The 113,292-nt window shown below is 68.0% G+C and carries 105 protein-coding genes, 1 other RNA gene and 2 pseudogenes (1 of these 108 only partly in view); 56 read left to right on the forward strand and 52 right to left on the reverse strand.

The genetic code is table 11. The features are described from left to right. Positions 1 to 64 precede the first annotated feature (64 nt). From F6X51_RS14790 to F6X51_RS14805, 5 genes and pseudogenes are all read left to right on the forward strand, one after another. A pseudogene (locus F6X51_RS14790) lies at positions 65 to 1,033 on the forward strand (acyl-CoA dehydrogenase family protein); the annotation flags it as partial. Between the two features lie 23 nt (positions 1,034 to 1,056). Beyond that, positions 1,057 to 2,154, forward strand: coding sequence for an LLM class flavin-dependent oxidoreductase (locus tag F6X51_RS14795; protein ID WP_150964452.1), 1,098 nt, complete (start codon positions 1,057 to 1,059; stop codon positions 2,152 to 2,154). After that, complete coding sequence (locus tag F6X51_RS14800) at positions 2,154 to 3,092, forward strand: ABC transporter substrate-binding protein (protein WP_191970127.1); 939 nt, start codon at positions 2,154 to 2,156, stop codon at positions 3,090 to 3,092. Before F6X51_RS14795 ends, F6X51_RS14800 begins: the two co-directional genes overlap by 1 nt. A 19-nt stretch (positions 3,093 to 3,111) precedes the next feature. Further along, a complete protein-coding gene (locus F6X51_RS27940; RefSeq protein ID WP_191970128.1) occupies positions 3,112 to 3,252 on the forward strand; it encodes a hypothetical protein in 141 nt (46 codons plus the stop codon). 985 nt (positions 3,253 to 4,237) lie between these two features. Further along, entirely contained in the window at positions 4,238 to 6,124 is a 1,887-nt protein-coding gene (locus F6X51_RS14805) for a peroxidase family protein (protein ID WP_191970129.1), read from the forward strand. 479 nt (positions 6,125 to 6,603) lie between these two features. On the opposite strand, the gene F6X51_RS14810 is transcribed toward F6X51_RS14805, so the two are convergent. Then, on the reverse strand, positions 6,604 to 7,002 hold the full coding sequence (locus F6X51_RS14810; protein WP_150964454.1) for an exopolysaccharide production protein YjbE: 399 nt from the start codon (positions 7,000 to 7,002) through the stop codon (positions 6,604 to 6,606). Positions 7,003 to 7,706: 704 nt separating this feature from the next. Between F6X51_RS14810 and F6X51_RS14815 the strand changes: the two genes are divergently transcribed. Continuing rightward, positions 7,707 to 8,012: a hypothetical protein gene (locus F6X51_RS14815; protein ID WP_150964455.1), complete on the forward strand. Its 306-nt coding sequence runs from the start codon at positions 7,707 to 7,709 to the stop codon at positions 8,010 to 8,012. A gap of 185 nt (positions 8,013 to 8,197) precedes the next feature. Here the strand turns inward: F6X51_RS14815 and F6X51_RS14820 are convergent, their stop codons facing one another. Continuing rightward, positions 8,198 to 9,178, reverse strand: coding sequence for a quinone oxidoreductase family protein (locus F6X51_RS14820; protein ID WP_150964456.1), 981 nt, complete (start codon positions 9,176 to 9,178; stop codon positions 8,198 to 8,200). Positions 9,179 to 9,450: 272 nt separating this feature from the next. Here F6X51_RS14820 and F6X51_RS28910 point away from each other — a divergent pair, with 272 nt between their 5' ends. The 4 genes from F6X51_RS28910 to pyk all read left to right on the forward strand — a co-directional run bounded on the left by F6X51_RS28910 (position 9,451) and on the right by pyk (position 13,483). Further along, on the forward strand, positions 9,451 to 9,582 hold the full coding sequence (locus F6X51_RS28910; protein ID WP_281407647.1) for a hypothetical protein: 132 nt from the start codon (positions 9,451 to 9,453) through the stop codon (positions 9,580 to 9,582). Between the two features lie 536 nt (positions 9,583 to 10,118). Continuing rightward, positions 10,119 to 10,379, forward strand: a complete 261-nt coding sequence (locus F6X51_RS14825) for a hypothetical protein (protein ID WP_150964457.1) — start codon at positions 10,119 to 10,121, stop codon at positions 10,377 to 10,379. 300 nt (positions 10,380 to 10,679) lie between these two features. Then, on the forward strand, positions 10,680 to 10,931 hold the full coding sequence (locus tag F6X51_RS14830) for a hypothetical protein (RefSeq protein WP_150964458.1): 252 nt from the start codon (positions 10,680 to 10,682) through the stop codon (positions 10,929 to 10,931). Between the two features lie 1,139 nt (positions 10,932 to 12,070). Then, on the forward strand, positions 12,071 to 13,483 hold the full coding sequence (pyk, locus tag F6X51_RS14835) for a pyruvate kinase (RefSeq protein ID WP_150964459.1): 1,413 nt from the start codon (positions 12,071 to 12,073) through the stop codon (positions 13,481 to 13,483). Between the two features lie 212 nt (positions 13,484 to 13,695). Here the strand turns inward: pyk and F6X51_RS14840 are convergent, their stop codons facing one another. Continuing rightward, positions 13,696 to 14,838, reverse strand: coding sequence for a glycosyltransferase (locus F6X51_RS14840; protein ID WP_150964460.1), 1,143 nt, complete (start codon positions 14,836 to 14,838; stop codon positions 13,696 to 13,698). Between the two features lie 201 nt (positions 14,839 to 15,039). Between F6X51_RS14840 and F6X51_RS14845 the strand changes: the two genes are divergently transcribed. Both F6X51_RS14845 and F6X51_RS14850 read left to right on the forward strand, forming a co-directional pair. After that, on the forward strand, positions 15,040 to 16,239 hold the full coding sequence (locus F6X51_RS14845) for a DUF1972 domain-containing protein (RefSeq protein WP_150964461.1): 1,200 nt from the start codon (positions 15,040 to 15,042) through the stop codon (positions 16,237 to 16,239). Next, positions 16,239 to 17,555, forward strand: coding sequence for a glycoside hydrolase family 5 protein (locus F6X51_RS14850; protein ID WP_150964462.1), 1,317 nt, complete (start codon positions 16,239 to 16,241; stop codon positions 17,553 to 17,555). Before F6X51_RS14845 ends, F6X51_RS14850 begins: the two co-directional genes overlap by 1 nt. On the opposite strand, the gene F6X51_RS14855 is transcribed toward F6X51_RS14850, so the two are convergent. Beyond that, complete coding sequence (locus F6X51_RS14855) at positions 17,556 to 18,842, reverse strand: VpsF family polysaccharide biosynthesis protein (RefSeq protein WP_210250312.1); 1,287 nt, start codon at positions 18,840 to 18,842, stop codon at positions 17,556 to 17,558. Next, positions 18,842 to 20,977 (reverse strand): GumC family protein, encoded by a 2,136-nt coding sequence (locus F6X51_RS14860; RefSeq protein WP_246696812.1) that lies wholly within the window; start codon positions 20,975 to 20,977, stop codon positions 18,842 to 18,844. The genes F6X51_RS14855 and F6X51_RS14860 overlap by 1 nt, the downstream gene beginning before the upstream one ends. 319 nt (positions 20,978 to 21,296) lie before the next feature. Between F6X51_RS14860 and F6X51_RS14865 the strand changes: the two genes are divergently transcribed. Beyond that, entirely contained in the window at positions 21,297 to 22,808 is a 1,512-nt protein-coding gene (locus F6X51_RS14865; protein ID WP_150964463.1) for a glucosamine inositolphosphorylceramide transferase family protein, read from the forward strand. 36 nt (positions 22,809 to 22,844) lie between these two features. Here F6X51_RS14865 and F6X51_RS14870 read toward each other — a convergent pair whose 3' ends face one another. Then, positions 22,845 to 24,047, reverse strand: coding sequence for an FAD-dependent oxidoreductase (locus tag F6X51_RS14870; RefSeq protein ID WP_150964464.1), 1,203 nt, complete (start codon positions 24,045 to 24,047; stop codon positions 22,845 to 22,847). A gap of 596 nt (positions 24,048 to 24,643) precedes the next feature. Between F6X51_RS14870 and F6X51_RS14875 the strand changes: the two genes are divergently transcribed. After that, positions 24,644 to 25,939, forward strand: a complete 1,296-nt coding sequence (locus tag F6X51_RS14875; RefSeq protein WP_150964465.1) for a hypothetical protein — start codon at positions 24,644 to 24,646, stop codon at positions 25,937 to 25,939. Next, positions 25,936 to 27,168 (forward strand): GNAT family N-acetyltransferase, encoded by a 1,233-nt coding sequence (locus F6X51_RS14880; RefSeq protein ID WP_150964466.1) that lies wholly within the window; start codon positions 25,936 to 25,938, stop codon positions 27,166 to 27,168. Before F6X51_RS14875 ends, F6X51_RS14880 begins: the two co-directional genes overlap by 4 nt. A 632-nt stretch (positions 27,169 to 27,800) precedes the next feature. Here F6X51_RS14880 and F6X51_RS14885 read toward each other — a convergent pair. The 6 genes from F6X51_RS14885 to F6X51_RS14910 all read right to left on the reverse strand — a co-directional run bounded on the left by F6X51_RS14885 (position 27,801) and on the right by F6X51_RS14910 (position 31,892). Further along, on the reverse strand, positions 27,801 to 27,983 hold the full coding sequence (locus F6X51_RS14885) for a hypothetical protein (RefSeq protein WP_150964467.1): 183 nt from the start codon (positions 27,981 to 27,983) through the stop codon (positions 27,801 to 27,803). A gap of 101 nt (positions 27,984 to 28,084) precedes the next feature. Then, entirely contained in the window at positions 28,085 to 28,339 is a 255-nt protein-coding gene (locus F6X51_RS14890) for a hypothetical protein (RefSeq protein ID WP_322098529.1), read from the reverse strand. 254 nt (positions 28,340 to 28,593) lie between these two features. Further along, positions 28,594 to 29,061, reverse strand: a complete 468-nt coding sequence (locus tag F6X51_RS14895; RefSeq protein ID WP_150964573.1) for a MucR family transcriptional regulator — start codon at positions 29,059 to 29,061, stop codon at positions 28,594 to 28,596. 437 nt (positions 29,062 to 29,498) lie between these two features. Beyond that, positions 29,499 to 29,837, reverse strand: coding sequence for a PsiF family protein (locus F6X51_RS14900; RefSeq protein WP_150964468.1), 339 nt, complete (start codon positions 29,835 to 29,837; stop codon positions 29,499 to 29,501). Between the two features lie 317 nt (positions 29,838 to 30,154). Beyond that, on the reverse strand, positions 30,155 to 30,622 hold the full coding sequence (locus F6X51_RS14905) for a MucR family transcriptional regulator (RefSeq protein ID WP_246696813.1): 468 nt from the start codon (positions 30,620 to 30,622) through the stop codon (positions 30,155 to 30,157). A 349-nt stretch (positions 30,623 to 30,971) separates the two neighbouring features. Next, on the reverse strand, positions 30,972 to 31,892 hold the full coding sequence (locus F6X51_RS14910; protein ID WP_191970130.1) for an acyl-CoA desaturase: 921 nt from the start codon (positions 31,890 to 31,892) through the stop codon (positions 30,972 to 30,974). Positions 31,893 to 32,248: 356 nt separating this feature from the next. Here F6X51_RS14910 and F6X51_RS14915 point away from each other — a divergent pair, with 356 nt between their 5' ends. From F6X51_RS14915 to F6X51_RS14975, 13 genes are all read left to right on the forward strand, one after another. Next, positions 32,249 to 33,697, forward strand: a complete 1,449-nt coding sequence (locus tag F6X51_RS14915) for a sensor histidine kinase (protein WP_150964471.1) — start codon at positions 32,249 to 32,251, stop codon at positions 33,695 to 33,697. 118 nt (positions 33,698 to 33,815) lie between these two features. Further along, entirely contained in the window at positions 33,816 to 35,756 is a 1,941-nt protein-coding gene (locus tag F6X51_RS14920) for a methyl-accepting chemotaxis protein (protein WP_150964472.1), read from the forward strand. Further along, a complete protein-coding gene (locus F6X51_RS14925) occupies positions 35,749 to 37,257 on the forward strand; it encodes a chemotaxis protein CheW (protein WP_150964473.1) in 1,509 nt (502 codons plus the stop codon). The genes F6X51_RS14920 and F6X51_RS14925 overlap by 8 nt, the downstream gene beginning before the upstream one ends. Then, positions 37,254 to 38,342: a chemotaxis-specific protein-glutamate methyltransferase CheB gene (cheB, locus tag F6X51_RS14930; protein ID WP_150964474.1), complete on the forward strand. Its 1,089-nt coding sequence runs from the start codon at positions 37,254 to 37,256 to the stop codon at positions 38,340 to 38,342. Before F6X51_RS14925 ends, cheB begins: the two co-directional genes overlap by 4 nt. Before the next feature lie 146 nt (positions 38,343 to 38,488). Next, entirely contained in the window at positions 38,489 to 38,947 is a 459-nt protein-coding gene (locus tag F6X51_RS14935; RefSeq protein WP_246696814.1) for a HEAT repeat domain-containing protein, read from the forward strand. 9 nt (positions 38,948 to 38,956) lie between these two features. Continuing rightward, positions 38,957 to 39,820: a CheR family methyltransferase gene (locus tag F6X51_RS14940; protein ID WP_246696815.1), complete on the forward strand. Its 864-nt coding sequence runs from the start codon at positions 38,957 to 38,959 to the stop codon at positions 39,818 to 39,820. Further along, on the forward strand, positions 39,813 to 40,214 hold the full coding sequence (locus F6X51_RS14945; protein WP_246696816.1) for a response regulator: 402 nt from the start codon (positions 39,813 to 39,815) through the stop codon (positions 40,212 to 40,214). Before F6X51_RS14940 ends, F6X51_RS14945 begins: the two co-directional genes overlap by 8 nt. Then, complete coding sequence (locus F6X51_RS14950; RefSeq protein WP_150964476.1) at positions 40,211 to 42,496, forward strand: chemotaxis protein CheA; 2,286 nt, start codon at positions 40,211 to 40,213, stop codon at positions 42,494 to 42,496. The genes F6X51_RS14945 and F6X51_RS14950 overlap by 4 nt, the downstream gene beginning before the upstream one ends. After that, positions 42,493 to 42,765: a hypothetical protein gene (locus F6X51_RS14955; protein WP_150964477.1), complete on the forward strand. Its 273-nt coding sequence runs from the start codon at positions 42,493 to 42,495 to the stop codon at positions 42,763 to 42,765. The genes F6X51_RS14950 and F6X51_RS14955 overlap by 4 nt, the downstream gene beginning before the upstream one ends. A gap of 88 nt (positions 42,766 to 42,853) precedes the next feature. After that, positions 42,854 to 43,237 carry a response regulator transcription factor gene (locus tag F6X51_RS14960; RefSeq protein ID WP_150964478.1) on the forward strand — a complete coding sequence of 128 codons (384 nt, stop codon included), beginning with the start codon at positions 42,854 to 42,856 and terminating at the stop codon, positions 43,235 to 43,237. Then, positions 43,234 to 43,881, forward strand: a complete 648-nt coding sequence (locus F6X51_RS14965; protein WP_150964479.1) for a chemotaxis protein CheX — start codon at positions 43,234 to 43,236, stop codon at positions 43,879 to 43,881. The genes F6X51_RS14960 and F6X51_RS14965 overlap by 4 nt, the downstream gene beginning before the upstream one ends. Positions 43,882 to 43,924: 43 nt before the next feature. Next, positions 43,925 to 46,393 carry a PAS domain S-box protein gene (locus F6X51_RS14970; protein ID WP_150964480.1) on the forward strand — a complete coding sequence of 823 codons (2,469 nt, stop codon included), beginning with the start codon at positions 43,925 to 43,927 and terminating at the stop codon, positions 46,391 to 46,393. A gap of 190 nt (positions 46,394 to 46,583) precedes the next feature. After that, positions 46,584 to 46,841, forward strand: a complete 258-nt coding sequence (locus tag F6X51_RS14975) for a hypothetical protein (protein WP_150964481.1) — start codon at positions 46,584 to 46,586, stop codon at positions 46,839 to 46,841. Between the two features lie 118 nt (positions 46,842 to 46,959). Here F6X51_RS14975 and F6X51_RS14980 read toward each other — a convergent pair whose 3' ends face one another. Next, positions 46,960 to 47,673, reverse strand: coding sequence for a LuxR C-terminal-related transcriptional regulator (locus tag F6X51_RS14980; protein ID WP_150964482.1), 714 nt, complete (start codon positions 47,671 to 47,673; stop codon positions 46,960 to 46,962). 231 nt (positions 47,674 to 47,904) lie between these two features. Between F6X51_RS14980 and F6X51_RS14985 the strand changes: the two genes are divergently transcribed. Further along, entirely contained in the window at positions 47,905 to 48,666 is a 762-nt protein-coding gene (locus F6X51_RS14985; protein WP_150964483.1) for a DUF72 domain-containing protein, read from the forward strand. Positions 48,667 to 49,139: 473 nt separating this feature from the next. On the opposite strand, the gene F6X51_RS14990 is transcribed toward F6X51_RS14985, so the two are convergent. Beyond that, a complete protein-coding gene (locus F6X51_RS14990) occupies positions 49,140 to 50,282 on the reverse strand; it encodes a DUF2778 domain-containing protein (RefSeq protein WP_246696817.1) in 1,143 nt (380 codons plus the stop codon). A 358-nt stretch (positions 50,283 to 50,640) separates the two neighbouring features. Between F6X51_RS14990 and F6X51_RS14995 the strand changes: the two genes are divergently transcribed. Further along, positions 50,641 to 52,050: a phosphatase PAP2 family protein gene (locus F6X51_RS14995; protein WP_150964484.1), complete on the forward strand. Its 1,410-nt coding sequence runs from the start codon at positions 50,641 to 50,643 to the stop codon at positions 52,048 to 52,050. Between the two features lie 68 nt (positions 52,051 to 52,118). Here the strand turns inward: F6X51_RS14995 and F6X51_RS15000 are convergent, their stop codons facing one another. From F6X51_RS15000 to F6X51_RS15020, 5 genes are all read right to left on the reverse strand, one after another. Beyond that, positions 52,119 to 52,601 (reverse strand): hypothetical protein, encoded by a 483-nt coding sequence (locus tag F6X51_RS15000; protein ID WP_150964485.1) that lies wholly within the window; start codon positions 52,599 to 52,601, stop codon positions 52,119 to 52,121. 224 nt (positions 52,602 to 52,825) lie between these two features. Beyond that, on the reverse strand, positions 52,826 to 54,610 hold the full coding sequence (locus tag F6X51_RS15005) for a gamma-glutamyltransferase family protein (protein ID WP_191970131.1): 1,785 nt from the start codon (positions 54,608 to 54,610) through the stop codon (positions 52,826 to 52,828). A 46-nt stretch (positions 54,611 to 54,656) separates the two neighbouring features. Then, positions 54,657 to 56,288 carry an ABC transporter substrate-binding protein gene (locus F6X51_RS15010; protein WP_150964487.1) on the reverse strand — a complete coding sequence of 544 codons (1,632 nt, stop codon included), beginning with the start codon at positions 56,286 to 56,288 and terminating at the stop codon, positions 54,657 to 54,659. Positions 56,289 to 56,724: 436 nt separating this feature from the next. Beyond that, entirely contained in the window at positions 56,725 to 57,219 is a 495-nt protein-coding gene (locus F6X51_RS15015) for an HD domain-containing protein (RefSeq protein WP_150964488.1), read from the reverse strand. Positions 57,220 to 57,294: 75 nt separating this feature from the next. After that, positions 57,295 to 57,549 carry a hypothetical protein gene (locus F6X51_RS15020; protein WP_150964489.1) on the reverse strand — a complete coding sequence of 85 codons (255 nt, stop codon included), beginning with the start codon at positions 57,547 to 57,549 and terminating at the stop codon, positions 57,295 to 57,297. A gap of 272 nt (positions 57,550 to 57,821) precedes the next feature. Here F6X51_RS15020 and F6X51_RS15025 point away from each other — a divergent pair, with 272 nt between their 5' ends. Next, complete coding sequence (locus F6X51_RS15025; RefSeq protein ID WP_150964490.1) at positions 57,822 to 58,034, forward strand: hypothetical protein; 213 nt, start codon at positions 57,822 to 57,824, stop codon at positions 58,032 to 58,034. Positions 58,035 to 58,080: 46 nt separating this feature from the next. Here the strand turns inward: F6X51_RS15025 and F6X51_RS15030 are convergent, their stop codons facing one another. The 3 genes from F6X51_RS15030 to F6X51_RS15040 form a co-directional block, all read right to left on the reverse strand. After that, on the reverse strand, positions 58,081 to 58,587 hold the full coding sequence (locus tag F6X51_RS15030; protein WP_246696818.1) for a thermonuclease family protein: 507 nt from the start codon (positions 58,585 to 58,587) through the stop codon (positions 58,081 to 58,083). A gap of 201 nt (positions 58,588 to 58,788) precedes the next feature. Continuing rightward, positions 58,789 to 59,109: a hypothetical protein gene (locus F6X51_RS15035; protein ID WP_246696819.1), complete on the reverse strand. Its 321-nt coding sequence runs from the start codon at positions 59,107 to 59,109 to the stop codon at positions 58,789 to 58,791. An 88-nt stretch (positions 59,110 to 59,197) separates the two neighbouring features. Continuing rightward, a complete protein-coding gene (locus tag F6X51_RS15040) occupies positions 59,198 to 59,461 on the reverse strand; it encodes a hypothetical protein (protein ID WP_150964493.1) in 264 nt (87 codons plus the stop codon). A 100-nt stretch (positions 59,462 to 59,561) separates the two neighbouring features. Between F6X51_RS15040 and F6X51_RS15045 the strand changes: the two genes are divergently transcribed. From F6X51_RS15045 to F6X51_RS15055, 3 genes are all read left to right on the forward strand, one after another. Further along, positions 59,562 to 59,870, forward strand: a complete 309-nt coding sequence (locus F6X51_RS15045) for a hypothetical protein (protein WP_150964494.1) — start codon at positions 59,562 to 59,564, stop codon at positions 59,868 to 59,870. 98 nt (positions 59,871 to 59,968) lie between these two features. Beyond that, entirely contained in the window at positions 59,969 to 60,640 is a 672-nt protein-coding gene (locus tag F6X51_RS15050) for a metallophosphoesterase family protein (RefSeq protein WP_150964495.1), read from the forward strand. 190 nt (positions 60,641 to 60,830) lie between these two features. Beyond that, on the forward strand, positions 60,831 to 61,751 hold the full coding sequence (locus F6X51_RS15055; RefSeq protein ID WP_150964496.1) for a phosphotransferase family protein: 921 nt from the start codon (positions 60,831 to 60,833) through the stop codon (positions 61,749 to 61,751). A gap of 391 nt (positions 61,752 to 62,142) precedes the next feature. On the opposite strand, the gene F6X51_RS15060 is transcribed toward F6X51_RS15055, so the two are convergent. From F6X51_RS15060 to urtA, 10 genes are all read right to left on the reverse strand, one after another. Continuing rightward, on the reverse strand, positions 62,143 to 62,388 hold the full coding sequence (locus F6X51_RS15060; RefSeq protein ID WP_150964497.1) for a hypothetical protein: 246 nt from the start codon (positions 62,386 to 62,388) through the stop codon (positions 62,143 to 62,145). A 172-nt stretch (positions 62,389 to 62,560) separates the two neighbouring features. Further along, positions 62,561 to 63,613 (reverse strand): aliphatic amidase, encoded by a 1,053-nt coding sequence (locus tag F6X51_RS15065; RefSeq protein WP_150964498.1) that lies wholly within the window; start codon positions 63,611 to 63,613, stop codon positions 62,561 to 62,563. An 86-nt stretch (positions 63,614 to 63,699) separates the two neighbouring features. Beyond that, positions 63,700 to 64,014, reverse strand: coding sequence for an FmdB family zinc ribbon protein (locus F6X51_RS15070; RefSeq protein WP_150964499.1), 315 nt, complete (start codon positions 64,012 to 64,014; stop codon positions 63,700 to 63,702). Between the two features lie 2 nt (positions 64,015 to 64,016). After that, complete coding sequence (fmdA, locus tag F6X51_RS15075) at positions 64,017 to 65,246, reverse strand: formamidase (protein WP_150964500.1); 1,230 nt, start codon at positions 65,244 to 65,246, stop codon at positions 64,017 to 64,019. A gap of 153 nt (positions 65,247 to 65,399) precedes the next feature. Beyond that, entirely contained in the window at positions 65,400 to 65,591 is a 192-nt protein-coding gene (locus tag F6X51_RS15080) for a hypothetical protein (RefSeq protein ID WP_150964501.1), read from the reverse strand. Positions 65,592 to 65,594: 3 nt separating this feature from the next. Beyond that, positions 65,595 to 66,350 (reverse strand): urea ABC transporter ATP-binding subunit UrtE, encoded by a 756-nt coding sequence (gene urtE, locus F6X51_RS15085; protein WP_150964502.1) that lies wholly within the window; start codon positions 66,348 to 66,350, stop codon positions 65,595 to 65,597. Between the two features lie 11 nt (positions 66,351 to 66,361). Beyond that, positions 66,362 to 67,162 (reverse strand): urea ABC transporter ATP-binding protein UrtD, encoded by an 801-nt coding sequence (gene urtD, locus F6X51_RS15090; protein ID WP_191970132.1) that lies wholly within the window; start codon positions 67,160 to 67,162, stop codon positions 66,362 to 66,364. 9 nt (positions 67,163 to 67,171) lie between these two features. Next, positions 67,172 to 68,341, reverse strand: a complete 1,170-nt coding sequence (urtC, locus tag F6X51_RS15095; RefSeq protein WP_150964503.1) for an urea ABC transporter permease subunit UrtC — start codon at positions 68,339 to 68,341, stop codon at positions 67,172 to 67,174. A 13-nt stretch (positions 68,342 to 68,354) separates the two neighbouring features. Further along, positions 68,355 to 69,281 (reverse strand): urea ABC transporter permease subunit UrtB, encoded by a 927-nt coding sequence (gene urtB, locus F6X51_RS15100; protein ID WP_150964504.1) that lies wholly within the window; start codon positions 69,279 to 69,281, stop codon positions 68,355 to 68,357. A 108-nt stretch (positions 69,282 to 69,389) separates the two neighbouring features. After that, on the reverse strand, positions 69,390 to 70,658 hold the full coding sequence (gene urtA, locus F6X51_RS15105) for an urea ABC transporter substrate-binding protein (protein ID WP_150964578.1): 1,269 nt from the start codon (positions 70,656 to 70,658) through the stop codon (positions 69,390 to 69,392). A gap of 289 nt (positions 70,659 to 70,947) precedes the next feature. On the opposite strand from urtA, the gene F6X51_RS15110 reads away from it, so the two are divergent. Together F6X51_RS15110 and F6X51_RS15115 are read left to right on the forward strand one after the other, a co-directional pair. After that, complete coding sequence (locus F6X51_RS15110; protein WP_150964505.1) at positions 70,948 to 74,340, forward strand: hybrid sensor histidine kinase/response regulator; 3,393 nt, start codon at positions 70,948 to 70,950, stop codon at positions 74,338 to 74,340. After that, positions 74,333 to 75,244, forward strand: a complete 912-nt coding sequence (locus tag F6X51_RS15115) for a response regulator (RefSeq protein ID WP_150964579.1) — start codon at positions 74,333 to 74,335, stop codon at positions 75,242 to 75,244. The genes F6X51_RS15110 and F6X51_RS15115 overlap by 8 nt, the downstream gene beginning before the upstream one ends. A gap of 628 nt (positions 75,245 to 75,872) precedes the next feature. Here the strand turns inward: F6X51_RS15115 and F6X51_RS15120 are convergent. After that, entirely contained in the window at positions 75,873 to 76,163 is a 291-nt protein-coding gene (locus F6X51_RS15120; protein WP_150964506.1) for a hypothetical protein, read from the reverse strand. A 303-nt stretch (positions 76,164 to 76,466) separates the two neighbouring features. Between F6X51_RS15120 and F6X51_RS15125 the strand changes: the two genes are divergently transcribed. The 4 genes from F6X51_RS15125 (at position 76,467) to F6X51_RS15140 (ending at position 78,423) form a co-directional block, all read left to right on the forward strand. Beyond that, the gene (locus F6X51_RS15125; RefSeq protein WP_150964507.1) at positions 76,467 to 76,910 is read left to right on the forward strand and encodes a DMT family transporter; all 444 of its coding nucleotides are present in this window, start codon (positions 76,467 to 76,469) and stop codon (positions 76,908 to 76,910) included. Between the two features lie 130 nt (positions 76,911 to 77,040). Next, positions 77,041 to 77,310, forward strand: a complete 270-nt coding sequence (locus F6X51_RS15130; RefSeq protein WP_150964508.1) for a hypothetical protein — start codon at positions 77,041 to 77,043, stop codon at positions 77,308 to 77,310. A gap of 399 nt (positions 77,311 to 77,709) precedes the next feature. Continuing rightward, entirely contained in the window at positions 77,710 to 78,048 is a 339-nt protein-coding gene (locus tag F6X51_RS15135; RefSeq protein ID WP_150964509.1) for a hypothetical protein, read from the forward strand. A gap of 84 nt (positions 78,049 to 78,132) precedes the next feature. After that, positions 78,133 to 78,423 carry a hypothetical protein gene (locus F6X51_RS15140; protein ID WP_246696820.1) on the forward strand — a complete coding sequence of 97 codons (291 nt, stop codon included), beginning with the start codon at positions 78,133 to 78,135 and terminating at the stop codon, positions 78,421 to 78,423. On the opposite strand, the gene F6X51_RS15145 is transcribed toward F6X51_RS15140, so the two are convergent. Further along, positions 78,407 to 79,180: a hypothetical protein gene (locus F6X51_RS15145; RefSeq protein ID WP_150964510.1), complete on the reverse strand. Its 774-nt coding sequence runs from the start codon at positions 79,178 to 79,180 to the stop codon at positions 78,407 to 78,409. The two genes, F6X51_RS15140 and F6X51_RS15145, sit on opposite strands and share 17 nt — an antisense overlap. A gap of 14 nt (positions 79,181 to 79,194) precedes the next feature. Between F6X51_RS15145 and F6X51_RS27945 the strand changes: the two genes are divergently transcribed. Together F6X51_RS27945 and ssrA are read left to right on the forward strand one after the other, a co-directional pair. Then, the gene (locus tag F6X51_RS27945; RefSeq protein WP_191970133.1) at positions 79,195 to 79,359 is read left to right on the forward strand and encodes a hypothetical protein; all 165 of its coding nucleotides are present in this window, start codon (positions 79,195 to 79,197) and stop codon (positions 79,357 to 79,359) included. Between the two features lie 117 nt (positions 79,360 to 79,476). Beyond that, positions 79,477 to 79,831, forward strand: a transfer-messenger RNA (tmRNA) gene (gene ssrA / locus F6X51_RS15155). 153 nt (positions 79,832 to 79,984) lie between these two features. Here ssrA and F6X51_RS15160 read toward each other — a convergent pair. The 7 genes from F6X51_RS15160 to F6X51_RS15190 form a co-directional block, all read right to left on the reverse strand. Continuing rightward, complete coding sequence (locus tag F6X51_RS15160) at positions 79,985 to 81,214, reverse strand: molybdopterin molybdotransferase MoeA (protein ID WP_150964512.1); 1,230 nt, start codon at positions 81,212 to 81,214, stop codon at positions 79,985 to 79,987. Continuing rightward, the gene (gene moaC, locus F6X51_RS15165) at positions 81,211 to 81,702 is read right to left on the reverse strand and encodes a cyclic pyranopterin monophosphate synthase MoaC (protein ID WP_150964513.1); all 492 of its coding nucleotides are present in this window, start codon (positions 81,700 to 81,702) and stop codon (positions 81,211 to 81,213) included. Before moaC ends, F6X51_RS15160 begins: the two co-directional genes overlap by 4 nt. A gap of 22 nt (positions 81,703 to 81,724) precedes the next feature. Beyond that, entirely contained in the window at positions 81,725 to 82,558 is an 834-nt protein-coding gene (gene trpC, locus F6X51_RS15170) for an indole-3-glycerol phosphate synthase TrpC (protein ID WP_150964514.1), read from the reverse strand. A gap of 8 nt (positions 82,559 to 82,566) precedes the next feature. After that, entirely contained in the window at positions 82,567 to 83,580 is a 1,014-nt protein-coding gene (trpD, locus tag F6X51_RS15175; RefSeq protein ID WP_150964515.1) for an anthranilate phosphoribosyltransferase, read from the reverse strand. A gap of 60 nt (positions 83,581 to 83,640) precedes the next feature. Beyond that, entirely contained in the window at positions 83,641 to 84,255 is a 615-nt protein-coding gene (locus F6X51_RS15180) for an anthranilate synthase component II (RefSeq protein WP_150964516.1), read from the reverse strand. Positions 84,256 to 84,756: 501 nt separating this feature from the next. Continuing rightward, positions 84,757 to 86,271, reverse strand: a complete 1,515-nt coding sequence (gene trpE / locus F6X51_RS15185; RefSeq protein ID WP_150964517.1) for an anthranilate synthase component I — start codon at positions 86,269 to 86,271, stop codon at positions 84,757 to 84,759. Between the two features lie 7 nt (positions 86,272 to 86,278). After that, positions 86,279 to 88,180, reverse strand: coding sequence for a peptidylprolyl isomerase (locus F6X51_RS15190; RefSeq protein WP_150964518.1), 1,902 nt, complete (start codon positions 88,178 to 88,180; stop codon positions 86,279 to 86,281). Between the two features lie 211 nt (positions 88,181 to 88,391). On the opposite strand from F6X51_RS15190, the gene tpiA reads away from it, so the two are divergent. From tpiA to F6X51_RS15230, 8 genes are all read left to right on the forward strand, one after another. Continuing rightward, positions 88,392 to 89,153 carry a triose-phosphate isomerase gene (tpiA, locus tag F6X51_RS15195; RefSeq protein ID WP_150964519.1) on the forward strand — a complete coding sequence of 254 codons (762 nt, stop codon included), beginning with the start codon at positions 88,392 to 88,394 and terminating at the stop codon, positions 89,151 to 89,153. A gap of 189 nt (positions 89,154 to 89,342) precedes the next feature. Next, on the forward strand, positions 89,343 to 89,816 hold the full coding sequence (gene secG / locus F6X51_RS15200) for a preprotein translocase subunit SecG (protein ID WP_150964520.1): 474 nt from the start codon (positions 89,343 to 89,345) through the stop codon (positions 89,814 to 89,816). A gap of 149 nt (positions 89,817 to 89,965) precedes the next feature. Continuing rightward, positions 89,966 to 91,594: a CTP synthase gene (locus F6X51_RS15205; RefSeq protein ID WP_150964521.1), complete on the forward strand. Its 1,629-nt coding sequence runs from the start codon at positions 89,966 to 89,968 to the stop codon at positions 91,592 to 91,594. 94 nt (positions 91,595 to 91,688) lie between these two features. Further along, a complete protein-coding gene (locus F6X51_RS15210) occupies positions 91,689 to 92,141 on the forward strand; it encodes a DNA polymerase III subunit chi (protein WP_150964522.1) in 453 nt (150 codons plus the stop codon). Between the two features lie 22 nt (positions 92,142 to 92,163). Next, positions 92,164 to 93,849 carry a S10 family peptidase gene (locus F6X51_RS15215; RefSeq protein WP_150964523.1) on the forward strand — a complete coding sequence of 562 codons (1,686 nt, stop codon included), beginning with the start codon at positions 92,164 to 92,166 and terminating at the stop codon, positions 93,847 to 93,849. An 83-nt stretch (positions 93,850 to 93,932) separates the two neighbouring features. Then, the gene (locus tag F6X51_RS15220) at positions 93,933 to 94,280 is read left to right on the forward strand and encodes a hypothetical protein (RefSeq protein ID WP_150964581.1); all 348 of its coding nucleotides are present in this window, start codon (positions 93,933 to 93,935) and stop codon (positions 94,278 to 94,280) included. A 300-nt stretch (positions 94,281 to 94,580) separates the two neighbouring features. Then, the gene (locus F6X51_RS15225) at positions 94,581 to 95,891 is read left to right on the forward strand and encodes a PQQ-dependent sugar dehydrogenase (protein ID WP_150964524.1); all 1,311 of its coding nucleotides are present in this window, start codon (positions 94,581 to 94,583) and stop codon (positions 95,889 to 95,891) included. A gap of 82 nt (positions 95,892 to 95,973) precedes the next feature. Then, positions 95,974 to 96,303, forward strand: coding sequence for a c-type cytochrome (locus tag F6X51_RS15230; RefSeq protein ID WP_150964525.1), 330 nt, complete (start codon positions 95,974 to 95,976; stop codon positions 96,301 to 96,303). A 72-nt stretch (positions 96,304 to 96,375) separates the two neighbouring features. Here the strand turns inward: F6X51_RS15230 and F6X51_RS15235 are convergent, their stop codons facing one another. From F6X51_RS15235 to F6X51_RS15250, 4 genes are all read right to left on the reverse strand, one after another. Next, the gene (locus tag F6X51_RS15235) at positions 96,376 to 97,551 is read right to left on the reverse strand and encodes a GNAT family N-acetyltransferase (RefSeq protein ID WP_150964526.1); all 1,176 of its coding nucleotides are present in this window, start codon (positions 97,549 to 97,551) and stop codon (positions 96,376 to 96,378) included. After that, a complete protein-coding gene (locus tag F6X51_RS15240) occupies positions 97,548 to 98,909 on the reverse strand; it encodes a lipopolysaccharide biosynthesis protein (RefSeq protein ID WP_150964527.1) in 1,362 nt (453 codons plus the stop codon). Before F6X51_RS15240 ends, F6X51_RS15235 begins: the two co-directional genes overlap by 4 nt. Positions 98,910 to 98,994: 85 nt before the next feature. Further along, positions 98,995 to 99,939, reverse strand: a complete 945-nt coding sequence (locus F6X51_RS15245; protein ID WP_407658566.1) for an SGNH/GDSL hydrolase family protein — start codon at positions 99,937 to 99,939, stop codon at positions 98,995 to 98,997. Further along, positions 99,906 to 100,997, reverse strand: coding sequence for an OpgC family protein (locus F6X51_RS15250; RefSeq protein WP_150964529.1), 1,092 nt, complete (start codon positions 100,995 to 100,997; stop codon positions 99,906 to 99,908). The genes F6X51_RS15245 and F6X51_RS15250 overlap by 34 nt, the downstream gene beginning before the upstream one ends. A 120-nt stretch (positions 100,998 to 101,117) precedes the next feature. On the opposite strand from F6X51_RS15250, the pseudogene F6X51_RS28610 reads away from it, so the two are divergent. Together F6X51_RS28610 and F6X51_RS15260 are read left to right on the forward strand one after the other, a co-directional pair. Beyond that, positions 101,118 to 101,433, forward strand: a pseudogene (locus tag F6X51_RS28610) (malate:quinone oxidoreductase); the annotation flags it as partial. A 264-nt stretch (positions 101,434 to 101,697) separates the two neighbouring features. Continuing rightward, positions 101,698 to 102,057 carry a hypothetical protein gene (locus F6X51_RS15260; protein ID WP_150964530.1) on the forward strand — a complete coding sequence of 120 codons (360 nt, stop codon included), beginning with the start codon at positions 101,698 to 101,700 and terminating at the stop codon, positions 102,055 to 102,057. Positions 102,058 to 102,059: 2 nt separating this feature from the next. On the opposite strand, the gene F6X51_RS27950 is transcribed toward F6X51_RS15260, so the two are convergent. From F6X51_RS27950 to F6X51_RS15275, 4 genes are all read right to left on the reverse strand, one after another. After that, entirely contained in the window at positions 102,060 to 102,218 is a 159-nt protein-coding gene (locus F6X51_RS27950) for a hypothetical protein (protein ID WP_191970134.1), read from the reverse strand. 38 nt (positions 102,219 to 102,256) lie between these two features. After that, positions 102,257 to 102,673, reverse strand: coding sequence for a helix-turn-helix domain-containing protein (locus tag F6X51_RS15265; RefSeq protein WP_150964531.1), 417 nt, complete (start codon positions 102,671 to 102,673; stop codon positions 102,257 to 102,259). A 194-nt stretch (positions 102,674 to 102,867) separates the two neighbouring features. Next, a complete protein-coding gene (locus F6X51_RS15270; protein ID WP_150964532.1) occupies positions 102,868 to 103,506 on the reverse strand; it encodes a PAS domain-containing protein in 639 nt (212 codons plus the stop codon). 316 nt (positions 103,507 to 103,822) lie between these two features. Beyond that, the gene (locus F6X51_RS15275; RefSeq protein ID WP_150964533.1) at positions 103,823 to 105,307 is read right to left on the reverse strand and encodes a methyl-accepting chemotaxis protein; all 1,485 of its coding nucleotides are present in this window, start codon (positions 105,305 to 105,307) and stop codon (positions 103,823 to 103,825) included. 422 nt (positions 105,308 to 105,729) lie between these two features. On the opposite strand from F6X51_RS15275, the gene F6X51_RS15280 reads away from it, so the two are divergent. The 4 genes from F6X51_RS15280 to F6X51_RS15295 all read left to right on the forward strand — a co-directional run bounded on the left by F6X51_RS15280 (position 105,730) and on the right by F6X51_RS15295 (position 109,652). Then, positions 105,730 to 106,944: a YadA-like family protein gene (locus tag F6X51_RS15280; RefSeq protein WP_191970135.1), complete on the forward strand. Its 1,215-nt coding sequence runs from the start codon at positions 105,730 to 105,732 to the stop codon at positions 106,942 to 106,944. Positions 106,945 to 107,123: 179 nt separating this feature from the next. Next, entirely contained in the window at positions 107,124 to 107,555 is a 432-nt protein-coding gene (locus tag F6X51_RS15285; RefSeq protein ID WP_191970136.1) for a TadE/TadG family type IV pilus assembly protein, read from the forward strand. After that, positions 107,555 to 109,270, forward strand: a complete 1,716-nt coding sequence (locus F6X51_RS15290) for a TadG family pilus assembly protein (protein ID WP_150964536.1) — start codon at positions 107,555 to 107,557, stop codon at positions 109,268 to 109,270. Before F6X51_RS15285 ends, F6X51_RS15290 begins: the two co-directional genes overlap by 1 nt. A gap of 73 nt (positions 109,271 to 109,343) precedes the next feature. After that, positions 109,344 to 109,652 carry a hypothetical protein gene (locus F6X51_RS15295; RefSeq protein WP_150964537.1) on the forward strand — a complete coding sequence of 103 codons (309 nt, stop codon included), beginning with the start codon at positions 109,344 to 109,346 and terminating at the stop codon, positions 109,650 to 109,652. Between the two features lie 294 nt (positions 109,653 to 109,946). Here F6X51_RS15295 and F6X51_RS15300 read toward each other — a convergent pair whose 3' ends face one another. The 3 genes in view from F6X51_RS15300 to F6X51_RS15310 are tightly spaced (at most 46 nt apart) and all read right to left on the reverse strand, a layout consistent with a single transcriptional unit that may run on beyond the window. Beyond that, a complete protein-coding gene (locus F6X51_RS15300; RefSeq protein WP_150964538.1) occupies positions 109,947 to 111,638 on the reverse strand; it encodes a methylmalonyl-CoA mutase family protein in 1,692 nt (563 codons plus the stop codon). Continuing rightward, positions 111,635 to 112,618 carry a methylmalonyl Co-A mutase-associated GTPase MeaB gene (meaB, locus tag F6X51_RS15305; protein ID WP_150964539.1) on the reverse strand — a complete coding sequence of 328 codons (984 nt, stop codon included), beginning with the start codon at positions 112,616 to 112,618 and terminating at the stop codon, positions 111,635 to 111,637. Before meaB ends, F6X51_RS15300 begins: the two co-directional genes overlap by 4 nt. Before the next feature lie 46 nt (positions 112,619 to 112,664). Next, positions 112,665 to 113,292: the final stretch of a phenylacetate--CoA ligase family protein gene (locus F6X51_RS15310; protein WP_150964540.1), read on the reverse strand. The gene runs 806 nt beyond the window's last position; 628 of the gene's 1,434 nt are visible here — the last part of the coding sequence; its start codon lies beyond the right edge, outside the window — the gene reads right to left on this strand; its stop codon occupies positions 112,665 to 112,667.

Consider the following 113,292-nt stretch of genomic DNA (forward strand, 5'->3'; position numbering starts at 1 on the left):
ACCCGCCTCAGCGATCTTCAATGCCCTGAGCCGAGCACCTGAACCAACCGTCTGAGTCAGGGCACTAGCGCGCGCCGCGGAGATGGTCGGGACGATCGGCGCGGGCGATCCCGCAACCGCGCTCGTCCTTGCGATGACGCTGCTTCAGCATGGCCTGATCCACCGTGAGGGTTCGCCCTGGCCGCGAGCTCTCTCGGACGCGGTCGGGCGGGACACGGCGGCGCGCGGCGCCCTGATCAACGCCCTGCGGGTCGAGCCCGAACTCGGCACTCCGGCCCGCGGTGGATTGCCCGAGACGGTCGCCCGGCGGCACGGTGACGGCTGGCGCGTCACCGGGCGTAAGATCTACTCCACCGGTGCCCCGGCGCTCACCTACGGCGTCGTCTTCGTGCGCACCGACGAGCCGGAGCCGCGCATCGGCAATCTGCTCGTGCCCTTCGGCGCACCGGGCATCCGGATCGAGGAGACCTGGGACCATCTCGGCCTGCGCGCCTCCGGCAGCCACGACGTCGTCTTCGAGGACGTGTCCGTGCCGGGCACCCACGCCGTGGATCTGCGCCCGCCCTCGGGCTGGCAGGCGCCCGATCCGCTGCAGCAGGCCTGGAGCTGCGCCCTGTTGGCCGCATTGTATGACGGGGTCGCGCGGGCGGCGCAGGGCTGGTTCGTCCGCTTCCTGCGCGAGCGCCGGCCCGGCAGCCTCGGCGCACCCTTGGCGAGCCTGCAGCGCTTCCAGGAGGCGGTCGGCGAGAACGAACGGCTGCTCGCGGTGAATGCCCGTCTCATCGCGGGCCTCGCGGCCGAGACCGATGCGGGCTTCGCTCCGGCCCCGCGGGAATCCGGCTTCGTGAAGGTCACCGTCACCGAGAATGCGATCCAGGCCGTGCAGCGCGCGGCCGAACTCTGCGGCAACGCCGCGCTCTCGCGAAGGAATCCGCTGGAGCGGCATCTGCGCGACGTCCTCTGCGCGCGCATCCACTGGCCGCAGGGCGATGCCGTGCGGAGCGCTGCCGGCCGCACCGCCCTCGGCGGCTGAGCCCCCTCGCACAGGAGTTCCCCATGAGCCTTCTGCCATCCGAACCGACCGAGTTCATCGGCTTCGTCGCGCCGCGTGAAGTGTCGGAGACGCACGCGCCGCGAGGGCCGGTCATCGATTCCGACTATCTGCGGCTCCTCGCCCAGGCGCACGAATGGGGCGGCTTCGACCGCGTGCTCGTCGCCTCCTACTCGACGGCACCCGACCCGCTGCTGATCGCCGCCGAGGTGGCGGCCGTGACGGACCGGATCGGGCTGATGATCGCCCACCGCACCGGCTTCACCGCGCCGACCGTCGCCGCGCGTCAGTTCGCGACGCTCGACCACCTCACGGGCGGGCGCGTCGCCATCCACGCAATCAGCGGCGGCGATGACCGCGACCTCGCCAAGGACGGCGATCACCTCACCAAGGACGAACGTTACGCCCGCACGCGGGAATTCCTCGACATCGTCCGCCTGTGCTGGACCTCGCAGACGCCCTTCGACTACGCGGGCGAGCATTACCGGGTCGCGGGCGGCTTCTCGGAGGTGAAGCCCGTGACGGCGATCCCGATCTATTTCGGCGGCGCCTCAGCCCGGGCGCTCGCCGTCGCGGGGCGCCACGCCGACACCTACGCTCTCTGGGGCGAGACGCAAGCGCAAGTGCGCGAGCTGATCGGCCGGGTGCGGGCGGAGGCCGCTCCCCACGGGCGCGATCCACGCTTCAGCCTCTCGGTGCGCCCGATCCTCGCCGAGACGGAGGAGCGAGCCTGGGCGCGGGCGGACGCCATCCTGGCCGAGACCCGGGCTCTCAGGACGGCGAAGGGCCTCGGGCCCGCGGGCGCGCCGCAGAACGAGGGTTCGCGCCGGCTCCTCGCCGCCGCCGCCGCGGGTCCCCGCCTCGACACGCGCCTCTACACGGCGATCGCCGCCGAGACGGGCGCCGCGGGCAATTCCACGGCCCTCGTCGGCACGCCGGAGCAGGTGGCGGACGCGCTCCTCGACTATCACGACCTCGGGGTGCGCACGTTCCTGATCCGCGGCTTCGACCCGCTGGAGGACGCGCTCCAGTACGGGCGCGCGCTGCTGCCGGCGTTCCGCGACGTGCTCGGCCGCCGCAGCGGCGCGGCGGAGGCGGCCTGATGCGCGCCCTGGTTCTCGTCCTCCTGGCGCTCCTCGCCGTCGGCCCCGTCCGGGCCGAGGAGGTGTTGCGCGTCGGGGATCAGCGCGGCAATGCCCGTGCCCTGATGGAGGCCGCGGGCGTCCTCGACGGGCTTCCCTACCGGCTCGAATGGAGCGAATTCCCGGCTGCGGCCCCGCTCCTCGAGGCGCTCAATGCCGGCGCGATCGACGCGGGCGGCGTCGGCGACGCGCCCTTCACCTTCGCCGCCGCGGCAGGCGTGCCGGTGAAGGCGTTCCTCGCCTTCCGCAACCGCCAGGACGGGCTCGCGATCCTGGTGCGCCCCGATACGCCCATCCGGCGCGTGCAGGACCTGAAGGACAAGCGCATCGCCACAAACCGCGGCTCCATCGGCCATCAGGTCGTCCTGGCCGCTCTCGAAGAGGCGGGGCTGCCCGCCGACAGCGTGCGCTTCCACTTCCTGCCGCCGGCCGATGCCAAGCTCGCGCTCGCATCCGGGGCCGTCGACGCGTGGTCGACCTGGGAGCCCTACACCTCGGCGGCGGAGATCGCCGGCCTCGTGCGCGTGGTACGCGACGGCAACGGCATCACGCCGGGCCTGAGCTTCGCGGTGGCGAGCGACGCCGCTCTCAAGTCGAAGCGTATCCTGCTCGCCGATTACGCCCAGCGCCTCGCCCGGGCCCGCGCATGGGCCCTGAAGGACCCCGCTCCGTACGCGGCCGTCTGGTCGAAGCTGATCGGCCTGCCCGAGGCCGTGCCGCTGCGCTGGTTCGGACGGGCGCAATACCGCACCGTACCGATCGATGCGGCGGTGATCGCCGACGAGCAGCGCATCATCGACCTCTACGTCCGCGCCGGGCTGATCCCACAGGCACGGGCGCCCCGCGCCGCGGCGATCGTCGATGCCGGGTTCTCCGAAGCGCTCGCGGCGGTGCGATGATGCGGCCGGAGGAACCCCGATGCACGATCTCGGCGATGACCTCACCCATCCGGCGCCAGACGGCGGCCACGCGCCCGACGGCTCCGGCTGCGCCGCCGAGCGCTGGAAGCACGACGGGGCGCGGGTGATCCCGCAGTGCCTTACGCCGCGAACGGCCTGAAGGAAGGCCGCAACGCCTCGGCGAGCTTCCGTACCAAGGCCTAACTGATCGCCAATCCCGACGTGAAGCCCGCCGGTTTCGAGCCGCGCCTCCGCGACTGGGAGTTCGGCAGCCAGGAAGCTCGTCACCCGTTCTGATCCGAAGCTGAGAAACCCCCACGCACCGCCGGAAAGCGGCACTGCGTGGGGCGACGCTGGATGTCACGCGGAATGCCTGAACGCTTCCGGTCAAGCTGATTGTAGATCATGCTAAGACAAAATGCCTATGCGCCCGAGAATCAGAGATAACCGGCAGCGCTCGTCTCGAGAGAATTCCTCGTTAGACTTCCAACACGCTGCGCAAACGCGGTCTGACCGGTGCCGTACGCACAGGAGCAACGGCGCTACCGAGTGCTCGGGCATCGTGGTACTTGCTGAAACTATGAAATCTGTCAAAAAATATTCGTATCGAGAGCTTTAAATGAGCAGGATATATTGTGTAAATATAGATTTTATTTGATTTAATCAATATAAGATAGATCTGCGATCTATTGCAGGTAACTTACCGTATCAATTTAAATATATTACAAATTACTATTTTGTATTGCGTAGATTGTTGCATTCCAGGACAGATAAGCAGCGTTGAGCTAACATATGTTGGCGAACCCTCAACGAATCCTCTCCTATTGTTCCGTTTAGCGCCGCGACGGCATTTGTATGTGCGATCGACCTCCGGGGCCGTTCGCTTCCGGGCGGCTCCTGCCGTCCGAGCCTGCGAGGAGAGCCTTCCATGAACGGACCGAGAAGGCATCCCGGCCAGCCACGACGGCTCCGCGGCGCCTCCTGCCCCCAGCGACGATGACGCTCCCATTGATCCCCGCCTGACCCGTCCCATCGCCTGACACGCATCGGGTGGCCCGCGCCGCCGTATGGCGGCTTGCGCCCAGCTGAGCGGCGCGACCGGCCGCGCAAATCCGCACGGACAAGCCGTGAAAGGACCTACCGCCATGGAGTTCTATTCCATCGATGGTTCGGGCAACAACCTGGCGCAGCCCGAGCTCAACGCTGCCGGCACTGATTTCCTGCGGCTCGGCGCGGCGCATTTCCTAGATGGCATCTCGGTGCCGCTCGGCGGGCCGAACCCGCGCACGATCAGCAACGTCGTCGTCGGCGAGGGTGATCCGACCATTCCCAATCCGGATGGTCACTCGGGCATGCTCTACGCCTGGGGCCAATTCATCGATCACGACCTCGATCTCAGCCGCAGCGATGGAGTGACCCATATCGACGTCGTGATCCCGCCCGGAGACGCCTACTTCCCGGCCGGCAGCCTGATTCCCATCACGCGGGCCGTCATCGATCCGGAGACCGGGCCGGGCACGGATCGACCGGCGATCGCCGAGAACGCGATCTCCGGCTGGCTCGACGCCTCGATGGTCTACGGCTCGGATGCCGCGACGGCGACGCGCCTGAAACTGCCCGACGGACATCTGGCGACCTCTGCCGGTGACAACCTGCCGGTCGTCGATGGCTCCTTCCTCGCGGGCGATGTGCGCGCCACCGAGAACCCATCGCTGACCGCGCTGCAGACACTGTTCCTGCGCGAGCACAATTTCCAGGTCGACCGGCTGCATGCGGCCGATCCGGGACTCGACGGGGATGCCCTCTACCTGCAGGCGCGGGCGATCGTGACCGCCGAGATCCAGCGGATCACCTATGACGAATTTCTGCCCCACCTCCTCGGGCGCGACGCCATCGCACCCTATGCGGGCTACGATTCCGGGATCGATCCGCGCATCAGCGTGGAATTCGCCGGCGCGGCCTACCGGTTCGGACATTCGATCGTCTCGGCCGAGACCGAGCGCATCGATGAGGCCGGCGACCTCGTCGGCCCGGGGCTGGCGCTGCGGGACACGTTCGGGATGACGCCGGAGGCCTTCGCGGCTGCCACCGGCGCGGACGGCTTCCTGCGCCATCTCGGCGATGACGCCTCGCAGACCATGGATGCCCGGATCGTCGAGGATCTGCGCAACTTTCTCATCGACCCACCGGTCGGTCAGGATCTGGCCAGCATCAATATCGCCCGCGGCCGTGACCTCGGCCTCGGCACCCTCAACGAGACCCGCGCGGATCTCGGCCTCGCCCCCTATACGGAATTCTCCGAGATCACCGACGATCAGGCGACCGTCGCGGCGCTGCGCGAGGCCTTCGGCACGGTCGATGCGGTCGATCTCTGGACCGGCGGTCTCGCCGAGGGACATCCGCTGGGCTCCGCCATCGGCGAGACCTTTGCGACGATCATCGGCGCGCAGTTCGAGCGCCTGCGGGACGGCGACCGCCTCTGGTACCAGAACGACCAGTTTGACAAGCACACGCTCGATAGCATCGAGCATACGAGCCTGTCGGACATCATCCTCCGCAATACGGATACCGGCGCCATCCAGAAGGACGTCTTCGCCTTCTACGATCGACACGCCAGCGATTTCGCCTCCGAGGAGCCGGACGCGCCCCAGCTTATCATCGGCACTCCGGATGCGGCGCGGCTCGTCGGCGGACCGCAGGGCGACATGCTGGTCGCCGGGACAGGTCGGCAGATCCTGACAGGACGCGGCGGGAGCGACGACTTCGCCTTCTCGGCCGACACGAGTGCCGTGATCACGGATTTCAAGCCCGGAGAGGACCATCTGGTCTTCGAGGAACATGTGTCGGCGCGCGCGAGCTGCGGAGGGCACCAATCGGGTCACGGCTCCCACCTCGGGCATCACGGTTCCGCGACGGGGCTGGTCATCGTTCAGGATCACGGACATGCCGTCGTGATCTACGGCAACGTTCGGGTCGCGTTGCCGGGGATATCGGCCGCGCAGCTCACCTCCGACGATTACAGCTTCGCCTGAGCACGGGTCCGATAGGCTGGCGATGCCGGGGCCAGCAACTCGGGCGCGGCGCATCGATGCCGCGACGCCCCCCGGCTTGACGCGATGCCTCGGCGGCCACCACCGGAAATGCGTGCTCCGAATCGGTGATCACCGCCCGCGCGCAATCCTCTCCTCGGTGTGCGGAGCGTTCGCGCGAGGTGCCAGGACATGACGGTCTGAACCGGCGCGGAGAATGGTGAAGGGCGTAGGTCGGTCCTCGCTTCGACGCTTGGCGAGGGCGATGCGGTTACGGCTGAGCATAGCGTCGGCTCTGGTCAAAAGCCGAAGCGGCGCGTTGATGAGCGCGCATCAGCGCCATGACGCGCGTCGGGTGCCGGAGCCGGCTCGGTGTCGCGGACGATTGATCCGGTTTTCCGCACTGGATCGGGCATCCTCACCGGCGAAGCCCGCCGCAGTCGAGGCTGGGCGGGCTCGCGGCCGGCAATCGTACGACGTGATCAGCAATCGTCGCCCTTCTGTCCTACCTGCTGGTTGGCGCCCGCGTTGTTCATCGCGCCGACGGTCCCCGGAGAGGCTGGCTGCTCGCCGCCTGCGAGATTCTTGCTCGCCGGATCCTTGCTCCCGCTGCGGGTGTTCTGATCGTTCGACGCCTGCTTGTCGCCGGTCATCTGGTTGGCGCCGACGTTGTTCATCGCACCGACGGTGCCGGGAGAAGCAGGCTGCTGACCACCGGCGAGGTTCTTGCTGGATTGGTCGACCGCCGAACTCTTGTCGTTCGAGGCCTGCTGGTCAGGGGTCTTCCCCTTCGTCGAGCCCGTATTGCAGGGCGCTGCGAGCGCAGCCGTGGCGGTCAGAGCCAGAATGGCTGCGGCGCTGACAAGACGTGAAGCCGTCATCGTGCGTTCCTCCGGTGATTATTTCCGGAGTAGAAATCCGTGAAGTTCTGACGCGGTTCCCTCGATACTGGCTCGGCCGCGGTTTTCCGGCCGATGAACGATCGGTTCCGAGCCTTAGGGCGATCGAACCTTGCCTCATCCACGCCATGTCTGGCTGAGGTGCCGAGAGCGATGCCGGTCCTGCGCCGGGCTAGCGGTTCTGCGGGACGACCTCCGGTTTGCCCTTATCGGTCATTTTCTTGCGCAACGGCCAGGGAATCTCGGCAAACCGGTACTGCGCCAGGGGCGGGAGGACGGTGACGGCCGCGTTCTACAGGCGGCTGTCGATCAGCAGTGACCTCACCTGTGCATCGGCCTTTGAAGCTCGCCATCAGTCACCGACGTCTGCAGCTTTTCGGAGGGGTCGGAACCGAGGCGTCGTCCGCATACCGAGCCATCGCCTGAAGGGCGACGCTGGTCCCGTAATCGATGCCCATCCGGTAACGACAGAAATCACCCGAGCAACGCTGACGAGATTGTCGCTCCGAGCCCAGTCCGGGCCGAACGCAGCGTTCTTTCGAGCGATCGGCAGCCCCGACGTTAGTAAGCTGGATACCACTTCCCGAGGCCGCTCCGTTCATGTCGTTTCGTGTCGGACGAGTTCAGGATCGGTTCAGCGCCGTAACGTTCGAATGCGGTCACGGACCAAACATTCGGGGATTGTCATGAAGACGTTGGCTCTCTCGGCGCTTGCCGCAGCCTTCGCAGGAAGCGTTCTTCTCGCACCTGCAGCCGAGGCACGCCCTGGTTACCGGGGCGGGTACGGCTATCACGGGGGCTATGGCTATCGCGGTGGCTACCGGCAGTACGGCTACCGCCGCGGACCCGGGGTGGGCGGGGCGCTCGCTGCCGGTGCGGCACTCGGGATCATCGGGGGCGCGATCGCGGCCTCTCAGGCTCCGCGCTACTATTACCCGGCACCGGCCTACGGCTACGGCTATTACGGACCCGGTCCGTATTACGGTTACTGAGGCCGTTCACCCCGCCAATCGGGGTGAACGATCACGGTCGTCGGCAACGCTTCGGCCTGAGCTTCGGCTCGGGCCCGCCACGAATCGGAAGCACAGTCTGAATCGGAGCGGTCGAGAGGACGTTGGGTCCGTGACGTCGCTCGAAAATAGGGAAACGCGTCCCTCACAATCCACAGGGGCGACCATCACGGAGTAATCAGCAGGGCGCCGACGATGCGCCGCGCCTCGGCCGCCGCATGCGCCGCCGCGATCCTGTCGAGCGGGAAACGCTCGCCGATATCGACCCGGACATGCCCCTTGCCGATCGCGTCGAACAGGTCGGCGGCATTGGCCCGGAAGGTTCGGACATCGGCGTTGTGCGGGAACACCGAGGGTCGCGTGAGGAAGAGACAGCCCTTCTTGTTCAACAATTCCGGCTCTATGGCAGGGGCTGGACCGGAAGCGCCGCCGTAGGAGACGACGAGGCCGAACGGGGCCGCGCAATCGAGCGACCGGATCAGCGTATCCTTCCCGACTGCGTCATAGACCACCCGCGCCTTCCGACCGCCCGTCGCCTCCAGGAAGGCCTGCGGCCACGCGGCGTCGGTGAGGTCGATTACCGCCTCGCATCCGGCAGCAAGCGCCGCTTCGCGCTTGTGCGGGGATCCGGTCGTGCCGATGACCGTGGCACCGAGCGCCGCCGCCCAACGCGTGAGGATCTGTCCGACGCCGCCTGCCGCCGAGTGAACGAGCAGGAGGTCGCCGGGCTGCACCGCGTGCGTCTTCCGCAGCAGGTACTGCGCCGTCATGCCCTTGAACAGCAGTGACGCGGCGGCTTCGTCGCTCACCGAGTCCGGGAGGCGAACGAGTCTGTCCGCCGGTACGTTGCGCCAATCCGCGTAGGCGCCGACGCCGGCATTCATGTAGGCGACGCGATCACCGACCTGGAGATCTGAAACGCCGGATCCGACCGCCTCAACCACACCGGCGGCCTCGAATCCGAGCCCGGTCGGCAGCGGCAGCGGATAGGCACCCTTTCGCTGGTAGACGTCGATGAAGTTGAAGCCGATGGCTGTCTGGCGGAGCTGAGCCTCGTTCGCGCCGGGTTCGGGCAACGCTTCGGTCGTGAGTGTCAGAACCTCGGGCGGGCCGAACTGCGTGATCACCACGTGACGTCTGCTGGACATGGAGGGAGGCCTTCTGGACTCTGTCTGTCGGGATGTCGCACGACTGCGCCCGACGCTGCTCCGTTTGGGCCAAGCGTCTCGGATGATCAACGCCCACGCGCTGCCGGAACCGGAATGCCCGGCGTCGCTCAGCGCTGGTCCTGTTTGATGCCTTCCCTCGAGTGCTGCGTCGGCGATCCCCCTGCCGCGATCCGTTTTGCGGAGGAAGCAAATTTAAACCCGGGACCGCGGCAAACCGTGCGATAATGCTGGTCCGAAGTGAGGAGGTACCGATGGCTGCGGAGAAGAAGCACGGTAGTCGCGAGGCGAAGAAGCCGAAAAAACCCGTTCCGAAGACGATAGCGGCGGCGCCATCTACGAAGGACATGGTCAGCGCAGCCGTGAAATCGGCGAACAGGAAATAGGTTTCGGCCGCGTTCAGGCGGCGGGCGGCAGGTTGCCGGCCGCCACGGGTCACCGTCGCACGATGCCGATCGTCACGCAGACCAGACCGCCGATGGAGGCTGGTCGCGTTGCTTTGCACGCGATTTTCCTCGGCCCTGAGGGCGCTCGCGACGATATTTGTCCGGACCTGTACAAATTCACCGCATCCAGAGCCGTGTCTTCTCCGTGAGGCCAGCTCGCGTTGGGACATCAGGCGTTATTCGGTCGAGGCAGGGCGTAGCTGGGTCTACGTGCAGCTTGCCGGGATCCGCAATCTGAGCTTGTAGATTGGCAAGCGATCACGTCAGCTGCCGTCCATCTCGGACTGACAGCGCAGCATCGCGGATGCGGTGGAGGCGATCGTGCTGACGAGAGTTCGGGAGGGCCGCTGATGTCCGGTCATCTTCTGAGATGCAGGCGGTGCTGGCAGCCGATCTTGAGCGATGCGAGATGTTGCCCGCATTGTGCCGTGGATAGGCCCGCGCGCCGATACCGCATCCGCAGGGGCCTTCTGGCGATGCTGGCGCTCGGCGTCGGAGCGTTCGGCCTTTACCGCTACGGCGAGCCGTACTGGACGGCCGGGGCAGTCCGCCTGATGGACGCCGGGTCGAATGTGCAGAAGTCGGTGCAAGCCTCCGCGTCGAGCTTTTTCGGATCGCCCGACGCGTTCTCGATCGCGTGCCTTGAGCGGGGCGGGACCGTGGTTCAGGTCCGCAGCTCCCAGGGGGCCTCGGTTCAACGCTGTGCCGTCAAGTTCGATGACGGCCTCCAGCGGTAGGGTGTCGATGGCGCGCCGGCCGCAATTCTTGGACCTCGCTCAGGCACGCGCCAGCACAAGCGTGATTCCTCCACGTTTGCGCTAGAGCGGAGCGGTACAAGGTTTCCATTCGACGCAGCGCGCAGCGTCGTCCATGCGAACTGTCCGCCAGGAATGCTCCGTTGCGTGAGCGTTACGGAGAATCGCTGGGCCGAATTGCCTCTGGCGATTGCCGGATGTGCGCCTGAGGCGCAGCATCGTCCGGCGCCCCGTTCCGACACCTGCCGGCGCGTGGCGCGGCCACGCCGTGGAGTGCGAGGCGTGAAACTGAACCTGCGCTGGAACGGGTTGATGTGCGGTGGTCCGCGCGGCGACCGCGTGGTGCTGTTCTGGTGGAACTCCCTGCCGGCTGGCCACCGCTACTGGGGCTACCGCAAGGACTGGGAGAACGGTGCGCTCAATCGATTTGGACTGAGGTTCAGCGAGTTGATCTGGCGCATGCCGTGGACGAACCATGACGGCGGCGTCCGAACCCATGGCTGGGTCCGCAACCGGGTTTGGATGCGCCCTTGAACCACGATGCCGGGGAAGCGCGCCTGAGTCGATCACAGGGCTAGTATCCGCATCGTCCGCGCCTGGCAGCGACGGCGTTTCCACGAAGCGCGTGTCCCGGAGGGACGATCAGCGCGGGCACGCGCTTCCTGCCAGAGGCCGTTGACGCTTCCGTGATCGTGAAGCGACCGCGGAATGCGGTCCGGCCGCGGTGGCGAGCACTTGAGCGCCCGGCCACCGCGCCGACCGAGTGCCCGTTCTTGCGCGGGCGTCAGGCGAGTTTGGTTGTCTCAGCGGCGAGCAAGGCTCCCCCTCCGCTTATCAACCAGCATTCACTGTCTACAGTGATGACGCCAGATGCGCAGACGTTGGTTACCGGACCGTTAAGGCGCCGGCGGCTGGCCTCGTGGCGACTTCCGCGGCGTCCGGTGCAGCTCGCCCCGCCGCATGGGAGCGGCAGGATCAGCTCGGCGGCTGATCCCTGTTACGGCGCATTCGACCAGTGCCCGGAAGCCACGCATCGCGTAATACGCCTCTATTCGGCGCAGCCAGACGACCGCATTCTTCGGGTATATTCGAGCGAGACTAGGCGATCAGCCACGCTGCGACGAGGAAGGCTGCAAAGAAGGCGCTCGAGCTGAGTGCGACGGCGGCGACTTCGCGGTGTTGCAGCAACAGGTTTTCAGAAGACGGGGACATGACTCGGTGACCAAGTGTTGAACGACCGATCCATTGCCACCAGCGGGGTTGAAAGGCGATGAGCGCGTGAGGTTAACAACGAACGAATTTTGCTGATGTCGCTTCGTTGCAACGATGCCTGCGAGGGGGCGTGCCCGGACCCGGTGACAATCTGAGACGAATCCCTCCGCCGAGGGTCGGCTGCTATTCACCGACGGCAAGGGGCTCGACGGTGTTCCGAGCATGGTCTCGGCTGTTGGGCCTTTCCAAAATGGGGAGGGAGTTTGCCCGGCCGAGCCCTCGGACCTCCCGAGCTTTCCTCGTTGCGGGGAGTCTCATCCGTCACCGGATCTGCTACTCCTCGACGGCCGTTGGCGATGTCGCCGCCACCGGCGCGATCGTACCCGACGTCGATGACGCCGACCTCGGTGCGTCGTCCGAGCCCATGCCTCAGGAGGCGGCCGTCCGCGGCCGAGCGAATCATGCGCCGTCACCGCCATGCCAAGATCATCGCCACCGTCGGCCCCGCCAGTGCCTCGCCCGAGATGCTGCACGCCCTGTTCCTGGCCGGCGTCGACACCTTCCGGCTGAACTTCAGCCACGGCACCCAGGACGACCACGCCAAGGTTCACGCCGCCATCCGCGCCCTGGAGCAGCAAGTCGGCCGGCCGATCGGCATCCTGCAGGACCTGCAGGGCCCCAAGATTCGCGTCGGCACCGTGGCGGGTGGCCGGCTCGACGTGATGCCCGGGGAGACCATCCGCTTCGTCCTCGACGGCACTGAGGGCGACAAGCGCGCCATCCCGCTGCATCACCCAGAGATCTTCGCCGCCGTCGCGCCGGGCCAGGAACTCCTGATCGATGACGGGCGCGTGCGGGTGAAGGTGGTCGGCCTGACCTCCGACACGATCGAGGCCGAGGTGGTGATCGGCGGGGTCATCTCGAACCGCAAGGGCGTCAACCTGCCCGGCACCCTCCTCGATCTCTCCCCGCTCACCGCGAAGGACCGGGCCGACCTCGCGTTCGGCCTCGAACTCGGTGTCGACTGGGTGGCGCTCTCCTTCGTGCAGAAGCCCGCCGACCTGATCGAGGCCCGCGCCCTGATCGGGGACCGCGCCGGGGTGATGACCAAGGTCGAGAAGCCGCAGGCACTCGAGCGGATCGACGACATCATCCGGTTGTCGGATGCCGTGATGGTCGCCCGCGGCGATCTCGGCGTCGAGATCCCGCACGAGGACGTGCCTGGCCGCCAGAAGGAGCTGATCCGCGCCTGTCGTCTGGCGGTGAAGCCGGTCGTGGTGGCGACGCAGATGCTCGACTCGATGGTGAGCGCCCCGACCCCGACCCGGGCCGAGGCCTCGGACGTGGCGACCGCGATCTACGACGGCGCCGACGCGGTGATGCTCTCGGCCGAGTCGGCCACCGGGCGCTTCCCCGTCGAGACGGTGTCGATGATGGCGCGCATCATCTGCCGCACGGAGGAGCACAAGCTCTACCGCTCCCTGATCGCGGCCTCCGAACCGGGCGAGGAGGAGACGCCGCCGCACGCGGTCGCGACCGCCACGGCGAGCCTGGCGGACGCGGTCGGGGCGGCGGCGATCGTGGCCTACACGCTGAGCGGGACGACGGCCGCCCGCATCGCGCGCAAGCGGCCCGCGGTGCCGATCCTGGCGCTGACGCCCGACCTCGGGACCTCGCGGCGCCTCTGCCTGCTCTGGGGCGCGCACAGCGTCCGGGCGGACGAGGTGAGTTCCTACGAGGAGATGGTGGCTGGCGCCGTGGCGCACGCGGTGGAAGAGGAGTTTGCGAAGCCGCACGATGTGGTGGTGGTTGCGGCCGGCATCCCCTTCGCGGTTGCGGGAAACACCAACAACATCCGGATCGCTCTGGTTTGAACGGGCTCCCGGATCCCGAATCATCTCGCTTCGCCAGAACCCCCGGGTGGTGATCGCGGACGGGAGCGGAATACGCACGCGTTCGAACAGGCCGCGTGTCCGCCTTGCCGAGCATTTCCCCAGCCCCTCGGGGATCATCCACTGGCAACAGGACGGACCACGCGGTGGGCGCCGCCGCCGTACCGCCCGGCGATGCCCGACATGTCTCCGGATCAGGTGTGGACCAAGGCTCCGCCCGGATTGTCCAGGATCAGGCGAAGCTGCGCGATCATGGCCTGCGACGCGGCCGCCTCGCAGAACACCGTGCGATAGCGCTCACGCGCCGCAGCAGGGTAACTGCACCAGCTTGCGGGTAGCCGGACGATGCCGGTGAGGGTTTCGGCGAGAAGATCGGCACGGCCTGGCGGCACGACCCAGCCATTGCGGCCCTGCTCGACGATTTCGGGCAAGCCGCCGATGTCGGAGACGACCGGCGGGATCCCGTAGGCCATGGCCTCGATCGCGACCCGGCCGAGGGATTCCGGCAGGCTTGAGGGAACCGTGACGACGTCCGCCCAGAGAAAATGCGGCGCCGGGTCGGCCACGAACGGGTGCAGTTTCACCCGGTCCGAGAGCCCTGCACGCGCGATCGCCGCGACGAGCGCACGCTCGCGCTCCGCATCCTCGAAGGCGCTGCCGACGATGCGTACCTCGATCCGGGCCCGGATCTCCGCGGGAAGACGGTCGATGGCTTCGACCAGAACGTCCTGTCCCTTGATCCGGCTGATCCGCCCGAGCATCAGGAGCCGGAGCGGACGGCTGCCGTCATAGGTCATCGGCTTCGTCCGCCCCGGATCCGCGATGCCGTTGTAGACCACGCGCGCACGAACCTGCGGTGGCATCGCGAAGGCGCGCTCGGTCGCCCGCGAATTAAAGATGATGTCGCAGCCGCTCCAGCGGATCAGGGCCTTCAACGCCTTGAGGACCGCGCCCTCGGGAATCTCATGAACGTGGACGATGCTGCGTCCGGCGCAGACCCGCGCCGCCAGGAGGTAGTCCGCCACCACCGAGGTGTTCACGTAGACGAGATCGCTGCTCCGGATGCGCCCGAGCGCGCGGCCCACCGCGAAGGGGAGGGTGAGGAGCCCGATCGTGGCGAGGCGTGGCAACGTACGGCGGCGCAGAATCCACAGCGGCTCGATCACGACACGCGACGCGACGGCTTCGAGCGGCGCCACGATGGGACCCGTGCGCGGCAGCACGACGTCGATCCAGGCGGTGGGGCAGGCGGCCCGGATCAGCCTGACGGTCTCGATGAAGCTGCGATCGGACCCGTAGAGCTCGAAACCCTGATGCACACAGGTGATGCGCGTCATGTAAAATATTCCAGTTCTTTAACGATCAATCCTGATACCGCGAAGGCCTAAAAGCAAATCTTAAGCCGGGTCCGTCATTTGCAGAGTACTTAACAGGCGAAGTACTCGCGTCCGGAAGTGGCACAAATTCGGCCCGAGATCTGAAATCGGCAGCCGGTGACGTGTCGATCAGGGACAGACGCAAAGAGGAGCTGACTGAACATGGGACGTGCTGCCCCCTCCCTGCTGATCCTCGGGACGCGCGGTGTCCCTGCCGCGCATGGCGGCTTCGAGACCTTCGCGGAGAAACTCGCTCTCTTCCTGACGGGGCGCGGATGGACGGTGGGGGTCTATTGCCAGGATGAGGTGGAAACGGTCGGCGAGCGCTTCCGCAGCACCCAGTGGAACGGCATCGAGCAGATCCACGTCGAAGTCGGTTCGCATGGGCCGCGCGCGACCCTCGAATTCGATTATCACTGCGTCCGGCACGCGGCGGAGCGCGATGCCGTCTGCCTCGTCCTCGGCTATAACGGTGCGGTGTTCCTGCCGCTCCTGCGCCGCAGCGGGCGCAAGATCATCACCAACATGGACGGTCTCGAGTGGCGACGGCCGAAATGGTCGTTGCCGGTGCGCGGCTACTTCTGGGTCAGCGAGTGGATCGCGGCGTGGACCTCACACCGTCTGGTCGCCGATCACCCGGCGATTGCCGACCACCTGGCGACGCGCCGGTCGCGCGAGGCGATCGCTACGATCCTGTACGGCGGCGACCCAGTGCGCGCCGCGCCGGCAGCCTCCCTGGCGCCCCTCGGCCTCGAGCCCAACGGCTACATGACGTCGATCGCGCGCATCGAGCCCGACAACAACATCCTGCCGATCGTCGAGGCCTTCTCGCGCAAGCGGCGAAACGCCAAGCTGGTCGTCCTCGGGACGATGAACCCCTCGATCCGTTACCACCGGCGGGTTCGTGCGGCGGCGAGCGACGAGGTGATCTTTCCCGGCGCCATCTACGAACCGGAGACCGTCAGGGCGCTTCGCTATCACGCCCGCGCCTACCTGCACGGTCATTCGGTCGGCGGCACCAACCCGTCGCTGGTGGAGGCGCTCTGGGCCGGCAACGCGGTGATTGCGCACGACAATCCGTTCAACCGCGGCACCGCCGGGCCCGAGCAAGCGTATTTCCGAAATGCGGAGAGCTGTTCGGATCTGATCGAGAGTCTCCTGACGGACGATCTCGCGCTGAAGCGCGCCCGCGACGCCGCATCGCGGCAGGCGACCCTCTTCGCCTGGGGGCCGGTCCTCGAAGCCTACGAGCAGGAGCTGCTCCAGCTTGGCGGGCACGACCCGATCACTTACGCGATGGACCTCGCTGCGGAGGCAGCCGCGAACGACCGGGCGACCGACGTCTCGACCGGCACCGCGTGATGGAACCGGGCGAAGGGGAACCGGCAGCTCGGGGTGCCGCGGTACGACCGACCCGCCGCGGCGCGCTGGGCGGGGCGCTCGGCCTCGCCCTCGGCGCACCCTTCCTCACCGTGCCGAGCCTGAATCCGGCCCGGGCCGCCTCGGCGCCCGAGCCGATCCGGCTCCGGCGCGGGGTCAACCTGTGGCCATGGTTCTCCCTTACGCGGGAGTTTCCCGCGCCCCGCACCGATTACGGCTGGCCACCCTTCCAGGAGCAGCGCCCGGTTCCGATGCCAGCGGATCTGGCGCGGCTCGCTGGGTCCGGGCTGGACTTCGTCCGGCTTCCGATCGACCCCGGTCCGTTTCTGGCATTTTCCGGCGAGCGTCGCGCTGCGCTTCTCGCCCAACTCGACGCGGCGGTCGCCGCGGTCCTTCACGCGAAGCTGAACCTCGTCCTGAACGTCCAGGCGAATGTCTCGACGCATCACTACAATCCGCAGAACCTCTACGGGGATGCGGCGAACCTGTTGTTTCGCCCCTATAGAGACCTCATCGCGGAACTCGCGCGCAGGCTCTCCCGTCACGATCGAGGCCGGGTGGTTCTCGAACCCGTCAATGAGCCACAGCAGGCTTGTGGCTCGACGGCCTGGGACGCGGTCCAGGCGGCCCTCCTGACCGCGGCCCGGGTCGCTGCGCCCGATCTCACCCTCGTTGCGACGGGGGCCTGCGGCAGCATGATCCGCGGGCTCACGGCCCTCGATCCCGCGCCGCTCCGCGCGCTCCGGCCGCTGATCTACAGTTTCCACTTCTACGAGCCTTACCTGTTCACGCATCAGGGCGCGCCCTGGATGCAGGAGCCCATCTACCGCGCCCTGAACGCGGTCCCCTGGCCGTCGCGTGCCGGACGCCTCGACACGACGCTCGCCGCCGCGCGTGCGCAGATGCGTGCCGATCCGGGGCGGAGCCTCGCCGAGAAGGACGCCGCCTACCGGCTGACGGAAGCGAAGCTCGCGGAGTATTTCGCCGCCGAGCCGGACCGCGGCTTCGTCGACCGCCAGCTCGTCGCGGTGCGCGATTGGGCGACCCGCAACGGGATCCCGGAGCGCGAGATCCTGATGGGCGAGTTCGGCGCCCTGCGAAGCGATTCCCGCTACGTCGCCGCAGGGGCCGCCGACCGTGCGCGCTACATCCGCGATGTGCGCCAAAGTGCGGAAGCGTTCGGCTTCCCCTGGGCCTTCTGGAACCTGTTCGACGGCATGGGTCTGATCGACGACGACACCCGAGTCGCCGATGCGGAGCTCCTCTCGGCCCTGGGTCTCAAGGCAACGTCCCCTTGATCAGGACGCTCGCGCGATGCGCGTCTCGGGAAACGGGCGGTAGAGTGCCACGAGGACGATCACGAACTTCGCGAGGAGCGTCGTCTTCCCGCCCAGGCTCTCGAATGTGTTGATCAGGACCACGAACGCGATCATCGGCATGGCGATGCCGGCGCGGCACCGGCGTCCGACCTCGACGAGGAACAGCGTCACGGCGGTGGTGAGCAGCAGCGCCATGAGGGCGCCCTGGTAGAGCACGACCCGGATGATCGGGTTCTCGATTCCCCACTCGAGGCCCGTGATCCGGCGCAGGCTGTCCACCAGGGACGGGTCGGGTCCGAGGATCAGGTCGCGAAGGGGCAGGCGGCTGAAGAGGTCGAACATCGCGACGCGCGCGTTGGCGCTACCACCGTCCGAGGCGAACCGGCCGAGCAAGGCGTCGAAGAATCCCCCATAGGCGAGGCCCGCGACCGTGGTTGCCACGAGTGGCAGGGCACAGGCGGCGCCTGCCGCCGCGAGCAATGGGATGCGACCGCGCGCGATGGCGCGCAGGAGCTGCGCGAGGCCGAAGGCGCCCCCGAGCACGAGCGTCACCACGATGGCCGACCGGCCTCCGAAGGTCACGAGGGCAACGAGCTGCACCGCGATCATGACGAGCCGCGTCAGGGGCTTGAGGCTGCCGCCCCCGGCGATCAGCGCAAGAACGTAGCAGGCTGTCAGCGTGGCGTTGCCGAGGGGGTGACCCTGGAGGGCGGCGGAGCGCGTATCGGTCTCGAAGGTCGCGCCGTCGAGGCGGAATGGGAAGAAGCGCTGGCCGGTCGCAAACTCGACGATCCCGAGGACCGCGTTGGCGGCCATGACCGCATGGACGAGGGTCTCGAGGCGGCGCAGGCTTCGCGCATCGCTCTCGAGAAGCAGGATCATGACGAGAGCGGCCTGCAGGAACGTGTCGATCGCACCTGCCGTCCCGGAGGCGCCGCGCAGGATGATCTGTGCCGCCATGGCGATCGACGCTGCGGCCAGGAGACAGCTCGCGGGCCGGTGCTCGGCCGCCGAGACCAGGTTGGCGACAGGGTTTCCCCGACGCAGCATCTGCCAGAGTACGAGGAGCACGCAGAGGTAGCTGGCGGGGTGGACCTTCTGCGCCTGGCCACCCGTAAGACCGTCGTAGTTGAGGCCGACCGCCCAGAGCATGCCGCCCGAGACGGCGAGGATGAGGAGCGACGCCACCATCAGGCCGAGATCGGCCGGAAGTCGGATCTCGATGCGCCGCGGAGCCGGCGCCCAGGTCCGCGCCTCCGCCGGCATCACCGCGCCGCGCCCTTGCCGTCGATGAACAGCGCACCCGAAGGCGGCCGACCGAGCGCTGCCGCGATCCGGCCGGTCTCGACAAGGTCGTCCTGCAGGGTGCGGCCGCCGCTCGCGACCACGACGACGCGGTCGACCGCTCCGACGAGCGGCGCGATCCGGACGTTCTCCGTGAGCGTGCCGCCATCGATCAGGACGAGGTCGTAGCGCTCGGCGACATGGGCGAGGAATTGCTGCACGTTCTCACGCTCGAAGGCGTCGCGCACCGGCTTCTGGCCGTTACCCACGGCCAGACGGCGTGCGCCGGTGGCCGTATCGGTAACGGAGGCGGAAAAGAAGCTGATCTCGCCCCGAAGGACTTCGAGCAATCCGCCGGTCCCGGGATGCGCAGAACTGAGTTCGGCCTCGACCACCAGGACATGGTCCCCGCGCGCCGTCGCCACGGCCGCCAGGAGATCGATCAGGCTCCGTCGCTCGGCGGCCTCGGAAGCCGGCGCCGTCACCAGGACGTTCAACGCCCGGTTCTTGCCAGGCTTCACCCCCGCGAGGGCGTAGAGACTATCGAGCGCAAAGGCCGCCGGTGCCGCGCAGGCACCATCGGGCATCCCGAACGTCTCCGGGAAGGTGGCGAGCACCGGCGCGTCGAGCAGCCGTTCGAGTTGACGACGCGAGAGCAGCGTCGGCCGTGCGTATTCGCGCACCAGCGCGAGCCCGGCGCCGATCCCGAGGCCACCGCCCATCGCAGCACCGAGGATGAGGAGGCGCAGCGGCCAGCTCCGCTCCTCGGGCGGTTGGGCCCAGGTGATCACGCGGGCGTTCGTCGCATCGACATTCGCCTGCTCGCTGATTTCCCGGGAGCGCACGAGGAACGTGTTGTAGACTGAGCGGCTGGCGTCGAGGTCGCGCTCGAGCTCGCGCAGGCGCACGTTCGATTTGCCGGTTTGGACCGACTCGGCTTTCAGGCTGTCGAGGTTCCCGGCGAGGGAGCGTTCGTTGGCAAGCGCGCGCTGGTACTCGATCTCGGCCCCCTGCACGATGCGACCGAGTTCGGCATCGATCAGCCGCTTGACGTCCGCCTTCTGGGTGCGCACCGCGGTGATGAAGGGATGGCGCTCGCCGAGCTGCGTGCGCAGATCGGCTTCCTTGCTGGTGAGTTCGGCAAATTGCGTGCGCAGGCGCTCGATCGTCGGTGCCTGGATCGCTTCGGGCGTCGCGCCCGCGTCGAAGGCACTGCCGCGGGCGCTGCGGATGCCCTGCAGCCGGCTTTTGGCTTCGGCGGTGCGGTTTCGGGCCGCCACGAGACGCGCGTTGCTGTCCGTGAGCTGCTGTTCGCCGACCAAACGTCCGCTGGAGGCGATCAGACCATTCTCGGCCCGAAAGCTCTCGAGCCGGGTCTCGGCCGCGAGGACGTCGCGGCGCAGGCTGTCGAGGCGCGCGTTCAGTTCCCCCGAGGCGCGCTTGGCCGCGTCCGCGCGGGCCTCGGCCTGATCGGCGAGATAGGCCCGTGCGATGGCGTTGACGATCAACGCCGCCTTGTCCGGATCCGACGCGGTGACGATGACGTCGACGACGAACACTTTCTCGGCACGCTTGACGGCCAGCTTCCTGCGGAGGTTCCGAAGCGCCTGTGATTTCCCGTTATGGGTCTGCGCCTGGGGGCCGGACACGACCTCGCGCAGGGCCCGCAGGGACCGCGACAGGAGACCGTCGCGCAGTCCGCCGAATTCGGGATCGGCCGCAAGCCCCGCCTCCGCAATGGCGCGCAAAAGAACCGTGTCCGACTCGATGACCCGGACCTGACTCTCGATCTTGGTGATGCCGCCATCGGGCGCGACCACGCCGGCATTGAGGTCGTTGGTGATGACCTGCCGGTCGCGCGGGTCGATGAGGAGTTGCGAGGTCGCGGTGTAGAGCGGCGTCGCCAGGAACCCGTAGATCAGGGCCGCCACGGCGAAGAGTGCGGTCGTGCCCAGGACGATCCGGCGGCGGCGCATCAGGATGCGCCAGAGATCGCCAACCTCGGCCGTGGTCTCCCGCTCCGCATGGACCGGACGATCGGCGACGGCCGGCAGGAACCGCTGCGCCTGTGCCAGGCTGAGATGGGTGTGTCCCGCGTTCGGCCATTGCTGGTTCAAGGTCGGGCTCCGTGGTCCTCGCTCCGCGGAGCTCGCAATGCTCGTACCTTCGGGCCATTGATCTTGAGATCAGGCTTCGGTTCGTCTGGTCGAGACAGCCTATCTCCGGCTATCGTTAACAATCCCCCGCAGCTCGTCTGTCAAGACGAGTTTTGTATAGTGGCAGATCGGTTCGGGGCACTGGCCATGAAGGAAGGCTTCATGGTCCGGGGGTAGCCTGCGCTGAAGACGAGCTGCGGCCGCGCTCGGGAGTCGCTCCGGAGCCCTGCGATGCCGCGGCACAGTCGAACGGAATCCTTCCAGCCATGGGTCGAACGACGTGCGGATCAGACTTCGCCTGGATGGCCGCCATGCACGGCGCTGGCACGCCCGCCTCATTGAACATCTCGCCCGGCGTCCCGACACCGTCGTCGAGGTCGAGGCCGGTCCAGGGCCCGACACCTGGCCCGCCAATGCCGACCTCCTGTTCCGCCTCGAAGCCCTAATTCACGGCTTACCGGCAGATGGTCCCGCCGCGCATCTCGATGCGCCGGCGCGATCGCGGTGGCCGAGTCCCGGGACGGAGGCGCCCGACCGGATCATCGATCTCTGCGGCGACGTTCCGGATGACGGGCCGGTGCCGGTCTGGCGTGTTCTCTACGACGGACAGGGCGGCGAGGCCGCATTGCTGGCGAGCCTTCTGGCCGGGCGCGCGCCGATTGCGGAACTCGTGGAAGGAAACCGCCTTCGCTGTTCCGGCCGCCTGGGCACCGAGATCCGCGGCGTCGCCCTTACGATGTTCGAGGATGCCCTCGTGCGGACCGCGACGATGATCCGGGCGACCCTCGACGGACGCGCGCCGATCCTCGCCGCCGATGCGCCGGATCCCGCCCCGCTGCGTCTCCGGATGCCCGATCTCGGGCGGCGCGCCGTCCGCCTGCTCGGCGGAGCGATCGTTCGGCGGCTCTACCATCTCTGCTATTGCGCACCCCACTGGCGCGTCGGCTGGCGCCGGCTCCACGGTCCGGACCTCGTCGCGCTCGGCCGGCATCCCGAGAGCGGATGGCGTGAACTCGCGGACGATGGTCGGCGCTTCTATGCGGATCCGTTCCCGATCGAGCATCGGGGCGAGCCCTGGCTCTTCGTCGAGGAATACGTGCACAGCGTCGGCAAGGCGTTGATCTCGGCGGTACGCTTCAGCCCCGAGGGCCCTGTCGGGGTGCCTGTGCCCGTCCTCGAGACCGGGTCTCACCTCTCCTACCCGTTCGTGTTCGCCCGGGAGGGTTCTGTCTGGATGGTGCCCGAGAGCTGTGCCGCGGGAACGATCGATCTCTACCGCGCGCTTGCTTTTCCGGGGGGCTGGGCCAAGGAGGCGACGCTGATCTCCGGCATCGCCGCGAGTGACGCGACGCTGTTGGAGCATGGCGGCCGGTGGTGGATGTTCGCGACCGTCCGGGGAAGCGATGCCGCGGACCCGCTCGGCAACGGCTCGTTCTCGGACACGCTGCACCTCTGGTCGGCCCCCGACTTCCGCGGTCCCTGGACGCCGCACCCGGCGAATCCCGTCCTGATCGATATCGCGGCGGCGCGGCCTGCGGGCCGGATCGTCAAGCGCGGCAACGATTTGATCCGGCCGGTCCAGGACTGCACCCGCGGCTACGGCCACGCGCTCGCCCTGGCCCGCATCGAGCGCCTCGACGACGAGGCCTTCACGCAGCACGTCGAGACCCGCATCGAGGCCGGGCCGGCTTGGCCGGGGACGCGCCTGCACACCCTGAATGCCGCTGCCGGGTACGAGTTCATCGACGGCTCGGCCCGCGCACCCCGCTTCAGGCGCCCGCACCGGCCGTGAGGCTCGGCGCGCGCCGATGGCGATGCGCCCGGCCGTTCAGCTTCGGCCGGGCTGCCGGTCCGGCTGGAAGGAATGCGCGAGCCGAGACAGTGTCTGCCGCACCACGGCATTGCGAACCCGGCGCGCATCCCAGAGGAGCCCCGTCCCGGTGACGATGCCCCGGGCGTAGAAGCTCGATGCGATGCTCGCGCCGTCGACTCTCCGCTTCACGCGGTCGTTGTAGAAGCGCGCGATCTTGTCGGCCCCCATCCCGGGCGTCTCGAACCAGCGCGGCAGGTGAACCGAGCAGAGCCGCTCGACATCGGTCACGACCCGCCGGAAGCCGACACCCGGAGCCGGGCAGGTCGTGCAGAATGCGTCGCCGATGAGGACGATCCCGTCGCGCCGGGGATCCTCCGTGATCGTGAGATCGATCTGCCGGATGTCGACGGAACCGGCGATGCGGAAGTCGCCGCAGAGTTCGGCGATGTCGGGCGCGAGTTCGCGCAGGATCGGCTGCGGATCCTGCCGGAACGCGCGGGTCCAGGGATCGCCCGCCGTCCGGTAGACGAACAGGTTTCCGCGCATCGCCCCGTCGATCGGAAACAGGGTCAGGTAGGCCATCCGATCGACCGGCCTGAAGCCGTAATAGGTCAACGTATCGAAGGAAAACTCAGGCCGCGGAAGCGCCATGTTGAAGCCGAGCGAGAGGGAATGTCCCCTCGATGTCTCGATGCGGCGCAGCCCCGCGTGGCGCCGCACGGCGTCGCCGAGACCGGTGGCCAGCACGACGAGCCGCGCCTCGGTCACGGTGCCGTCCGTGAGTTCGACGCGCTGCCGATCCGGGCCCGTCGTCAGACCGGCGACCCGACCGCGCACGAAGGTCGCCATCGGCGGCAGCGCTGCCCGGAGCCCATTGATCAGCGAGCCGTAGGAGAACCCGTATTCCCGCAGGTGCGTCTTCGACACGAGGCGACCGTAGCGGTAGATGCGGCTCTTCTCCATCGGGGTCACCAGCGGCCTGACGACCGAGCCGAGGCCCAGCCTGTCCAGCACGGCCATGTGATCGAGATCGAGCTTCTCGCCGCGGAACTCGGAAGGATAGACCGCCTGCGCGTCGATCAGCGCAACCCGGTATCCGGCCTCGGCCAGAACGATCGCCGTGCTCGTGCCGGCCAGGCCCGCGCCGATGATCGCGACGTCGGCCAGGATCGTCGCGCCCTGGTCGCAAGCCCCGCCCGCTCGTCCTGCCTCGGACATGTCCGGTCCTTCCTTCGCGTCGAAAATACCGTCCGGCACGCCGTCGCAATCGCCGTTTCCCTAAGCCCGCGAACCGGCCGATCCCGAAGATCCAGCGGCCGAGAGCCCGAATGATCCGTGACATACGACATTGGAGCGCGTCATAGCGGGCGCGTTGTTGGCGCAACATAGGTGAGCCGGTGCCGCCGATGTAGAGCGGATGCCCCGCCAACTTGTATCTCAGTTAACTGCACTTGCGCCGGCTCGGGGACGTCGGCCGGTGAGAGGCCCACGGGCGCCTCATGCGTGCGTCCCGTTCACAGGCTGGAAACTCAAGAGAGAAATAGGTCGCCTCCTTAAGCTGCCAGACATACTTGGAGCTTTTAACCTCGGCTCGCGGATCAGTGTCGGTCGCTCCGTCGTGATCGATGCCGACCGTACCTGCCGTTGCCCGATGGGACCGTGCGGCGCGGCGGCAACGCCGGAGGAGGAGACGCGATGAGCCCGTCGAAATCGCCCGCGATGTCGCTGGTTCCGGCTCCCGAAAGCCGGGCGTGAGCGCAATTCGATCTCGGTTCGCCCAAGGCCGCCTGATCCTGATGATCGGCGGGGAGGCGATGCAGAGCGCACTTAGCTTCGCGCTGAACCTCGCGCTGCTGCACCTCCTGCCGACCAAGGATTACGGTGTCTTCGCGCTGGTGATGGTCATTGGCGGCATCGGCCTGACCTATATCCGGGCCCTGACGGCGATGCCCGCCGCGATCCTGATCGGGCAGGCGCCTCGCCCCGGACGGGCTGCCATCCACGATGTCACCTTCGGCTCGGCTGCCGTCCTGCTCGCCGGGTCCATGACGGTGATGGTTGCCGCTGTTCTCGATACCTGGGTCGAGAGCGGCGCCTGGGCCGGCGGCCTCTTCGTGGGACTTTGGGCCTTCCGCAGCCATCTGCGGACCGCTTATTTCGCGCATGAGCGGCAATCCATCGTGGCGATCGGCGATCTCGCCTACACCCTCGGCGGATCTCTGACCGCGCTCGTCCTCTGGAGCGGCGTCGATATCCTGCGCAACGTGCTCCTGACCTTGGCGGGCGCCAACGCTCTCGCGATCGCGATCATGCTGCTGCGCGCGCGCCAGCCCCTTCGCGTCAGCTTCCGTCGGCGGACGCGTCGCCGCTACCTCGGCCTCGGGCGGCAACTCGGCTGGTCGGCCCTCAGCGTCACCACCACCAACCTTCAGGGCCAGGGCATGGCCCTGATGGTCGCCGCCCTCGCGGGGCCTGCTGCCTACGCGCCGATCGCGGCCGCGCTGGTGGCCTTCGTCCCGCTGCGGATCATCGCGACGGCGGTGGCCAACATGATGCAGCCGGACCTGTCGGCGAAACTCGGGCGCAGCGAGATCAGGATCGTGCGGCGTTCCGTGCTCGTCTGGATGGGCGCGATGGCGTTCGGAGGTCTCGCCTATGGTGCCGCCATCGCCCTCGTTCTGCCCGTGGTGTCGCCGGGCTTCACCGCGACCACCTCGCCGCTGCTGCTTGCCCTCGCGTGGGTGTTCTACACCTTCACGCTGGTGTCGGTGATGCCGAGGATCATGCTGGAGATCCTCGGCGAGTTCCGATCGATCACCATGATCACCGTGGGGAGTGCCGCGCTCGGCATGGGGCTCGCCCTCGCACTGCTGCTGGCGGGACGCCCGAGCCTCGCCCTCGTGGGCGGTGTCGTCTCGGAATTCGCCGTCCTGGCGGCGTCCGGTTTCGTCGTCTGGCTCAGGATGCGCCGCTTTAGCGAGGCCCGCCCTCAGGCCTCCCCGTTCGGTTCGGCACCGAACGGCGGCGCCCCCTCGCGCGATCCCGATCACCATCCGCTGCGCGCGCTCGACCACGATGCGCGCCTCGCTGAGCAAGGCTCCACCCGATGAATGCCGTCGATCGCGCGTTATTCTCGCAGCCTGCCTCCATGGCGGAAGCTTCTTCGGCTGCCGCGGCGCGCCGGGACTTCTCGGTTCACCTTCATCGCAGTCTCGCGTCCGCGGACAGCGTCTGGCGAAGGCTTGAGCGGGAGGGCGTTGCCTCCGCCTATCAGCGCTTCGACTGGGTCGGAGCGATCCTGCAGCATCTCGCGTCGCAAGAGTCGGCCGACTTGCTGCTCGCGGAGGTGCGCGATGCCGCGACCGGTCAACCACTCATGCTGTGGCCGATGTGTCGGCTGAGGCGGCGTGGACACCGCGTCGTCGCCTGGGTCGATTTCGGCGTCTGCGACTACATCGCCCCCCTCATGGCCCAAAATCTGACCTTGTCCGCCGCGGAGGCTGACCGGGTCTGGGCCGCCATCCTCACCGCGCTTCCGGCCGCCGATCTCGTTCGCATCGACGCGATACCCGCCACGGTGTCGGGCCAGCCAAATCCCTTGGCGCTTCTCCGCCGCACCACCGCTTCCGCGCATATCACCTCCGGCATGGCCATCCACGGACCGGCCGAGACTCTCCTCCAGCGGGTCTGCAAGGCCTCCGTCGTGCGCGAGATCGGCATGAAGGGACGGCGCCTCGAACGGCGTGGCCGCGTCTCGTTCGTCGTGGCCGAGACGGCGGCCGAGGTCGGGGCATTGTTCGACGTCCTCCTCGAACAGCGCCTCGATCGCTTCAGGAAGCTCGGCCGCTTCGATCTCCTGACCCAGCCGAGCGCCGTCGCCTTCTATCGCCAGACCGCGCTCGATGGTCTGACCGGCGGGGCGGCTCGCATGATCGGGCTGCGGGTCGACGACGTGTGGGTGGCCACCTGCTACGGCCTCGTCCACGGCGGAGCGTTCCACTTGACGCTCCTGTCGATCGCCGACGAGAGCTGGCGCAACTGCTCGCCGGGCTTCCTGCTCGTGTGCCGCGCCATGACCTGGGCCCGTGAGCAGGGCCTCGGCTACTTCGACTTCACGATCGGCGAGCACGGCTACAAGGCCAAGATCGGCGGTCAGTCGCAGCCCCTGATGTCCGTCTACCAGGACCTGACTTTGAAAGGCCGGCTGGTCCGCCAGATGATCGAGGGCCTGCGCGACGGCAAGGCATGGCTCGTTGCGCGCCATCCTGCCCTGTTCGAGCGCCTCCGCAACCTTCGGCAGGCACAAAGGCGCGGGGTGTCAGGTCTCCGCCGATCGTGACGAGATAGGCGCGTGCTCCCTCAACGAAGCTAGGGAGGAATGCCGTCAGGTCCTTCGGGCGTGCGGGGGCCTGCCGTCACCTTGACCACATCGGTCCGGGACTGGCTCGAGGTGTCCATCTCTGACGGCGGCCACGCCTGAGATCAGGTCACGCGCTGGCGGGTGCAGCCCGCAGATGCGTCTTGGCGGATCGGCGCAGGCAGAACGCGAGGAGGCGGCCGCAGGCGCGGCTCGCAAGATAGAGCGCAAGGCTGAGGGTCGCGAAAAATCCCGCGTTGCGGAAGTCCGGGACGCCCGACACGGTCCCCTGTTCGACCAACCTGATCGAGCCGAAGCCTGTGGCCTCGACCGGGACGCTTCGGCCGATGGGCACCGGCGGCCGCCGGCACTTCTGAGCAGGGTTCAGAGGATTCAGGCCGCCGGCTTGGCACGGGGGCAGGGGCCGGGCCTCCCAGGTCGCGACGCTGCCGAGCCAGAGCGCGAGCAACAGGGGAGGCGCAGCCGCGGCAAGACCGATCCGATGAGACCAACGTGAGAGACGCGACACCATGCAGGCTCATCCTCGTCGCAGCGCCCGACGCGATGACAACCGAGGATAGGCGAGAGAGTTCAGAATGCGTGCCGGGGCGCGATCAGATGCGCCTGCGATCCTGCTGCGTCCGCGTGCCGTGGCGGCTCGGGCGGGCGTTCGGCAAGCGCGACAACTCGATCAGATGCGCGAACCCGTTCAGTCGCTTGGCCCGCGGCAGCGCGGCAACGACCAGCGCGATGGCACCGATCGTTGCCGCGAGCATGATGGCGAGTTCGAGTTCCATGGGGCCGGACCCTAGGCGCTCCGGGCGTTCACGGCCATGTGACCCGCTGTCGTCCGGGAAGTACGAAGCGGTCTCCGCTCCAGCATCACCCGGGCGTTCGCCTATGCGGCCGACGCCGACGTCATGGCCTGAAGGCTGGCGAGCCCCTGCTCGGTGATTTCCCACGAGGCGTAGGTGCCGCCGATATGCGGGCCCACCTGCTCGCCGAGCCAGCGCACCTTCCCGAGGCTCGCCAAAGCGCAGAGACGGCTGTGGTCTCCGGGCCAGCTCCGGTCCGGCTCGCGCTTGACCGAGATGCGTCCGGCGATGGCTTGGGCGGCTTTCGACAGCAGGCGGCGCTCATGATTGATCAGCATGACGTCTCTCCGGATGCGGGGGTGAGCGGGCACGCGGAACGCGGTTCGCAGGGCGACCATCCCGAAAACGTAGGCTGATACGGTTAAGCTTGGCAAGACCAGAAGACTAATCAGTACAAGGAGATACGGTTCTGGTTCGAAGAGCGGTCACGACCTGCAGGCCTGTGCCGGTCCTCGCACTGCCCGCCCGAAGGTTGGCGGAACGGTGCGAGGTGGATATTCAAAGGCGCAGGACCCTCTGCGCGCTCGGGCGTTCAGCCGGCCTTGCGGCGCGTCCGCTCCTTCGGCTCCGAAGCTGAGGCCTGAGCGCCCGGTCGACCGAGACCGATCGCGCGCGCGAGCTCCGCGCGCTGCTCCGAATAGTTCGGGCACACCATCGGATAGTCCTTCGGCAGGCCGTAGCGCTGACGATAGCTGTGCGGATCGAGGTCGTTGGCGGACAGGTGGCGCTTCAGCGTCTTGTAGGGCTTGCCGTCGATGAAGCTGATCAGGGCGTCCGGCGTGATCGACTTGCGGATCTGCGACGGGGTCAGCTTCTCGACTTCGGGCGCCGCCGAGGCTAGGGCCGGCCCGGTCGCAAGTCCGTTCAGCGTTGCGTGGACATGGCCGAGAAGTGCCGGCAGTTCAGTGACGGGTACGGAGTTGTTGGACACGTAGGCGCAAACGATGTCGGCCGTGAGCGTGACGAATTCAGGCGCGGTGCCTTGCGTTGTTTCTGACACGTGTACATTCCAGTTGGTTGGCCCCTCGCGGCCATAGACCACTTCGTTGCTCGACCAATCAAGAGCGTCGACACGAAATCTCTGCGAAAACCGGTTGCCGGGTTATCCTGCCTGGAAAAATATCGCATCGAGCATCCGTGTGAACTGCTGAGTGTTGCTCGTCATCTCCCATCGGAATGGCCTGTCGGAATACAGTCGCGGGCGCCAGCCGCCCCGAGCGGGCGCCGTTGCGGGTATTCACCCACAATCCGCGGACAGAATTGGCAGCATGCGAAACCGGGCGGATCAGGCCTGTCCACGATATCGCACACGGGTTAGCCTCCGCCGTTCAGATCCGGCCGCGGAGGCGCGCACTTGAATCTGAGCGGCAGAGAAGAGGCTGCACGGACCTTTGGAGGGCTTTCGACGGCTAGCGTCACCGCGCCCGAAGCGGCCTCTCAACCCTTCAGGCAGGTGCTCAGGAAGGTGCGCCGGTCCTTGCCCTTCAGGCTCTTCGCGCTGGCGTCAGCGTTGCAACTCTTCATCTTTTCCTGTTGCGGCGTCAGTGTCTTGGCTGGAGCGGCGGCGCTCTTCCCGGCAAGGCAATCGGCCATGAAGCCCTTGCGAGCGTCGCCCGTCAGCTTCTGCGTGCCCGCATCGGCGTTGCAAGTCTTCATCCGCTCGCGTTGCGCCGCTTGACCTGCGGTCGGCGCCGCCGTCTGGGCAAATGCGGGCTGAACAAGTGCGGGTGCGGCAAGGACCAAAAAGAGCGGAATTGCCAAGCCAAGCGTGCGCATGGGGTAAACCTCCGAAAGCCGGCAGGCTACCAAGCGCATCGCCGAAGGCGAGAGCTTACAACTACGCCGTGCACAGGACATTCGTGCCGGAGACTGGAATGGTCTGGTCGGGACGCATCGGCAGAAGACAGGGGGAGGCCCCTCGCATTCGCCGTCGCGACGGAGCGATGGGCCGGGACGAACGGACCGCCCATGGCCACCGAGACGGATTTCGATCGAAATCCGCCGCGGTCGCCCCTGACCGCCCGACTGTGGAAACAGGGCTTGCCCGCCCGCTGTTCGAAGCGCCGTAAGCCCCGCTTCCGCTCGATCGCGCGTCAGGCTGCCTTGCGGGGACCGCGAGCTTTAGGCTGTTCGGCGGAAGCTTGACCCGCGACCCGGCCGAGCCCGATCGACTTGGCGAGCTCCGAGCGCTGTGCCGCGTAGTTGACTGCCACCATCGGATAATCCGCCGGCAATCCGTAGCGGGCCCGGTAGCTGTAGGGGTCGAGCCCATGGCTCGCGAGGTGGCGCTTCAGGGTCTTGTAGGGCTTGCCGTCCACGAAGCTGACCAACGCGTCCGGCGTGACCGATTTGCGAATCTGAGCTGGCGTCGGCTTCTCGGCCTCGTCCGCCGCGGCGACCGGGGCGGCACCCGCCGCGAGCCCGTTCAACGTCGCATGGACGGTCGCGATCAAGCCAGGAAGATCAATGATTGAAACATGGTTGCGCGCAACGTAAGCAGAGACGATCTCTGCGGAAAGATCCACGATGTTGCTGCTCGTAGTCACTGCGTCTTCCTGCACTTTTCTCTCCATGAAGGTGCGTGAAGGAATGTCGAATGATTGATTCAGCTTGGCCTGTCAACTAGCATACAGTCGCCGATCTCGCTGCGTGAGTTGAAAAGCCGCCACGGAGCAGCCCCGAATTGGTTCTGTTCTCGTGGGATACGCTTCGCGGCGGACGCATTTTTTCCTGCGCTGCCGACGCCATGGGGCAATTGGCGCCCATTGCGCGCGCAAAATCACGGCTCGCCGCGCAACATCCCGGAATTTCGAAAACGGCTCCGAGCCGATCCTATGCCTGTCGTCGGTGCCGCTGACCGGTGTCCTCGCCGACCACGTGATGCCGCACCGCAGAGCGGCGTCGCGCCGCTCAGGGCCGGCGCTCTCCAAATCGCTGGAGCGTGCTCAGGCGAGCCGTCGGCACGCGGATCACGTCGGAAATCCAGCCCAGGCGTTCGAGCATGGTGATGAGGCCGCCGCTGATATCGATCTCACGGCGCGTCAGCCCATGAAAGGCCGAGCGTGGGAAACGGTGATGGTTGTTGTGCCAACCGTCTCCGAAGGTCAGCAGCGCCAGAACGAGATTGTTCTTGCTGTTGTTGCTCAGGGCGAAGTTCTCGTAGCCGTGGCTGTGCCCGATCGAGTTCACCGCCCAGGTCGCGTGATGAAAGAGGAACGTCCGAAAGCATCCGGCGAACAGGAGGCATCCCCAGGCCTGCTCGACGCCCCCGAGGGCGTAACCGTAGACCCAGGGTGCGACCAGCGTCATCGCGACCCAGAACCAGTGCGTGTGATGGAAGAACATCACCAGGGGGTCACGCAGGAGATCGCGACCGTAGATCGCATAATCCGAGACGGCATCGTCCCAGAGCCAGCCCATATGGGCGTGGAGGAGACCGCGCCAGCCCGCGATGGCGCTGCAGTGGGAATCGACATGCGGGCTGTGCAGGTCGCCGCACTCATCCGTCGCGGCGTGGTGACGCCGATGGTCGGCGACCCAGCGCAGCAGCGATCCCTGCATCGACATGGTTCCGGCCGCGCCGAGTGCGAAGGCAAGCCAGGGCTTCGGCCGGATGCTCCGGTGCGAGAAGTAGCGGTGCAGCCCGATGCTGACGCCGAAGCCGATCACCGCATACCCGATCAGGAAGGCCGTGATCTCGATCCAGCCAATGGCGTGGCGATAGAACCAGAACGGGGCCGCGAGGGTGCCGATCGTCGGGATCGCGACCAGGATCGCGTTCTCGATTCCCTTGCGGATCGCCTGAGGGCCCCCGTGAATGACGCCGACCACCGAAGAGGCCTCGGTCTCCGGGGACGCGCCAGAAAAAGGGTCGGTGTCGTCACGCGTGTCTCCGGTCCGGTCGGAGCGCCGATCAGGACCCGGTTCGGTCGCGGGTCCGCCGACGGAACCGGCCGCCGGCATCGGTGCCGGGACAGTATCGAGGCGTACCGAGGATCAACACAAGCCTCTTCCGGTTGCGCATCCCTTGAACGGGGCCCGGAGCAGGACGCGCCGACGCGCTTTCTCGAACCACGCGCTCAAGCGAACGGCGCCGAGCATTTACATCTCCGCCACACCATGGTTCGACGGTCCGCCGGATCGTTCGATGCGCCCCGCGCCGGCGTAGGCGAGTCCGTTCTGCTGCGATGTACAACCTCCTGATCAGGCTCGGCCTGCGCTTCGAACAATCCGCCGACGAGGACCAGTTCGTTGAGCGCTTCACGCTCGACGACCTCGGCCGCACCCAGGCCGCGATGATTCTCGGCGCCTTCGTTTACTGCGCCTTCTCGGTCTGGGACTGGATCCTCGATCCGACCATCTGGATCACGACGCTGGCGATCCGCCTCGCCGTCGCCGCGCTGGTGCTTCTGCCGCTGACGGCCGTGCTCCCGCACAAGAGCGCCCGGCGCTTCGCGGAGCCGATCTACCTCGCCTATTGCGTCGTGCCCGGCTGCGTGCTGAGCCTGATCTACCTGCTGCTGGAACCGGGCTTCGATCACGCCGCGGCCGGGATGATCATCGTCATCCTGTTCGTCTCGACGCTGCTGCCGCTCCGGCTGCCTTCGCTCATCGCGTTCTGCGCCGTCACGTGGCTGTTCTTCGCCGTCTGCGAGTCCTTCGCCAGGCACGAGCTGGCGGGCATGCGGTTCGTGAACAACTTCGAGATCGGCATGGCCTATGCGCTCTCGCTCTACGCCGTCGGCGCGCGGGAATTCCGGGCACGGCGCCAATTCCGGACCGAGCAGGCCCTGCGCCAGGAGACGATCCGATCGGAGGCCGCCCTCGCCGAACTGCGCGAAGCGCAAGCTCATCTCGTCCAGGCCGAAAAGCTCGCCTCGCTCGGTCAGCTCGTGGCGGGCGTCGCGCACGAGATCAACACGCCGATCGGATTGGCTCTGATGACCTCGACGGCACTCGAAGGTGACCTCAAGCGCCTCGTCCGGAGCGTGGATTCAGGGCAGCTGCGCCGCTCGGAGCTGACACAGGGAATCGCGCGGCTGGCCGAGGGAACGCGGCTCCTGTTCTCCAATCTGACGCGGGCCGCCGACCTCGTGCAGAGCTTCAAGCAGGTCGCCATCGACCAGGCCAACGAGGACCGGCGGCGCTTCGAGTTGCACAGCTGGCTGATCGAGCTGATGAGCACGCTCGAACCTCTGCTGCGCCGCAAGGGGCACGCGGTGCGCGTCTCCTGCGAGGACGGCCTCGTGCTGCACACACATCCCGGCGCGCTCGCGCAGGTGATCAGCAACCTCGCCCTCAACGCCGTCGTTCACGCCTACCCGGATGGACGGTCCGGCCTGCTCGACCTGACCGCCACGCGCGTGGGCGATGATGCGGTCCGCATCGTCTTCTCCGACGACGGCGCCGGCATCCCGGCCGACCACGCCAGGAAAGTGTTCGATCCGTTCTTCACGACGCGCCGGGACCAGGGCAGCACCGGCCTCGGCCTCCACATCGTGTTCAACCTCGTGGTCGCGACCTTGCGCGGCCAGATCGAGCTGAGCAGCGCGGCGGGTTCGGGTACCCGCTTCACGATCGACCTGCCGATGACCGTGGCGCCGAATGAAGCGGGCGAGATCCTCGCCCCGGCCTGACCGCGAGCGGGCTTCGACCTTGACCCCCGCGAGCCTCCTCCTGCAAACCCGGAGTTGTGTCGCCTCCCACGCTCGTGGGTCCGAACATCGGGGAGTGGCGCAGCTTGGGTGGGCTTCCATGGCGTTGGTGAAAAAGGCGAGGCTCGCCTCTCCGCAGGGTGCCTCTCCGGCTCCTGGGACCGCCGAGGCGCCGAAGGATACCGCAGCGCCCGCGGCCGTCCGGCGGAGCCGGACACGGCAGCGCGGCATTCCGCACCGGCAGAAGGTCGCGGAGCGGCTCGCCGCAGCCACCGGGGAACTCGCAGCGGGCGTCACCGAAGCGTCCGCGGCGGCCGAGGAGTTGCGCCGGTCCATGGAGCTGATCGCGAGCGGAGCCGAGGAGGCAGCGGGCGCTGCGCAGGAATCGCTCTCGGCGGTCAGCACGATCGTCGGACACCTCACCGAGGCGCGCGAGCGCGCGGACCTCACGCGCCAGAAGACCACGGCATTCCAGGCCCTCCTCATCGAGGCGAATGCGCAGGTCACCAACGCGATCACGGCGATCCAGGCGAATGCCGAGCGCCAGATCGGGACGGTGAGCATCATCGAGGACCTCGATCGCGGCGCCGGGACGATCAGCGAGGTGACGGGCGCTGTCAGCTACGTCTCGGATCAAACGAACCTCCTCGCGTTGAACGCGGCCATCGAGGCGGCGCGGGCCGGCGAGCACGGACGCGGCTTCGCGATCGTGGCGGACGAGGTGCGGGCGCTCGCCGAGACGTCGGAGGCGAGCGCCCGCGAGGTCGAGGAACTGGCGGTGGCGATCCGCGACGAGGTTCTCGGCATCGGCGAGGTCGTCCGGGCCAGTGCTGCGAGCGCCGAAGGCGAGGCTGCGGCCGGGGCGCGCGTCTCACAGCAATTGGAACGCGCCCGCATCGATCTCCGCACTCTCGCGGAGGGCAGCCAAGCGGTTCTGGCGGCCGCGCTGGAGGACGAAACGACGATCCGCGAGGCTCAGCGCGGCGCCGAGCAGATCGCGAGCGCGGCCGAGGAGCAGGCAGCCGCCGCGTCCGAGGCGCAGCAGGCGGTCGCGCAGCAATCCGCATCGCTCGATCAGAGCCAAGCCACGGCCTCGACGCTCGCGGCGCTTGCCGAGGAACTGCGTGGGGGCAATGCCCTCGGTTCGAGCGCCGAGGCGGTCGGGTCGGGCGCCGAGGAACTGTCGGCGACGATTCAGGAATTGTCCGGCGCCGCCGGCGAAATCCTCGCGGCGATCGATCAGATCAGCCGCGGCACGGGGATCCAGAGCGCGGCGGCGCAGCAATCGAGTTCCGCCATGGCGCAGGTGGAGCGGGGGGCCGGTCAAGCCCGGTCGTTCGCCGCGACGGCCCTGGAGCAGGTCGTCGGGATCGGCAGGTCCATTCGCGAAGCCGGCGGCGCCCTGGAGGGGCTGGCAGCCGGTGTGTCCCGCACCGCGAGCGAGACGCGCGCCTGCCTCGGCAAAGTCGGGGCTCTCGAGACCAGCAGCCGGCGCATCGAGAGGATCGTCGATTCCATCGCGCTGGTTGCGGTGCAGATCAGCATGCTCGCCGTGAGCGGATCGATCGAGGCGGCCCGCGCCGGCGAACGCGGCCAGGGGTTCGCCGTGGTCTCGACTGATATCCGGTCGCTGGCCCGCGACGCCGCGCGCAGCGCCGACCGGATCCGCGATACGGTGCGGACGATCCAGGACGGCGCGGCCGCGGTCCGACGCGCGCTGGAGCTGGTCGTCGGCGCAGCCGAGGCCGAGATTCTGAAGAACCGCGCATTGCTGGACGGCCTCGCGACGGTCGAGGACGATCTCCGGCAATTGCACCGGGCCAATGCCGACATCGCGCAGGGGTCCGAGGAGATTCTTGTCGCCACCCAGGAAGTGCTGAAGGGCGCCCAGCAGGTCGCCGCGGCAGCTGAGCAGGCCGACCGCGCGGCCAGCGAGGCCGCGACCGCCGCGCGCCAGCAGGCGCGCGGCGCGGAGGACCTCGCTGCCGCCGTCGAGGACATCGCCGCGCTCGCCGACGAGTTGCGGGACCCGAATGCCTGAGGCGCGGAGTGGGACGGGCGACGCAGCCGGAGACCGCTATCTCGTCTTCGCGCTCGGCCCGCGATTGCTCGCGCTGCCCGCCGAGTGTGTCCGCGAACTGGTGCGGGTGATGCCGATCACGCCGGTGCCCGGCGCACCGGCGGCCCTCGCGGGTCTTGCCAACCTCCGGGGCGTGCCGCTTCCGGTTCTGGATCTTCGCCGGATCCTCCGCGCGGAGGAAACGCCGGTCGGCACGCCCGCCTACATGATCGTCGCCGACGCCGGTGAGCCCATCGGCTTGTTGATCGACCGGGTCTCAGGCCTGCAGACAGGCGTGCCCGTCTTTGACGACGTCACCGCGGACGCCGCCGCGACGGCGGGCCGCGTGCGCCTCAGAGACCGGGAGGGGACTGTCGACAGTCTCGACCTCGCTCGGCTCCTCGCAGCATGCTTCCCCAAGCGCGGGCGGCGTGGACGCATTCTCGCGGATGGTGGGCCGGCTCCCGCCGCGCAGGCTCGCGAGGCGGAGCACGTGGCGTTGATCCGTTTCCAGGTCGCGGGGCGTTCCTACGCGCTGCCCCTCGAAGACGTGGCCGAGGTGGTGCGCATCCCGCGGAATGTGACGGCGGCATCACCGCGCGATCCCGCGGTTCTCGGAACGATGCGCCTGCGGGATCGGCCGTTGCGGCTCTTCTCACTCGCAGCCCGACTGGGCCTCGTGGGGCGCATCCCGGATGCACAGGCCCGCATCATCGTCGCACGCTCAAGCCGAGGCGATGTCGGGCTCGTCGTCGAGACGCTCGGTCCGATCCTGCGTGTGGGGCCGGAGCAGATCGATCCGGTTCCGCGCGCGTTTCAGCGTGGCGGGAGCGGTGTCCTCGCCGCGATCTGCCGTCTCGACGAGCGTGATCTGATCTCCGTCCTCTCGACCGAGCACCTCCTCAAGGACGACACGCCCTACGCCCTCGGGGATCATCTCGACGCGGAGCATGAGATCGAGGGCACCTCGCGCGAAGATCCGGGCGAGCCGTTCGTCATTCTCGATTTGGCCGAAGTGGCCTACGGGCTTCCCCGGACGGCGGTGAGCGAAGTTCGGCGCGTGCCGGGTGGGATCATACGGCTTCCCGGCACGCCGGACTTCGTTGCCGGCATGGTCAACCTGCGCGGCGAACCGCTTCCCGTCATCGATTTGCGCCGCGCGTTCGATCACCCTCCGGGGTCGCCCGATCCGCGACGGCGCCTTGTGGTGCTCGACCTCGACGGCGTCCGCACGGGTTTTCTCGTTGACGCCGTCTCGGGGGTCCTGCGCCCGCGCGACGTTGCGCTGCGTCCCGCGCCGGACCTCGTGAACGATCCGCACAATGCAGTGACGCGCTTCGGCACGGCCGATGACGGCGGGCAGGTCCGGCTGATCGACCCGCGCAGGCTCCTCACGAGTTTGCGACATGGGTTGCGTCGGGCGGGCGAACCACCGCTCAATGCCCGGGACGTGTCGCAGATGGCAGCGAGGGCGACGGCATGATCCGCCTCCTCGTGGTCGACGACTCGGCGCTGATGCGCAAGCTCCTCGGTGCGGTCTTCGCGGCGCAGGCGGATTTCGAGGTCGCCGTCGCCCGCGACGGGGTGGAAGCGCTGGCCATGCAGGCGGCCTTCCGGCCCGATGTCATCACTCTCGATGTCAACATGCCGGGCCTCGACGGATTGGCCTGCCTCGACCGGATCATGCTGGAGCGGCCCTGCCCGGTGGTGATGCTGTCCTCACGCACGGCGGAGGGCGCCGAAGTGACGCTCGACGCGCTCGGGCGCGGTGCCGTCGACTTCGTCGCCAAGCCGACCGGTGCGATCTCCCTCGCCATCGAGGAGTTCGGCCCCCGCCTGGTGCAGAAGGTCCGCGCTGCGTCGAAGGCCCGCCTGCGCCCGACGCATCGCCTCGTCGAGCGCGTGCGCGCCCGTCATATCGGTGCACCCGGTCCCGCTCCGCGCCAGGCCGTTCACCACTCTGCGGAGGGTCAGGCCCGGCAAGTTGCGCGCCGGCTCGGCGGTATCGTCCTCGTCGGTGCCTCGACCGGGGGGCCGCCGGCTCTCGACGCGCTGCTCTCCGAACTTCCGGGCGATTTCGCCTGGCCGATCGTCGTCGCGCAACACATGCCGGGCAGCTTCACGGGCCCGCTGGCGCGGCGTCTCGACGGGCTCTGCGCCCTCGCCGTACAGGAAGTCACCCGGCCGGTCGTCCTGGAGCCGGGCCATGTCTATATCGGCCGCGGCGATGCGGACGTGATCATCACGCGACGCCCCGCAGGCCTGGGCGCGGCGCCGGCCCCATCGCACCCGGACCACCCCTGGCACCCGAGCGTCGACCGGCTCGTCGAGACGGCTCTCGCCCATGTGGAGGCCGACCGGATCGTCGGGATCCTGATGACCGGCATGGGACGGGATGGAGCGCGGAGCATGACGGAGATGCGGGCCCGTGGCGGCGTGACCCTGGCCGAAGCCGAGGAGACCTCGGTGGTCTGGGGCATGCCGGGGGAACTCGTCCGCGCGGGTGGTGCAAGCGTGGTCGCACCGCTCGATACCCTCGCCGCAGAACTCCTCCGGTTGGTGCCGTGATGCCCCTCGTCCGTCGCGATCCTCCGAACTCGCCTTCGCCCCGGCCGACGATCCGGGCAGGGGATCTCCATGCACCCGAGCCCGAGCGCCGCCTCGCCGCTGTCGACGCGCTCGGCGAGACACCCGACGCCGCGGAATACCTCGGCTTGGCTCTCGGGGCCGAAGGCGTGCCGCGCGTGCGCGAGGCGATCCTCGCCAAGCTGGTGTCGCTGGCCGACGCGGGCGCGGCGGCTGCCCTTGCCCCGCATCTGCGCTCCGACGACGCAGGGCTGCGCAACAGTTGCGTGGAGGCGCTGCAGGCGATGCCGGCGGCGGTGCTGCCGATCTTGCCGGCCCTGCTCCGTGACGCCGATCCGGACGTGCGGCTTCTCGCGGCGGAGATCGCCCGGACGCAGGCGTCCGAGACCGCCAGCGCGCTTCTGGCTGCCGTACTCGAAACCGAGCCGCACCCCAATGTCTGCGCGGCGGTGATCGAGGTGCTCGCCGAGTGCGGGACGGCCGGCGCCGTGCCGGCTCTTCGCGCGGCCCGGGCGCGCTTCGCGGACGCGCCCTTCCTCCCCGGCGCCATCGACATCGTGCTCGCACGCCTCGAAACCGGTTCCTGAAAGCGCGATGTGGCCGATCAATCCCCGCCCGTGACCGATCCGGATTTCGCGCGATTCTGCGAGTTCTTCTATCGGCGAACCGGCATTCTGTTCACGCCGGCGAAGCGCTACTTCGTCGAGCGGCGCTTGGCGGGTCGGATGACCGACACGGGCTCGCGCTCGTTTCCGATCTACTTCGCGCGCCTGCGCGCCGATCTCGATGGCGAGGTCGAGAGCCTCATCAATGCGCTGACGATCAACGAGACCTACTTCTTCCGTGAGGATCATCAGCTTCGCTGCCTCAGCACGTCGCTGATGGCACTCGTCACCACCGGCAAGGCGCCGGGCGACCGCGTGCGGATCTGGTCGATGCCCTGCGCCACCGGCGAGGAACCCTACTCGGTCGCGATCTGGCTGCTGGAGAACTGGCCCGACGTCGATCGGTTCGAGATCGAGATCGTCGGTTCCGACATCGATACCCGCGCTCTCGCGGCGGCCGAATCGGGACGGTACGGCGAGCGGGCGCTGATGCGTCTCTCGCCCGACATCGTCGACCGATATTTCGAGCCGGAGCCCACTGACCTCGGGCCGGCTTGGCGGATCATCGCCGATCTGCGGGCCTCCGTGCGCTTCTCCCCGTGCAACCTGATGGACGCGGCCGCGATGGCAGCGCAAGGCCGCTTCGACGTCGTGTTCTGCCGCAATGTCCTGATCTACTTCGACGACGCGTCCCGCCGCGTCGCCGCGGACAACCTTTACGACAACCTCGTTCCGGGGGGCTTCATTTGCCTCGGCCACACCGAGTCGATGAGCCGGGTCTCGCCGCTGTTCCGCGTCTGCCGCTATACCGACGCCATCGTCTACCAGCGTCCGATGGAGGGGAAGCGTGCCTGAGGCTGCCGAGCCCGCCGCGTTGGGACGCGTTCTCGTCGTCGACGATGCGAGTCTCGTGCGGTTGTATTATCGCGATATTCTTCAGCGGGCGGGCTTCGTCGTGGACGAGGCGCTGAACGGGATCGAGGCGCTGGAGATGCTGCTGCGCAATCCCTACGACCTTCTGATCGTGGACGTGAACATGCCCAAGATGGACGGTCTGAGCTTCCTTGCCGCCCTGCGCGGTCGCGAGGCGCCGCTCCGTGCCATCCCGGCGCTGGTTGCGAGCACGGAGGCAGGATCCGTCGATCGCGCGGCGGCGCGCGCGGCCGGCGCCAACTTCTACCTCGTGAAGCCCCTGGCCGAGGACGTGCTCATCGCCCACGTCAAGGTCCTGAGCGGGCGGCCGCTGTGAACGATCTGTTCGAACAATTCCTCATCGAGGCTCGGGAGTTGATCCAATCCGCCACCGAGGATCTCCTCGCCCTCGAGTCGGCGCCGGGGGAAGGCGAGGCGGTGAACCGCGTCTTCCGGGCATTCCATACGCTGAAGGGCTCGGTCGGCCTGTTCGACTTCCCGCCGTTGCTTGAAGTTCTGCACGCCGCCGAGGATGGCCTCGTCGCGGCGCGCGCCGGAACCGTCGCGGTTGACGCCATTCTCATCGATCTCTCGCTCGAGACCCTCGATGCGGTCGCGCGCTGGACCGATACCATCGAGGGGCAGGGGGACCTGCCCGCGACCGCCGGGTCGGAGGGTGGGACCCTCGTCGCCCGGTTTCGCGCCCTGCTCGCCCCGACGCTCCACCCCATCCCGCGAGCCGCGGAGTCCGCCGCGACCACGAGGCCGGACTGGGTCGCCGCGCTCGTCGCTGACGCGCTTCCTCTCCCCGAAGGCGTGCCTCTCACCGCCCTTCGCTACGTGCCGCGCGCCGATTGCTTCTTCGCGGGCGACGATCCGATCGGTTTGGTGCGCCGGTTGCCGAGCCTCGTCGCCCTGACGGTGGTTCCGGTCGAGCCCTGGCCGGAGACCGGGGAGCACGACGCCTTCACCTGCAACCTTGCGATCACGCTCCTCACCGCCGAGCCGCGCGCGGAGGTCGAGGCTGTGTTCCGTGTCGTCCGCGACCAGATCACGCTCGAGCCGCTGGTGGATCCGGCACCGGCCATCGGGGTCGAACGCGCGTCGGCTACCCTGCCGGTGGTGGTCGCCGCGATCCTGACGGAGCAGCTTCGGGTCATCGCCACGCCCGGAGACGCGGATTCCGACGCCGGGCGCCGGGAAGCGGCCGGTCAGGCCGCCGCCAATGCGCTTCGTTCAGTCCGGCGAGGCATCGCGGCCGAGGCCTGCGCGCGCGCCGCACAGCAGGGCCGTGAGGCCCTGTCGCGGGTGCTGGAATCGGTTCTGGAAGGCCGGGACGGTGTCGCCCTGCCGCCATCCGTCCCGCTCGAGCCGAGCGCCGAGACGAGCCGTCTGTTGCGCATCGATGCCGCCCGCGTCGACACCCTGATCGCACTGGCCGGCGAACTCGTCGTAGCCCGGAACGCGCTGAACCATCTCGTCTTGCGCGCCGTGGACGGGATACAGGATGCAGGCCTCTCTCGGGCAATGCACGAGAACGATGCCCTGATCGGGCGCCTCGCCGCAGATCTGCATCGCAATGTCACCGGCCTGCGGCTGCTGCCGATGGCGCAGGTCTTTCGGCGCTTCCGACGTCCGGTGCGCGAGATCGCGCGCAGCCTCGGCAAGGACGTCACGCTCGACGTGCGGGGCGAGGACATCGAGGCCGACAAGGGCATCGTCGAGACCCTGTTCGACCCGTTGCTTCACGTCCTTCGGAACGCCCTCGACCATGGCCTCGAGGAGCCGGCCGAGCGGCGCCAAGCCGGCAAGCCGGAGACCGGCCGCATCGTGCTCGGCGCCGAGGTTCAAGAGGATAGCATCGTGGTCACGCTGTCCGATGACGGTCGCGGCATCGACCCTGTCCGGATCCGCGCCGCGGCTCGGGAACGCGGCCTCGTTGCGGCCGACGGGCTCGCGACCATGAGCGATGCCGCGGTCATCGACCTGATCTTCACGCCCGGATTCTCGACAGCCGCGCGCGTCAGCGATGTTTCGGGCCGCGGCGTCGGCATGGATGTGGTCCGGGCCGCCGCCACGCGCATCGGCGGGCGCGTCAGCGTTGCGAGCCAGGTCGGCCGTGGCACGACGATCCGTCTCGCGCTGCCCCACAGGATCGCCTTGACCCGCATCATGCTGGTCAAGGTCGGGCCGGACCTCTACGGGCTTCCCCTCGATTCGGTCGGCGAAGTGGTTCGCCGGCGCCGGGACCAGATCCTCGACCTGGGGCCGGGACGCGCGACCGTCCATCGCGGGCGCACGGTGCCGGTCGTAGGGCTCGCCGACCTCCTCGGCACGCCAGTCACGGCGCGGCTAGGTGACGGCTCACCGGACGCGGAGGCACGCCTCCTCGTCCTGCGTTCAAGTTCCGAGACCGTTGCGTTGGAGGTTGACAGCCTCGGCGCTCGCCTCGACGTCCTGACGCGCCCGCTCACCGGCCTGGTTGCCGACGCGCCCGGAATCGCCGGCACGACGGTGCTCGGCGACGGCCGCGTGCTGCTCGTTCTCGATCCGCAGGCGCTGCTCGCCCGGAGCTTTGGTACGGAAACGTCTGGCGCGCTGTCGGAGGGCCTCCCATGAGCGTGCGTCGCGTCGTCGATGGTTCCGCAGACATCGTCGTTCTCGAGGGACCCTGTCCCGTCGAGGACGCGGAGACGCTCGCGGCGTTCCTCCTCGAGAGCCCGACATCGCCGGTGGATCTCAGCGCCTGCGCGCGGATGCACACCGCCGTCCTTCAAGTGCTGTTGCGCCTGCAGCCGATGCGCCGCGGAACCTGCGGCGATCCCATCGCTGCGCGCTGCCTTGCGTGGCCGCATTCCAACGAAAAGAACGGGCAGGCCGCCGATTGACACTTCACGGCGATCCGGCACGGACGCATAAACGCCGTGATCCGGTCGCATCGCCGGTCGGTCTCAGCGCAAAGTCACAAACCCAGGCATGCCGGTCACAGCTCTCATCGTCGACGATAGCAAGCTCGCCCGCATCGTCATCGGGAAGCTCCTGCGGCAATTGAAGCCGGATTGGGAGCTGGCCGAGGCCGCCAACGCGGACGAGGCCCTGACGTGCCTCGCGGAACGGAAGGTCGACGTCGCCCTCCTCGACTTCAACATGCCGGGACGGGATGGGCTGGATCTCGCCGCCGATCTCCGCGCCGAGCGACCCGAGATGCCCATCGCGGTGATCTCGGCCAATATCCAGGATGAGGTCATCGCGCGGGCACGCAGCGTCAACGCGGCCTTCCTGCCGAAGCCCCTCACCGAGGAGGCACTCGCAGGCTTCCTCTCCGGCGCGGCCCTGCGCCTTCGCAAGGCGGCCCGGTGAGCACGGCCAGCATCGAGCTCAGCGCGCTTCAACAGGATGCGTTCACCGAGCTCGTGAATATCGGCGTAAGCCGCGCCGCCGCGAGCCTGCGCAAGATGATCGGCGTCCAGGTTCTCCTCTCGGTGCCCTCGATCGAGATCGTCTCTCGCGCGACGGCCGCCAGGCTGGTGGCCGAGCGCGAGGCCTCCGAATTCGTCGTCGTCCATCAGGATTTCCAGGGCGCTTTCTCGGGGCGTGCCCTGCTGATCTTCCCGAAGGAGAACGGTCGTGAGCTCGCTCGCGCCGTGACGGGCGGTGACATCTCTCCGGAGGAGATCGCGGAACTCGAGGACGAGGCGCTCACCGAGACCGGCAACATCATCCTGAACGGCTGCCTCGCCACCATGGCCAACATGCTGCAGCGGACGCTGACCATGTCGCTGCCCAGGATCATTCGCGGGGACGCACCAGCCATCTTCCGGCCCTCCGCCGCCGGTGACGATGACGAGGAGGCTCTCGTGCTCTTCCTCTACATCAACTTCTCCGTGCATGAGCGCGATATTCGGGGATACATCGCGATGTTGATGGATCTGCCGTCCCTGGAAAGTCTCAAGCTTCTGATCGACGACTTCATCGAACGTGCCATCGGCGAAACGGGCGGCTGATGATGACGCCTGCCCACCGGCGGGTGCCTGCCGGGGTCTGACGATGAGCAAGGACAAAACCACCCGCCCGGGAGCCAGCGGGCGCGCGGCCGCCCCCGGGGCAGGCTGGTCCCTGCCGGAGGCACGCGCCGCCGTCAGGACGCGATCCGGACCGTTCTTCACGGCCCTGGAGCGGACGCGCCAACCGATGATCGTCACGGATCCTCGGCTGCCCGATAATCCGATCGTCTTCGCGAACGCGGCCTTCCTGGCGTTGACGGGACACGACGCCGACGATCTGCTCGGTCGGAACTGCCGCCTCCTGCAAGGGCCTGAGACGGACAGGGACGCGGTCGCGCGGATCCGTGAGGCCGTCGAGGCACGCCAGGAGATCCGGATCGCACTCACGAACTACCGCAAGGACGGGACGCCGTTCTGGAACGAGCTCCATGTCTGCCCGGTCTTCGACGAAGGCGGCGATCTGATCAACTTCTTCGCTTCGCTGATCGATGCGACGCGGGCCCACGCGGCGGAAGCCGCCCGGAGCCGGCTCGGCGACATCGAGGGGCGGCTGGCCGAGGCGCAGCGCCGGCTCACCCTGACCCAGTCGGCGGCCGGCGTCGCGGGAACGTGGGATTGGGATATCACGGGCGACCGGCTTCACGTCGACGATCGCTTCGCTCGCCTCACCGGAATGGCGGTTCCGGTCGCGAATGCCGGCGTTCGGACGAACGCGTTCTTCGCCAACATCCATCCCCTCGACCGGATGCGCATCCGGCTTGCCGTGAGCGGCGTCCTGAACGGAGCCGAGGTCTTCGACAAGGAGTACCGCCTGAGCGGAGCGGACGGGGCGATCCGGTGGGTGCATGCGCGCGGGCGCTGCCTCTACGACGAGGACGGGGCACCGTCGCGATTCACCGGCGTCCTCGTCGAGGTTACGGACCAGAAGCGTGTCGAGGAGCGCCTGCGCATCGCGCAGACGGCTGGCCGCATCGGCGCGTTCGAGTACGTGCCGGGCTTCGCCACCGTCGCCGTGTCGACGCAGTTCTGCAACCTGCTCGGCCTGATGCCCAGCGAGACCCTCGCGGCGAGCGCCGTGAACGCCCTCACGGTGGAAGCTGACAGGCCGCTCCTCGATCCGCGCCTGCGCGAGGTTGGCGAGCTGCCCTACAGCGAAACGCGGGTACGGCTGGCCGATACCGGTGAGATCCGTTGGCTCGCGCGTCGGGGCGAGGCGATCCGCGACAATGAATCCGCGGACTTGCGGCATGTCGGCGTGATCTACGACGTGACGGCGACCAAGGAAGCCGAGGTCGCCTTGCGCGAGCTCAACGAGACCCTCGAAGCGCGCATCCGCGACGCCATCGCCGAGCGCGAGCAGGCCGAGGACCAGCTGCGCCAGTCGCAGAAGATGGAGGCCGTGGGCCAGCTCACGGGCGGCATCGCCCACGACTTCAACAATCTTCTCACCGGCATCGTCGGATCCCTCGACCTGATGCAGACGCGCATCAACGAGGGACGCACCGAGCATCTGAGCCGCTACGCGGGCTTGGCGATGTCCTCCGCGCAGCGTGCCGCGGCGCTGACGCACCGCCTGCTCGCCTTCTCGCGCCGCCAGCCGCTGGAGGCGAAGCCCGTCGACGTGAACCGTCTCGTCAGCTCGATGGACGATCTGCTGCGTCGGACCCTCGGCGAGCACGTCCGGCTGGAAGTCGTCGTCGCGGGCGGATTGTGGCTCACCCTCTGTGATCCGAACCAGCTGGAGAACGCCGTCCTGAACCTCGCGATCAACGCGCGAGACGCGATGCCGCACGGGGGTCGCCTCACCGTCGAGACCGCCAACGCCCACCTCGACGACGCCTACGTGGCGCGGGAAGTCGGCGTGCAAGCCGGACAATATGTCTGCATCTGCGTCAGCGACACCGGCACCGGAATGCCGGCGGATGTGATCGCCCGCGCTTTCGATCCGTTCTTCACGACGAAGCCGCTCGGACAGGGGACTGGCCTCGGCCTGTCGATGATCTACGGGTTCGCCAAGCAATCCGAGGGAAACGTCAAGATTTACTCGGAGATGGGCCAGGGTACGACGGTCAAGCTCTACCTGCCGCGCTATCGCGGCGATCTCGAGCAGGCTGTCGAGGTCAGCGCGCAGGCCCCGCGCGCGGAGCGCGGCGAGACGGTTCTCGTGGTGGAGGACGACACCACCGTGCGCTCTCTCGTCGGTGAGGTGCTGCAGGAACTCGGATACCGGACCTTCGAGGCGTCCGACGGTCCGTCCGGTCTGCAGATCCTCCAGTCGGACGTCGACATCGACCTGCTCATCACCGATGTGGGCCTACCCGGGATCAATGGCCGTCAGCTCGCCGATCAGGCCCGCGTGACCCGCCCGACCCTGAAGGTCCTGTTCATGACGGGCTATGCGGAGAATGCGGCCTTCGGGAACGGGCATCTCGGCGTCGGGATGCAGATGATCACGAAGCCGTTCCCGGTCGAGGGGCTCGCGACCAAGATCCGGTCGATCATCGGATCCTGACGGCAATGCGTTCGCTCGGCGCTGTGCGCCGCTCTTCGTCAGCCGCGAGGCCGGTGATTCCGCATCTCAGGGGGACGTCCCTGGGGGCAGACGGCAATAGCGTTGCGTTTCGGAAACGCTGCCGCTCCACGGTTGTCTCAGGGCAACTGGCCTGCTGACCCGCCCGGATGGCCTGTGCGATGAGCGGACCATGATCCGGGTCATCAAGCACGTCATCGTCGAACCGACGCCAGACCGACACGCGCGCATTGCGCGCATCCTCGCCACGATCCAGGGCGCGTTTCCCGAAGCGACGACCGATATCGTTCAGGGGCTTCTCGACGACGATCTCGTAGTCGAAGTCCGGCTGCCGCTCGACCGTCTCGACGCCTGGCGCTCCGCGCGAGGTCTCTGGACGGACTTCAATCGCGCGGATGATACGAGACGAGCCCAGCCGCACGAGTCCTGATCCGGACGTCCCCTCCACAATTGCCCGCCTCGACCTGCCCGGAGGAAACCGGGATACTCACAGGTCGTCCGTCATCGGTTGCGGCCAGCACGAATGGTCGATCTGGCATGAGCCGGGCTCACAAGGACTGGGCACGAATCCCGTGCTCGATTGCCCAGAGAGCCGCTTGGGTGCGATTCTGGGTCTTCAGCTTCCGGAGCACGTTCTTGACGTGGATCTTCACGGTAGCTTCGGCAAGATCACAGGCCCGCGCGATGATCTTGTTGGATGCGCCTCCGGCCAGGTGCTTGAGAACGTCGAGTTCGCGCGGCGACAGCTTGTGCACGCTGATGATCTGCTCATTCGACGATACGTTGCTGTTCCAACCAGCGGAGGCCTCGGTGTGTCCGTCAGAATGTCCGGGAGTGGCTTGGGCGCGCGGCGTCCAGCGAGCGGAAATTCCCGGCATCTGGACCGTCAGGCCGCTGAAGATCAATTCGAGGATTTGCGAGAGCGTCTCGACGCTGACGTTCTGATCGACGATGGCCGAGGCAGCCTCGCACAGATTTCCAGGGATCGCCGCGCAATCGTCGCGATTGATGAGAAGGACGAGTTTCGTCTCACCGCCTGCTCTTCTCAGATCGACAGATGAAATCTCACCCTCACGCCCGCCGAAGGCAACGAGGATAAGCCCGCGCTCGGTTCCTTCGGGCAAATGCTGAGTAGCCGCCTGAAGTTCTGCAGCCTCTTCCACGACATCGTAGCGGGTCGCACGCAACATTGCCTTTAGTCCCTCCCGCGAGAGCGGGTTGGACGAAACGACCACCGTCGATATTTTGTGTTCGCCAAGCATGGCCGTTCCTTCAGGAATAATACTTCCGGATGAGCAGTTACTGCCTGCTCAGCGGCATGCCAGAAACTGCCATCACTTGCGGGCTTTTGAAATCATGAATTGTTAATAGACTGTATGCTTTTTGCTTTACCTGCCGTTCGGTTTAATTCGTACCGTGGCGTTTGTCCCAGGTCGCATCAAAGTGCGTTCCGGCAGGAATCGGTGGTGATCTCGAGCGGAACGAGCGGGACTATGATTGCGGTCGGAACTGCTGGCTGGAGCGTACCGAAGCGTTATGCATCGGAATTTCCATCGGGCGGCAGCCATCTGGAACGATACGCGGGTTGCTTCAACGCGGTCGAGATCAACACCTCGTTCCATCGGCCCCATCGCGTTGCGACTTATGAGCGTTGGGCAACGTCGGTCCCGGACGGCTTCCGATTCGCGGTGAAGATCCCGCGGACGATCACGCATGACCGCCGCCTGGTCGACATCGACGATCTGCTCGCGCGCTTTCTCGACGAAGTTGCCGGCCTCGGATCGAAGCTCGGACCGTTGTTGCTGCAGCTCCCGCCGAGCCTGGCTTTTGAGCCTGATCGGTGCGGGGGATTCCTGACCCGCCTGCGCGGCGCCTTTGCGGGCGCGCTGGTCTGCGAGCCGCGCCACCCGAGTTGGTTCGCGCCGGCCGTCGATCTGCGTCTGAGAGCGCTACGAATCGGGCGCGTCGCCTCGGACCCACCCCCTGTGCCGGGCGCGGACGAGCCCGGCGGCTGGACGGGCCTCGCGTGTTACCGGCTCCACGGATCGCCGGATGTCTACTATTCGGCCTATTCGCAGACCCAACTTCGGAAACGCGCTGAGCAGCTTCTGGTGCGTACCCACGAGGCTCGGGATGTTTGGTGCATCTTCGACAACACGGCGGCCCTCCACGCGACCGGCGACGCTCTCACCACGCTCGAGGCGTTGGAAGGCAAGGGCCCTCATCCCGGGGGGCCTTCTGGTAAGGCCGGCTAGACTCAGCTCGCGACGGCCGCAACCCGGCCGGAGCGGTCACGCAGTGGCCTCGCATCCTTCGCCATTGCTTGGATCGTGACCGAGTTCGGCCCGTTCCGATCCGCTGAGCGGTGAGCCCTGCCAAATATCGCAAGTCCGAACCGACCCTGTCGAACCGGCATGTTTGGCTCTCGTGGAGAGATACGAGCAAGTCGAAAAGCCCCGCGAGCCGTGAGGCCGCGGGGCGAAGTTCATCTCAGAGACCAGTCACGCTGGTCAAGATCGGGGGAAGAAAGCCCAGCGAGACTGTGCCGGGGCTTCAAGTCCGGCTCGAGCAGCGTCGCGCGCGCGATCGGTCGACACATCCTCAAATGTGAACCGGAAGCGAGAAAAACGGCCACGGGAGATCCGTCCGGCCCGGAATTGCGGCGGGTGCGTCCGACGGATCTGCGTCCGGTCGGCATGGAAGATCGGCGGAGTGGCGCGCCCGAGGCCTATCCGTCGACACCGAGTCGGGCCGACCGTCCCGGCACGTCGCGCGGCCTGCTGGCCATGGCGGGCGGCAGATCTTGTCCGCGGCCGGAGACAACGACGAGGCGCTGAACCTCGCCGCGCAGATAGGCCTGCAGGAACTTGTTGTAATCCCTGAAGGAAACGCACCCGTTTGACGCGCCGCTCGGTCCAAGCATGTAGGTATGCGCCAGCAGCCCGACGCGACCGTAGACAGCGCCGCTCCCACCGACGGGGCTGAGACGCAGGGCGCGGACGCCGTGGAACAGGGCTTCGCGCTCGCTGAGGTCGTAGGTCCCCGGCGGGGTTGCCCCCTTCATGCGCAGGTGAACGAAGTTCGGATCGTCCATCGTGTTGCCGAGCCCGGAATGCGCCTCGAGTTTGTCCCCGTTCGGCATGTGGACGATGCGCGCGTTGATGTCATAGACCGCCGTCCCGCCACCCCCATCCGGGATCGGCGTCGGGCTCAGTCGGCGGCGCGGCGTCGGGTCGACGGGATTGCTCTCGAGCGCAGCGTAGGCGAGCGCAGGACCGGCGGGCCTTTCCACGCCGAACAGCTTCTCGAAGAATGAGCGGTTATCCTCGTTCGTCGACGGCAGTGCCGCGGGTGTCGCTCGGCGCGCGGCCTGCCGGTCAGCCCGACGGGTCCATTCGGACGGATTCGGGCGCCGCAGTTCCGGGGGCCGCGGGACCGGCAAGGGAATAGTCTGGGCAATCAGCGGCTTTCCCTGGGCCGGTTCGGAGGGCATGTCGTTGGAATCTTGCTGTGCGAACGCAGTCGGCGGCTCGGGTTCGTCTTCCGTCCGCATCGAAGTCCATGGGGGGGCCGCATCGAGCAGGGCCTCGCGCCACATTTGATCCGCCTCAGGACCGAGCGCCAGCGTTGGACCCGGCGCGACATCATCGGCTGCGGAGGCGGACGCAGCGGGTGTTTCCTGCGCAAGGTTCGTCCCCTCCATGCTCGCCACGGCCGAGACGGCCGGCTCGTCAGGGCTCGGAGAACGATCCTCGAAGGATACGAGGCTCAGAGCTGCCGCCAAAGCCAGCGTCAACGAGACTTTGCCAAGGACAAGCTTAGGGAAAGGTCTCGCGGCAATGCCGGCGCGCTGCAGATGATTGTATGCCATGCGGTGGTCACTCGGATCCACGTCTCTGAACGGTTGCCCGCCATGCGGAACCTCAATGGTACGCGGTTGCACAGAGTAACCACGAGGCATGCGCTGGCGGGTCCGTTGCCCAGTGTGGCAAAGATCACGGCCCGGCTGGCTTTTCTTGGGCGACAATATGGTTAAGGCTGGATGAATTCGGGCGGTCTCCCGTAGGCCAGCAGAGCGAGGCGGATGCCCGAGCGGTCGCCGATTCGCGCGGTTCTCGGCGACGAACGGTGTCGGCGCAGGTTCGGGACACCGTGAAGACCGGTCGGATGCGGCAGCCGATCCGGTCTGCTAAGATCCGCTTCCGCTGCAGCCGTTTCGTGCCGGTGTCATGAACCCAGCCTTGAAGTTTGCCCTCGTGGCCCTCTGCGCCTTCGCTCCGTTCGAGGCGGTCGCCCAGACGGCGACGAACATCGTCGCGCTCAAAGGCCTGTCACCGGTGAGCACATTGCTGAGCACGCCGGAAGGCAGGGCAGCGCTCGCCGCGAACCTGACCGTCACCGGGGATATTCAGACCGGTGTGCTCAAGCAGCCGATCCTGCTGCCATTTCCGGAGCAGGAGCAGCTTGCGCTGCGGGATTGCTTCATCACCGACGGCAACGCGACGGAACTGGCCGATGGCCTGGGTTCGAAGCTCGGTGACGTGTACCAGGAGCAGGCGCGCTACGAGAATTTCAAGACCTTCACCAGCGTGTCGCCGGCGGTTGCCGAATTGATCGGATACACCAACAACGTAACCAAGTCGGATTCGAATGCTGGCAAGTATTTCTTCGCCAACGCGACGACGGACGGCAAGGCACCGGTGGCCGAGAGTGCGTCGGTCATTCTCAGCACGATCGGTGGGACGACCGACGTGTTCGGCAAGGCCTATGGACGCGAGGCCGGAACCCCGGGCGCCGACGCCTTCGGCAATTCGCGCCCGTTTCAGACCGAACCGCGGCTCGTTGCGTATCGGGGCAATGACTATTTCGGCAAGGCATCCCACAGCCTCGACTGGCTGCGAGGTCCGAGCCAGAACCTGACGGACAGCCCGTCCTATCCGAGTGGCCACACCACCTATGGCTACACCGAGTCCCTCCTGCTCGCGATCCTCGTGCCCGACCGGTATCAGCAGATGATCACGCGGGCGGCCGAGTACGGGAACAACAGGATCGTGGTGGGTGCCCACTACGCGATGGATGTGATCGGCGGACGCGCGGTCGCGCTGCACGCCGTTGCCCATCTGCTCGCGAACGATCCAGCCTATGTCGGGCAGTCCCGCGACAATCCGGCCGTCATCAACGGGATGAGCCGCGCCGCGGACAAGGTCGTTGCGATCTCCGATTATCCGGCCGCCCTCTCGCTGGCGCGGGCGGAACTCGAAGGCGTCCTCAAGCAGAACTGTGGCGACGCGGTTGCGGCCTGTGCAACGGTCGATACCAGCCGCTTCAAGGATCCCGCGGCCAACGAGGCCTTCTACAACGCGACCCAGACCTACGGTCTGCCCGTCGTGCACCAGCACACGGCCAACGCCGTCGAGGACGTCGCAAGGATTGCGCCCGAGGCCGGTTACCTGCTGACAGCCGCCTTCCCGGCCCTGACCCTCGCGGAAGCGAACGAGATCCTGACAGCGACCCAAGGGCCCGGCGGCGGCTTTCTCGACGACGGGTCTGCTTTCGGGCTCTACACGCGTCTGAATCTCTTTGCGGCGGCGGGGCGGGCCAGGGCGCTCGCTGCCAGGAAGCACGCGGCGGCCCGCTAGGACCCGTCGGGCGCTCAAAAGGACGGGTCTCGGCCCGTCCTTGCTCGACCAGTGATATTTCTGTCGGCTCACTCGTCGCCTGTGTCACCCTCGTCCATCAGCAGATCCGCCGGCAAATCCGTCGACAGCGGCTCCGGGGAGGCAACGACCCGGTTCAGGCCAGCGGGCAGAAGAGCGTGGCCTTGGCGGCTCTCCGAATCCGACAGCATCAGGGAAGCGCCGGCTGAGATGAGGCCGGCCATCGCGCGGAGATCCTCCGGCTGCCGTGGGTCTCGCGAGATCCGTGCGGCCTCCCGTTCAAGGCGCTGGTTGCAGGCCTTCGACGGCAGGCCGCCCTCGGGCGTGCAGGCGTCGTGGCGGGCGCAGGCCGCGTCCAAGGCGTCGGTCGGCGCGAGCGGAGCGTTGTTGCCGGGTCCGCAATAATTGCCGTGCACCAGCAGCGCCGGTCCGTGGACCGTTGGAGCGGTGGGAAGCACCGGAGCGGATTGTGCGAATGCCGGTCCGGCAAGGCAGGCTGAAACAAGCAGGGAACAGGTGAATTTGCCGAGCATCCTCAGATGACCTCTCGCGATCACGCCCCCTCAGGCGGTGAGCATCGAGCGCTGCGTTGCAGCGAGTTCGTTTAAATCGGTGCAGGCGCGGATGGGTTCCCGAGCGCGATCGCTCCCTGCCGGAAGCCAGTCGGACGCTCCGTTCAGGCTTGTGCGCTGCGACACGCGCTCCCTGAACGCCATGCGCTCGGGACGCGCGGCAAAATGACGACGGCGTGCGGGGCTCAGTAGGCGAGGGCAAACGCCGGAAACACCTCGGACTTGTTGCCGCGCGGGTCCGATCCGGCCTCAAGCACGCCCGTTTCGGGATTGCGCTCGGTGCCGCAGAGGAACCCTTCCGTCCAGGCGGGCGCCAAATCGAGTTCATGGCCGCGCGCGGTGAGCCCGTCGAGGGTGTCCTGGCCGATGCTGGTCTCGATCCGCAGGCGATTGAGGTAGAAGTCGTGCGGGTGGAACAGGGCAGGGAAGTGCTCGCTCGAGAATTTCGGCGCCTCGATTGCGGCCTGAAGCGGCATGTCGAACACGACCCGGTTGAGGAAGAACTGCAGCTGCCACTGGTCCTGCTGATCGCCCCCCATGCTGCCGAAGGCGAGCCACGGCTTGCCGTCCTTCAGGGCGAGGCTCGGGCTGATGGTCGTCCGCGGTCGCTTGAAGGGCGCGAGCACGTTCGGATGATGAGCGGGCTGCAACTGACAGTTCGAGAGGCGTACGCCGAGGGGAAAACCGAGGGCAGGGACGACCTCGGCGCTCTTGATCCAGGCGCCGCTCGGAGTGAAGGCCGCCGAATATCCTTCCTGATCCATCGCATCGACGTGGACGGTGCCGGGTCCCCAGGAGGATCCACCGAGCCGGTCGGCGGGCGGCAACAGGGCACCGCCGGTCCAGGCATCGCCCGGGCGCAAGGCGCGATCGGCGTCATCGGTGATCAGCGCCGCACGGGCAACGCCGTACGCGTCGGACAGGAGGGTCTCGATGGGCACCGCGACGTGATCGGGATCGCCGTAGAACTGCTCCCGATCGGCAAAGGCGAGCTTCATCGCCTCGACGACCACGTGCACGTAGGCCGCCGTGTTGTGGCCAAGGGCGGACAGATCGAAGTTCTTGAGGATCGACAGCGACTGGAGTACCGCCGGCCCCTGGGTCCAGGGCCCGCACTTGTAGAGGTCGACGCCGGCGTAGCAAACTGAGACCGCGCGCTCCACCGGAACCTCGAAGCGGGCGAGGTCCTCGCGCGTCAGGAAACCGTCGCGCTGGGCGACGAAGGTCGCGATCTCACGGGCAATGTCGCCCTTGTAGAATGCGTCGAAGGCCGCGCGGAGGCCCGCGTCGCGGCTCCCGCCGACACGCCTCTCCTCCGCGGCGAGGAAGGCCAGCATGTCGGCGAGGGCGGGGTTGCGAACGATCTCGCCCTCCTGCGGCACGCGACCGTTCGGCAGGTACAGGTCGCCGGAACTGGTCCACGCGCTTCGGAAGCGCTCGGCATTGTCGAGGATGCCGAACTTGTGCTGGCGCAGCAGCCCCGAATGGACCGGGAAGCCGTTGCGCGCAAGGTCGAAGGCCGGTGCGCTGACATCGGCAAAGCTGAGGCGTCCGTAGCGACGCAAGGCTTCGAGAAGAGCGCCCGGCGCCCCCGGCACGCCGGCCGCGAGGGCTCCCTCCGGCGGTATCTTGTCGAACCCGCGCCGCCGGAAGGCCTCCGGTGTCGCCGCTGCCGGCGCGACGGTGTTGCCGTTGATGCAGACGACCTCGCGTTCGTCCGGCGCCGCGATCAGGATTGGGATCTCGCCCCCGATCGTGTGCATCTGCGGATTGACCACCCCCTCGACGAGGGAGGCCGCGACGGCGGCGTCGATGGCGTTGCCGCCCTGCTTCAGGATCTCAATCCCCGCCATCGGGGCCAGATAATGCTCGGCCGCGACGGCGCCGCGGCGGCCGAAGATCCGCGGATGGAAGGTGACCGTCTCCGTCGGCTTCGCGCGGAACGAACGGGTACTCTGAAAACCAGCCATCGGAACCAACATGCGCTCGGAACGTGAAGTTCGCGAATTCGCAGGATCACGCCAGCGTCGTGAGATCCTGGAACCAGTGCTGAGCCTGGGTATACCCTTTCACCCGCGACGAGAGAGCATGCGAGTTCGTGTCGTGGACGACCCAGACCTGTACGGCATCGTCCACGACGATCTCGTGGATGCGCGCGAGAAGCCGGTCCTGCTCGGCCGTGTCGAGGCTCGCCTTGATGGTGTCGCAGAGAGCGTCGACCTCGGGGTTCTTGTAGTGACTCCAGTTCACGCCGCTCGGCGAGATCTGCTTCGAATCGTAGAAGCGCAGGATCGCGTAGAACGGGTCGGAGGTGACGTAGGCGACATTGCTGGCCGTCACGCCCTTGAGGCTCGGGTCGGCCGCGCCCTGGCGCCACGCCGTGTAGGCGACCTCCTGCTCGACGGTCTGAAACTCGACCGCGATGCCGACCTCCGCCCAGCATTGCTGGATGAACTCGTTGATCGGCAGCGAGAGCATCTGCCCTGTGCCGCCGGTCGGGATGATGAACTTCGTGCGAAGCGGATTCTGAGGCGAGTAGCCGGCCTCGCGCACGAGCTTGCGGGCCGCATCGATGTCGAAGCCGATCTTGAAGGTAGGTTTGCCGAACCACGGGCTCGATGATTGCACCTGCCCGGTGGCGGGGGTGGCGAGGCCGCCCATCAAGGCCACGACGCTGTCGCGGTCAATCGCCAGGTTGGCGGCACGACGCAGACGGAGATCCCGCCACGGGCTCCCCTCCACCATCGAGAGATGATAGTTCCAGACATGAGGCGTATCGTTGCCGACGATGCGCATCCCGGCGGCCTTCAGGCGCGGCACCGCGTCGGGCGCCGGCAGCTCGATCAGATCGACGCTGCCGCTCAACAGTGCGTTCACCCGTGCGAGATCTTCCGGTACGCAGCTCAACGTGAGCTTCGCGAGCTTCGGCATGCGCCTCGGGTTCCAGTAGGCATCGTTCGGAACGAGTTCGGCGCGCACGCGCGGGACGAGCTGCTTCAGGCGATAGGGGCCGGTGCCGGCCGGCTCGAAGGCGAACTTGGCCCAGTCACGGCCGACCTTGTCGAACTGAGTGGGCGAGGAGATCAGGAACCACAGCATCTGATACGGGAACAGGGCATCGACAGCCTTTGTCGTCACCTGCACGGTCGAGGCGTCGAGCTTCTTGTAGGAGGCGACGGAGGGAAGGCGCGGACGCACCTGCGAGGCCTGACGCTGATCGTAGTGGGGGGCCTGCTGGTTCAGGACCTTGTCGAAGTTCCAGATCACCGCATCGGCGTCGAAGGGGGAGCCATCGTGGAACTTGACCCCGTCCCTCAGGCGGAACGTCCAGTTGCGCCGGTCGGCCGGATCGCTCTCCCAGGAGGTGGCGAGCCCCGGGACGAGCTTGCCGGGACGCTCGGCGACATCGAGTTCCCACGCCACCAGTGGGTCGTAGAGCGTGAGCCCGGTGAACTGGTAGCCACCCGCGCCGCGATCGGGCTGTCCGGTGGTCAGGGGCAGGTCCGTCATCGAGATGCCGTAGACGAGGCTCCCGCTCGGGAAAGCAGCTCCACTCGTCTGGGCGCGAAGGCTCGCCGACGAACCGAGCGTGGCCAGGGCGGCGCCGCCCGTCAGCATCGTGCGGCGGGTGAGGGCGACTGATTCCATGAGCGAGGTCTCGATCCATCTGTTGCGACAGCCGCTCCACACCGTTGTGGAGGCCGAACAGCACTTTCACTCTGAGGAATAGATCTTTCTTGTAAAGCCGAAAGAGTGAGCGCGACCAAGCTGACTTCTGTGCGTCTTGCTCAGAAACGCGGCACCGATACGCACGTCGGGTCGACTTTGCCACGTCAAGGCCGGTGCCGTTCATCCTGCCGGCTGATCATGTTGCTCGTGCGCCGCCCGGTCTTGGTGGTGCCAATCGAGCCACGAAACCGATCATGTCACGGCGATGCCCCTTGGCGGCGATACCACGTTGGCTGGAGGAGCGCCCGGGCCGGGCGTCAGATCGGCGGTGTCCGCCCTCGCCCGCCGAGTTCAGGCTTCTCGCGCGCGCCTTCGTGAGGGGCAGCCTTCCGTGAGCCCACGTCCCCGCGTTCGTTCAGCGGCCGGTGTAACCGAGGGCGCGAGCCGCCTCCGTAAGCCGTGCGAAGCTTGTCGCGTATCGCTCCTTCAGCCACGCACCGTCGGGCAGCGTTCGGTCCGGGCTCAGGTTGTCCTCGTTGTCGGACATCTTGATCAAGATCGCACTGAGATTGCCGCTGTCGATCACCTGCTTAATTCGCTCGGAATAGGCGGTCCGTGCGGCGGGTTTTGTCAGGAGCGTCACCATCTCGATGATCTCCGGACCGAAACCCGCCGCGCGGAGATCCACCGCCGTCCGCGGCGTGTCCTCGAGAACATCGTGGAGGATCGCGGCCTGCATCACCGACATCGGGTCGATCGGAAGGCGGTCGATGGCACGGGCATGCCCGGCACGCGCCACCGCTGCGTTGGCCACCCGCTCGAGGTGCCGGATATAGGGTTGGCCGCCCTTATCGATCTGTCCAGCATGCGCCGTGATCGCGAAGCTATGGGCGTCGAAGATGTTGCTCATGGTCGTCCTCGGGGCCCCGAGGGTTACGTCCGGGTGCGGCGGCTACGAGGCGATACGCGACGCGCAAGCACCGCTTCAAGAGGCCTTCTCGACGGGCGGCGTCTCCACGACCCGCAGCCCCGCCACCCGACTACCGTAACTTGGGCGGTTCAGGCGTCCGAGGTCCATCAAGGGTTGGAGCGGCACCTCGGCGAGGTCGAGCAGTTTGGCTTCGCGCCACCGCAGCTTGAACTCACCGGTCTTCAACCAACTCGGCTTCTTCTCCTCCACAAGGAGAAGAAGCTTCCCGGTCCACGTCTTCTTGAACCAGAACCGTCCTGTCAGGGCCATCGCGCTCACCCGAACCATCGACTCCCCTGAGAGGTAACGGTCAAGCTTGCGGCTTGTTCCGAAGATCCCCGCGACAAACAGGGGTGAACGGCGTTAAGTCCCCGCGTCCTGACCACGATCAAGCGCACCCGGAGTCCCTGTCCGCATATGCCCCGCTGGCTCTTCCTGCTCTTCTCCGTAGCGCTCGCGCTGGCCGTCCTGGGCAGCGTCCTCGTCTATCTCAGGGGCACGCCTGGCCCCCAAGTCCAAAGCGCGGCCGGAGTGGGGACCTGATGCGGCGCGGGCTTCCCCTCATCGCCGCTGCCGTGCTCGCGATGGCTTTTGTGGTCGGTCTCGGATTGTGGCTGTCGGCAGCGCGTGAGGAGCAGCGTGCCGAGACGGATGGAAAGCCGGCGGTTCCGGCCTGCAATCCGCAGAATACGGTCGGCAAGGCGATCTTGCCGGATTGCCCGAAGCCCGCGTTTCCGACGCCGAAGACACCCTGATCCGCGACGGATCGGGGATTCGCGCGCCAGCGTTGTCCGCTGACGCTCAGTCTTGCGCTGGCGGTTTCGCAGTCGCCTCGGATCGGCGGCTGGTGCGGCGCCAGTCGGCCGGATCGACGAAGATCCCGGCCCAGAGGCCGCGGCGCATCGCCCAGGCCTTGCTCTCCTGCCGAACATAGGTGGCGGAGGTGCGCCGGTCGGCGACCGCATGGCCGTGCGCCGCCATCCAGGCGCTCAGATCCTCATGACCGACTCGGCAGACCGCTACCACCCGTTCGCTCTTCGGCGCCTTCAGGGGTTCGCACGTGACGGGATTGGAGCCGATCTGCTCGGCCAGGGCATGAGCAGCGTCCCGGCCGCAGGGATAGGCGTGTCCGGCCGCGTTTTCACAGTTCTGCGCCGTCTCCGGCGCGTCGATCCCGTAGAGGCGAATCCGCGATCCGTGCAGCTCGATCGTATCCCCGTCGATGACCGTCGCCGGGCCGGAGACCGCTTCGGCGGCCACCGCCGGAAAGGAGAGCAGGAGGAGGAGTGTTGCGGAGCGCAGAATCACGTGTGGGTTACCTGGGCAAAAGCGTACGTGCCGATGATCGAGGGGCCGAACTACCATGACATCTGGCCAAAAAGCGGCGGATCGATCCTGCGCCGGCGAATAGTCCCGATGCGTTGATCTTCGGTGACACCGCGTGATTCCCGCGACCCGCCGCACCCCGATGGATCCTTCGAGCCGTCGTCGCGGGTCCGGGACTCGCAATCAGCCCGTCGCGGCGGTCTCGCGGAGGTGCTGGACGGCGCGGTCGATGTCGAAGTCCGCCGCCGTGATCGCTGCGCGGGTGAACGGACAGATTTTCGGCTGTCCCCACTCGATCTGGCCCTCCTCCGGTCGAAGCTCAGGCGTCTCGGCATCGCCGATCGCGAGCCACCAGAGACCATCCATTTTCAGGGGCTCGAGGGCCGTCGCATCGAGGCCGAGAATCTTTGCGCGCAGGGCTGCCGCTTCGCGACGCCAGGTCTGGCTGTGCTGATCGTTCGACGTCAGTGCCGCCTTCAACAGATCGGCCAGGAAGGCACGCACCAGAACGGCCGGCGGCTCGATCGATCCGGTCCCGTCGTTGGATCCCATGCTCCGCTCCCGTCGCCACTCGGCGATCTGCCTGCAGGTTTCAGGCCGAAGATCGCCAGACCGGCTTCGTGCCGGCGGCGCGGGCGACCTCCTGAGCGGCCGAGGCCTGGTCGTCGACGGCGACACGCTCACCGTGCGCGGCCGCGTCGTGGGTCTTCTGGGTGTCGCCGCACCTGGTCTGAAGCAGACCTGTCTGGACGCCGGCGATCGGACCTATCCCTGCGGGCAGAGAGCGGCCTTTTCGCTCGCGAAGCACATCGGATCCGATGTCGTTGCCTTCAAAATGCAGGAGACGGATCGGCACGGCCGCATCCTAGCTGCGTGCGGCAAGGACTCGGAGGATCTCGCAGCTTGGTTCCAATGCCTTACGGTGCACCACCTTCGGCCTCGATCGGGAACTGGGAATGGTATTCGGCACACGGCGTGGCGTCCCGGCGCTTGCCATGGTTGTGATTGCGGCTGGCATCGCGTTAATCCGCCTCCCGCCGCGCCGCGTGGCAGACCCATGCGCGGCGAACCCGGCGGTTCATGCCTGCGCGATTTTCGATGCGCCCGGTTGGCTGACGCGTCGGGTGCATGCCGGACGTGCGCAGGAGGCGTCGATGTCGGCGGGGCAGGCTGCGTCTTCGGTCAACTTGCATGATGTGCTCGCCATCTCAGGCAAGCCGTCGATCCGGGCGGAAGCGGCCAGCCACAACCCCGGTGGCGTCTGACCGCGCATCGTCATCCCGGATCCTCGACGCCTCGCATTTGTGATCGGTATCCACCGCGAGCGTATGCCATAGCCGTTCGAGCATACCCGCGGAGCGACATGCCCGACCTCACCTACGCGATCGGCGACATTCACGGTTGCGCCGACCTGCTGCAGCGGCTGCTGGAACAGATCGAGCGCCGTGGCGCCGGGCGTGCCCGTTGCCTTGTCTTTCTCGGCGACTACGTCGACCGCGGGCCCGACAGTGCCCGCGTGATCGAGATCCTTCGTGACCTCGGGGAGCGCGAGCCTGAGGCCGTCACCTGCCTGATGGGAAACCACGAGGAGATGATGCTGAACGCCTACAGGGATGGTCTCGGCGCCACCGCCTGGCAGGAGAACGGCGGCGGCGGCACCCTGGCATCCTTCGGCATCGAGGATCCGGAGGATCTGCCGCACGGGGTCCTCGACTGGCTCTCGGCGCTGCCGACCGTTCATGAGGATAGCCGCCGCTATTATGTCCATGCCGGCTTTCGACCCGGGCGCCGGGGCATCGACCCCGATACGCGCTCGCGTCTCTGGATCCGGGAGCCGTTCCTCTCGGCGGATTACGATTTCGGCAAGCATGTCGTGCACGGCCACACGCCGCAGAAGTCCGGTCAGCCTGATGTGCGGACGCATCGGACGAACCTCGACACCGCCGCGGTTCGTGGCGGCGCCCTGACGGCCGGGGTCTTCACCGGCGAGGACGACAGGGCGGTCGAGTTCCTTCAGGTCTGGCGCACAGCCTGACAGGAACCCGCCGGCCGCTTCAATCCTTCGTCGGCCGCGAGCATCGATAAAGCCCGTACTGCGATGTGTGAGCAAGCACATCGGCCACTCGACTGGGGGCGACGCCGGGGCTGCGCGGATTGCTCCTGTTTGGGCGACCCCCTACTTTCGCTTGCGCGAGAGCAGGGGGCTTCCGCAGCGCCAAATCTTCATGTCGATTGACCAGATTGATCGAAGCGTCCGTGGCCCGCGCATCGGGTTCGGGCGAAGTTCCGAAGTGTTTGCGTACGGATCCCGGCAGGTCCTCAAGCTCTACCGGATACCCTGGGAGCCGGCTGCCGTTCTGAACGAGTTCGAAGCCACGAAACTCGCCTGGAATCTCGGGTTGCCTGTCCCGGAACCCGTCAGGATCGTCGAGGAGGACGGGCGCACCGGCATCGTCTTCGAGCGACTCGAGGGGCGAAGCGTCATGGGGCGATTTGCGCGCAATCCGATCCGCCTCCTCATCGCGCTCCGGCACATGGCACGCCTGCAGCAACGGATCCATGCCTGCGATGCGTCGCATCTGCCCAGTCAGCAGGAGATGCTCCGTGGCCAGATCGCCCGGGCGCGGGTCTCGGACAGCGTGAAGCGCTCCGCCTTGTCCGTCCTTGATCGGCTTCCGGATGGAACGAGCCTCTGCCATGGTGACCTCCATCCGGAGAATGCGATCTGCACGCCGCAGGGTTTGTACGTCGTGGATTGGCAGAAGGCGCGGGCCGGGAGCCCTTCCACCGACGTAGCCCGCACCGCGCTGATCTTGAGGCATGGGCGGCTGGATCTCGGCCGTCTCGGAGCATTCCTCCCGATGGATACGATCCGGCACGCCGTCGCATTCCTGTATCTCTGGCGCTACGCACAACTGACGGGCACGCCACTGGCGGAACTCAGGGCCTGGCAACTGCCGTTGCTGGTCTCCCGGCTATTCGGTCAGGCGGCGTCGAACGAAGATGAGGTGCGCGCGGAGGCCGAACGCCTCGCTCGTCGGACCGAGATCAAGCTTTCGAGGCAACTGCGAACCACGGCGGTCCTGCTAGCCCTCTCGAACGGGCTCGCGTTCGATCTGGAGATGACCGCGATCGTGTTCGCCTGACGCGTGGTGGGCGGCGGATCGCCAGTTGGCGACCAGGATCCCGATGTTGATGCCGGCGCCGAGGATCGCGGCGGCGACGTCGAAAATCTCGACGAGGGCCATGGGTTGCGGGGTGCGGCATCACCTCCGGAAGCGTGAGGGAAGCACACCATCGAGACCGTCACGTGCACCCATCGATGTTGTGCAATGCCGGATTGCAGCCTGCGAATTCGGGATCGTGCAGCCGCATATCACCCTGGGCTGTCGGCATGCGGGGCGATGTCGCCGAAGGACCGGCGGCCTCAAACACTCTGGCTCGGTCCTCGACAGCCCATGCCGGCCTCGGAACATCAACCCGCCCGGACGTGACCAGCGCGCGGCATTCTCGGCTCACGAGCCGCGGCAGCCTCGCTCAAGCCGAAGTTGCGTAGACCCAATCGGAAAGGGTTGTCGGCAACGGCAACCGCCGGATGTCGAGTCCGCAGGATGGCTGGCTGGTTTCTCCGCGGATCAGACGATTGAGCGCTGCTTCCGGCGTCTCGCAGCAGCCGAGCGGTTCATCCTCGTAGAGAATGATGAAGCGCTGGGTGTCGGCGAAGCGCATCAAGGCGATCCGAAACAGGCCTTGCTGGGTGTCGCACAGCCAGTATCCGCTCATGGCAGGCGTTCCTCCGTTGTTTTGGAGGAACAACTGAGTTGCGTGTTCGCCGGTTCACGCGTCGCGCGAGACCGCCAACGAATCTGTCAGGCGGCCCTGCACATTGTCCTGCATCCCGCCACAGGCAGGTCCCGTCACGCGTGGCATCGTGACGGGGGAGGGGGCCTCGGGATCAGCGCGGATCGGGCGGTCCCTCCCCCTTGCCGACGAAGGGGATACCCTCGATCGGGCATTCTTCCGTACCGACGCTCTGGCGCGTGATCGCCCGGACCGCATCCCGCGTCCCGTCAGGGTCCTCGATCCACCGTCGATAGAAATCGTAGGGACATTCGGACATCCCGTGCCGGTTTTCCTTCGAGTTGATCATGCCCGTATAGCCGCGATGAAGCAGCTTGAAGAGATGGTTCTCCGATTGGCCATGCGCGCGGAAGTCCCGGATCAAGAACTTGGACAGCGCCGCGTACTGGATGCCCATCTCCTCCTCGCCGCACTCACCAAGGGTGCGCCCGTCGAAGCCGATGATCGCGGAATGGCCGAAATAGGTGTAGACGCCGTCGAAACCCGCGGCGTTCGCCACCGCCACGTAGACATTGTTGGCGAATGCCATCGCCTTCGAGATGACGATTTGCTGCTCCTTTGCCGGATACATGTAGCCCTGGCAGCGGATGATCAGCTCGGCGCCGCGCATGGCGCAGTCGCGCCAGATTTCCGGATAATTGCCGTCATCGCAGATGATCAGGCTGATCTTCAGGCCCTTCGGGCCATCGGAGACGTAGGTGCGGTCGCCCGGATACCAACCTTCGATCGGGGTCCAGGGCATGATCTTCCGATACTTCTGAACGATCTCTCCCTGATCGTTCATCAGGATAAGCGTGTTGTATGGGGCCTTGTTGGGATGCTCCTCATGGCGTTCGCCGGTCAGCGAGAACACGCCCCAGACACCGGCCTTGCGGCAGGCTTCAGCAAAGATCTCGGTCTCCGCGCCCGGGACGTTGGCGGCCGTCTCGTACATCTCGCTCGCGTCGTACATGATCCCGTGGGTCGAGTATTCGGGGAAGATCACGAGGTCGAGACCGGGAAGGCCCGTCTTCATCCCGATGATCATATCGCCGATCTTGCCGGCGTTCTCGAGCACTTCCGCCTTCGTGTGCAGGCGGGGCATCTTGTAGTTGACGACAGCCACGCCGACGCTGTCCTGGCTGCTGGAGATGTCTCCGTGCATCATGGGAAGTTCCTCCGTGGTTTCTGCAACGCGTCCGGGGTTCCGGCCCGTGGGCCGGCACCGTCATCGCGGATCGGTTTCCGATCGGATCAGTGGCTGATCATCCAGGGCCGGGCCGATGGGAAGCTCTTGGTGGCGTCCGGCTGAGCTTTCTTCGTCGGGCTGCAGCAGCCGCAGGCCGCGCCATGCCCCGACGAGAGCCGCGGCGCGTGCCGACTGCGCTCGTTCGTGGCATGGGCTGTCCGCCTGCCGGCATCCATCGAGGCGAGATTTGGAGCCGTCAGGAAGGCCCGGCCGCATTCCGCCCCGCAATCCGGGCAATCATACGGATCGCGGAACTGCGCCATGGGGCGCAGGACCGTGAAGGGCCCGCAGGACGCGCAGGCGTAGTCGTAGACGGGCATGGTCAGAGATCCGGAGAGAGGGGCATCTGCACTGACCCATCGATGAACTTCGTCGGCCCGTCGGCGCCCGGGTTGATGTCGAAATCGAAAATCTTCGTCGGAATCCAGAGCGTCGCGCAGGCATTCGGAATATCGACGACGCCCGAGATATGGCCCTGGACCGGAGCCGTGCCGAGAATCGAGTAGGCCTGTGCGCCGGAATAGCCGAACTTCTTAAGGTACTCGATCGCGTTCAGGCAGGCTTGCCGGTAGGCGACGTGAACGTCGAGATAGTGCTGCTTTCCCCACTCATCGACCGAGATCCCCTCGAAGATCAGGTAGTCGTCGTATTTCGGCGTGATCGGCGAGGGCTTGAAGATCGGGTTCTTGATTCCGTACTTCGCCATGCCGCCCTTGATCAGATCGACCTTGAGGTGCACCCATCCTGCCATCTCGATGGCGCCGCAGAAGGTGATCTCGCCGTCGCCCTGGCTGAAGTGCAGGTCGCCCATCGAGAGACCGGCACCCGGCACGTAGACCGGGAAATAGATCTTCGAGCCGCGGGACAGGTCCTTGATATCGCAGTTGCCGCCATGCTCGCGCGGCGGCACCGTGCGGGCGCCCTCGGCGGCGGCCTTGTCCTTCGCCTCGCCGGTGAGGCGGCCCATATGTGCGGTGGGACCGAACGGAACGGTACCCAGCGCCGGCACGCGGTTCGGATCTGTGTTGACGAAGGCGATCTCGCGCTCGTTCCAGGTCGAGAGCAGCTTCGGGTCGGGCAGGCAACCGATCAGGCCCGGATGGATCAGGCCGGGAAAGCGTACGCCCGGGATGTGGCGCGACTTCGTGAACATGCCCTCGAAATCCCAGATCGATTTCTGGGCCTGCGGGAAGTGCTCGGTGAGAAAGCCACCGCCGTTGTTCTTTGAGAAGAAACCGTTGAAGCCCCACTGGCTCTCGGCCTTCGCGCCGATGTCGAGGAGGTCGACCACCAGGAGGTCGCCCGGTTCGGCACCCTCGACGCCGATCGGACCGGAGAGGAAATGGACGATCGACAAGTCGATGTCGCGGACATCGTCGGCCGAGTCGTTGTTCTTGATGAAGCCGCCGGTCCAGTCGTAGGTCTCGATGATGAAGTCGGCCCCGGGCTTGACCATGGCCACCATGGGAATATCCGGGTGCCAGCGGTTGTGCACCATGTCGTTATCGTAAGCCGATTGCGTGAGATCGACCTTGATCAGGGTCTCGGGCATTTCCTGCGCAGCTCCTCTGATGGATTCGGACTGCCGTCTCCGATTGCAAACCGGGAATATTCGGCCGCCCTGCGAAACGAAGGTCCCGTTTCTCGTTCATCCGACGCGCGCGGCGCCGGATCTCCTCGGCCGGCCCGTCGGACCGGCGTTGTCTCAGCCCGGAGGCGCCACCTTCGGCCCCTGGATCGCCGGGTGGATCGTGTCGAGCCTGATGCCGGGGCCTTCGATCCGGGGGCGCCGCCACGTTTCAGTCGGCCATGCGCCGGCAATGGCCATGACCGCGATCGTCGTCTTCTGAGGCATGCGGGAAGCCGGTCGAAGCGAGTGATGGATGATGCGCGACATCCGTCAGACCGATAGGAAGCGGGACACCTGCGCCTCGTCGATGTCGGCGCGCAGGGATTCGTGCACGATACTCCCGTTCTCGATCACGAGCACCCGGTCGGCGACGTCGAGTGCAAAGCTGAGGACTTGCTCGGACACCACGATCGACAGACCGCGCTCGTCGCGGATCTTCTTGAGCGTCCTTCCCATCTCGCGAATGATCGAGGGCTGGATCCCCTCCGTCGGCTCGTCGAGCAACAGGACCTTCGGCTTGCTCGCAAGTGCGCGGGCAATGGCGAGTTGCTGCTGCTGGCCACCGGAGAGGTTGCCGCCGCGCCGGTCCTTCATCTCCAGCAGCACCGGAAACATGGTGTAAAGATCCTGGGGCACTCTCCGGGCGCCCGTGACCGTCAGCCCCGTCTCGATGTTTTCCTGCACCGTCATGGTCGAGAAGATCATTCGCCCCTGCGGCACGTAGGCGAGACCCTTGGCGACGCGCGTGTGGCTCTTCAGGCTCGTGACATCATCGCCCGCGACCCGGATCGACCCGGACTTGACGGGTACGATCCCCATCAGGGTCTTCATCAGGGTGCTCTTGCCCATGCCGTTGCGGCCCATGACGGCGACGATCTCGCCGGGCGCCACGTTGAGGTCGAGGCCGTGGAGGACCTCGCTCTGACCGTAGGCGGCGTGCAGATCCCGGATCGCCAGGACCGGATCCACGCCGGGGTTCAGGGCGGAGGGAGGGCGCGTCGTTGCGGCGGAGGAAGTCTGGAGCATGACGAGGCGCCTCAATGGCCGAGATAGACTTCGATGACCTTCGGGTCGTTCTTGACCCGCTCCATCGAGCCTTCCGAGAGCACCTTGCCCTGGTGCAGGACCGTCACGCGATGGGCGATGTCCTCGACGAACTTCATGTCGTGCTCGATCACCAGGACCGAGCGGCCGACGATGATCTGGTTCAGGAGCTCAGCCGTCTTGATGCGTTCGCCGACGCTCATGCCGGCAACGGGCTCGTCGAGCATCAGGAGCTCCGGATCCTGAATCAGCAGCATGCCGATCTCCAGCCATTGCTTCTGGCCGTGGCTGAGGAACTCGGCCCGCGCCTTCAACTGATCCTTGAGGAAGATGGTCTCGGCGATCTCATGGATGCGATCGCGGACTTCCGCGTCGCGCTTGAAGGTTAGGGCTCCCCAGACCGAACGGCCCCGCGGAAACGAGATCTCAAGATTCTCGAACACGGTCAGGTCGTCGTAGATCGACGGCGTCTGGAACTTGCGTCCGACCCCGGCCTGCACGATGGCGCTCTCTGTGAGCTTCGTCAGCTCCTGGCCTTTGTACTTGATCGATCCGGCGCTCGCCCGGGTGCGCCCGCAGATCAGGTCGAGCACCGTGGTCTTGCCGGCCCCGTTCGGACCGATGATCACCCGGATCTCGTTCGGATCGACATAGAAGGACACGTCGTTGACCGCCTTGAAGCCGTCGAAGGAGACCGTCAGCGCGTCAACGGCGAGGAGGAAGTCGGGAGCGGCCGCCGGATCCTTGGCCGGCTCGGCCCCCATCAGTACGTTCGGAAGGAGGCTTGCGTTCATGGATCGTCCTCACTCGGCCGGGGCGCTGTGGGGCGCGATCGCGGGGTCGGGAGCCCGCAGCGAACCGATCCGCCGCGTGAGCCGAGGCTCGATCTGCTCGCGCCAGATACCGGCCAGACCATTCGGGAAGGCCAGGACGACGGCGATGAAAAGGGCTCCAAGGCCGAACAGCCACAGATCCGGGAAGCTTTCGGAGAAGCTCGTCTTGGCCCAGTTGACCAGAAGCGTGCCCCAGACCGCGCCGAAGAGCGACAGGCGGCCGCCGACGGCTGCGTAGATCACCATCTCGATGGAGGGCACGATGCCGACGAAGGACGGCGACATGAAGCCGACCTGGAGCGTGAACATGGCACCGCCGATCGCCGCGAAGGCGGCGGCGAGGCAGAAGGCGAAGACCTTGAAGCCCGCCACCGAGTAGCCGGAGAAGCGCACGCGATCCTCCTTGTCGCGCATCGCCACGAGAATACGCCCGAGCTTCGACCGCTTCACATACTGCGCGATCAAGATGCAGCCGATCAGCAGGCCCGCATTGACGAAGTAGAGGATGTTGTGGGCGCTGTCGGTGCGGATGTCCCAGCCGTGGAGCGTGCGCAGGTCGGTGATGCCGTTGATTCCGCCGGTATAGCCCTGCTGGCCGACGATCAGAATCGTCAGGATCGCGGCGATCGCCTGCGTGATAATGGCGAAGTAGGTGCCTCCGACGCGGCGCTTGAACATCGCCGCCGAGATCACGAGGGCAAACACCACCGGCACCGCGACAACGAGGATCAGGGTCAGCGGCAGGCTGTTGAACGGCTTCCAGAACCAGGGAAGCGAGGTGATCTGGTTCCAGTCCATGAAGTCCGGGATGCCCGGCGTCGACTGGATCTTGGTGTTCTCGGGGCTGCTCGCTTCGAGCTTCAGGTACATGGCCATGCAGTAGCCGCCGAGCCCGAAGAAGACGCCCTGACCGAGCGAGAGGATACCCGCGTAGCCCCAGCAGATCACCAGTCCCAGCGCGACGAAGGCATAGGTGAGGTACTTGCCGACGAGGTTCAGCCGGAACCCGTCGAGCAGAAGCGGCAGGACAATCAGGATGAGTGCAGCGAGCAGCGCGAGGCTGAGCCACTCCATCGGCTTCATGTAGGGGTTGTCGTTGACGGTCAGCGACTTCGAGAGCGCCTGAACGGGACTGGTCATGGGGACAGGATCCTCAGCGCCGGACCTTGAGGGTGAAGAGGCCCTGGGGCCTCAGCATCAGGATGCCGACCACGGCGAGCAGGGTCAGGACCTTGGCCATCGAGCCGGACAGGAAGAATTCCAACGTCGACTGGGTCTGGGAAATCGAGAACGCCGACGCTATGGTGCCGAGGAGGCTCGCTGCACCACCGAAGACCACGATCAGGAAGGTGTCGACGATGTAGAGCTGGCCCGAGGTCGGGCCTGTCGAGCCGATCATCGTGAAGGCCGATCCGGCGACGCCCGCGATTCCGCAGCCGAGCCCGAACGTGTAGCGGTCGACCTTCTCGGTATCGATGCCCACTGCGCCCGCCATGGCCCGGTTCTGCATCACCGCGCGAACCTGCTGGCCGAAGCGCGAGCGGTAGATCAGCAGGGCGACGCCTACCGTGATGAGAGTCGTGACCGCCATCACGAACAGGCCGTTGATCGGCACTTCGATGGAGTCCGTGACCTGCACGGATCCGATCAGCCAGGACGGCAACTCGACACCCACTTCGCGGGCTCCGAAGATCGATCGGAAGGCCTGCTGGAGGATGAGCGAGAGACCCCAGGTGGCGAGAAGCGTGTCGAGCGGACGCTTGTAGAGGAAGCGGATCAGTCCCCATTCGACGAGCATCCCGAGGGCGCCCGAGGTCAGGAAAGCGATCAGCATCGCCAGGAAGAAGTAGGCCGGGAACAGGCTCGGGAGATGAGCCTGGAAGAACGACGAACACAGGTAGGTCATGTAGGCGCCGAGGATCATGAACTCCCCGTGCGCCATGTTGATCACGCCCATCTGGCCGAAGATGATGGCCAGTCCCAGCGCCATCAGCACATAGACCGAGAACAGGATCAGACCGGCAAAGCCCTGCATCGCGAAGATCGCGCCGAGATCGCCGAGGGAGTAGTCACCGAACATCCATGTTCTCCGGTCGACGGGGCGTGCGAGGGCCTCTGCGTCGAGGCTCTCCGATGTCGCGGATGGGACTACTGGAGCGTCAGCAAGTCCTGCGCCAGAAGCTCGCGCCTACTGATAGCCCTTCGGGAACGGGTCCGGCTTGATCAGCTCGGGGCTCGTGTAGACGATCTCGAACTGGCCGTCGGTCTTGGCGCGGCCGACCCGCGTTTTCGACCAGAGGTGATGGTTCGGGTCTATGCGAACGTATCCTTCCGGAGCGCCCTTGAACTCGATGTCGGAGGACGCCGCCGCGATCTTGTCGACGTCGAAGGAGCCGGCCTTCTCCACCGTGAGTTTCCAGAGGAACGGCCCGAGATAGGCGGCCTGCGTCACGTCGCCGATGACGGTTTTCTCGCCCCACATCTTCTTGAATGCAGTCACGAAGCCCTTGTTGTTTTCGTTGTCGATCGATTGGAAGTATTTCATGCAAGCGTAGGCTCCGGCGATATTCTCGCCGCCGATGCCGTCAATCTCATCCTCCGTGACGGAGATCGTCATCAGAACCTGCTTCGACAGATCGATGCCGGCCGCCTTGAGCTGCTTGTAGAAGGCGACGTTCGAGCCACCGACGACGTCGGTGAAGATCACCTTCGGCTTTGTCAGCTTGATCTTGTTGATCACCGAGTTGAACTGCGTGTGGCCGAGCGGGAAGTATTCCTCGCCGACGACTTTGCCCTTGAGAACGTTCTCGACGTGCTTACGGGCGATTTTGTTCGAGGTGCGTGGCCAGATGTAGTCCGAGCCGGCGAAGAAGAACGTGTCGCCGCCCTTCTCCTTGTGGACCCAGTCGAGGCCGGCGAGGATCTGCTGCGTCGCCTCCTGGCCGGTGTAGATGACGTTCTTGGACTGCTCCAGGCCCTCATAGAAGGTGGGATAGTAGAGCATGCCGTTGTACTGCTCGAATACCGGCAGGACCGCCTTGCGCGAGGCCGAGGTCCAGCAGCCGAACACCGCCGCACAATGGTCGTTGACGAGAAGCTTCTTGGCCTTCTCGGCGAAGGTCGGCCAGTCGGAGGCGCCGTCCTCCTGGATGATCTTGATCTTGCGGCCGAGCACGCCGCCCGCGGCGTTGATCTGCTCGATGGCGAGCTTCTCTGCCTGCTGGGCGCCGGTCTCGGAGATCGCCATCGTGCCGGAGACCGAGTGCAGGATGCCGACCGTCACCTCGCTGTCCGTTACCGCGAGGCCGCTGGTGTTGACCGCCGATGTCGGCGCTGCTGCGAGCGCGCCCCGCGGCATCAGGGCCAGCACCGGTGCACCGGCGAGCCCCATGAGGAGCTTGCGCCGCAGCGGCGAATGCAAGCCGCGATCTCTGCGTTGATCGTTGTCGTCTGCCATCGTGCCCAGCCCTGCCTCGCGTCCGTCGACCTTTCGTCGGCCGCGGATCAACATCGTCGAGGCTAGGCTTGCCGTTGCACCGCAGCATATACGTGATTTTGCGTATATCGGTCGGTGCCCCACCGACGCATGGTAGCGCCGGGTGTGTGGAAAGGCATTCGGGGCACGGTCGCTCGGCGGCATCCCGAGGCTGCGGTTTTCGCATGCGAGCGGCGCGCCTGTGCATGAATCTTGCGCGTGGTCTCGCGATGCGAACTGCCGATGCACCGCCTGCGATGACTGACCCCGGATGAGCGGCCGACAGCACATCATTCCGATCCGGCGCGCCTACAACCGCTTCGTCGCCGACGAAACCCTCGAGGACTACGCGCTGCGCTTCACCGCCAAGAAGGCACGGCGATGGTCGGCCTTCGAGGTGGCGCAGACAGCGCTGGGATCACTCTCGTTCCTGGCTCTGGAGGCGATCGGCGGTACCCTGGTCATGACGACCGGCTTCACCAACACCCTCGCGGGGGTTCTCCTGGTCGGCGCTCTGATCGCCGCGACGGCAGCGCCGATCAGCATCTACGCAGCGCGCTACGGTCTCGATATGGACCTGCTGACCCGCGGCGCGGGCTTCGGATATCTCGGCTCGACCGTGACGTCGCTCATCTACGCGAGCTTCACGTTCCTGTTCTTCGCCATCGAGGCAGCCATCATGGCGCTGGCGCTTCACATGTGCACCGGTCTGCCGCTCTGGATCGGTTATCTCGCCTCCGCCGGCGTGGTCATTCCCCTTGTGGTCTATGGGATCCGGCTGATCAGCCGGTTCCAGATCTGGTCTCAGCCGATCTGGATCGCCCTGAACCTGCTGCCGCTCATCTACATCGCCGCGCAGGGGCCCGGTTCTCTCGCGGCGCTCACCGGCTTTCCGGGACTCGGAGAGCAGGTCGCGGGCTTCGATTGGCCTCGGTTCGGGCTCGCGACAAGCGTGCTCCTGGCGCTCCTCGCGCAGGTGGGCGAGCAGGTCGATTTCCTCCGCTTCGTTCCTGTCGCCGAAGGGCCCCGCGATCGTCAGTGGTGGTTCGCTGTGCTGGCGGCCGGTGCGGGCTGGATCGTGCCGGGCATGCTGAAGATACTGCTCGGAGCCTTCCTGGCCGTTCTGGTGCTCGGCCACGGCGTGGCGCCCGAGCACGCGGCCGAGCCGACCCAGATGTACACGATTGCCTTCGGCTACGTCACGGGTTCGCGCGAGGGCGCGCTGCTCCTGATGGGTCTGTTTGTGGTCGTCTCGCAGCTCAAGATCAACCTGACCAACGCCTATGCAGGCTCGATCGCATGGTCGAACTTTTTCTCGCGCCTCACGCACAGCCATCCGGGACGGGTGGTCTGGTTGGTGTTCAACGTCGCGATCGCACTGCTCCTGATGGAGCTCGGTATTGATAAGACCATCGCGAGCACGCTGCCGCTCTACGCGGTGGTCGTCTCAGCCTGGGTCGGCGCGCTCGCGGCGGACCTGGCCGTCAATAAGCCGCTCGGCCTCTCGCCGCCGGGGATCGAGTTCAAGCGAGCGCACCTGTTCGCGATCAATCCTGTCGGAACCGGCGCGATGGTGCTTGCCCTGGCGGCGGGCTGCCTGGTTCACGCGGGGATGCTCGGACCGACGATCCAGCCCTTCGGCCCGCTCCTCGCCCTTTCCGTCGCTTTCGCCGCCGCACCGGCGATCGCCTGGGGAACGGGCGGCCGATGGTATCTGGCGCGGCAGCCGAAGCGATCCTGGGGCAGCTCCGAGATCACCTGCCAGGTCTGCGAGCTGCCCTTCGAGGGCGAGGACATGGCCCATTGCCCTGCCTATGACGGGCCGATCTGCTCTCTCTGCTGCTCTCTCGACGCCCGCTGCGGCGACCTGTGCAAGCCGCATGGGCGTTTGGAGGCGCAGGCACAGGCGACGCTCGGGCGCTTCGTGCCCGCTCGCACGGCAGCCTGGATCGGCGCGCCGCTCGGCCGCTACCTCGCCCTGATGATGACCCTTGTGGCGGTGATCGGTCTAATCCTCAGCATCGTGCATGCGGGAGCCAGCTCGGAGCACCCGGAGCACCGTGAGATGCTCCGGGCCGCGCTGACGAGCGTGTTCTTCATCCTGGTCGTCATTCTCGGAATCGTCGCTTGGCTGTTCGTGCTCGCACAAGAGAGCCGGCGGGTGGCGCAGACGGAGACCCTGCGCCAGACCGCCCTTCACGAGGCAGAAATCGAGGCGCACAAGATCACCGACGCCAAGCTGCAGGCCGCCAAGGAGGCCGCCGAGGCGGCAAACCTCGCCAAGAGCCGCTATGTCGTCGGCATCAGCCACGAGTTGCGCACTCCGCTGAGCGCCGTTCTCGGCTATGCCCAGTTGCTGGAAGGTGACCCGACGATCCCTCCTGGCCGGCAAAACGGGATTCGAGTCATCCGACGCAGCGCGCAGCACCTGTCCGGGTTGATCGACGGCCTCCTCGACATCTCCAGGATGGAGGCGGGACGGCTTCAGATCCACCGCGACGAGATTCGCCTCGGCGATTTCCTCGACCAGCTCGGTGACATGGTTCGGCTGCAGGCCAAGGCCGCAGCGCTCGACTTCCGCTTCACCCGGCCGGAGGCGCTACCGGCGGTGGTCGCGACCGACGAGAAGCGTCTGCGCCAGATTCTTCTGAATCTCCTCTCGAACGCCATCAAGTTCACTGAGCGCGGCGAAGTCTCCCTCGATCTCAGCTATCGTAGTCAGGTCGCGGTCTTCACGATCTGCGATACGGGCCCGGGCATTCCGGACACGGATCTCCAGCGCATCTTCGAGCCGTTCGAGCGCGGCTCGACCCCGGCTGCGCGGAGCGCGCCGGGCACCGGCCTCGGCCTCACCATCGCCAACCTGCTCGCACAGGTGATGGGCGGCGAGATCACGGTTCGGAGCGAGGTGGGCCGAGGTACCCAGTTCAGGGTCCGCCTGATGCTCGCCTCGGTGACGCGGCCGGCACCCGCCATGATACCAATTATCGCGCCGGACCGGCCGGACCGGAGATACGCCGGTGCTCGACGTATCGTGATGGTCGCTGACGACGATCCGGCACACCGCTCGTTGATGCGGGAGATCTTGGAACCGCTTGGGCTCATGTTCCGCGAAGCGGGATCGGGGCCGGATTGCCTGGCCAGAGCTGACGGCATCGATCTCTTCCTCCTTGATATCGCGATGCCGGGGATGAGCGGGTGGACGGTCGCGAAAACGTTGCGTCAGGCTGGCTATTCCGGCCCGATCGCGATGATGTCCGCCAACGTGCACGAGATCAGCCCCGTGCGCGGTGACGACGCCCCCCATGATGCGATCATCGCCAAGCCCTTCGACCTCCGTGATCTGCTCGAGCGGGTGACGACCCTCCTCGGACTCGAATGGACTGAAGATGCCGCGCATCCCCAGCACCGCGCTGCGGCGTCGGAAATCATGGTCGAGAGCTCCGCAACGGCTTCTTTCGCGCTTCCGAATCGCGAGCAGATCGGTGAATTGCTCCGCCTCGGGCGGATCGGGCATGTCCGCGGGATCGAGGCCAAGCTCGCGCAGCTGGAGCGTGACGCCGCAGCGTCCCCCGCCTTCGTCGCCGAGATGCGCGGGCTGGTTGCCAGCTACGACCTGCGCCGATACCTCAGCGTCCTCCAGGGGCTTTCCCATGATGGCTGACGCGCAGCGCGACATTGTGCTCGTGGTCGACGACTCGCCGGACACGTTGAGCTTCTTGACCGAGGCGATCGAGCGCTCCGGTGCCACCGTTCTCGTTGCCGTGGCGGGCGACCTCGCCCTTGCTCTCGTCGACGAAGTCACGCCCGACATCATCCTGCTCGATGCCGTGATGCCGGGAATGGACGGGTTCGAGACGTGTCGGCGCCTCAAGGCGAAGCAGGCTGTGGCCCATGTGCCCGTCATCTTCATGACAGGCCTCGCCGAAACCGAGCACATCGTCGAGGGATTGGAGGCTGGTGGTGTCGACTACGTCACGAAGCCGATCGCACCCGACGAGATCCTAGCGCGCATCCGCGTGCATCTCGCTGGCGCGCGGGCGGCTCAGAGCGCGCGTGCGGCGCTCGATCGCACCGGCCGCACCTTGTTCGCGGTGGATCCAGACGGCGTCGTCCTATGGGCGACACCGCAGGCCTCGGCAACCTTGGCGGCCTACAATGCTCGGAGCGGCGGGGCCTTGACCTTGCCGCAGACCGGTTGCGCTTGGTTGAAGGATTGTCTGAGGCCCACTCCGCCGTCGCCCTTGAGTCTGACCGATCCATCCGACACCACCCACTCTCTGAGTTTCGTCGGGCGCACGAACGACGAGATTCTCCTCCGTCTCTCGCGCGACAGTTGGGCGGCCGGCATCGAGCGGTTGCGAACGCGGCTGCCGATCACGGCGCGGGAAGCGGACGTCCTGTTCTGGCTGGCGCGTGGCAAATCGAGCCGAGATATCGGTGAAATTCTCTCCCTCAGTCCTCGGACGATCACCAAGCATCTCGAAGGGATTTATACGAAGCTTGGCGTGGAGAATCGGACCGCGGCCTCCCTCGTTGCAACGCATTGCCTGCGTGATCTAGAGTGAGTGCGCGCGTCGAGGAAGCACGGGCGGCGGGCCAAGTCACCTGGGTTCATAAGCGCTTAGCCCGCCCGTCGCAGCATCGACGAAGTCGACATGGCGACACCCCAGCGTAGCAGACGCGCTGGGCGCGGCGGTCGCAACGTATCGAGAGAGGTTTATGGCCAGGCGTGACTGTCACGCATCCGGGTGACGCCTGATACCGTGCAGGGATTCGTTTGGAAAACATTTTCAGTGTTCGCCACGCCGCGACCGGTTATGAGGGAAACCCAAAAGCGTCATCGATCCGAGGCTGCCGTAACCGATCCGTTTGCACCCCAAAATACTGCGGTTTACGGCCCTGTTCGATCGGCTGGATCTGCGCAGTGAGGCAGAATCTTGCCGTTTTTTCGCAATTGGCGCCTGCTCTCCGTTCCAGCCGGGATCTTCATCGGGCGCTTGAGCATCTCTGCGTCATGAGCATTGGCGACGGATCAGGCGTCGGCGAGCACCTTCCCGCGTGCGTCGCATCCTCCCTGCCGCCGGCTCGCTGTGCTTCGCTTCGAAGCACTCGCGTACGCCTCTCGCGCCGGGCAGCAATAAAGGGCTGGAGTTCACCCCCAGCCCCTCTGCCGTCTCACGCGGAGTTGTGAACTCAGCGTGCGCCAGCGGCACCGGGAGCCGCGCCCGACGTACCACCCGTGCTGGTATTCGCACCACCACTATGGCCGCTCGTGGAACCTGTTGTGTCACCGACCGCCGCGCCCGCGGATCCGCCGGCCGGCGTACCCATCGAGCGCTCCATTCCCTTTTCGGAATTGGACTTCACGCTTCCGGGGTTCGTCATATTGCGTTCGGTGCTGCCGCCAGTGGCGGTCTGGGCGTAGGCCGATCCGGACAGGCCAAGGATCGTCGCGGTGGCGAGAGCGATCGTGGTCATACGCATGATTGTTTTCCTCCACTTGCTTGAACTTCCGGGCAAACGGTGAAGCGGCCCGTTTTGTTCAACCGTACCGGCACTGTTTCTCGGCATGGAGGCAGGAACGGCGCGTCTAGCTGGAACTGTTGCATTCCAATGTTCGTCCGGCCACCAAAGCGCTATTGTGGCGGCGGCCGAACACTTCAAGGGGTTGAAGTGAGATCAACGACATAAAGCTGGATGTTTTTCCTGAGCACTTCCTCGACCGGCACCCTACCTGCAGGACCTGGCCCGTCGCGAGGGTCTTTCCTAAGCCCATGGGACCTGAGCATGTGGTATTTTTACGGGTTCGTCCTGCTCGCCGGCATCGCCAACGCGATCCAGCCTGGCATGAACGGAGCCCTCGCCAAGAACCTGCCGCAGCCTCTTGTGGCCGGCCTCGTGGTCGGCGCCGGAACCGTGCTGAGTATTCTGACGGTCGGGCTCATCTCGGGTCGTTTGTCGCTGCCGAGCTACGAACAGGCTACGCAGATTCCCTGGTGGGCTTGGTTCGGTGGCGTGCTCGGGGGCGGGATCGTGATCACGCAGTTGCTGATCGCTCGCCAGATCGGTGCCGCGCCGTTCCTGGGCGTTCTGGTGACCGCTGGCGTTGCAACCTCGATCGCCCTCGATCATTTCGGCTGGGTCGGCTTCGAGCAGCATCCGGCCACGCTCTGGCGCATCCTGGGCGGTCTTCTGATGATCGTCGGTGTCGCGGTCGTGGCCATGACCTGACCCTGTCGACCTCCACACACTCTCGGCCCTCGCCCGCTCGACCCGTCCGGTGGCGCCAAGGGCGTGAGCAACCTTATCGCGCGCAAACAGTTATTTGCCCAGACGCTGGTTTTTCCAGCAAGGAGACAACATGAAAAAGATTGTAGCGGTTACCGCCCTGGCCCTGACCATCGCTTCTCCGGCGCTTGCCCAGACTGCGCCGGTCGCGCGTGAGCCAGGATCGACCGGAACAGTCGTTCAGGGACAGCCGAACACAACCGGCAACGATCGAAATGTCGTGGTCGCACCGGGTGCGAATGGGGCGGGAACCATCACGACGGATTCGGCCGCGGGTGGGAATGCCGGCCAACCCGAGCGCGCCGTGCCGCAGGGCAGCGCGAGCGGAAGCGGCACTCGCTGATCCATCACAAACGTCATAGACGGAGCCCCGCGGCTTTCGGCCCGCGGGGCTTTTTTTCGTTGGCCGGAATTCGCGGTCTTGTTGATTAATCCTCGATGGATTTTCCACGGTTCGACGGCGCGCCTGTTACACTCCGATCTTCGTTGGAAGCGATCGCCGAGGCTCCGCCATTGGCATTGGATCAAAGATTCTTTTTTGAAGTGTCGGCGTTCGGTGATTGAGCCAGATGATGCGCCTTTGATCGGGATTTTGAGCAGTAGTTTCGTACGATTACAGACAAAAAATCTGTAAAGCCGCGGTTGTCAGATAGATAGATTGGAATATCCGGAAACTTTCTGCCGTCATCAGCCGTATGGCATACGCTAAGGGGAGTGCTCACTGAAAAGTTCAGGAGCCTCAATGCGTATGGTGATGATGGTCTCGGCCGTGATTTTCGTGGCTACCGCGCCGGTGATGGCACAAGGCAAGCCGCAACCGCGTCCTGCGATTTCGCCGAACTCCGGTGCGACGAGCGATGAGAAGGCAGCGGAGACGAGGCGCCTCATCGATCTTGGCCGGGCGCGGCAGAGAGAGGTCGAGGAGCGCAACACGCGTATCTGGAAGCGCTGGGACTATGCGGTCTGCATCGGTTGCGGCCCGATGCCGAGAAGAGTGCGCATCGTCTACACGACACCGGCGCGCGTGCTGGCCGGGTTCATCGCGGCAGATGATGATGAGCGTGTCGGACGGCATTTGTGAGGGTTCGCCCGGGTTGCGGCGCGGACGAAGGGTCTTTCGGCGCATCCGCGGCAAAGATCTGGCCGCCGGGGCGTGTCCCATGCCATGGTGCCCGGCATGACATCCTACGATGAATGCGCGCGCGATCTCCGGTCCTACATCGATCAGGCGGATCGGGACGACTTCGGAGCGGCTCAGAACGCCATCCTGAAATTCGCTCTCGCCGAGCCGGACCCACAGGGGCGCGCCGATGCCATGGACGCGCTTCTTGCCGACCTCACCCGCAACGGCGATCCGACCGGGATGTCGGAGGCTCAGCAGGCGTTCCATACCGTGCTACTCGCGATGATCGAGCGAACGAAGACCGTGGTCGGGCCCTTCACTGCAGGTCGCTGACGGTGCCATCCACTGGCGAGAATGGGTCCGTGGTCGCCGGTGACATCTCGGCAACCGCGAGGCGACGCCGCGTTGCGCGCTCGCTCGCTTCCTGACCGCATTTCTCGGCATGGATCACCTTGTTGACCACCTGGAGGTTGGGTGTGCCCCAGAACGCCAAAAGCGCGGGCCATGGCGTACTCCGATGCTCCTGCCAGACGCGGTACAGCGGCACCCGATGATCCACCTCAGCACTCTTCAACAGACGCTTGCCCGCACTGGCGCACCGGTGCCTTTGCCGAGCCTTCAGGACTTTCACGTGTTCGCTTGGTGCGATCCAGAGCTTCCAGGCCGCCACGCAGGCGGAATGCCAACTGGCGTTCCGGTTCGGGACCCCGGTCCCCCAGAGGTCCTTGTGCCAGCCGAAGCGGTAGACCGGCTGTCCGCAGACGCAGCAATAGCCGCGACCCCGCGCAAAGGCAGGCTCACGATAGGGCGACGGCGGCATCCGAAATGTGAGCGGTAGACCGGTCCCCTTCTCGCTGCCCAGGCGCCACGTCCACCCTTCTGGCTGGCCGGAGCGTGCTGCGAGCGCGCGGGCCACGCAATCCGCGCGAAGGAGGTGATGGCGCCAGTAGCTCTCCACAGCGAGACGTGGCGTCGGTGGCGTCAGGGGTTGCGCGTGCGCGTGGCGCAAGACCGTCGCCGGAAAGACCACCGGCGTGGCGCGTTCGAGGCGTGCCCGGGACAGCGCATTGCGCTCCTCTCGCCAAGTCACAGGCGCGAATCCGCGTGCTGCTCCTCATCGAGCAGGGCCTCGACGGCGGCAATCGTGTTCTCGAGGTCGGCAATCTTCCGCAGCGTCCCATCAGGCGGAAGCATCGGAAGATCCGCTGCTTGGAAGACAAGCGTGCGCTGGGCGGTTTTGAGACGGTCGAGCAAGGCTGCGAGATCTGACATGTTCCCGGCTGTAGCGGGTCTACGGCGCTCCCGACAACCTCACTCCGATCGGTCCGTTGCCCGGACGCCGCGACCATCCGCATTCTGTGCCGAGGCTCCTCGGAATCGTGGGCGCCGGTTGATTTCTACGGCGCGCCCGACCATATTCCCCATGCGGTTGATGACCGGTTCGTAATAACGTTTCAGGACCCGGGGGCGGTACCCGGCGCCTCCACCATAAGCGCATCGTGATGCGCTTCTGATGGGGGCGAAACAGGATCGACTGGGCGGTAAAGGGATCGCGAGTCCTATCTCGTTTCGGCGAGAGACGGTGCGACTGTCGGTAAGGTTTCGACCGGTTTGGCGTAGGCGACCCTATTCCAGGCATCTGACCAAAACTCTAAATGCCAACGATAACGTTGTCATGGATGCCCGCCTCGCGGCGTAAGCATCTTGCGGTAGGGTAACCGTAGAAACAGAACCCGGAGCTTCGGCTCCGGGACCCACCTATCTCCGAAATCTGGCAGCGCGCCCTGCATGTCTCCGCGCTTGGAGCGCGACTGGCCGCTCACGCCGTCATTGCGCAGCCGGCGGACTTGGTCGACAGCGCGGTTGGAGGCTTCGCGGTTCGCCCCTCTGGGCCTCAGAACAGGCTGCGGTCGAGACGAATGATCCGGCACGGGTCGCCGGCCACCGCAGGTCCAGCATGGGGCGCACGGATGAGCAGTGCTTCGGAATGCCCGAGGATGGACAGCATCGAAGAATCCTGCCGGTCTTCCGGGTAGACCACGGGCAGGCGGTCTGGATCGGTCTCGAGTCGCGCGCGCATGTAGTCGGCGCGCCCATCATTGGCTGGGAGTGCCCGACCGAGTCGGGCCGGCTCGCTCGGATCGACGCCGGCCGTGGGGTCGCCGAGAAGCGCTCGGATCGCCGGCACGACGAACAGGATTCCGCAGACGATCGCCGAGACCGGGTTGCCGGGCAGACCGATCACCAGCATGTCCCGCAGCTTGCCATGCATCAGGGGCTTGCCTGGCCGAAGCGCGATCCGCCAGAACGCGAGCTCGAGGCCCTCCCGGTGGAGTGCCGATTGCACGAGATCATGGTCTCCGACCGAGGCGCCGCCGAGCGTTACCAGAAGGTCGGCCCCGGCCGCACGGGCGCGCTGAAAGGCGTCCTCCAGGGCTGAGAGGCTGTCGCCCGCGATGCCGAGATCGATTGCCGCCCCACCTGACGCCCGGACGAGATCCGCCAACGCGAGAGCGTTCGAGGCGATGATCTGGTCCCAGCCTGCGGTCTCGCCCGGCGCCACGAGTTCGTCGCCCGTCGCCAGGATCGCGACCTTCGGCCGACGCCGCACGGCGAGCGTGGCATGGCCGGAGGCCGCCGCGAGCGCGAGACGCCGCGCGTCGAGGGTCTCGCTTGCCCGCAGCAGAACATCGCCTTTCTGGAAATCGAGGCCCCGCTTGCGGATGAAGCGGCCAGGTACGACCGGCTCGCGGGCGACGACCTGATCGCCGTCTGCATCCGCGTTTTCCTGGATCAGGATCGCGTCGGCGCCCTGCGGGACGGGAGCACCCGTGAAGATCCGAATGGCTTCGCCGGGGCCGAGGACGTCCGCGAACCCGTGACCGGCCGCGCTGGTCCCGACGAGCCGCAACCGTGACGGGACTTGCGTCACGTCCGCGCTGCGAACCGCGTAGCCGTCCATGGAAGAGGCGTCGAAGGGCGGCTGTGTGCGCAAAGCCGGGATATCCGCGGACAGCGTGCGGCGGCCGGCCTCACCGATCGGCAGAATCTCGGCTTCGACAGGCCGGGCGACGCTGGCGAGGATGCTGGCAAGCGCGTCCGCGACGGGCAGCAACCCGCTCATGTGCGCGTCTCGCCTTCGGCCACGAAGGATCCGGACCGGCCACCGTCCTTGGCGAGCAGGCGGATCCCCTCGATGCGCATGCCGCGGTCGACGGCCTTCACCATGTCGTAGACTGTTAGGCAGGCGACCGAGACTGCCGTCAAGGCCTCCATCTCGACGCCGGTCGGACCCTGCACCTTGACCTCCGCGGTGACGCGCAGGCCGGGAAGCGCGTCATCGGGCTCGCAATCGACGCGCACCTTGGAGAGCAGGAGCGGATGGCAGAGCGGGATCAGCTCGTGCGTGCGTTTCGCAGCCATGATACCGGCGAGGCGCGCCGTGCCGATCACGTCGCCCTTCTTCGCATCGCCTTCGCGGATCAGCCGCAGCGTCTCCGGCTGCATCACCACCGTCCCGCCGGCGCGGGCGGTCCGGGTCGTCGCGGCCTTGTCGGTGACGTCGACCATGTTGGCCGCGCCGCTCGCGTCGAGGTGGGTCAGCCCTGTCATGACGCCGTGCCTGCCGATCCGCTCATGCGGGCGGATTGCCGAAGAGAAGGTGACGGGTCGCCGCCGTCACGTCGGATCGCCGCATCAGGCTCTCGCCGACGAGGACCGCGCAGAGGCCGCTCTCCATCAGGCGTGCGACGTCCGCGTGATCGGAGATGCCGCTTTCGGCCACGGCGATTCGGTCGTTAGGGATGCCCGGCGCGAGCCTGATCGCGGTCTCGAAGGAGACCTCGAATGTCTTCAGGTTCCGATTGTTGATGCCGATCAGCCGGGTCCCCAGCGGGATGGCTCGGCCGAGCTCCTCGGCATCATGCACCTCGACGAGCACGTCCATGCCGAGTTCGTGCGCGGTCTCGACGAGGTCGGACGCCTCCGCATCATCCAGGCAGGCCATGATGACGAGGATGCAATCGGCGCCCCAGCTCCGCGCCTCGAAGACCTGATAGGGCTCGAACAGGAAATCCTTGCGCAGGACGGGTAGCCTGCAGGCGGCACGCGCCTGCGTCAGGTATTCGGGCTTGCCTTGGAAGGACGGCTCGTCGGTCAGCACCGAGAGGCAGGTCGCGCCGCCGGCCTCGTAGGCGGTTGCGAGGGCAGCCGGATCGAAATCGGCCCGGATCAAGCCCTTCGAGGGCGAGGCCTTCTTCACCTCCGCGATCAGTGCCGGGCGCTTGGCCGCGATGTGCGTCGCGATCGCGTCGGCAAAGCCTCGTGGCGGATCCATCTTGCCGGCCCGGGTCTCGAGCTTGGCCAGCGGGACGCGGAGCTTGGCTTCGGCAATCTCCCGGCGCTTGTAGGCCTCGATGCGGGCGAGGACGGTTTGGGCGCCACCTCCGTTGCTCTCTGTCTCGGACATCGGGTTCCTCAGGCGTTCGAGACGGCGACGAGGCGGCCGAGGGTGGCTCGGGCCGCACCGGAATCGATGGCGTGGCTCGCCCGAGCGACACCCTCTCCGAGTGTCCCGGCGGCCTCCGCGACGACGAGGGCCGCGCCTGCGTTGAGAACCGCGATGTCCCGATAGGCGTTGCGCGCTCCCTCCAGAACCGCATGGAGACCGCGCGCGTTGTGATCGGGATCGCCGCCGCGCAGATCCTCGAGGGTCCAGAGCGGGAGACCGACCTCGCGCGGATCGATGGTGAAGCGCGAAATTCGTCCCTCGTCGAGGGTGACCACCGCCGTGGGGCCGGTGACCGTGATCTCGTCGAGCCCGTCCGAGCCGTGCACGGTCCAGACGCGCCGGCTGCCGAGCTCCGAGAGGACGCGGGTCAGGGGCTCGGTCCAGGCCGCCGTCGAGACGCCGAGCAGCTGCCGCTCGACCCCGGCGGGATTCGCGAGCGGCCCCAGCAGGTTGAAGATGGTGCGAACCGGCAGTTCCGAGCGCACCGGCGCAACGTGCCGCATGGCCCCGTGGTGGGTCTGGGCGAACATGAAGCAGAGACCGGCCTCGTGCAGGCAGCGAGACAAGTTCTGTGGGTCGAGTCCGAGCTTGACACCGAGGGAGGCCAGCACATCGGCGGCTCCCGAGCGCGACGTCGCGGCGCGATTGCCGTGCTTGGCCACGGGCACGCCGCAGGCCGCCGTCACGATCGCCGCGAGCGTGGAGACGTTGTAGCTCCCCGAGTGATCCCCACCGGTCCCGACGATGTCGACGGCGCCCGCGACCGGCGCGACCGAGACCATGCGGGAGCGCATCGCCGCGACAGCTCCGACGATCTCGTCAACGGCCTCGCCGCGAACCTTCAGGGCGATCAGGAAGGCGGCGGCCTGCACTGGCGTCACCTCGCCGGACAGCAGATCGTCGAAGGCGGCGCGCGCTTCCGCGCGATCGAGGGCATGGCCGGCGGCCACCTTGGCAAGATGGGGCTTGAAGGAATCCATTCGCCCGACGCGCAGATCACGAGATGAGAGGGGGCTGCGCCGCTCCCTCCGGATGACGCGTCAATGCACGCCGTCGGGGCGCTTGTCACGCTCCGCGTTCCAGGCGGTGGCGATATCGAGGAAATTGCGCAGAATTTGCGAGCCGTGATGCGACAGAATGCTCTCGGGGTGGAACTGGACCCCGTGCACCGGGAGGCTCGCGTGCTCGAGCCCCATGATCAGGCCATCGGCCTCCGCCGTGATGGTCAGGTCGTCCGGACAGCGGGCGCGGTCGACCACGAGCGAGTGGTAGCGGGTTGCCTCGAAGGCGTCGTTCAGACCGCGGAAGATGCCGCCGGCGCGGTGCCGGATGGTCGAGACCTTGCCGTGCATGGGACTCGGCGCGCGCACGACTTCTCCGCCGAACGCCTGTCCGATCGTCTGCAGCCCGAGGCAGACGCCGAAAATCGGAATCTCGCCGCTGAGGCCTCTCACGGCGTCGAGGCAGATGCCGGCCTCGTTCGGCGTGCAGGGGCCGGGCGACAGCACGAGGGCGTCGGGGCGCCGCGCGCGGATGGCCTCGACCGTGATCGCGTCGTTGCGGGCGACCGAGATCGCGCCGCAGAGCGGACCGATCAGGTGGACGAGGTTCCAGGTGAACGAGTCGTAATTGTCGATGACGAGGACGTCGGGCATCGGCGCGGTTCCCATCGGGCCGGGATGAACCCTGTTCGGGGGCGGGTCAAGGGTGCGGGCGGACCGGGCATCGCCGAGCGATTCTTTCGAGCCGGAAACCCGACGGGACGCCGGAGCCGGGTGGAACAAATCATGAAGGCAGTTCAACACGCGCGCGTCCCGGTCCAGATCGCGCTTGCGCGCGTCCCGGTGACGCTGCTGACGATCGGGCTGGGGCGGCCCATGCCCGCTCCGCGCGCGGCGGCCCGTCGGAGCGGACGCCGACGCTCGTCGACGTCCAGGCGGCGCGCCAGGAGCTGATCATGCGGGCCGCCCTCGGCGTCGACGCGTCGGCCGCCACGCAGGTCCTCGGCGCGGCCCGCGAGCTCGCGCGACCACCCTCGGGCAGAGCGTGCGCCGCCTCCTCGGGGACGTGAGGGCCGCCTGACGACCCGGGCCGACGACCCGGGTCGACCCCGGGCCGACCGGACCCCCCGTTCGTCCGTCGGACCGGCCCGGACGCTACTGCCCGCGCCTGGCCTGCGCGGCGAAGCGGACCGCGTCCTCGGCGGCGCGGAACAGGGCCTTGGCCTTGTTCACGCATTCCTGCTGCTCGGCGGCCGGGTTGGAATCGTAGACGATGCCGGCGCCCGCCTGGACGTGCATGCGACCGTCCTTGACGATGGCGGTGCGGAGCACGATGCAGGTGTCCATCTCGCCGCGTGCTCCGAAATAGCCGATGCAGCCGCCATAGGGGCCGCGCTTCTCGCGCTCCAGCTCGTCGATGATCTCCATCGCCCGCACCTTCGGGGCGCCCGAGACGGTGCCGGCCGGAAACCCCGCCGCGAGGGCCGCGAGGTTGTCGTGGGCCGGGTCGAGGTCGCCCTCGACGTTCGACACGATGTGCATCACCTGGCTGTAATATTCGAGGAAGAACGAGCCCGTGACGGTGACGCTGCCGATGCGCGCGACGCGGCCGACATCGTTGCGGCCGAGGTCGAGCAGCATCAGGTGCTCGGCGCGCTCCTTCGGGTCGGCCAGAAGCTCCTCGGCGAGGGCCCGGTCCTTTGCCGGCGTGGCGCCGCGCGGCCGTGTCCCGGCGATCGGCCGGATCGTGACGCGGCCGTCGCGCACCCGCACCAGGATCTCGGGGCTGGAGCAGACGATCTGGAACGCCTCGAAATCGAGGTAGCACAGGAACGGCGCCGGGTTGGTGCGCCGGAGCGAGCGGTAGAGGGCGAAGGCCGGGAGGGTGAAGGGCGCCTCGAAGCGCTGCGACAGCACCACCTGGAAGATGTCGCCCGCGACGATGTACTCCTTCGCCCGCGCCACCATGGCGGCGTAATCGGCCGGCGGCGTGTTCGAGACGGGTTCGGGGCGCGCCACGTCCGAGAGGTCGGCCCGGGTCTCGATCGGCAGCGGGCCCTCGAGGGCCGCCGCGACCCGCTCCAGCCGCCCCATCGCGGCCTCGTAGGCCGCGCGCGCCGCGAGGCCGGGGACCGGGCGCACCGGGCTCACCACCGTGATGAGGTCGCGCACGGAATCGAACACCACCATCACGCGGGGGCGCACCAGCACGGCGTCCGGCACGCCGAGCGGGTCGGGGTTCGGCGCCGGCAGCACCTCCATGGCGCGCACCATGTCGTAGCCGAGATAGCCGAACAGGCCGGCCGCCATCGGGGGCAGCTCGGCCGCGTCCTCCTGGCCGATCGCGCTCTCGGCGATCAGCGCCCGGAGGCTCGCCAGCGGGGCGCCGCGTTCCTCGGCGAAACGCGTCAGGTCGGGGCCGCGGGCGAGGGCGGCGCGGCCCTCGCGGCAGCGCCAGATCAGGTCCGGGTCGAGGCCGATCATCGAGTAGCGCCCGCGCACGACGCCGCCCTCGACGGATTCGAGCAGGAAGGCCGGCCCGTCGTGGCGGGCCCGCAGCTTGAGGAAGGCGGCGACCGGCGTCTCGAGGTCGGCGACGAGGGTCAGGTTGAGCAGGGCCGGGCGGCCGGCCTCGTAGCCGGCCGCGAAGCTCTCGTAGGCGTCGTCCATCGGGGGCTCAGTACTCGCCGCCGATCGCCCGGCGGAAGGCGGTCTGGTTCACGCTGACGCCGGCGCTCTTCTGCACCTCGGCGATGAACTCGCCGAGGACGTCGTCGGCGAGCGCCGTGCGGAAGTTCGACTCGATGGTCTTGTCGGATTGCGAGCCCGCCACGAAGGCCGGCATCGTCGCCCCCGTGACCTTGAACACCGCCCGCGACTCGCCCGCGGCGGCCGAGCCCGCCCTGTCGACGGCGGTCGCGAAGATGCGGTTGACGATGTCGGCGGTGAGGTCGCCCTTCGGCTGGTTGCGGGCGAGGTCGTCCGCGCTCTGCACGCCGAGGCCGGCCTCCTGCGCCAGGGTTTCCAGGCTCTCGCCCTTGTCGAGGCGCTCGCTCATCTCGCGGCCCTTGGCGGCGAGCCGGCGGGCGATCTCGGCGGATTTCCAGCCGGCCACCACCGCGTCGCGGACCTCGGCCAGGGGCTTGTCGTGCGCGGCGTCGATCCTGGTGATGTCGTACCAGACATAGCCCCCGGCCTTGGTGCGCAGGGGCTCGCTGTCGCCGCCGATGTCGGAGCGGAAGGCGGCCGCGAGGGTGGCGTCCTGGTCCGGGATGCCCTCCACGGCCTTGCCCTGCGGATCCTTGCCCGAGGCGTCGATGGCCGGCACCGACACGAGGGCGAGGTCGCGCTCCCGGGCGATCTCGGCCAGGGGCTTGGCGCCGGCGCGCTGATCCTCGATGGCGTCGTGGAGGCCGTCGACGCCGTCGCGGGCGCGCTGGAGGGCCAGCGTCCTGCGGATCTCGGGGGCGACTTCCGCGAGGGGCTTCAGGGTCTCGGGCTCGATGCCGGTGACGCGCAGCAGCACCGTGCCGAAGCGGCCCTTCACGGGCTGGCTGACCGCGCCCTGCGCCAGGGCGAAGGCGGCCTCCGCCACGGCGGGGTCGAACAGCTCGGCCTTGGTCAGGGTGCCGAGGGCGAGGTCCTTGTCGCTGGTGCCGCGCTCGACCGCGACCGCCTCGAAGGGCTTCTCCCCGGCCTCGACCTGCTTGCGGGCGGCCTCGGCCGCGGCCTCGTCGGGGAAGACGATCTGCTGGATCGTGCGGCGCTCGGGGCTGCCGAAGCGGTCCTTCTGGCCGTCATAGACCTTGCGCACCGCGTCCTCGCTCACCGCATCGGGCTTGGCGAGGGCCTCGGGGCTCAGCACCAGGAGGTTGATGCCGCGGTACTCGGAGGCGCGGTAGCTGCCCTTGTTGCCGTCGTAATAGGCCTGGAGGTCCTCCTCGCTCGGCGCCGGGATCTCGCCGGCGGAAGCCGGGGTCAGCATCAGGTAGGCGGCCGAGCGGCGCTCGGTGGCGTAGCGGTGCACCGCCTCGCGCAGGGCGAGGGGCACGGTGATCTCGGAGGCCACGGCCTCGGCGAGCTGGAGGCGGGCGATGACGGCGCGCTGCTCGCGCACGAAGGTCGCTTCGCCGAGGCCGGCCCGCTGCAGGGTCTGGTAGAACAGCTGCGGTTCGAACTTGCCCTCCGCGTTCTGGAAGCTCTTCTCGTCGTGGATCGCCCGCAGCACGGCGGCGTCCGACACGGCGAGGCCGAGGTCGCGGGTCTTCTGGTCGAGAGAGGCCTCCGTCACGAGCTGCGACAGCACCTGCCGGTCGAGGCCGAGCGCGCGGGCCTGGTCCGGGGTGAGGTTGCGGCGTAGCTGCGTCTGGTAGCGCTGGAGCTGGTTCTGGTAGGCCGAGCGCACCGCCTCGGCGGAGATCTGGGTCTTGCCCACCGTCGCGACGGCGGTCGACGAGCCGCCGCGGAAGAATTCCTCCACGCCGAAGATCGCCACGCCCGCGATCAGCAGGGTGAAGACCACCGTCATCAGGATCTTGCCGAGCCAGTGCTGGCTGGCGTTGCGCATGTTCTGGAGCATCGAAAGCGCTCTGGTGCCCGTGTGTGCGGCGCGCGTCCCGGTGAGGCCCGGCGGCACCGTCCGATCAAGGCTGACCGCGATAGACCATCCGGGCCCGCGCGCAAAGGTCGTCCGCCGCCGCGCCGGTCCCGCTCCGCCGGGCCGCGGGCGTTTGCGCGCCCAAGGTTGCTCTGGTACGCCCCGGGCGACACGCGTAGCGGGTGAGAATCGGATGACGAGCTCGGGGCGGCGCCCTCTGGTGGCCGGCAACTGGAAGATGAACGGCACCCGCAGTTCTCTTGCTGTGGTTGAAGCGGTCCGGCAGGGCCTGACGCCGGAGCTCGCCGCGCGGATCGACGTCCTGATCTGCCCGCCCTCGACCCTGATCGCCTCCTGCGTGGCCGCCGCCTACGGCTCGCCCATCGCGATCGGCGGGCAGAACCTGCACGCCAAGGAGAGCGGCGCCTTCACGGGCTCGATCTCGGCCGAGATGCTCGCCGATCTGGGAGCCCGCTACGTCATCGTCGGCCATTCCGAGCGCCGGGCCTATCACCACGAGACCGATGACGGGGTCCACGCCAAGGCGCTCGGCGCCCGGCGCGCGGGCCTGTGCGGCATCATCTGCGTCGGCGAGACCCGGGAGGAGCGCGAGCAGGGCCGCGCCCTCGACATCGTCCGCGCCCAGCTCGCCATCGGCGTGCCCAAGGGCGCCGCCGTGGCCGACACCGTGATCGCCTACGAGCCGGTCTGGGCGATCGGCACCGGGCTGACCCCGACCCCGAAGGACATCGCCGAGGTCCACGCCTCCTTGCGCGAGATGCTCGACAAGCTCGTGGGCGCGGAGGCCGAGAAGATCCGCATCCTGTACGGCGGCTCGGTCAAGCCCGGCAATGCCCGCGAGCTGATGTCGGTGGAGAACGTCGACGGCGCCCTCGTGGGCGGGGCCAGCCTCGTGGCCGGGGATTTCCTGGGGATCTGCGCAGCCTACGCGTGAGCGGCGGCGGGCTCATGCCGGGCGGGCCGCGTCGCCGCGGCGCGGTTGGCGGCGGGCCGCATCTGGTGTAATGGCCCGCGTCATAGGCGGCCGGTGGTGTTCAGGCGGCGTTCGCCCGCGATCCCCACCGCCCTCAGCACGCGCTCGGTCGCCGACCTGCGAATCGCGCGTGCCGTTTCTGGAAATCCGATGCAGACCGTCCTGATCGTCGTCCATCTTTTCATCGTGCTCGCGCTGATCGCCGTGGTGCTGCTGCAGCGCTCGGAGGGCGGGCTCGGCCTCGGCGGCGGCGGGGGCGGCGGCGTCTCGGGCTTCATGACCGGCCGCGGCCAGGCCAATGCCCTGACCCGCGCGACCGCGATCCTGGCGGCCCTGTTCTTCGCCACCAGCATGACCCTGGCGGTGATGTCGCACCGCGCCACCGCCCCGAAGTCGATCCTCGACGGCTCCGGCACCGCGCAGCAGCCGAACAAGCCGGCCAACGCCGACAACCTCCTCGACACGCTGCGGCAGCAGGGCGGCGCCCCGGCGCCGGGGGCCCCGGCGGCACCCGCCGCCCCGGCGCCGACCGGCCAGGCCCCCGCCGCCCAGGTGCCCACCACGCCGGCGCCGTCTGCCCAGCCGGCCTCGCCCGCCGTGCCGGACGCCCCGCAGTCGCGCTGATGCCCGCGGCCGCCGGACCCTGCCCGGCGGACCGGCCTCCACCATCCCATCAAGGCCGTGATCTCGCGTTGCGCGCTCCACAAGGATCGCGCGGCGCGGGCATTTTGCGGTTTGGCAAATCCCAGAGCATTCGTTAAGGACCGAGGCCCATGACGCGGTACGTCTTCATCACCGGCGGCGTGGTTTCCTCGCTCGGCAAAGGCCTCGCCTCGGCGGCGCTCGCGGCCCTGCTCCAGGCCCGCGGCTACAAGGTCCGGCTGCGCAAGCTCGACCCCTACCTCAACGTCGACCCGGGCACGATGAGCCCGACCCAGCACGGCGAGGTCTTCGTCACCGACGACGGCGCCGAGACCGACCTCGACCTCGGGCATTACGAGCGCTTCACCGGGGTGCCGGCGACGCGCGCCGACAACATCACCACCGGGCGGATCTACCTCGACATCATCACGAAGGAGCGCCGCGGCGACTATCTCGGGGCGACCATCCAGGTGATCCCGCACGTCACGAACGCCATCAAGGCCTTCGTGCTCGAGGGCAACGAGGCCTTCGACTTCGTCCTCGTGGAGATCGGCGGCACGGTCGGCGACATCGAGGGCCTGCCCTTCTTCGAGGCGATCCGCCAGCTCGGCCAGGAGCTGCCGCGGGGCTCGACCGCCTTCGTGCACCTGACGCTGCTGCCCTACATCCCGTCCGCGGGCGAGCTGAAGACCAAGCCGACGCAGCACTCCGTCAAGGAGCTGCGCTCCATCGGCATCCAGCCCGACATGCTGCTCTGCCGCTGCGACCGGCCGATCCCGGCCGACGAGCGGCGCAAGCTCGGCCTGTTCTGCAACGTCCGCGAGACCGCCGTGATCGAGGCGCGCGACGTCGAGTCGATCTACGACGTGCCGCTCTCCTACCGGGAGGCCGGCCTCGACCGCGAGGTCCTGGCCCATTTCGGCCTCGAGGGCGCCGTCGAGCCGAAGCTCGACCGCTGGATCACGATCTCGGAGCGGGTGCGCAACCCCGAGGGCGAGGTCTCCATCGCCATCGTGGGCAAGTACACGGGGCTGAAGGACGCCTACAAGTCGCTCACCGAGGCGCTGACCCACGGCGGCATCGCCAACCGGGTCCGGGTCAACCTGGAGTGGATCGAGTCCGAGGTGTTCGAGCGCGAGGACCCGGCGCCCTTCCTCGAGGGCCTGAACGGCATCCTGGTCCCGGGCGGCTTCGGCCAGCGCGGCGCCGAGGGCAAGATCCGCGCGGCCCGCTACGCCCGCGAGCGCAAGATCCCGTATTTCGGCATCTGCTTCGGCATGCAGATGGCGGTGATCGAGGCGGCGCGCTCGCTCGCCGGGATCGAGAAGGCCAACTCGACGGAGTTCGGCGACACGCCCGAGCCGGTGGTCGGCCTCCTGACCGAATGGCTGCGCGGCAACGAGCTCGAGCAGCGCGCGGCGGAGGGCAACCTCGGCGGCACCATGCGCCTCGGCGCCTACAAGGCGAGCCTGCGCCCGGGCTCGAAGATCGCCGAGATCTACGGCACCACCGAGATCTCCGAGCGCCACCGGCACCGCTACGAGGTCAACATGGCCTATCGCGACGGCCTCGAGGCCAAGGGCCTGCGCTTCTCCGGCACCTCGCCGGACGGGCTCCTGCCCGAGACGATCGAGCACGAGGGCCATCCCTGGTTCATCGGCGTGCAGTTCCATCCGGAGCTGAAGTCGCGCCCCTTCGAGCCGCACCCCCTGTTCAAGGGCTTCATCGCCGCCGCGATCGAGCAGAGCCGCCTCGTCTGAGGGGGGAGCCCCCGCCTCTGCGACGCTCGGTCCGGCCCAGCGGCGCCCGGTCCGCCCTACGTTGCGGGCCCGGACGCCCTATCTGACGAGAACCGTGACCGAGATCCTGTTCTACCACATGCAGCGCCAGCCCCTGGAGAAGGTGCTGCCGAACCTCCTCGAGCGCTCCCTCGAGCGGCAATGGCGCGCGGCGATCCAGGCCGCGAGCGAGGAGCGGCTCCAGGCCCTCGACGATCATCTCTGGACCTACAGCGACGACAGCTTCCTGCCCCACGGCACCGACCGCGACACCGATGCGCCGACCCAGCCCGTGGTGCTGACGCTGCGGGACGCGAACCCGAACGCGGCCTCGATCCGCTTCCTCGTCGAGGGTGCCGACCTGCCCCCGGACGCGGGCAGCTACGCGCGCATCTGCATCCTGTTCGACGGAACCGACCAGGAGGCGCTGCTGCGCGCCCGCGAGCAGTGGCGCGAGGCCAAGGAGGGCGGCCACGCGGTCGCCTACTGGCAGCAGGACGAATCCGGCCGATGGCAGAAGAAGGCGTGACGCCCCGCCTGGGAGGCACCCGATGAGACATGACGGCAGGTCCACCCCGGGACGCGTTCCCGGGTCGCCCGACGGACGGAGCCGCGCCGCGTCCGGCGGGGCGCGACGGGCGCCGCTGGGACGTCTCGCGGCGGCGATCCTGGCGCTCCTCCTCGCCGCCCCGGGTCCGCTGGCCGCGCAAGGCGCGCCGCAGGCCGGCGCCGGGCCCGCCGCCGAGGCGCGGCGCCCCCCGGAGCGGGGGCCCGAGGGCCGCAAGCTGCCCCCCGACCAGACCACCGAGCACAGCCTGAGCCTGCCGGACGGGCGCAGTCTCGCCTTCGCGGCGACCGCCGGCAGCCTTCCGCTCGTCGACGAGGGCGGCAAGCTCCAGGCCGAGATCGCCTTCGTGGCCTATACCCGCCCGGCGAAGGCGGGCGAGGCCCAGCGTCCCATCACCTTCGCGATCAACGGCGGGCCCGGCGCGTCCTCCGCCTACCTGAACATCGGGGCGATCGGGCCGTGGCGGCTGCCGACGGACGGGGGCAGCATCAGCCCCTCGCGTCCCGTCACCCTGGTGCCGAACGACGGCACCTGGCTCGACTTCACCGACCTCGTCTTCATCGACCCCGTGGGCACCGGCTACAGCCGGGCGGCGGACGGGGATGCCAAGCGCTACTGGTCGGTCGATGCCGACGCCTCGGTCCTGGCCGCCGCCATCGCCCGCTACCTGCGGGTCAACGACCGGATGGGCGCGCCGAAATTCTACGTCGGCGAGAGCTACGGCGGCTTCCGCGGCCCGCTCATCGCCGGGAAGCTGCAGGAGGATGTCGGGGTCGGGCTCTCCGGCCTCGTCCTGCTGTCGCCCGTCCTCGATTTCGGCTGGCTGCAGCCGCCCCGCACCAACCCCTGGGGCCACGTCACCCGGCTCCCGTCCTTCGCGGCCGCCGCGCTGGAGCGGGGCGGGGCCGCCGTCAACCGCTCGATGCTGGCGGATGCCGAGAGCTACGCCACCGGGGCCTATCTGGGCGATCTCCTCAAGGGGCCGAACGACGCGGCGGCGGTGGCGCGCCTGACCGACCGGGTCTCGGCCCTGACCGGGCTCGATCCCGCCTTCGTGCGCGCCCAGGCGGGGCGCCTCACCGCCCACAGCGTGCAGCGGGAGATCGACCGGGCGGGGGGCCGGGTCGCGAGCGCCTACGATACCGGCGTCACGGGCTGGGATCCCGACCCGACCGCGCCGCATTCGGGCTTCGAGGACCCGCTCCTCACCGCCATCCAGGCGCCCCTCACCAGCGCGATGGTGGAGCTCTACGCCAGGCAGCTGAACTGGCGGGTGACGAACCTGCGCTACGAACTCCTCAACGGCGCGGTGAACCGGGGCTGGACCTGGGGCTCGGGCCGCAGCGCCCCGGAGGCGGTGAACGCCCTGCGCGGAGCCCTCGCCCTCGACGGCAACCTGCGGGTGCTCGTGGCCCATGGCTTCACCGACCTCGTCACGCCCTATTTCGTCTCGAAGCTCCTCATCGACCAGCTCCCGGATTACGGGACGGAGAAGCGGCTGAGCCTCGCCGTCTACCCGGGGGGTCACATGTTCTACTCCCGTCCCGAGGCGCGGGCCGCCTTCCAGCGGGACGTCGCCGCCCTCTACGCCTCGGCCCTGAAGGCCCGCACCGCGATCGAGCCGCGAGCCGGCATCCCGACGCCCGAGCATCCCCGGGACATGCCCTGATGCCCCGTGACGTGAGACCTGCCGCCGCCCGTCGCGCCGCCGCGAGGGACTTCGTTACGGCATCCCGCTCCCTCGCGGGCCTGATGGTCCCCGCGCTGCTCGGCCTCGCCGCCTGCACCACCACAGAAGAGCGGCCCGCGCCCGCGGCGGCCGTGGCGGTGAAGCCCGCGCCGGCGCCGGCCGCCCCGACCTTCACGGGCCCGGTCCTGGCGCCGGACGGGACCTGCAACGGCCCCGCGCCGACGGGCGCCGCCGTGATCCAGACCGGCATCGGCGAGTGCGATCTCGTGCGCCTCAAGGGCAAGCCGCCGACCGACGTCCTCGTCGGCGAGGGCCGCGCCGGGCGCGAGGTGCAGGTGCTCTACAACGAGCCGGGCGCCAAGGAGCTGTACTTCTTCGTCAACAACCGCCTCGACCGGATCGTGAAGTAGCGCCCCGGCGCGAGGCCGATCGCGACGGTCGTGACCGCCGCCGGATCGGTCGCAGGCTTCGGCCGGCCGGCGGCGCAAATGGTCGCAGGATGGCGGCGGGAGCACCCGTGGTGACGGGGGCCGTCGCGGTGGCGGCGAGCGCTGGATGCGGCTCCCACGTTCGGACGCGCTCCGTATTCCGGGGCCCACCGCGTTCAAACACCAGGCCGGCGTCAGATCCCGGGCTTGCCGCCTCGCTTGCGCGGCCTATCACTCTCCGGGACCGCCCGATCACAGAGTGGCGGCGCCAGGAGGACGTCCATGCGATCTGCTGCTGTTGCCGCTACCTTCGCGGCTCTCATGACGGGAACGGCCCTCGTGACGACGCTCGGTGCGCCGGTGCGCGCGCAGGGTGCCGCGCCGCCGGCCGAGGCGACGAGGACCAAGGCCGACGACCTCGAGAAGCTGCAGGCCTTCCAGAGCACCGGCACCGGCCCCGCCCCCGAGATCCCGCAGACCGGCAAGCGCGCCGATGCGATCCGGCGCATCCTCACCAAGGTGAAGCTGCCGGAGGGCTTCAAGATCGACCTCTACGCGGTGGTGCCGGACGCTCGCTCGCTCGCGGTGGGGCCGAATGCCGGCGTGATCTTCGTCGGCACCCGCAAGACCAAGGTCTACACGGTGACGGACCGGGACAAGGACCGGGTCGCCGATGAGGTGCGGGCCTTCGCGCCCGGCATCGACTTCAAGGTCCCGAACGGCGTCTGCTTCTCCCGCGACGGCGTGCTGACGGTGGTGGAGCAGAACCGGGTGCTCGCCTTCCCGGCGGCCGAGTTCTTCTACGAGAATCCCGACGTCGCCGCCGGCATCCTGGTCAAGCAGGGCGAGCTGATCCCGGCCTCCGAGGAGAGCTACAACCACACCGCGCGGGTGTGCCGCGTCGGGCCGGACGGCAAGACCTACATCGCGCTCGGCCAGCCCTACAACGTGCCGCCCCAGGACAAGCTCGACCTCTACGCCCGCTCGGGCGTCGGCGGCATCGTCCGGATGGACGCGGACGGCAAGAACCGCGAGGTCTTCGCCACCGGCGTGCGCAATTCGGTGGGGATGGATTTCAACAGCGCCGACAAGGCCCTGTGGTTCACCGACAACCAGGTCGACGGCATGGGCGACGACCAGCCGCCCGGCGAATTGAACCGGGCCACCAAGGCCGGCGAGAATTTCGGCTTCCCGTGGTTCGGCGGCGGCCATGTCCGCACCGTCGAGTACAAGGATGCGGCGCCCCCGAAGGACGCGGTGTTCCCGCAGGCCGAGCTGGCGCCGCACGCGGCCGATCTCGGCATGACCTTCTACAACGGCAAGATGTTTCCCGAGCGCTACCGCGGCGGCATCTTCACGGCCGAGCACGGATCGTGGAACCGGACGCAGCCGATCGGCGCCCGCATCATGTTCGTGCCGGTCAACAAGGACGGCAGCGCCGGCCAGCCGCAGCCCTTCGCCGAGGGCTGGCTGACGGGGGACGGCGAGTATCTCGGCCGGCCCGTCGACGTTGCGGTGCTGCTCGACGGCTCGCTCCTCGTCTCGGACGACACCGCGGGGGCGGTCTACCGCATCTCTTACGAGGGCAAGTAGCCGCCGGCCTCCGCCACAGGCGGGCCTCTCCGCGACCGGCGGAGGGGCCCGCCCGAACCCGATGTTCCGAGCGAGGCCCGCGATGCTGCGTTCCGCCTGTCTCAGTCTCTTCGCCGTCGTGGCCGTCCTGACCGCCACGGCGGCCGAGGCCGGCGACGCCGCGGCCGGCCGCAAGCGGGCCGTCGCCTGCCAGACCTGCCACGGCATGGACGGCCTGTCGAAGCTGCCCGAGGCGCCCAACATCGCCGGGCAGATCGAGCCCTACCTCGTCAAGGCGCTGACCGAGTACCGGGACGGCACGCGCCGGAACGAGATCATGAACGTGGTGGCGAAGGAGCTCACGGACGCCGACATCGCCAACCTCGCGGCCTATTACGGCGGCCTGCAGATCGAGGTGCTGCCGCCGGGCTGAGGCTGAGGCGCGCCGGAACACGCGTTTCGGGCGCGCAGGAGCACGCGCCTGAGGCGCGCAGGAGCAAGCGCTTCAGGCGCGCCGGAGCAAGCGCTTGGCCTCGGCGCGCGCCTCGTGCTCGAACCGGGCGAGCCGCAGCCGCCGATCCAGCGAGAGCGCGCCGCCGGGCGGCACCGCGATGATCTCCGCGATGGTCTCGCGCTCGCGGTAGAGGCTCTCCAGCGCCGAGCCCGCGAGCGTCGCGGAATCGAGGCGCTCGGCGAAGCCCGTCCGGTGCATCGCCTCGATGATCCGCGCCTCGAGCAGCAGCCCCGGCGCGCTCGCCCGCTGGGTCTCGTCATAGGCGGTCTTGAGAAGCGTCGCGGTGCCGCCCGCGACGAGCGCGAGGCTGACGGCGACCGGGCGCCCGTCGAGGCGCAGGAGGTCGGCCCGCGGGGTGACGGGCCCTTCCGTCCTGGTCGGATTTCGGCCGGTGACGGGAAGCTCGGTCCGCCCGAACAACCCGCGGGCGAGCGCCGCGCCCTCCGGCCGGCTGGCCATGGCGGTGCCGGCGGCTCCCTTCCAGCCGGCACGCTCGAGGGTGAGGAACGCCTCGACGGCCGCCGCGAGGGCCGGCCCTTCGGTTGCCGTCTCGAAGGTGACGTGGCCGACCTCCGCGAGGCGCCGTTCCCGGCGCCGGAGGTCCTTGAACCGCGCGCGGTGCGGATGGCCGTCGAGGAAGGCCGCGTGGCTGGCCCGGCGGTCGAGGATTGGGCGCTCGAACGCGGCGACGCTGCCGCAGGCCCAGCCGGCCGCCCGCATCGCGGCGAGGAGGCCCTGCCCGAGGGGGCTCCCGGCCGGCAGGAGGGGCCAGCGCCACGCCCGCCCGCCCGAGGCCTCGCCGAGGCCCGCGACCAGGGCCGACAGGGTCTCTGGGAGGTCGGCCTCGCGCGCCACCAGGGGCGGCGTCGCGGTCACGAGGGGCGACAGGAACGGTCGTGCCACCTGGCCGCCGAGGCCGCAGAGGTCGCGGCGCAGCCGGTAGGGCAGGGCGGCGACGAGGCGCCCCGCCCGCCGCACGGTGACGAGCCGGAGGTCCGCGGGGGCGAGCCCGGCCGCCATGTGGGCCGTGAGGACGTGGCGGCTGAAATGCGGGTGCGGCTCACGGGAGCGCGCGACGAGGTCGTCCCAGGCCTCCGGCTCGCGGGCGAGACTCCGCGCCTCGACGAGGGCGACCGCATCCGGGTTCGGGCTGCGCAGCGCGATCATGGGCGTGTCCGCAGGCTGAGGCCGGACCAGATTGGCGTCGCGAGGCCGTGCACGGCGCGGGCGGCGCGGGCCATGGCGTAGCCGCGCAGGAGCGTCACGCCCGCGAGACCAGCCGCCGCCCCGATGGGCCCGAAGGCCGGCACCAGGGCGAGGCAGGCGAGGGCCGCGAGGATCAGCATCGCGCCCGTGATGACGGCGCAGAGGCGCTCGCCGCCGAGCATCGTCAGAAGATCCTCCCCGGGGCCGAACAGGCTCGCGCCGACGCTGCCGGCGATCAGGAGCGCGAGGATCGGCAGGCTGTCGCGGAAGTCCGGACCGAACAGCCCGAGAAGGAGCGGGCCCAGCGCCACGAGCGCCAGCCCGACGAGGGCGGTGGCGCCGAAGACCGCCCGGGCCTGGCGGCGCACGAGGGCCGCGAGGGCGGCGCGGTCGCCCTGCGCGTGCAGTGCGCTGAAGCGCTGGGCGGTGGCGGCGGAGGCCGCGTAATGCACGAACACCACGAGTTGCTGGATGCGCGTCGCCGCGAAGTAGAGGCCGACCGCGGAGGGGGGCAGCAGGAAGCCCAGCACCACGACGTCGACGAAGCCGAACCCCGCCGCCGCGAGGTCCACCGCCGCGATCGGCAGGCAGGCGCCGAACCATCGCCGCCAGCCGAACCGGCGCGGCCCCGGCGGCAGGACCCGGCGCAGGCGGGCCCGCAGCAGCACGGCCTGGAGCGCCAGCGCGAGGCCGGTGGCCGCGAGGGTGCAGGCCAGCGCCACGGAAGCGCGGGGCGGTGCCCCGAGGAGCACGGCGGCCACCATGGTGGCCATGATCAGCCCCTGGCGCAGCAGGTAGGGCGGCGCGATGGCGAGCACGGCCCAGTTCTGGCTGCGGGCGACGCCCTCGAGATAGTCCTGCAGGGCGAAGAGGGGCAGCACCAGGGCGGCGATGAGGAGCGGCGCGGCGTAGGGCTCGGCGATCCGGGCGCCGTCGAGCCCGATTAAGGCGAGGCCCGCGAGCGTTACGGCGAGCGCCGCCCCGAGCGTCGCCAGGGCGCCGCCGGCGAGGAAGCCGCGCGCCGCATCGAGGTCGCCGCGGGCCTGGTCGGCCGGGAGGAAGCGGCAGGCGCCCTGCGACAGGCCGAGGGTCGCGGTGTGGCCGAGGATCGCGGTCCAGACCCAGACGCTCGCGAAGATGCCGTATTCGGCGCCGCCCATCAGGCGGGCCATCAGGACCTGGGCGCCGTAGCCGAAGCCGGCCGCCGCGATGCGGATCGCGAAGACGTCGAGGGCGGCCCGCGCGGGACCGGCGCGCGCGGCCTTGAGCCGGCCGAGCGCCGCGCCGAGGGACGATCCCGCTGCCAAGCTCGCTGCCATGCTGGCCCCGCGCCGGGGCGCGGCCGGCGACGGATTCGCGGGCAGCCCGACGGATCCCTCTAAGCCCCGTGCCGTTGCGGCGGGGTTAATGCCCGTCGGGCGTCGGGTTCACCTGGGGACCGTTCGGGTCCCGCACCGCCGCGGGCAGGTCCGACTTGAGCACCGGGCCGGCGGTGCCGGTGGTGTCGGGCTGGAGCAGCGAGAGCGTGATGGCGCGGGTGACGTGCTCGGCCATGCAGCGCAGCCCGAGGTCGTTCAGCCGGAATTGGCGGCCGAGCATGTGGCCCTCGGACTTCTCCGCCCGGCCCGAGAGGTAGCGCATGGCCTCGTAGCGCTGGACCAGCGGCACGCCCTCGCGGGCGGCGACCTCCTGAACCTTGCGCACGATGCTGCTGTAATAGGCGTCGTCGGCGAGGCTCGCGGTGTAGAGCGGGTCGACCAGCACGACGTCCATCTCGTGCGACTTGATCCACTTCACGGTCTCGTCGAGGGCCTCCCCGAAGGCGTCGATCTCGACCCGGGCGAGCGCGTCGTGCGTGCCGACCTGCCAGATCACGAGGTCGGGCTCGACATCCGCCACCATGCTGCGCAGGCGCTCAGCCGCCCCGGACGCGATCTCGCCCTGCAGGCCACGCGCCTCGACCACCACGTCGACGTCGGGCAGCGAGCGCTCGAGGGCCGTCTCGAGCTTCATCGGGTAGGTCGCGGAGGCGCCGGGCCCCGCCGAGGTCGAGCCGACGGCGAGCACGCGCACCGGGCGCTTGTCCTTGAGCGCCATCTTCACGGCCCGGAGCTTGGCCAGGGTGTAGAGCTTCGAGCCGGGCACCCGGCATTCCGGCGACAGGCTCGGATCGAGGGGTTCGGCGCCCGGCGCGGCCGCCGCGTTCGGCGGCGAGACGATGGTGGGTTGCGGGGCGGGCGCGGGCTCCTGGGCCGGGGCCGGGCTCAATCCGGCCGCCAGAACCAGGGCGGCCATCCACAGGGTCGGACGCGACGTCATTCTCGGGGCCGTGGCTTTCGGGAGCGCCATTCGACGAACCATGCGGTGAAACCCAGAGCCCAGATGCCGGCGCTGATGACCAGAATATCCACCAGGAGGCCGCCGCCCGTCCAGAAGCGTACGAGCTGGCCCCCGAGGCTGAGGACCGAGCCCATCGAGAACACCGCCAGCGAGTTGCGGCCAAGCCGCGCCAAGTATTGGACCGCCGGCCCCATCCGTGGCGCAACCAAGCCATACACCGCCTGGAAGGCAAGCAGCACCCCGAGGAAGTGGATCAGCCGTGCGGGTGAGAGATAAGTCTTGTCAAAGGTAAAAATAAGGCGCGGCTCCGGAACCAAGAGCGGATCCGGGCGCAGTTCGAGCACCGACAGCACGATGCCGACGAGGACGACGACGATGCCGAGCGGCATCAGCCGGCGGGCCCAGATCCGCAGCGTGTCCGATTCGCGGTTCCAGTCCTGGAGCACGAAGCCGAGGACGAGGAGGAGCTGCCAGCAGAACGGATCGAAGAACCAGTCGCCCTCGCCGGGCCAGGAGGGCAGGTTCCACTCCTCGACGAGGCTCGCGAAGTAGAGCGCCGCCGAGAGCGCCAGGGCGGCGACCCGGCTCAGCCGTGCCAGGAGGACGAAGACGGGGGCGATCCCGAGGAGGATCACGTAGAGCGGCAGGATGTTGAAGAAGCCGAGCTGGTGCGACAGCAGCACGACGCCGACCACCGTCTGGATCGGGTCGGCGAAGAAGGTCCCGGCATTGTGCCATTCGAGGATGAGCGGGTTGTCGAGGATCAGGGCCGTCCCGGCGATCATCGCCAGCGCCATCAGCATCACGGTGAGCTGGGCGCGGTAGACCTCGATCGTGCGCGAGAGCAGCCGCAGCACCGATTTCAGCCGCGGCTCCGGCGCACCGTCCCGCCCGCGGGTGGCGATCCCGATCGACCACCCGGCCAGGAACACGAACAGCTCGGCGGCATCGGAGATGCCGTATTGCGAGTAGGTGTAGCGCTCGAACGTGTTGCCCGGGATGTGGTTGATGAAGATCGTCACCAGGGCGAGACCGCGCCAGAAGTCGATCGCGTTCGGTTCCCGCATCGGGGTCGACAGCTCCGGGGCTCGAGGGCGACAGGGCGCAGGCAGGAGAGACCGCCGCGGACGCGCGCTCTGATACGGTCTGCCGCCCCGAACTGCAAAGGTGCCCATTGGGCGGAGGCCGAGTCCCTGGCCGTCCAGCTGATTCTGTCGGACGACAATCGTCACGCGGCCCCGCGCGAAGTCTTCCCGAGGGCGAAGAAGTCCGGGCGGCGCCTGTGGCAGGCGGGCCAGCGCGTGCGGATCATCAGGCGCGACACGAACAGGGGCGGCGTGCTGACGCTCGGCACGGACGATCGTCAACGCGAAGGACGGCAGCATCGCCGCAGGCCTCGGGGCCTCGCCGGGCGCCTTCACCGCCGTCCCGATCATGCCGCAGGTCCTCGAGAAGGTCTTCCCCTCGAAGCGCGGGTCGCAGGGCTGGCAGGCGAAGAGGCGTTGAAGCGGCCCGTCCAGGGCAGCGACACGGTGCTCAGCAGCGACAGCACCGTGACGACGAAGCCGGGTCCTCGACCTCGCGCCCTGAGCGGGGCGAGGCCCCCGCGGCAGTCGCGCCCTTGCGGCGGCGTGGCGATGCGGTGGCGTTGCGTGATCCGGGCGCCCGCCACGCACGGCCGCGCTTCAACTTTCTGTTACCACGCCGAACGAACTTTGGCCCCGAATCGTATATTGAGCATTGCATGCAGCTTGGCAGGAGCGCGCTTTGCGCGGCGGTGCCGGCGGGTGCGTGCTCGGCCGCAGAATGCCGCGTTTGGGGATGGACATGACCTACTCTGGCACGGACGACACGCGCGATTCCGCGGACCATCACGGTGACGTCGGCGGCGGCGAGCCCCCCTCCGATCGGCAGCGCGCGGAGACGCGGCAAACCCTCGATCAGATCGCGGACGCGCTCGGGGTGGCATCGGCGCTGCTGAGCACCGACGCGCCGGCCGATCTGCACGCGGCCGGCGATACGGTCACCCTGCAGGAAGCCTCGGCGCTGCTGCAGGCCTATTTCCGGATCCCGGACCGCGAGGCGCGCCAGCGCTGCCTCGATTGCGTGCGCGCGGCGGCGCGTTAGCCTCAGTGGCGGTGGCGCGCGTCCGACCCGCGGGCGCGCTTGCCCGCCTCGATCCCGAGTTCGAACAGCAGCGGGTCCGCGAGTGTCGGCAGCACGGGAACGCGGAGCGTCCCGATCGTGCGGCGCACGGCGATCATCGCCTCGACGACCTGGCTCGTCACCCGAAGGCTCTGCCCGGTTCCTTCGCCATCGCCCGCGCTCAGGAGACGTCGCAATCCGGTGCGTGCAGACGGGCGGCGGATTTGACGATCGACAGCACGTCGCGCCGGATCTGCGCGTCGGTGATGCTGCTGAAGGCCTGGACGAGTTCGAGCGCCTCCGGCGCCCGCAGGAGGCTGAGGCTGGTGTCCTCCGCCCGCACGGCGCCGGCCTGATCGGGCAGGAAGGTCGAGACCGGAACGTTGAGGAGGCCGGCGATCGATTGCAGGCGCGCGGCCCCCACGCGGTTGAGGCCGCGCTCGTATTTCTGGACCTGCTGGAAGCTGACGCCGATGGCCTGGCCGAGGGCGGCCTGGCTGATGCCCTTGGCGATCCGGAGTTCCGCGATCCGCATCCCGATGGAATGGTCGGCGGTCGTCGTCTGCTTCGCGTTCCGAGCGGGTGGTGTTGAGGCCATCAGACACGTCTCTGGAAGCGGGGGACCTCACTGTTGAGGCCGGGGTACTGCATGCAATATGCAACCTACGATCGCGTTGTTAACGAAACTCTAACGCCCTCCGCAAGGGGCGCAAGTCGGACGGGCGCTCAAGTCGGACGGGCGCAAGTCGGACGGGCGCTCAAGTCGAACAGGCGCTCAAGTCGGACGGGCGCTCAGTTCAGGCGCTTGAGCCGACTGCGCGTCTCGAGCTTGGCGAGCTTGCGGCCGATCTCCAGGAGCAGCATCTCCGACAGGAGCGTCAGGGTCGGATCCTCGAGCTCCGCGATGGTCCGGTGGACCGCGACGCATTGGTCGGCGGCGCGCTCCAGCGGATGCTCCGTCGGAGAGGCCTTGCTCGCCACGAAGGCCGTCTCGCGCCGCCGGCTCGGGGTGATGTCGACCACGATGCCGCGCCCGCGGGACGGCAGCCCCTCGCCGTCGAGCTCGAAGCTGCCGCGCGCCAGCACCCACCGGGTCACGCCATCGGCCGAGCACACGCGGTACTCGGCCACATAGGACCCGCCCCGCTGCGCGCATTGGCTGATCAGCGCGATCACGCGGTCGCGGTCCTCGGCATGCATGCCGGCCACGAAGGCGGCAAGCGGCACGCCGGCCTCGGCGAGATCCGGATCGACGTTGAACAGGCTCGCCGCGAGGGGATCGGCGCGGACGCGATCGGCCGCGATGTTCACATCCCAGTGGCCGACCTCGTTCGAGACGTCCATCGGCGCCTGAGCGCTCGACTCCGGGTTCTGCGCGCTGCTGGCCTTGGTCCTGTCCACAACAACGTCCTTCTCGGGATGGTCCGCCATGACGGCTCAGCGTGGCCGGCGATGCGAAGCTGGCACAAAGCCGGCACGAAATGCAACTTTAGGTAACGTCTGGATCGGTTAACGAATGTCTAAACCCGGATCGGCGGCTGATGAGCCTCGGTTTCACGAGCAGGCGGGCTGTCAGGCGTGAGGGCGATAACCAGTCGAGCGGCGCGCATCAGACGTTGTGTCGGATGTTGCGGCACCGCCACAGGCATTGCCGACGCACGAGAAGCCCATCGCGGAGCGACCTGTGTCGACGACAACCGGTTCGGCGCGCGATCTCGCCCGCGAAAGCTGACGGATTCCGGCGCGCCTAGCGTGCCAGCACACGCGCCGCGTCCTTCGTCGTGGCCACCGCCTGCGAGACCTGGCTCACCGAGGCCGAGATCGTCAGGACGTTCTGGGAGATCGCCGCCACGGCGCGCGCGGCCTCCCGCATGTTCGCCGACATGTCGCGGGTGACCGCGCTCTGCTCCTCGACGGCCGCCGCCGCGCCGACGACGTGGTCGCGCATCGTCGCCACCGAGCCCTCGATCGTCCCGAGAGCGTCGACCACCTGCTTCGAGACCGCCTGAACGCGGTCGATCTCGCCCGCGATCTGCTCCGTCGCGCGTGCGGCCTGATGCGCCAGGCTCTTCACCTCCTGCGCCACGACCGCGAAGCCGCGCCCGGCGGCGCCCGCGCGGGCGCTCTCGATGGTGGCGTTGAGCGCCAGGAGGTTGATCTGGCCCGCGATGGTCTGGATCAGCCCGACGATCCCGCCCATGGCGGTCGCGGCACCCGACAGGCGCCGGGTGTGCTCCGCCGCGGCCCGAACCTCGGCATGCGCCCGGTCCGTCGCCGCGCGCGACTTCGCCATGCCCGCGGAGATCTCGCTCACCGAGGACGCCAGCTCCTCGGCCGCGGCCGCCATGGTCTGAACCGTGCCGGTGGTCGCCCCGGCCGCCTGGGAGGCCGCCGAGGCCTCGTGGTCCGACCGGAGGAGGGCACTGTCGATCCCGCCGAAATTCTCCTCGATCAGGTGCCTCAGATCGGCGAGGAGCGCGACCTGCGCGGTGATGTCGGTGGCGAACTTCACCACCTTGTAGGGCCGGCCGCTCGCGTCGAGGATCGGATTGTAGGAGGCCTCGATCCAGATCGGCCGGCCGTCCTTGCCGAGGCGCTTGAACTGCCCGGCCTGATACTCGCCCCGGCGCAGCTTGGCCCAGAACTCGGCATAATCCGGGCTGGTCCCGTGGGCAGGCTCGACGAACCGGCTGTGATGCGAGCCGGCGATCTCCGCGAGGGTGTAGCCGACGACATCGAGGAAGTTCGTGTTGGCGTCGAGCACATTGCCGTCGAGGTCGAAGGCGATGACCGCCTGCGACTTGTGGATGGCGTCGATCTGCCCCTGACGGTCCGCATCCTGCGCCTTCTGGCGCGTGATGTCGGTGGCGAACTTGATGATCCTGTAGGGTTTGCCGGCGCGATCCAGCAGAGGATTGTAGGAGGCCTCGATCCAGATCTCGCGGCCACCCTGTCCGATGCGCTTGTATTGCCCGGCCTGGAACGCGCCCCGCCGCAGCCCGGACCAGAAGGCCCGGTACATCTCGGATTCCTGGTCGGCCGGTTCCACGAACAGGCTGTGATGCCTCCCGCGGACGTCTTCCAGCGTGTAGCCGACCACCGCGAGGAAATTGGGATTCGCGGTCAGTATCCGGCCGTCGAGATCGAACTCGATGATGCCCTGCGACTTGTCGAGCGCCGCGAGCTTGGCGATGGCCGCGGCGGACGCCTTCTGGGCTTGAACAAACAGCATCTTCTACTCGGCATTTCGAGAGTGACGACCGGACGTCGCAGGACCGCTGCGCTCCTGACAGGTCGCGACGGGGGAACGCACAACCGAGGATTGCGATATGATGCCTAACGATCTGTGAAGCAAATACAACCTGTAAGCGATATTTTTGCGGTTCGTGTCATCATTCGCGGCTATAATCAGCTTAAAATGCGCAATGCGCAGTTATTTCATCATCATTCCACAACCGTAGGTTTTGATTAACCGTTCCCGTGCAGCTTCATCAATGCACGCCACACCCACCCAGAGGTTGTGGTCGGTTTGCGCTGTCCGATATCCCTCCGCGTTCAGAGAACAGATCCATGTGGAACCGATCCCTCGGCCCGGTTCGGGTTCGGAGCGATGCTGCGCGTCGACTTCGCTATGCTGGTCAGACACTGCCCGCGATGGGTGTTCTGGCTCTTCTGCTTGCCGCTCAACCTGCGCAAGCGCAGCTCCTCCGGGGCCTGCTCGACACGACGTCGAGCAACGGCGTCCTCGGTAACGGCGTCCTCGGCACCGGCGTCACGATCGGCACGACCGCTCCGGGCAGCGGCGTCCTCGGCACCGGCCTCACGCTCGGCACGACCGGCACCGGCGTCCTCGGGACCGGCGTGACCGTTGGCACGACCGGTCCGGGCGACGGACTTCTCGGCACCGGGGTGACGGTCGGCACGACCACCAACAGCGGAGGCGTGCTCGGGACGGGCGTCACGGTCGGAACGACCAATCCCGGAAGCGGCATTCTCGGAACCGGCCTCGTCCTCGGAACGACCGGTACCGATGGCCGGGGCGTGCCGGGCACGCCGGGTGGCGGCACGGGCGTCACCGTGACCCTGAACCCCCGGAACGATGCGCCGATCGACGGCGGCGCCACCGGCAGCAACCTCGATCTCGCCGCGCGCCTCGCACGGCTCGAGCAGAGGCTGAGCGTCGCCGTCCCGGACTTCCCTCTGCGCGGCACGGACACCATCCAGGCCGGCGTTCCGGTGGCGTCCGGCGCCAACGCGGTCGCTGCCGGCTACGGAGCCTCGGCCACCGGGAACGGCGCGACGGCACTCGGCGGACGCGCGAGTGCCGCGGGCGACGGATCGGTCGCGGTCGGACACGAGGCGAGCGCCGCGCAAGCGAATGCGATCGCGATCGGAAGCGGCGTCCGCACGACCCGGGCCGGGCAGGTCGCGATCGGCAATGCCCAGAGCACCTACACGATGGCGGGGCTCGGCTCGGCCACGAGCCTCGCCGCACAGTCCGGGGAGACCCGGTTCGTCACCTCGGATGCGAGCGGAAACCTGGCGACGTCGGCCTATGGCCCGGGCAGCATCGCGGCCCTCGACGGGCGTGTCGGCACCCTGGAGGCGAGCGTCGGCCGCCTGCAACGCGACATGCGCGGCGCCTATCAGGGCACCGCCATCGCCCTGGCGCTGGCCGGAGCGGTCCTGCCCGCGGGGAAGAACTTCGCCATCTCCACGAGTTTCGGCACCTATCACGGGGAGACCGGGTTCGGCGCGAGCGGCGTGGCGCGCGTCAGCGAGAACCTGTTCGTCTCCGGCGGCGTCGGTGTCGGGACGAGCGGCCAGTCGAACGTCGCGGGCCGCGGCGGCCTGACCTACGCCTGGTGAGGCTCGCTCGGAGCGAGGCTGCGCGGATCCCCCGGGGATCCGCGCAGCCTTTGCCGGCCACCCGGTGGGGACCGGCATTGCCCGCCACGCGGTTCTGGCAACCGGCACGGCCCCACCCGCCCCGTCACCCCGCTCTGCAGTGTACGATGATGCGTTGGCACATGTCTTCGAGGCGAGGGATGCGCGCTCAGGCGGCGGCCGGATCGCTCGTCGGCGCCCGGTCGGGCGCCGCCGCGATCGAGTTCGCCCTCGTCGCCCCGCTGTTCCTGGCGTTCCTGATGGGCATCATCGCCTTCGGGAGCTTCTTCGGATACGCCCACAGCCTGCAGATCGCCGCGAGCGAATCCGCCCGGGCGGCGATCGCCGGCCTGGATGCACCGGAACGCATCCAGCTCGCGACGCGCGCGGCTGAGCGGAGTCTCGCAGGGAGCCCGCTCCTCAGCGGAGCCGCGGTCGCGATCACGGTCGGACCGGACGCGGCGGATCCCGACGTCTTCACCGTCACGCTGACCTACGACCTCAACGGCGTCCTGCTCAGCCTCGCGCCGCGGGTCCTGCCGCTGCCGCACAGCCTCTCGCGCACCGCGAGCATCCGCCGGGGAGGCCTCTGATGCGCCCCGTCCTGGCGCGACGCGCGCAATCGCGGCGGAGGGTGGTGCGCGCCCGCGCGCCGATCCGGCGGCTCGCCGCCGATCGGCAGGGTGGCATGATCATTCTTGCGGGCGCCGGATTCGCGGTCCTGTTCGGGTTCGCGGGCCTCGCGACCGATCTCGGAGCCATCGTGCTCGCCCGTCGCCAGGCGCAGGGCGCCGTGGATATCGCCGCCATGGTGGCCGCCTCGAACCCGGCACAGGCGGAGAGCCTCGCGCGGCGCTCGCTGGCCGATAACGGCTATGCCCGCGACATCACCACGGATGTCAGCCCCGGACGCTACCGGGCGGACCCGCTGCTTGCGCCGTCCGATCGCTTCAAGCCGGGGGCCGCGCCCGGCAACGCCATCAGGGTCGCTCTCAGGACGAGCGTGCGCACCCATTTCGGCCGCTTCCTCGGATTGCCCGCCATCCTTCCGGTCGAGGTCACGGGCACGGCCGCGCAGGCGCAATTCGCCGCCTTCGACCTCGGCTCGGGAACGCTCTCGGTGGATGGCGGGATCGCCAACGCGTTGCTCGGTGCGTTGCTGGGCACCAGCCTGTCCCTGAGCGCCCTGGACTACGACGCGCTCCTGATCGGGCAGGTCGACACGTTCCGGTTCCTCGATGCCCTCTCGGTGGAACTCGGCATCCGGGCCGGAGGCTACGCGAGCGTGCTGCAGGCATCGGCGAGCGTTGGTCAGATCATCCGGGCGCTCCGCGTCGCGATCCAGGGCGAGGTGAACGCCGCGCCGACCATCACGGCCCTGGGCACGCTCCTCGGCAACCTGACGGGCGCGCTCGGGTCGTCCACGGCGGTGCCGATCGCCCAGGTCGTGGACCTTGGAGCCGCGCTCGACCTTTCGCCGGGCCGAACCCAAGCCGGGCCGCGGACCGGCTTGTTCAACCTGATCTCGGACGCGGCGGTCATCGCCAACGGGCAGCGGCAGGTCTCCATCGAGCTCGGGGCCAATGTCGCGGGCTTGCTCTCCACCCGCCTGACCCTGGCGATCGGCGAGCGCCGCCAGAGTTCGGGCTGGGCGCAGCCGGGCAGCGCGAACGCGAGCGTCTCCACAGCCCAGACGCGGCTCCTGATCGAAGTGGCGATCAAGGCGCCCCTGGGTCTCGGCAGCCTCAGCCTGCCCCTCTACGCGGAACTCGCGCCCGCGCGGGCAACCCTGCGCTCGCTGGCCTGCCCCTGGTCCGATCAAAGCGAGCGCCGCGTCAGCGTCGAGGCACAGCCGGGCCTGTTCAGGCTCGCCGTCGCGGGCGTGCCGCGCTCGGCGATCGCGGTCGGCGCCGCAACCCCCGACCTGAGGAACCCCGCGACCCTGATCGACCTGCCCCTGGTGCGCGTGAGGGCGTCGGCGCAGGCCAGCCTCGTCTCGCCGGCGGCCCAGACCCTGACCTTCAGCGACAGCGACATCCGCGGCCACGTCACCCAGAGCGTGACCACCACCGGCTTGGCCCAGTCGCTGACCGGGACCCTGGTGCAGAGCCTCGCGATCAGCCTCGACGAGGTCGATCTCGGGCTCGGCCTGCTGCTGAAGCCCCTGCTCCCACCGGTGATCGCGCCGGTGAGCCCGGTGCTCGACCGCATCCTGGACAGCGTCTTCAAGGTCCTGGGCATCCGGGTCGGCTACGCCGACGTCACCGTGGGCAACACGCTCTGCAGCCGTGCTGCGCTGGTGCAATAGGCGCTTCCGAACCGCAAGCATCCCCGAATGCGACACGGCGAGGCCCTGTCGCGGAACAAGGCGGATTTCCGACATGATGCCGAACCGACGCAGCGACTTCGAAGGGCCGCCGAACCGGGTGGCCAGCCGGACCTTGATGCGGGCAGAGCTGATCAGCCTGCGCGCCCGGGTCGCCGTCATGGAGAAGATCGTGATCGCGCTCCTCGACAGCACCCTCGATTGGGACCCGGTCCTCTCGACGCTCCGGGGCGGGTTGAGCGATTTCGAGGAAACGTTCGATGATCAGATCCCGATCATCGGCGAACAGCAGGACGAGCGTGCCGCGCTGCGGGACGCCACCCGGCAGCACCTCGCGCGGCTGATGCAGAGCCTCGACCCATAGGGCACCCGGCCCGTCGCGTCGTCGCGCCGGTCTCGCGCCTCGGTCACGCGCTTGAATGGGAAGGCCGCCGGCAGGCTGCCGACCGGCACCCGGAACCGGGGCAGGAGCGCGGGTCGAGCCGCGCGGCGTTCGGATTCCGCCCGGTCGCCGAGCCCTTCGGGATCGTGGCCGCCGCCCTGATGTGGTCGACCGCGCGCGCCGACCCGAACGTCGACGCCGTCGCGGCGCTCGTCCGCGAGGACAACGACGCGCCCTCGCGGGATCCCGGATCGATGTGACCCTCTTTGAGCGCGCTCAGAAGACCGGCGTCTCCCGGTAGGTCCCCCAGACGTCCTTCAGGGTCTCGATGATGTCGCCCATGGTGGCGCCGGAGCGCACCAGCTCGATCGTGATCGGCATGATGTTCTGCGCCGGATCCTTGGCGACCTCCACGAGCTGCTTCAGGAGCAGGTCGAACTTCACCGCGTCCCGCTCCCGGCGCACCCGCTGGGTCCGGGCGCATTGGCGCTCGGCGGTGGACTGGTCGTAGGGGTGCGTCTCGATCTTCGGATCGGGCGCGCCGTCGACGAGGCGGTTGACGCCGATCACCGGCTTCTCGCCCGATTGCTTGCGCAGCGCCGTCTCGTAGGCGAAGTCGGCGATGTTCTTCTGGAACCAGCCCTCCTGGATCAGCTTCAGCGTGCCGCCGCGCTCCTCGACCTCCTTCAGGATCTCGAAGATCCGCGTCTCGTATTCCGTCGTCAGCGATTCGACGAAGTAGGACCCGCCGAGCGGATCGGTGACCTGCGTGACGTTGGTCTCCTCGGCGATGACCTGCTGGGTGCGGAGCGCCATGCGCATCGCGTCCTCGGTCGGGATCGCGAAGGCCTCGTCGTAGCCGTTGGTGTGGAGCGATTGGCAGCCGCCGAGCACCGCGGCCAGGGCCTGCATCGAGGTGCGCACGACGTTGACCATGTATTGCGGCTTCGTCAGCGAGGCGGCGGCCGTCTGGCAATGGAAGCGCAGGCGCATCGATTCCGGGTTCGTCGCCCCGAACCGCTCCTTCATGATCTTGGCGTAGCAGCGCCGAAGCGCGCGGAACTTGGCGATCTCCTCGAAGAAATCCGCCTGGCAGACGAAGAAGAACGCCAGGCGCGGGGCAAATTCGTCGACCTGCATGCCGGTCTTGAGCACCTCCTCGACGTAGACGATGAGGTTCGCCAGCGTGAAGGCCGCCTCGTGAAGCGGCGAGGAGCCGGCTTCCGAGATGTGGTAACCCGAGATGTTGATCGGGTTGTAGCGCTTCATGTTCTTGGCGCAGTAGGTGATGCAGTCGCGCACGATGCGCACCGAAGGCTCGACCGGGAAGACGTATTCCTTCTGAGCCATGTACTCCTTGAGGATATCGGCCTGGACCGTCCCCGAGAGCTTGTCGAGATCGTAGCCGCGCTTCTCCGCGAGCACGATGTACATCGCGAGCAGGATCCAGGCGGACGGGTTGATCGTCATCGACACCGAGATCGTCTCGAGATCGATGTCCTCGAACAGCGCCTCCATGTCGGCGAGGGTATCGATGGCGACGCCCTCGCGCCCGACCTCGCCCTCGCTCATCGGGTGGTCGGAATCGTAGCCCATCAGGGTCGGCATATCGAAATCCGTCGAGATCCCGGTCTGCCCCTGCGCGATCAGGTACTTGAAGCGCTTGTTGGTGTCCTCGCCGGTCCCGAAGCCGGCGATCTGGCGCATGGTCCAGTTCCGCGAGCGGTACATGGTCGGGTACGGGCCGCGGGTGAACGGGTAGCGCCCCGGCAGGCCGATATCCTCGATCGGCGTCTCGGCGGCGTCGGCCGCCGTGTAGACGCGCTTCACCGGGATATCGCCGAGGGTGAAGAATTCCGGCTTGCGCTCGGCCTGCTTCCTCAGGAAGGCCGCGACTTCCGTGGCTTCCCAGTCCGCGACCTCCGACCGAAGGGAGTCGACGGCCTTGGTGTCGATGATGCTGGTCATGAACGGGCTCCGGCTCCGCCTGCTTCAGGTCCGAGGGCGTCTTCGAGGAGGGTGTTGGCGAGGGAGTAGGGGTCGCCGTCGCGGGCGCTGAGGCGCTCCGCCAAGGGCCCGCTGAGGGCCCCGGACTTGCGGAGGAAGCGCTCCATCAGGAGGTTCTCGGCGGTCTTCTCCAGACGGAAGCGCGCGATGGCGCGCCGCCGCTGCGCCCCGGCCTCGGTCTCGAAGGCGACGCGGCGATGATCCCCGATCGCGCCGATCAACGCCTCGAAGCCCTCGCCCTTGTAGGCGCTCAGGCCGATCACCGGGATGCGCCACTCCGAGCGCCCGGTCGTGAGGGCGCCGAGGGTGAGCATCTGCTTCAGGTCGGTCAGGGTGCGGTTGGCATCGCTGCGGTCGCATTTCGAGACCACGTGGATGTCGGCGATCTCGAGGATGCCGGCCTTGATCGCCTGGATCTCGTCGCCGAGACCGGGCGCCGAGACCACGACGGTGGTGTGCGAGGCGCGGGCGATCTCGACCTCGTCCTGGCCGACGCCCACCGTCTCGATGATCACCGTGTCGAAGCCCGCGACGTCGAGGATGTCGACCGCGTCGAGCGCCGCGCGCGCCATGCCCCCCATGGTGCCCCGGGTCGCCATGGAGCGGATGTAGACGCCGGCGTCGGTGACGTGCTCGGCCATGCGGATCCGGTCGCCCAGGATGGCACCACCCGAATAGGGGCTCGAGGGGTCGATGGCCACGACACCCACCTTCTGGCCGCCCCGACGCAGATGCGCGGTCAGCGTCGCCACGAGGGTGGACTTGCCGCTGCCCGGCACGCCGGTGAGGCCGACGATATGGGCCCGGCCCGCCCGCCCGTAGATCTCGGCCAGCGCCGGCCGGGCCTCGGCGGAGCCCGCCTCGGCCCGCGAGATCAGCCGTCCGATGGCCGGAACGGCGCCCGCGACGATGCGGGGCACGAGATCGAGCGAGGGTGTCATCCTGCATCCTCCGCGGGTTGCGGGCGCGGGGGGGCCGCGCGCGGCCTCACGCGGCGCCCCCGCCGAGCTGGGCGTGCATGTCGCGAAAGACCGCACGGTCGTCGATGACGCGGCGGGCCTTGAAGTCGGTCCGCGGCAGGCTGTTCGGGGGCAGGATCTCGGCCTGCGCCCGCAGACCCAGTAGCTTCTGCAGGCGGTGGCAGGTGTCCCGGCGGAACGCCTCGAGGGCGTCGGGACCTTGGGCGAAGATCGTCGCGTCGGCCTCGACGCGCAGCAGCAGCTCGTCCATCGCCGCCTGCCGGGTGATGACGATGCGGTGCTCGCCCCCGTAGCCGCTCGTCGCGTTGAGCGCCGCGTCGATCTCACTCGGATAGACGTTCTCGCCGCGGATCGTGAACATGTCGTCGATGCGGCCGAAGATGCCCTGCGGCAGGCGCGGATAGGTCCGCCCGCACGGCGTCGGCCCATCGGTCCACAGGGTGAGGTCGCCGGAGGCCAGCCGGATCATCGGCTGCGAGGTCCGCTCGAGATGGGTGTAGACCGGGGTGCCGCGCTCGCCGTAGGGCACCCGGCGCATCGTGGCCGGGTCGCAGACCTCAGTATAGACCACGTCCTGCCAGCAGAGCAGGCCGTCCGTCTCCGCGCTGCCTGCGACGTTCATGAAGGGCGACATC

It is taken from the genome of Methylobacterium planeticum, assembly GCF_008806345.1.
Classification (GTDB): domain Bacteria; phylum Pseudomonadota; class Alphaproteobacteria; order Rhizobiales; family Beijerinckiaceae; genus Methylobacterium; species Methylobacterium planeticum.

Bases quoted from the DNA above. Each gene is read 5' to 3' on its own strand.
- F6X51_RS14880 (WP_150964466.1), top strand. From the start codon at position 25,936: ATGAATGCCGTCGATCGCGCGTTATTCTCGCAGCCTGCCTCCATGGCG.
- F6X51_RS15290 (WP_150964536.1), top strand. From the start codon at position 107,555: ATGCGCCCCGTCCTGGCGCGACGCGCGCAATCGCGGCGGAGGGTGGTG.
- F6X51_RS14990 (WP_246696817.1), bottom strand. From the start codon at position 50,282: ATGGCATACAATCATCTGCAGCGCGCCGGCATTGCCGCGAGACCTTTC.
- F6X51_RS14980 (WP_150964482.1), bottom strand. From the start codon at position 47,673: ATGCTTGGCGAACACAAAATATCGACGGTGGTCGTTTCGTCCAACCCG.
- F6X51_RS15135 (WP_150964509.1), top strand. From the start codon at position 77,710: ATGCGTATGGTGATGATGGTCTCGGCCGTGATTTTCGTGGCTACCGCG.
- F6X51_RS14970 (WP_150964480.1), top strand. From the start codon at position 43,925: ATGAGCAAGGACAAAACCACCCGCCCGGGAGCCAGCGGGCGCGCGGCC.
- F6X51_RS15115 (WP_150964579.1), top strand. From the start codon at position 74,333: ATGGCTGACGCGCAGCGCGACATTGTGCTCGTGGTCGACGACTCGCCG.
- F6X51_RS14855 (WP_210250312.1), bottom strand. From the start codon at position 18,842: ATGCCGGCGGAGGCGCGGACCTGGGCGCCGGCTCCGCGGCGCATCGAG.
- moaC (WP_150964513.1), bottom strand. From the start codon at position 81,702: ATGACAGGGCTGACCCACCTCGACGCGAGCGGCGCGGCCAACATGGTC.
- F6X51_RS14850 (WP_150964462.1), top strand. From the start codon at position 16,239: ATGGAACCGGGCGAAGGGGAACCGGCAGCTCGGGGTGCCGCGGTACGA.
- F6X51_RS14875 (WP_150964465.1), top strand. From the start codon at position 24,644: ATGCAGAGCGCACTTAGCTTCGCGCTGAACCTCGCGCTGCTGCACCTC.
- urtD (WP_191970132.1), bottom strand. From the start codon at position 67,162: ATGAACGCAAGCCTCCTTCCGAACGTACTGATGGGGGCCGAGCCGGCC.
- F6X51_RS14820 (WP_150964456.1), bottom strand. From the start codon at position 9,178: ATGTCCAGCAGACGTCACGTGGTGATCACGCAGTTCGGCCCGCCCGAG.
- F6X51_RS15020 (WP_150964489.1), bottom strand. From the start codon at position 57,549: ATGGCCCTGACAGGACGGTTCTGGTTCAAGAAGACGTGGACCGGGAAG.
- tpiA (WP_150964519.1), top strand. From the start codon at position 88,392: ATGACGAGCTCGGGGCGGCGCCCTCTGGTGGCCGGCAACTGGAAGATG.
- F6X51_RS15215 (WP_150964523.1), top strand. From the start codon at position 92,164: ATGAGACATGACGGCAGGTCCACCCCGGGACGCGTTCCCGGGTCGCCC.
- F6X51_RS14890 (WP_322098529.1), bottom strand. From the start codon at position 28,339: ATGCTGATCAATCATGAGCGCCGCCTGCTGTCGAAAGCCGCCCAAGCC.
- F6X51_RS14920 (WP_150964472.1), top strand. From the start codon at position 33,816: ATGGCGTTGGTGAAAAAGGCGAGGCTCGCCTCTCCGCAGGGTGCCTCT.
- F6X51_RS14810 (WP_150964454.1), bottom strand. From the start codon at position 7,002: ATGACGGCTTCACGTCTTGTCAGCGCCGCAGCCATTCTGGCTCTGACC.
- F6X51_RS15080 (WP_150964501.1), bottom strand. From the start codon at position 65,591: ATGTCGCGCATCATCCATCACTCGCTTCGACCGGCTTCCCGCATGCCT.
- F6X51_RS15250 (WP_150964529.1), bottom strand. From the start codon at position 100,997: ATGCGGGAACCGAACGCGATCGACTTCTGGCGCGGTCTCGCCCTGGTG.
- F6X51_RS14975 (WP_150964481.1), top strand. From the start codon at position 46,584: ATGATCCGGGTCATCAAGCACGTCATCGTCGAACCGACGCCAGACCGA.
- F6X51_RS14995 (WP_150964484.1), top strand. From the start codon at position 50,641: ATGAACCCAGCCTTGAAGTTTGCCCTCGTGGCCCTCTGCGCCTTCGCT.
- F6X51_RS14870 (WP_150964464.1), bottom strand. From the start codon at position 24,047: ATGTCCGAGGCAGGACGAGCGGGCGGGGCTTGCGACCAGGGCGCGACG.
- F6X51_RS15000 (WP_150964485.1), bottom strand. From the start codon at position 52,601: ATGCTCGGCAAATTCACCTGTTCCCTGCTTGTTTCAGCCTGCCTTGCC.
- F6X51_RS15190 (WP_150964518.1), bottom strand. From the start codon at position 88,180: ATGCTCCAGAACATGCGCAACGCCAGCCAGCACTGGCTCGGCAAGATC.
- F6X51_RS14915 (WP_150964471.1), top strand. From the start codon at position 32,249: ATGTACAACCTCCTGATCAGGCTCGGCCTGCGCTTCGAACAATCCGCC.
- F6X51_RS14795 (WP_150964452.1), top strand. From the start codon at position 1,057: ATGAGCCTTCTGCCATCCGAACCGACCGAGTTCATCGGCTTCGTCGCG.
- F6X51_RS14960 (WP_150964478.1), top strand. From the start codon at position 42,854: ATGCCGGTCACAGCTCTCATCGTCGACGATAGCAAGCTCGCCCGCATC.
- F6X51_RS15225 (WP_150964524.1), top strand. From the start codon at position 94,581: ATGCGATCTGCTGCTGTTGCCGCTACCTTCGCGGCTCTCATGACGGGA.
- fmdA (WP_150964500.1), bottom strand. From the start codon at position 65,246: ATGCCCGAGACCCTGATCAAGGTCGATCTCACGCAATCGGCTTACGAT.
- F6X51_RS15235 (WP_150964526.1), bottom strand. From the start codon at position 97,551: ATGATCGCGCTGCGCAGCCCGAACCCGGATGCGGTCGCCCTCGTCGAG.
- F6X51_RS15300 (WP_150964538.1), bottom strand. From the start codon at position 111,638: ATGACCAGCATCATCGACACCAAGGCCGTCGACTCCCTTCGGTCGGAG.
- F6X51_RS15180 (WP_150964516.1), bottom strand. From the start codon at position 84,255: ATGCCCGACGTCCTCGTCATCGACAATTACGACTCGTTCACCTGGAAC.
- pyk (WP_150964459.1), top strand. From the start codon at position 12,071: ATGCGCCGTCACCGCCATGCCAAGATCATCGCCACCGTCGGCCCCGCC.
- urtE (WP_150964502.1), bottom strand. From the start codon at position 66,350: ATGCTCCAGACTTCCTCCGCCGCAACGACGCGCCCTCCCTCCGCCCTG.
- F6X51_RS14925 (WP_150964473.1), top strand. From the start codon at position 35,749: ATGCCTGAGGCGCGGAGTGGGACGGGCGACGCAGCCGGAGACCGCTAT.
- F6X51_RS28910 (WP_281407647.1), top strand. From the start codon at position 9,451: ATGGCTGCGGAGAAGAAGCACGGTAGTCGCGAGGCGAAGAAGCCGAAA.
- F6X51_RS15280 (WP_191970135.1), top strand. From the start codon at position 105,730: ATGGGTGTTCTGGCTCTTCTGCTTGCCGCTCAACCTGCGCAAGCGCAG.
- F6X51_RS15275 (WP_150964533.1), bottom strand. From the start codon at position 105,307: ATGCTGTTTGTTCAAGCCCAGAAGGCGTCCGCCGCGGCCATCGCCAAG.
- urtB (WP_150964504.1), bottom strand. From the start codon at position 69,281: ATGTTCGGTGACTACTCCCTCGGCGATCTCGGCGCGATCTTCGCGATG.
- F6X51_RS27940 (WP_191970128.1), top strand. From the start codon at position 3,112: ATGCACGATCTCGGCGATGACCTCACCCATCCGGCGCCAGACGGCGGC.
- F6X51_RS15065 (WP_150964498.1), bottom strand. From the start codon at position 63,613: ATGATGCACGGAGACATCTCCAGCAGCCAGGACAGCGTCGGCGTGGCT.
- trpD (WP_150964515.1), bottom strand. From the start codon at position 83,580: ATGGATTCCTTCAAGCCCCATCTTGCCAAGGTGGCCGCCGGCCATGCC.
- F6X51_RS14845 (WP_150964461.1), top strand. From the start codon at position 15,040: ATGGGACGTGCTGCCCCCTCCCTGCTGATCCTCGGGACGCGCGGTGTC.
- F6X51_RS15285 (WP_191970136.1), top strand. From the start codon at position 107,124: ATGCGCGCTCAGGCGGCGGCCGGATCGCTCGTCGGCGCCCGGTCGGGC.
- F6X51_RS15055 (WP_150964496.1), top strand. From the start codon at position 60,831: ATGTCGATTGACCAGATTGATCGAAGCGTCCGTGGCCCGCGCATCGGG.
- F6X51_RS15110 (WP_150964505.1), top strand. From the start codon at position 70,948: ATGAGCGGCCGACAGCACATCATTCCGATCCGGCGCGCCTACAACCGC.
- F6X51_RS15005 (WP_191970131.1), bottom strand. From the start codon at position 54,610: ATGGCTGGTTTTCAGAGTACCCGTTCGTTCCGCGCGAAGCCGACGGAG.
- urtC (WP_150964503.1), bottom strand. From the start codon at position 68,341: ATGACCAGTCCCGTTCAGGCGCTCTCGAAGTCGCTGACCGTCAACGAC.
- F6X51_RS15220 (WP_150964581.1), top strand. From the start codon at position 93,933: ATGGTCCCCGCGCTGCTCGGCCTCGCCGCCTGCACCACCACAGAAGAG.
- F6X51_RS15265 (WP_150964531.1), bottom strand. From the start codon at position 102,673: ATGGCCTCAACACCACCCGCTCGGAACGCGAAGCAGACGACGACCGCC.
- F6X51_RS15295 (WP_150964537.1), top strand. From the start codon at position 109,344: ATGATGCCGAACCGACGCAGCGACTTCGAAGGGCCGCCGAACCGGGTG.
- F6X51_RS15045 (WP_150964494.1), top strand. From the start codon at position 59,562: ATGGTATTCGGCACACGGCGTGGCGTCCCGGCGCTTGCCATGGTTGTG.
- F6X51_RS15125 (WP_150964507.1), top strand. From the start codon at position 76,467: ATGTGGTATTTTTACGGGTTCGTCCTGCTCGCCGGCATCGCCAACGCG.
- F6X51_RS14900 (WP_150964468.1), bottom strand. From the start codon at position 29,837: ATGCGCACGCTTGGCTTGGCAATTCCGCTCTTTTTGGTCCTTGCCGCA.
- F6X51_RS15240 (WP_150964527.1), bottom strand. From the start codon at position 98,909: ATGGCAGCGAGCTTGGCAGCGGGATCGTCCCTCGGCGCGGCGCTCGGC.
- F6X51_RS15130 (WP_150964508.1), top strand. From the start codon at position 77,041: ATGAAAAAGATTGTAGCGGTTACCGCCCTGGCCCTGACCATCGCTTCT.
- F6X51_RS14840 (WP_150964460.1), bottom strand. From the start codon at position 14,838: ATGACGCGCATCACCTGTGTGCATCAGGGTTTCGAGCTCTACGGGTCC.
- trpE (WP_150964517.1), bottom strand. From the start codon at position 86,271: ATGGACGACGCCTACGAGAGCTTCGCGGCCGGCTACGAGGCCGGCCGC.
- cheB (WP_150964474.1), top strand. From the start codon at position 37,254: ATGATCCGCCTCCTCGTGGTCGACGACTCGGCGCTGATGCGCAAGCTC.
- F6X51_RS15015 (WP_150964488.1), bottom strand. From the start codon at position 57,219: ATGAGCAACATCTTCGACGCCCATAGCTTCGCGATCACGGCGCATGCT.
- F6X51_RS14800 (WP_191970127.1), top strand. From the start codon at position 2,154: ATGCGCGCCCTGGTTCTCGTCCTCCTGGCGCTCCTCGCCGTCGGCCCC.
- F6X51_RS15245 (WP_407658566.1), bottom strand. From the start codon at position 99,939: ATGGCGCTCCCGAAAGCCACGGCCCCGAGAATGACGTCGCGTCCGACC.
- F6X51_RS15140 (WP_246696820.1), top strand. From the start codon at position 78,133: ATGGTGCCCGGCATGACATCCTACGATGAATGCGCGCGCGATCTCCGG.
- meaB (WP_150964539.1), bottom strand. From the start codon at position 112,618: ATGACACCCTCGCTCGATCTCGTGCCCCGCATCGTCGCGGGCGCCGTT.
- F6X51_RS14985 (WP_150964483.1), top strand. From the start codon at position 47,905: ATGATTGCGGTCGGAACTGCTGGCTGGAGCGTACCGAAGCGTTATGCA.
- urtA (WP_150964578.1), bottom strand. From the start codon at position 70,658: ATGGCAGACGACAACGATCAACGCAGAGATCGCGGCTTGCATTCGCCG.
- F6X51_RS15270 (WP_150964532.1), bottom strand. From the start codon at position 103,506: ATGGCGGACCATCCCGAGAAGGACGTTGTTGTGGACAGGACCAAGGCC.
- F6X51_RS14815 (WP_150964455.1), top strand. From the start codon at position 7,707: ATGAAGACGTTGGCTCTCTCGGCGCTTGCCGCAGCCTTCGCAGGAAGC.
- F6X51_RS14805 (WP_191970129.1), top strand. From the start codon at position 4,238: ATGGAGTTCTATTCCATCGATGGTTCGGGCAACAACCTGGCGCAGCCC.
- F6X51_RS15010 (WP_150964487.1), bottom strand. From the start codon at position 56,288: ATGGAATCAGTCGCCCTCACCCGCCGCACGATGCTGACGGGCGGCGCC.
- trpC (WP_150964514.1), bottom strand. From the start codon at position 82,558: ATGTCCGAGACAGAGAGCAACGGAGGTGGCGCCCAAACCGTCCTCGCC.
- F6X51_RS14825 (WP_150964457.1), top strand. From the start codon at position 10,119: ATGCTGGCGCTCGGCGTCGGAGCGTTCGGCCTTTACCGCTACGGCGAG.
- F6X51_RS15060 (WP_150964497.1), bottom strand. From the start codon at position 62,388: ATGAGCGGATACTGGCTGTGCGACACCCAGCAAGGCCTGTTTCGGATC.
- F6X51_RS15120 (WP_150964506.1), bottom strand. From the start codon at position 76,163: ATGCGTATGACCACGATCGCTCTCGCCACCGCGACGATCCTTGGCCTG.
- F6X51_RS15025 (WP_150964490.1), top strand. From the start codon at position 57,822: ATGCGGCGCGGGCTTCCCCTCATCGCCGCTGCCGTGCTCGCGATGGCT.
- F6X51_RS15160 (WP_150964512.1), bottom strand. From the start codon at position 81,214: ATGAGCGGGTTGCTGCCCGTCGCGGACGCGCTTGCCAGCATCCTCGCC.
- F6X51_RS15070 (WP_150964499.1), bottom strand. From the start codon at position 64,014: ATGCCCGTCTACGACTACGCCTGCGCGTCCTGCGGGCCCTTCACGGTC.
- F6X51_RS15205 (WP_150964521.1), top strand. From the start codon at position 89,966: ATGACGCGGTACGTCTTCATCACCGGCGGCGTGGTTTCCTCGCTCGGC.
- secG (WP_150964520.1), top strand. From the start codon at position 89,343: ATGCAGACCGTCCTGATCGTCGTCCATCTTTTCATCGTGCTCGCGCTG.
- F6X51_RS15230 (WP_150964525.1), top strand. From the start codon at position 95,974: ATGCTGCGTTCCGCCTGTCTCAGTCTCTTCGCCGTCGTGGCCGTCCTG.
- F6X51_RS14885 (WP_150964467.1), bottom strand. From the start codon at position 27,983: ATGGAACTCGAACTCGCCATCATGCTCGCGGCAACGATCGGTGCCATC.
- F6X51_RS14955 (WP_150964477.1), top strand. From the start codon at position 42,493: ATGAGCGTGCGTCGCGTCGTCGATGGTTCCGCAGACATCGTCGTTCTC.
- F6X51_RS15050 (WP_150964495.1), top strand. From the start codon at position 59,969: ATGCCCGACCTCACCTACGCGATCGGCGACATTCACGGTTGCGCCGAC.